At 65.4% G+C, this 96,388-nt stretch carries 103 protein-coding genes, 1 tRNA gene and 1 pseudogene (1 of these 105 only partly in view); 47 read left to right on the forward strand and 58 right to left on the reverse strand.

The window, feature by feature from the left end:
- Positions 1 to 1,043 carry the 5' portion of a tRNA uridine-5-carboxymethylaminomethyl(34) synthesis GTPase MnmE gene (mnmE, locus tag PU724_RS23225; RefSeq protein WP_292351482.1) on the reverse strand. Its footprint begins 289 nt before the window's first position, so 1,043 of the gene's 1,332 nt are visible here — the first part of the coding sequence; its start codon is at positions 1,041 to 1,043; the stop codon falls past the left edge of the window.
- Positions 1,044 to 1,104: 61 nt separating this feature from the next.
- On the opposite strand from mnmE, the gene PU724_RS23230 reads away from it, so the two are divergent.
- Positions 1,105 to 3,123, forward strand: coding sequence for a thioredoxin domain-containing protein (locus PU724_RS23230; protein WP_354423879.1), 2,019 nt, complete (start codon positions 1,105 to 1,107; stop codon positions 3,121 to 3,123).
- A 328-nt stretch (positions 3,124 to 3,451) separates the two neighbouring features.
- Here the strand turns inward: PU724_RS23230 and rho are convergent, their stop codons facing one another.
- From rho to hemE, 3 genes are all read right to left on the reverse strand, one after another.
- Positions 3,452 to 4,717 carry a transcription termination factor Rho gene (gene rho, locus PU724_RS23235; protein ID WP_127284079.1) on the reverse strand — a complete coding sequence of 422 codons (1,266 nt, stop codon included), beginning with the start codon at positions 4,715 to 4,717 and terminating at the stop codon, positions 3,452 to 3,454.
- 168 nt (positions 4,718 to 4,885) lie between these two features.
- On the reverse strand, positions 4,886 to 5,416 hold the full coding sequence (hemJ, locus tag PU724_RS23240; RefSeq protein WP_126057325.1) for a protoporphyrinogen oxidase HemJ: 531 nt from the start codon (positions 5,414 to 5,416) through the stop codon (positions 4,886 to 4,888).
- On the reverse strand, positions 5,416 to 6,447 hold the full coding sequence (gene hemE, locus PU724_RS23245; protein WP_354423882.1) for a uroporphyrinogen decarboxylase: 1,032 nt from the start codon (positions 6,445 to 6,447) through the stop codon (positions 5,416 to 5,418). Before hemE ends, hemJ begins: the two co-directional genes overlap by 1 nt.
- Positions 6,448 to 6,849: 402 nt before the next feature.
- Between hemE and PU724_RS23250 the strand changes: the two genes are divergently transcribed.
- The 5 genes from PU724_RS23250 (at position 6,850) to dnaQ (ending at position 10,793) form a co-directional block, all read left to right on the forward strand.
- Positions 6,850 to 7,671: a pyruvate, water dikinase regulatory protein gene (locus PU724_RS23250; RefSeq protein WP_127284077.1), complete on the forward strand. Its 822-nt coding sequence runs from the start codon at positions 6,850 to 6,852 to the stop codon at positions 7,669 to 7,671.
- Positions 7,672 to 7,951: 280 nt separating this feature from the next.
- Positions 7,952 to 8,551: a Maf-like protein gene (locus PU724_RS23255; RefSeq protein WP_127309278.1), complete on the forward strand. Its 600-nt coding sequence runs from the start codon at positions 7,952 to 7,954 to the stop codon at positions 8,549 to 8,551.
- Positions 8,544 to 9,377 (forward strand): shikimate dehydrogenase, encoded by an 834-nt coding sequence (locus PU724_RS23260; RefSeq protein ID WP_127287130.1) that lies wholly within the window; start codon positions 8,544 to 8,546, stop codon positions 9,375 to 9,377. The genes PU724_RS23255 and PU724_RS23260 overlap by 8 nt, the downstream gene beginning before the upstream one ends.
- A gap of 13 nt (positions 9,378 to 9,390) precedes the next feature.
- Complete coding sequence (gene coaE, locus PU724_RS23265) at positions 9,391 to 9,996, forward strand: dephospho-CoA kinase (protein ID WP_292103891.1); 606 nt, start codon at positions 9,391 to 9,393, stop codon at positions 9,994 to 9,996.
- Positions 9,997 to 10,070: 74 nt separating this feature from the next.
- On the forward strand, positions 10,071 to 10,793 hold the full coding sequence (dnaQ, locus tag PU724_RS23270) for a DNA polymerase III subunit epsilon (RefSeq protein ID WP_127287128.1): 723 nt from the start codon (positions 10,071 to 10,073) through the stop codon (positions 10,791 to 10,793).
- A 73-nt stretch (positions 10,794 to 10,866) separates the two neighbouring features.
- Here dnaQ and secB read toward each other — a convergent pair whose 3' ends face one another.
- Both secB and PU724_RS23280 read right to left on the reverse strand, forming a co-directional pair.
- A complete protein-coding gene (gene secB, locus PU724_RS23275; RefSeq protein ID WP_126057318.1) occupies positions 10,867 to 11,364 on the reverse strand; it encodes a protein-export chaperone SecB in 498 nt (165 codons plus the stop codon).
- A gap of 175 nt (positions 11,365 to 11,539) precedes the next feature.
- Positions 11,540 to 12,037 carry an FxsA family protein gene (locus tag PU724_RS23280; protein WP_127309284.1) on the reverse strand — a complete coding sequence of 166 codons (498 nt, stop codon included), beginning with the start codon at positions 12,035 to 12,037 and terminating at the stop codon, positions 11,540 to 11,542.
- Between the two features lie 199 nt (positions 12,038 to 12,236).
- Here PU724_RS23280 and PU724_RS23285 point away from each other — a divergent pair, with 199 nt between their 5' ends.
- The 4 genes from PU724_RS23285 to PU724_RS23300 are packed head-to-tail and all read left to right on the forward strand — an operon-like array spanning position 12,237 to position 14,983.
- Positions 12,237 to 12,944, forward strand: coding sequence for a Tim44/TimA family putative adaptor protein (locus PU724_RS23285; RefSeq protein ID WP_127309275.1), 708 nt, complete (start codon positions 12,237 to 12,239; stop codon positions 12,942 to 12,944).
- A gap of 15 nt (positions 12,945 to 12,959) precedes the next feature.
- Complete coding sequence (gene mltA / locus PU724_RS23290; protein WP_354423885.1) at positions 12,960 to 14,063, forward strand: murein transglycosylase A; 1,104 nt, start codon at positions 12,960 to 12,962, stop codon at positions 14,061 to 14,063.
- On the forward strand, positions 14,063 to 14,590 hold the full coding sequence (locus PU724_RS23295; RefSeq protein WP_354423887.1) for a Smr/MutS family protein: 528 nt from the start codon (positions 14,063 to 14,065) through the stop codon (positions 14,588 to 14,590). The genes mltA and PU724_RS23295 overlap by 1 nt, the downstream gene beginning before the upstream one ends.
- Before the next feature lie 24 nt (positions 14,591 to 14,614).
- Positions 14,615 to 14,983: a helix-turn-helix domain-containing protein gene (locus PU724_RS23300; protein ID WP_126057313.1), complete on the forward strand. Its 369-nt coding sequence runs from the start codon at positions 14,615 to 14,617 to the stop codon at positions 14,981 to 14,983.
- An 86-nt stretch (positions 14,984 to 15,069) separates the two neighbouring features.
- Here the strand turns inward: PU724_RS23300 and PU724_RS23305 are convergent, their stop codons facing one another.
- The 4 genes from PU724_RS23305 to PU724_RS23320 all read right to left on the reverse strand — a co-directional run bounded on the left by PU724_RS23305 (position 15,070) and on the right by PU724_RS23320 (position 18,336).
- Complete coding sequence (locus PU724_RS23305) at positions 15,070 to 15,294, reverse strand: hypothetical protein (RefSeq protein WP_292103900.1); 225 nt, start codon at positions 15,292 to 15,294, stop codon at positions 15,070 to 15,072.
- A 369-nt stretch (positions 15,295 to 15,663) separates the two neighbouring features.
- Complete coding sequence (locus PU724_RS23310; protein ID WP_354423889.1) at positions 15,664 to 16,281, reverse strand: transglutaminase-like cysteine peptidase; 618 nt, start codon at positions 16,279 to 16,281, stop codon at positions 15,664 to 15,666.
- A 182-nt stretch (positions 16,282 to 16,463) separates the two neighbouring features.
- Entirely contained in the window at positions 16,464 to 17,741 is a 1,278-nt protein-coding gene (locus PU724_RS23315; protein ID WP_354423891.1) for a polyhydroxyalkanoate depolymerase, read from the reverse strand.
- A gap of 235 nt (positions 17,742 to 17,976) precedes the next feature.
- Positions 17,977 to 18,336 carry a septal ring lytic transglycosylase RlpA family protein gene (locus tag PU724_RS23320; protein ID WP_127284871.1) on the reverse strand — a complete coding sequence of 120 codons (360 nt, stop codon included), beginning with the start codon at positions 18,334 to 18,336 and terminating at the stop codon, positions 17,977 to 17,979.
- A gap of 309 nt (positions 18,337 to 18,645) precedes the next feature.
- Between PU724_RS23320 and PU724_RS23325 the strand changes: the two genes are divergently transcribed.
- The 6 genes from PU724_RS23325 to PU724_RS23350 all read left to right on the forward strand — a co-directional run bounded on the left by PU724_RS23325 (position 18,646) and on the right by PU724_RS23350 (position 24,118).
- Entirely contained in the window at positions 18,646 to 18,831 is a 186-nt protein-coding gene (locus PU724_RS23325; RefSeq protein ID WP_127284870.1) for a hypothetical protein, read from the forward strand.
- 156 nt (positions 18,832 to 18,987) lie between these two features.
- Entirely contained in the window at positions 18,988 to 20,409 is a 1,422-nt protein-coding gene (locus tag PU724_RS23330; protein WP_354423893.1) for a pyridoxal-phosphate dependent enzyme, read from the forward strand.
- Positions 20,406 to 21,581: a cystathionine gamma-synthase gene (locus tag PU724_RS23335; protein WP_354423895.1), complete on the forward strand. Its 1,176-nt coding sequence runs from the start codon at positions 20,406 to 20,408 to the stop codon at positions 21,579 to 21,581. The genes PU724_RS23330 and PU724_RS23335 overlap by 4 nt, the downstream gene beginning before the upstream one ends.
- A 99-nt stretch (positions 21,582 to 21,680) precedes the next feature.
- Positions 21,681 to 22,922 (forward strand): D-amino acid dehydrogenase, encoded by a 1,242-nt coding sequence (locus PU724_RS23340; RefSeq protein WP_354423897.1) that lies wholly within the window; start codon positions 21,681 to 21,683, stop codon positions 22,920 to 22,922.
- 39 nt (positions 22,923 to 22,961) lie between these two features.
- Positions 22,962 to 23,768 (forward strand): maleate cis-trans isomerase family protein, encoded by an 807-nt coding sequence (locus tag PU724_RS23345; protein ID WP_354423899.1) that lies wholly within the window; start codon positions 22,962 to 22,964, stop codon positions 23,766 to 23,768.
- Between the two features lie 170 nt (positions 23,769 to 23,938).
- The gene (locus PU724_RS23350) at positions 23,939 to 24,118 is read left to right on the forward strand and encodes a hypothetical protein (RefSeq protein ID WP_202298531.1); all 180 of its coding nucleotides are present in this window, start codon (positions 23,939 to 23,941) and stop codon (positions 24,116 to 24,118) included.
- A gap of 34 nt (positions 24,119 to 24,152) precedes the next feature.
- Here the strand turns inward: PU724_RS23350 and PU724_RS23355 are convergent, their stop codons facing one another.
- The 11 genes from PU724_RS23355 to PU724_RS23405 form a co-directional block, all read right to left on the reverse strand.
- Complete coding sequence (locus PU724_RS23355; RefSeq protein WP_354423901.1) at positions 24,153 to 24,458, reverse strand: UBP-type zinc finger domain-containing protein; 306 nt, start codon at positions 24,456 to 24,458, stop codon at positions 24,153 to 24,155.
- Complete coding sequence (locus PU724_RS23360; protein WP_354423903.1) at positions 24,458 to 26,146, reverse strand: FAD-dependent oxidoreductase; 1,689 nt, start codon at positions 26,144 to 26,146, stop codon at positions 24,458 to 24,460. Before PU724_RS23360 ends, PU724_RS23355 begins: the two co-directional genes overlap by 1 nt.
- Before the next feature lie 198 nt (positions 26,147 to 26,344).
- Positions 26,345 to 26,429 (reverse strand) — tRNA-Leu (locus PU724_RS23365).
- Between the two features lie 330 nt (positions 26,430 to 26,759).
- A complete protein-coding gene (locus PU724_RS23370) occupies positions 26,760 to 27,380 on the reverse strand; it encodes a 2,3-bisphosphoglycerate-dependent phosphoglycerate mutase (RefSeq protein WP_127286529.1) in 621 nt (206 codons plus the stop codon).
- A gap of 93 nt (positions 27,381 to 27,473) precedes the next feature.
- Positions 27,474 to 28,295 (reverse strand): 4-hydroxy-tetrahydrodipicolinate reductase, encoded by an 822-nt coding sequence (dapB, locus tag PU724_RS23375; RefSeq protein WP_354423905.1) that lies wholly within the window; start codon positions 28,293 to 28,295, stop codon positions 27,474 to 27,476.
- Entirely contained in the window at positions 28,292 to 30,148 is a 1,857-nt protein-coding gene (locus tag PU724_RS23380) for an ABC transporter ATP-binding protein (protein WP_189524344.1), read from the reverse strand. The genes dapB and PU724_RS23380 overlap by 4 nt, the downstream gene beginning before the upstream one ends.
- Before the next feature lie 125 nt (positions 30,149 to 30,273).
- Positions 30,274 to 31,293 (reverse strand): glucokinase, encoded by a 1,020-nt coding sequence (locus PU724_RS23385; RefSeq protein WP_127286527.1) that lies wholly within the window; start codon positions 31,291 to 31,293, stop codon positions 30,274 to 30,276.
- Positions 31,294 to 31,623: 330 nt separating this feature from the next.
- Positions 31,624 to 32,730 (reverse strand): penicillin-insensitive murein endopeptidase, encoded by a 1,107-nt coding sequence (gene mepA, locus PU724_RS23390; protein WP_354423907.1) that lies wholly within the window; start codon positions 32,728 to 32,730, stop codon positions 31,624 to 31,626.
- A gap of 82 nt (positions 32,731 to 32,812) precedes the next feature.
- Positions 32,813 to 33,718: an SDR family oxidoreductase gene (locus PU724_RS23395; protein ID WP_354423909.1), complete on the reverse strand. Its 906-nt coding sequence runs from the start codon at positions 33,716 to 33,718 to the stop codon at positions 32,813 to 32,815.
- Complete coding sequence (gene queG, locus PU724_RS23400) at positions 33,715 to 34,869, reverse strand: tRNA epoxyqueuosine(34) reductase QueG (RefSeq protein ID WP_135859507.1); 1,155 nt, start codon at positions 34,867 to 34,869, stop codon at positions 33,715 to 33,717. Before queG ends, PU724_RS23395 begins: the two co-directional genes overlap by 4 nt.
- Entirely contained in the window at positions 34,850 to 35,542 is a 693-nt protein-coding gene (locus PU724_RS23405; RefSeq protein ID WP_127310994.1) for a glutathione S-transferase family protein, read from the reverse strand. Before PU724_RS23405 ends, queG begins: the two co-directional genes overlap by 20 nt.
- Positions 35,543 to 35,696: 154 nt before the next feature.
- Here PU724_RS23405 and PU724_RS23410 point away from each other — a divergent pair, with 154 nt between their 5' ends.
- Positions 35,697 to 36,503, forward strand: coding sequence for an undecaprenyl-diphosphate phosphatase (locus PU724_RS23410; RefSeq protein ID WP_127287370.1), 807 nt, complete (start codon positions 35,697 to 35,699; stop codon positions 36,501 to 36,503).
- Positions 36,504 to 36,508: 5 nt separating this feature from the next.
- Here the strand turns inward: PU724_RS23410 and PU724_RS23415 are convergent, their stop codons facing one another.
- Positions 36,509 to 36,886 (reverse strand): YraN family protein, encoded by a 378-nt coding sequence (locus PU724_RS23415; RefSeq protein ID WP_127284846.1) that lies wholly within the window; start codon positions 36,884 to 36,886, stop codon positions 36,509 to 36,511.
- On the reverse strand, positions 36,879 to 37,787 hold the full coding sequence (gene rsmI / locus PU724_RS23420) for a 16S rRNA (cytidine(1402)-2'-O)-methyltransferase (protein WP_354423912.1): 909 nt from the start codon (positions 37,785 to 37,787) through the stop codon (positions 36,879 to 36,881). The genes PU724_RS23415 and rsmI overlap by 8 nt, the downstream gene beginning before the upstream one ends.
- A gap of 164 nt (positions 37,788 to 37,951) precedes the next feature.
- On the opposite strand from rsmI, the gene PU724_RS23425 reads away from it, so the two are divergent.
- Entirely contained in the window at positions 37,952 to 38,146 is a 195-nt protein-coding gene (locus tag PU724_RS23425; protein WP_354423914.1) for a hypothetical protein, read from the forward strand.
- 73 nt (positions 38,147 to 38,219) lie between these two features.
- Here the strand turns inward: PU724_RS23425 and PU724_RS23430 are convergent, their stop codons facing one another.
- From PU724_RS23430 to rph, 6 genes are all read right to left on the reverse strand, one after another.
- A complete protein-coding gene (locus PU724_RS23430; RefSeq protein ID WP_127284849.1) occupies positions 38,220 to 38,657 on the reverse strand; it encodes an EamA family transporter in 438 nt (145 codons plus the stop codon).
- Positions 38,658 to 38,783: 126 nt separating this feature from the next.
- Entirely contained in the window at positions 38,784 to 39,104 is a 321-nt protein-coding gene (locus PU724_RS23435) for a low molecular weight protein tyrosine phosphatase family protein (protein ID WP_354423916.1), read from the reverse strand.
- A 59-nt stretch (positions 39,105 to 39,163) separates the two neighbouring features.
- Entirely contained in the window at positions 39,164 to 40,321 is a 1,158-nt protein-coding gene (hemW, locus tag PU724_RS23440; protein ID WP_354423918.1) for a radical SAM family heme chaperone HemW, read from the reverse strand.
- A gap of 1 nt (position 40,322) precedes the next feature.
- The gene (rdgB, locus tag PU724_RS23445) at positions 40,323 to 40,970 is read right to left on the reverse strand and encodes an RdgB/HAM1 family non-canonical purine NTP pyrophosphatase (protein WP_354423920.1); all 648 of its coding nucleotides are present in this window, start codon (positions 40,968 to 40,970) and stop codon (positions 40,323 to 40,325) included.
- On the reverse strand, positions 40,970 to 41,380 hold the full coding sequence (locus PU724_RS23450; RefSeq protein WP_354423922.1) for a VOC family protein: 411 nt from the start codon (positions 41,378 to 41,380) through the stop codon (positions 40,970 to 40,972). The genes rdgB and PU724_RS23450 overlap by 1 nt, the downstream gene beginning before the upstream one ends.
- 184 nt (positions 41,381 to 41,564) lie before the next feature.
- Positions 41,565 to 42,281 (reverse strand): ribonuclease PH, encoded by a 717-nt coding sequence (gene rph / locus PU724_RS23455; protein WP_354423924.1) that lies wholly within the window; start codon positions 42,279 to 42,281, stop codon positions 41,565 to 41,567.
- A 136-nt stretch (positions 42,282 to 42,417) separates the two neighbouring features.
- On the opposite strand from rph, the gene hrcA reads away from it, so the two are divergent.
- The 6 genes and pseudogenes from hrcA (at position 42,418) to PU724_RS23485 (ending at position 48,112) form a co-directional block, all read left to right on the forward strand.
- Positions 42,418 to 43,500 carry a heat-inducible transcriptional repressor HrcA gene (gene hrcA, locus PU724_RS23460; RefSeq protein WP_127284855.1) on the forward strand — a complete coding sequence of 361 codons (1,083 nt, stop codon included), beginning with the start codon at positions 42,418 to 42,420 and terminating at the stop codon, positions 43,498 to 43,500.
- An 81-nt stretch (positions 43,501 to 43,581) separates the two neighbouring features.
- Positions 43,582 to 43,779, forward strand: a complete 198-nt coding sequence (locus PU724_RS23465) for a hypothetical protein (protein WP_127284856.1) — start codon at positions 43,582 to 43,584, stop codon at positions 43,777 to 43,779.
- 114 nt (positions 43,780 to 43,893) lie between these two features.
- Positions 43,894 to 45,243, forward strand: coding sequence for a PQQ-dependent sugar dehydrogenase (locus PU724_RS23470; protein WP_354423926.1), 1,350 nt, complete (start codon positions 43,894 to 43,896; stop codon positions 45,241 to 45,243).
- A 325-nt stretch (positions 45,244 to 45,568) separates the two neighbouring features.
- Positions 45,569 to 46,186, forward strand: a pseudogene (locus PU724_RS23475) (LysE family translocator).
- Between the two features lie 195 nt (positions 46,187 to 46,381).
- Entirely contained in the window at positions 46,382 to 47,362 is a 981-nt protein-coding gene (cysK, locus tag PU724_RS23480) for a cysteine synthase A (RefSeq protein ID WP_354423928.1), read from the forward strand.
- A 129-nt stretch (positions 47,363 to 47,491) separates the two neighbouring features.
- Positions 47,492 to 48,112, forward strand: a complete 621-nt coding sequence (locus PU724_RS23485; protein WP_354423930.1) for a glutathione S-transferase family protein — start codon at positions 47,492 to 47,494, stop codon at positions 48,110 to 48,112.
- 9 nt (positions 48,113 to 48,121) lie between these two features.
- Here PU724_RS23485 and PU724_RS23490 read toward each other — a convergent pair whose 3' ends face one another.
- Complete coding sequence (locus PU724_RS23490; RefSeq protein ID WP_354423932.1) at positions 48,122 to 48,805, reverse strand: TetR/AcrR family transcriptional regulator; 684 nt, start codon at positions 48,803 to 48,805, stop codon at positions 48,122 to 48,124.
- A gap of 183 nt (positions 48,806 to 48,988) precedes the next feature.
- Here PU724_RS23490 and PU724_RS23495 point away from each other — a divergent pair, with 183 nt between their 5' ends.
- Positions 48,989 to 49,477, forward strand: coding sequence for a RidA family protein (locus PU724_RS23495; protein WP_354423933.1), 489 nt, complete (start codon positions 48,989 to 48,991; stop codon positions 49,475 to 49,477).
- Here the strand turns inward: PU724_RS23495 and PU724_RS23500 are convergent.
- The 5 genes from PU724_RS23500 to PU724_RS23520 all read right to left on the reverse strand — a co-directional run bounded on the left by PU724_RS23500 (position 49,474) and on the right by PU724_RS23520 (position 52,082).
- Positions 49,474 to 50,721 carry an RNA polymerase sigma factor gene (locus PU724_RS23500; RefSeq protein WP_354423935.1) on the reverse strand — a complete coding sequence of 416 codons (1,248 nt, stop codon included), beginning with the start codon at positions 50,719 to 50,721 and terminating at the stop codon, positions 49,474 to 49,476. The genes PU724_RS23495 and PU724_RS23500 overlap by 4 nt on opposite strands.
- 7 nt (positions 50,722 to 50,728) lie before the next feature.
- Positions 50,729 to 51,097 carry a YciI family protein gene (locus PU724_RS23505; protein WP_354423937.1) on the reverse strand — a complete coding sequence of 123 codons (369 nt, stop codon included), beginning with the start codon at positions 51,095 to 51,097 and terminating at the stop codon, positions 50,729 to 50,731.
- Positions 51,098 to 51,303: 206 nt separating this feature from the next.
- Positions 51,304 to 51,756, reverse strand: a complete 453-nt coding sequence (locus PU724_RS23510) for a thiol-disulfide oxidoreductase DCC family protein (RefSeq protein ID WP_354423939.1) — start codon at positions 51,754 to 51,756, stop codon at positions 51,304 to 51,306.
- Between the two features lie 51 nt (positions 51,757 to 51,807).
- Positions 51,808 to 51,933 (reverse strand): hypothetical protein, encoded by a 126-nt coding sequence (locus PU724_RS23515; RefSeq protein ID WP_426213654.1) that lies wholly within the window; start codon positions 51,931 to 51,933, stop codon positions 51,808 to 51,810.
- A 2-nt stretch (positions 51,934 to 51,935) separates the two neighbouring features.
- A complete protein-coding gene (locus PU724_RS23520; RefSeq protein WP_126057275.1) occupies positions 51,936 to 52,082 on the reverse strand; it encodes a hypothetical protein in 147 nt (48 codons plus the stop codon).
- 363 nt (positions 52,083 to 52,445) lie between these two features.
- Between PU724_RS23520 and ku the strand changes: the two genes are divergently transcribed.
- Entirely contained in the window at positions 52,446 to 53,309 is an 864-nt protein-coding gene (ku, locus tag PU724_RS23525; RefSeq protein ID WP_354423941.1) for a non-homologous end joining protein Ku, read from the forward strand.
- Positions 53,310 to 53,321: 12 nt separating this feature from the next.
- On the forward strand, positions 53,322 to 55,823 hold the full coding sequence (gene ligD, locus PU724_RS23530; protein ID WP_354423943.1) for a DNA ligase D: 2,502 nt from the start codon (positions 53,322 to 53,324) through the stop codon (positions 55,821 to 55,823).
- Positions 55,824 to 55,828: 5 nt separating this feature from the next.
- On the opposite strand, the gene PU724_RS23535 is transcribed toward ligD, so the two are convergent.
- Entirely contained in the window at positions 55,829 to 56,503 is a 675-nt protein-coding gene (locus PU724_RS23535; protein WP_354423945.1) for an ArsR/SmtB family transcription factor, read from the reverse strand.
- Between the two features lie 180 nt (positions 56,504 to 56,683).
- Between PU724_RS23535 and PU724_RS23540 the strand changes: the two genes are divergently transcribed.
- Positions 56,684 to 57,052, forward strand: coding sequence for an NIPSNAP family protein (locus tag PU724_RS23540; RefSeq protein WP_135859524.1), 369 nt, complete (start codon positions 56,684 to 56,686; stop codon positions 57,050 to 57,052).
- A complete protein-coding gene (locus PU724_RS23545) occupies positions 57,049 to 57,393 on the forward strand; it encodes an antibiotic biosynthesis monooxygenase family protein (protein WP_128274849.1) in 345 nt (114 codons plus the stop codon). The genes PU724_RS23540 and PU724_RS23545 overlap by 4 nt, the downstream gene beginning before the upstream one ends.
- A gap of 37 nt (positions 57,394 to 57,430) precedes the next feature.
- Here the strand turns inward: PU724_RS23545 and mbfA are convergent, their stop codons facing one another.
- Complete coding sequence (gene mbfA / locus PU724_RS23550; protein WP_127309583.1) at positions 57,431 to 58,414, reverse strand: iron exporter MbfA; 984 nt, start codon at positions 58,412 to 58,414, stop codon at positions 57,431 to 57,433.
- 167 nt (positions 58,415 to 58,581) lie between these two features.
- Here mbfA and PU724_RS23555 point away from each other — a divergent pair, with 167 nt between their 5' ends.
- Together PU724_RS23555 and PU724_RS23560 are read left to right on the forward strand one after the other, a co-directional pair.
- Complete coding sequence (locus tag PU724_RS23555; protein ID WP_127285440.1) at positions 58,582 to 58,905, forward strand: hypothetical protein; 324 nt, start codon at positions 58,582 to 58,584, stop codon at positions 58,903 to 58,905.
- A 251-nt stretch (positions 58,906 to 59,156) separates the two neighbouring features.
- Complete coding sequence (locus PU724_RS23560; protein ID WP_354423948.1) at positions 59,157 to 60,134, forward strand: threonine/serine dehydratase family protein; 978 nt, start codon at positions 59,157 to 59,159, stop codon at positions 60,132 to 60,134.
- 42 nt (positions 60,135 to 60,176) lie between these two features.
- Here the strand turns inward: PU724_RS23560 and PU724_RS23565 are convergent, their stop codons facing one another.
- From PU724_RS23565 to PU724_RS23585, 5 genes are all read right to left on the reverse strand, one after another.
- Entirely contained in the window at positions 60,177 to 61,142 is a 966-nt protein-coding gene (locus tag PU724_RS23565) for an MBL fold metallo-hydrolase (RefSeq protein WP_354423950.1), read from the reverse strand.
- A gap of 94 nt (positions 61,143 to 61,236) precedes the next feature.
- Positions 61,237 to 62,373 carry an ABC transporter permease gene (locus PU724_RS23570; RefSeq protein ID WP_354424000.1) on the reverse strand — a complete coding sequence of 379 codons (1,137 nt, stop codon included), beginning with the start codon at positions 62,371 to 62,373 and terminating at the stop codon, positions 61,237 to 61,239.
- A gap of 8 nt (positions 62,374 to 62,381) precedes the next feature.
- Positions 62,382 to 63,302, reverse strand: coding sequence for an ABC transporter ATP-binding protein (locus PU724_RS23575; RefSeq protein ID WP_354423952.1), 921 nt, complete (start codon positions 63,300 to 63,302; stop codon positions 62,382 to 62,384).
- Positions 63,299 to 64,252, reverse strand: coding sequence for an HlyD family secretion protein (locus tag PU724_RS23580; RefSeq protein WP_354423954.1), 954 nt, complete (start codon positions 64,250 to 64,252; stop codon positions 63,299 to 63,301). Before PU724_RS23580 ends, PU724_RS23575 begins: the two co-directional genes overlap by 4 nt.
- Positions 64,249 to 64,962: a CerR family C-terminal domain-containing protein gene (locus PU724_RS23585; RefSeq protein WP_354423956.1), complete on the reverse strand. Its 714-nt coding sequence runs from the start codon at positions 64,960 to 64,962 to the stop codon at positions 64,249 to 64,251. Before PU724_RS23585 ends, PU724_RS23580 begins: the two co-directional genes overlap by 4 nt.
- A gap of 91 nt (positions 64,963 to 65,053) precedes the next feature.
- Between PU724_RS23585 and PU724_RS23590 the strand changes: the two genes are divergently transcribed.
- From PU724_RS23590 to PU724_RS23600, 3 genes are all read left to right on the forward strand, one after another.
- The gene (locus PU724_RS23590) at positions 65,054 to 65,527 is read left to right on the forward strand and encodes a CYTH domain-containing protein (RefSeq protein WP_354423958.1); all 474 of its coding nucleotides are present in this window, start codon (positions 65,054 to 65,056) and stop codon (positions 65,525 to 65,527) included.
- A complete protein-coding gene (locus tag PU724_RS23595) occupies positions 65,524 to 66,462 on the forward strand; it encodes a CHAD domain-containing protein (protein WP_354423960.1) in 939 nt (312 codons plus the stop codon). The genes PU724_RS23590 and PU724_RS23595 overlap by 4 nt, the downstream gene beginning before the upstream one ends.
- Before the next feature lie 88 nt (positions 66,463 to 66,550).
- Positions 66,551 to 67,375: a C40 family peptidase gene (locus PU724_RS23600; protein ID WP_354423962.1), complete on the forward strand. Its 825-nt coding sequence runs from the start codon at positions 66,551 to 66,553 to the stop codon at positions 67,373 to 67,375.
- A 21-nt stretch (positions 67,376 to 67,396) separates the two neighbouring features.
- On the opposite strand, the gene PU724_RS23605 is transcribed toward PU724_RS23600, so the two are convergent.
- Positions 67,397 to 68,773 carry an adenylate/guanylate cyclase domain-containing protein gene (locus tag PU724_RS23605; protein ID WP_354423964.1) on the reverse strand — a complete coding sequence of 459 codons (1,377 nt, stop codon included), beginning with the start codon at positions 68,771 to 68,773 and terminating at the stop codon, positions 67,397 to 67,399.
- A 158-nt stretch (positions 68,774 to 68,931) separates the two neighbouring features.
- Positions 68,932 to 69,720 carry a helix-turn-helix domain-containing protein gene (locus PU724_RS23610; protein WP_292351644.1) on the reverse strand — a complete coding sequence of 263 codons (789 nt, stop codon included), beginning with the start codon at positions 69,718 to 69,720 and terminating at the stop codon, positions 68,932 to 68,934.
- A 114-nt stretch (positions 69,721 to 69,834) separates the two neighbouring features.
- On the opposite strand from PU724_RS23610, the gene PU724_RS23615 reads away from it, so the two are divergent.
- Positions 69,835 to 70,686: an SMP-30/gluconolactonase/LRE family protein gene (locus PU724_RS23615; protein ID WP_127284571.1), complete on the forward strand. Its 852-nt coding sequence runs from the start codon at positions 69,835 to 69,837 to the stop codon at positions 70,684 to 70,686.
- A 44-nt stretch (positions 70,687 to 70,730) separates the two neighbouring features.
- On the opposite strand, the gene PU724_RS23620 is transcribed toward PU724_RS23615, so the two are convergent.
- The 4 genes from PU724_RS23620 to PU724_RS23635 all read right to left on the reverse strand — a co-directional run bounded on the left by PU724_RS23620 (position 70,731) and on the right by PU724_RS23635 (position 74,024).
- Positions 70,731 to 72,434 carry a SulP family inorganic anion transporter gene (locus tag PU724_RS23620; RefSeq protein WP_354423967.1) on the reverse strand — a complete coding sequence of 568 codons (1,704 nt, stop codon included), beginning with the start codon at positions 72,432 to 72,434 and terminating at the stop codon, positions 70,731 to 70,733.
- 78 nt (positions 72,435 to 72,512) lie between these two features.
- Positions 72,513 to 72,782, reverse strand: a complete 270-nt coding sequence (locus PU724_RS23625) for a helix-turn-helix domain-containing protein (protein WP_127309434.1) — start codon at positions 72,780 to 72,782, stop codon at positions 72,513 to 72,515.
- Positions 72,783 to 72,872: 90 nt separating this feature from the next.
- The gene (locus PU724_RS23630; RefSeq protein ID WP_127309435.1) at positions 72,873 to 73,574 is read right to left on the reverse strand and encodes a phosphatase PAP2 family protein; all 702 of its coding nucleotides are present in this window, start codon (positions 73,572 to 73,574) and stop codon (positions 72,873 to 72,875) included.
- A 111-nt stretch (positions 73,575 to 73,685) separates the two neighbouring features.
- On the reverse strand, positions 73,686 to 74,024 hold the full coding sequence (locus PU724_RS23635; RefSeq protein WP_127284567.1) for a hypothetical protein: 339 nt from the start codon (positions 74,022 to 74,024) through the stop codon (positions 73,686 to 73,688).
- 347 nt (positions 74,025 to 74,371) lie between these two features.
- On the opposite strand from PU724_RS23635, the gene PU724_RS23640 reads away from it, so the two are divergent.
- Both PU724_RS23640 and PU724_RS23645 read left to right on the forward strand, forming a co-directional pair.
- The gene (locus PU724_RS23640) at positions 74,372 to 76,375 is read left to right on the forward strand and encodes a PhoX family protein (RefSeq protein WP_354423970.1); all 2,004 of its coding nucleotides are present in this window, start codon (positions 74,372 to 74,374) and stop codon (positions 76,373 to 76,375) included.
- 147 nt (positions 76,376 to 76,522) lie between these two features.
- Positions 76,523 to 76,747: a hypothetical protein gene (locus PU724_RS23645; protein WP_127284565.1), complete on the forward strand. Its 225-nt coding sequence runs from the start codon at positions 76,523 to 76,525 to the stop codon at positions 76,745 to 76,747.
- 128 nt (positions 76,748 to 76,875) lie between these two features.
- On the opposite strand, the gene PU724_RS23650 is transcribed toward PU724_RS23645, so the two are convergent.
- A complete protein-coding gene (locus PU724_RS23650; RefSeq protein ID WP_354423972.1) occupies positions 76,876 to 77,556 on the reverse strand; it encodes a GNAT family N-acetyltransferase in 681 nt (226 codons plus the stop codon).
- On the reverse strand, positions 77,553 to 78,044 hold the full coding sequence (locus tag PU724_RS23655; RefSeq protein WP_354423974.1) for a MarR family winged helix-turn-helix transcriptional regulator: 492 nt from the start codon (positions 78,042 to 78,044) through the stop codon (positions 77,553 to 77,555). The genes PU724_RS23650 and PU724_RS23655 overlap by 4 nt, the downstream gene beginning before the upstream one ends.
- Before the next feature lie 263 nt (positions 78,045 to 78,307).
- Between PU724_RS23655 and PU724_RS23660 the strand changes: the two genes are divergently transcribed.
- A complete protein-coding gene (locus PU724_RS23660; protein WP_354423976.1) occupies positions 78,308 to 79,345 on the forward strand; it encodes a phosphatidylglycerol lysyltransferase domain-containing protein in 1,038 nt (345 codons plus the stop codon).
- A gap of 8 nt (positions 79,346 to 79,353) precedes the next feature.
- Here the strand turns inward: PU724_RS23660 and PU724_RS23665 are convergent, their stop codons facing one another.
- Together PU724_RS23665 and PU724_RS23670 are read right to left on the reverse strand one after the other, a co-directional pair.
- Entirely contained in the window at positions 79,354 to 80,115 is a 762-nt protein-coding gene (locus PU724_RS23665) for an ABC transporter permease (protein ID WP_127284561.1), read from the reverse strand.
- Positions 80,112 to 81,038, reverse strand: a complete 927-nt coding sequence (locus PU724_RS23670; RefSeq protein WP_135859545.1) for an ABC transporter ATP-binding protein — start codon at positions 81,036 to 81,038, stop codon at positions 80,112 to 80,114. Before PU724_RS23670 ends, PU724_RS23665 begins: the two co-directional genes overlap by 4 nt.
- Before the next feature lie 234 nt (positions 81,039 to 81,272).
- On the opposite strand from PU724_RS23670, the gene PU724_RS23675 reads away from it, so the two are divergent.
- Both PU724_RS23675 and PU724_RS23680 read left to right on the forward strand, forming a co-directional pair.
- Positions 81,273 to 82,634, forward strand: coding sequence for a cytochrome ubiquinol oxidase subunit I (locus tag PU724_RS23675; protein WP_354423979.1), 1,362 nt, complete (start codon positions 81,273 to 81,275; stop codon positions 82,632 to 82,634).
- 283 nt (positions 82,635 to 82,917) lie between these two features.
- Complete coding sequence (locus tag PU724_RS23680) at positions 82,918 to 83,922, forward strand: cytochrome d ubiquinol oxidase subunit II (RefSeq protein WP_128273269.1); 1,005 nt, start codon at positions 82,918 to 82,920, stop codon at positions 83,920 to 83,922.
- 167 nt (positions 83,923 to 84,089) lie between these two features.
- Here the strand turns inward: PU724_RS23680 and msrA are convergent, their stop codons facing one another.
- The 4 genes from msrA to PU724_RS23700 form a co-directional block, all read right to left on the reverse strand.
- Positions 84,090 to 84,824, reverse strand: a complete 735-nt coding sequence (msrA, locus tag PU724_RS23685; RefSeq protein ID WP_292174564.1) for a peptide-methionine (S)-S-oxide reductase MsrA — start codon at positions 84,822 to 84,824, stop codon at positions 84,090 to 84,092.
- Between the two features lie 81 nt (positions 84,825 to 84,905).
- The gene (locus tag PU724_RS23690) at positions 84,906 to 85,193 is read right to left on the reverse strand and encodes a hypothetical protein (RefSeq protein ID WP_354423981.1); all 288 of its coding nucleotides are present in this window, start codon (positions 85,191 to 85,193) and stop codon (positions 84,906 to 84,908) included.
- A gap of 84 nt (positions 85,194 to 85,277) precedes the next feature.
- Positions 85,278 to 85,985: a DUF1223 domain-containing protein gene (locus tag PU724_RS23695; protein WP_354423982.1), complete on the reverse strand. Its 708-nt coding sequence runs from the start codon at positions 85,983 to 85,985 to the stop codon at positions 85,278 to 85,280.
- 658 nt (positions 85,986 to 86,643) lie between these two features.
- A complete protein-coding gene (locus tag PU724_RS23700) occupies positions 86,644 to 87,708 on the reverse strand; it encodes a TadE/TadG family type IV pilus assembly protein (RefSeq protein WP_354423984.1) in 1,065 nt (354 codons plus the stop codon).
- A 452-nt stretch (positions 87,709 to 88,160) separates the two neighbouring features.
- Between PU724_RS23700 and lepA the strand changes: the two genes are divergently transcribed.
- On the forward strand, positions 88,161 to 89,966 hold the full coding sequence (gene lepA / locus PU724_RS23705) for a translation elongation factor 4 (protein ID WP_354423986.1): 1,806 nt from the start codon (positions 88,161 to 88,163) through the stop codon (positions 89,964 to 89,966).
- A gap of 24 nt (positions 89,967 to 89,990) precedes the next feature.
- Here the strand turns inward: lepA and PU724_RS23710 are convergent, their stop codons facing one another.
- Positions 89,991 to 91,907, reverse strand: a complete 1,917-nt coding sequence (locus PU724_RS23710) for an AAA family ATPase (RefSeq protein WP_354423988.1) — start codon at positions 91,905 to 91,907, stop codon at positions 89,991 to 89,993.
- A gap of 278 nt (positions 91,908 to 92,185) precedes the next feature.
- On the opposite strand from PU724_RS23710, the gene PU724_RS23715 reads away from it, so the two are divergent.
- The 6 genes from PU724_RS23715 (at position 92,186) to PU724_RS23740 (ending at position 95,822) form a co-directional block, all read left to right on the forward strand.
- The gene (locus tag PU724_RS23715; RefSeq protein WP_354423990.1) at positions 92,186 to 92,698 is read left to right on the forward strand and encodes a hypothetical protein; all 513 of its coding nucleotides are present in this window, start codon (positions 92,186 to 92,188) and stop codon (positions 92,696 to 92,698) included.
- An 11-nt stretch (positions 92,699 to 92,709) separates the two neighbouring features.
- Positions 92,710 to 93,219: a hypothetical protein gene (locus PU724_RS23720; protein WP_354423992.1), complete on the forward strand. Its 510-nt coding sequence runs from the start codon at positions 92,710 to 92,712 to the stop codon at positions 93,217 to 93,219.
- A 246-nt stretch (positions 93,220 to 93,465) separates the two neighbouring features.
- The gene (locus tag PU724_RS23725) at positions 93,466 to 93,945 is read left to right on the forward strand and encodes a hypothetical protein (RefSeq protein ID WP_354423994.1); all 480 of its coding nucleotides are present in this window, start codon (positions 93,466 to 93,468) and stop codon (positions 93,943 to 93,945) included.
- A 202-nt stretch (positions 93,946 to 94,147) separates the two neighbouring features.
- Positions 94,148 to 94,495, forward strand: coding sequence for a hypothetical protein (locus PU724_RS23730; protein WP_127284819.1), 348 nt, complete (start codon positions 94,148 to 94,150; stop codon positions 94,493 to 94,495).
- Between the two features lie 90 nt (positions 94,496 to 94,585).
- Positions 94,586 to 94,957, forward strand: coding sequence for a hypothetical protein (locus tag PU724_RS23735; RefSeq protein ID WP_127284813.1), 372 nt, complete (start codon positions 94,586 to 94,588; stop codon positions 94,955 to 94,957).
- A gap of 238 nt (positions 94,958 to 95,195) precedes the next feature.
- Complete coding sequence (locus PU724_RS23740; RefSeq protein WP_354423996.1) at positions 95,196 to 95,822, forward strand: CDGSH iron-sulfur domain-containing protein; 627 nt, start codon at positions 95,196 to 95,198, stop codon at positions 95,820 to 95,822.
- Between the two features lie 137 nt (positions 95,823 to 95,959).
- Here PU724_RS23740 and PU724_RS23745 read toward each other — a convergent pair.
- On the reverse strand, positions 95,960 to 96,388 hold a 429-nt coding region (locus PU724_RS23745), incomplete at its 5' end, for an ISAs1 family transposase (protein WP_426213655.1).

Below are 96,388 nucleotides of genomic sequence, written 5' to 3' on the forward strand. Positions count from 1 at the left end.
GAGATAACCGCGTCATAGACCTGCGCGCGGTCAACAAGCGGTTCACCCGCAACCAAGTCCGCCTTTGTCCCGACCCTCAGCAGCGGCGCATCGGACGGCACCGCGCCAGGATCTACGGGCATCGCCATATCCTCCAACAGCAGCAGAAGGTCGGCGCCGCGCGCCTTGGCGCGCGCCTTCTCGATGCCGATCGCCTCCACCTTGCCGGGCGCCGTGCGCAGGCCGGCCGTATCGGTGACGCGGACTCGCATCCCTTCGAGGTCCAACACCACTTCGAGCAGATCGCGCGTCGTGCCCGGCTCGTCGGTCACGATCGCCGCCTCCCGCTTGGCCAAAGCATTGAAAAGGCTGGACTTGCCCGCATTCGGCGCGCCAAGGATGACAACCTCGAACCCGTCGCGGATGATCTCGGCGGCCCGGAACCCGTCGATGTGGCGATCGATCTCGCGGATCATCGCCCGCACATCCGACCAGACCGCGTCCGAAACGGATCCCGGCACTTCATCCTCTTCGGCAAAGTCGATCTCCGCCTCGATCATCGCCCGCGCATGGATCAGCCGCCGCCGCCATTCGGCGTAAAGCTCGCTCTGCGCCCCCTCGGCATTGCGCACCGCAAACCGCCGCTGCGCCTCGGTCTCGGCATTGACGAGATCGGCCAGCGCTTCGGTCTCGACCAGATCGAGCCTGCCGTTGAGAAACGCGCGGCGCGTGAATTCGCCGGGCTCCGCATGCCTCACACCGTCAAAGCCGGCGATGGTCTCCAGCATCTTCGCCGCCACGGCGCGGCCACCATGCACCTGGAACTCGGCGACATCCTCTCCGGTGAAGCTGCCCGGTCCGGGGAAGAAGAGAACGACGCCGTGGTCAATCACCGATCCGTCCGTCGCGATGAGCTGGCGATAGGCGGCGGCGCGCTCCTTGACCATGCCGCCGGCGATCGTTTCGACCACGAATCGAGTCTTGGGGCCGGAAATGCGGATGACCGCGATGCCGGCCGGCAAGCGGCCGCTGGACAAGGCAACAATCGAATCGCTCAAAATCATTTGCCCGCTCTACCGAACCGCCCTAGCTTCCCGCGCAACTCTGTTAACCGAGCATGCCCTCGTGACCTTGCCCGCGCAAAACCTGCTGGCCGAAGAAGCCAGCCCCTATCTCCAGCAGCACAGCGACAATCCGGTGCATTGGCGCGGCTGGTCGCCGGATGCGCTCGCTGAGGCCAGGGAGCGCGGACGCCCGATCCTGCTCTCGATCGGCTACGCCGCTTGCCACTGGTGCCATGTCATGGCGCATGAAAGCTTCGAGAACGACGCCGTGGCCGCCGTCATGAACCGGCTGTTCGTCAATATCAAGGTCGATCGCGAGGAGCGGCCCGACATCGACCAGATCTATATGGCGGCGCTGCATGCGATGGGCGAGCAGGGCGGCTGGCCGCTGACCATGTTCCTGACGCCGGACGGCAAGCCATTCTGGGGCGGCACCTATTTTCCGCGTGAGGCCCGCTACGGCCGGCCAGGCTTCATCCAGGTGATGGAGGCGGTCGACAAGGCATGGCGGGAGAAGCAGGAAAGCCTCGGCCAGAGCGCCGACGGCCTGACCAGCCATGTCGAGGCGCGGCTGGCGGGAAGCCATGGCAAGGCAGTGCTCGACCGCGACACGCTCAGCGATCTCGCCGGCCGTATCGACGGCATGATCGACCGCGATCTCGGCGGCCTGAGCGGCGCGCCGAAATTCCCGAACGCGCCGTTCATGCAGTCGCTCTGGCTGTCCTGGCTGCGCGACGGCGCCGCTTCGCACCGCGATGCCGTGCTGCTCAGCCTCGAGAAGATGCTGGCCGGCGGCATTTATGATCATGTCGGCGGGGGCTTGAGCCGCTATTCCACCGACGCCGAATGGCTGGTGCCGCATTTCGAGAAGATGCTCTACGACAACGCCCAGCTCCTGCGCATGTGCAATTGGGCCTTTGCCGCCACCGGCAATGATTTGTTCCGGATACGAATCGAGGACACGGTCGCCTGGCTGCTGCGCGAGATGCTGGTCGACGGCGGCGGCTTCGCCGCCAGCCTCGATGCCGACAGCGACGGCGAGGAGGGGCTGTTCTACACCTGGAACCGAGCCGAGGTCGAAGCCGTGCTTGGCGACGATCCCGCCTTGTTTTTCAAATACTTCGACCTCGCTAGCCCACATGGCTGGGAAGGCAAACCGATCATCCGCCAAACCGCCGACCAGCAAAAGCAAAGCATCGTCGACCATGCCTTGCTCCTGCCGTTGAAGCAGAAGCTGCTGGCCGCCAGGGAACGGCGCGTCAGGCCCGGCCGCGACGGCAAGGCGCTGACCGACTGGAACGGCCTGATGATCGCCGCGCTTGCCGAAGCCGGCCGTGCCCTGCAGCGGCCCGACTGGATCGAGGCCGCGGCGCGGGCCTTCGCCCACATCGTAGAAGCGAGCCATGACGGCCGCCTGCCGCATTCCATGCTCGGCGCCAGGAAACTGTTCCCGGCGCTGTCGAGCGACTATGCCGCCATGACGAACGCCGCCATCTCACTGTTCGAGGCCACCGGCGAGACGGCCTATGTCGATCGCGCCAGGCATTTCATCGGGCAACTCGACCATTGGCACCAGGATGCCGACAAGACCGGCTACTATCTGACGGCCTCCGACAGCGCCGATGTCCCAATCCGCATCCGCGGCGACGTCGACGAAGCGATCCCGTCCGCCACCGCCCAGATCATCGAGGCGCTGGTGCGGCTGGCGTCGGTCACCGGCGGTCTCGATCTTCAGGAAAAAGCTTGGACGACCGCCGAGCACGCCATGGGCCGGGCCGCCCAGCAGGCCTATGGCCAGGCCGGCATCGTCAATGCCTGCGCGCTGGCACTCGAGCCCCTGAAGCTGGTGCTGATCGACAATCTAGAGGGGCCAAGCCTCGTTCCGGTTGCGAATCGGAATCCCGACCCGCGCCGGGTGGATATCGTCGTTGCGGTCGGTACGGAAGCGAATCGACCGGCCTTGCCGGGTGGGGTGGTGCCACCCACCGAAAAGCCGGGCGCCTGGCTGTGCACCGGGCAGGTTTGCCTGCCGGTGGTTACCGATCCGGAGGAGTTGGAGAGGTTGCTGCGGCGAGGGTAGTCGGAAGCGGCCTACGAAGCGTTTCTCAGCTGGCTCGCAGTTTCAAGCGCGCTGCCCCTCATCTGGCTGCCGCCATCTTCTCCCCGGGAACGGGGAGAAGGGGCTGTCGACACCGGCTTCGCTAACCACCGACCTTGCAAGAGAAGCGCCGGCATCGCGGCCAGCCTCTTTCTCCCCGTTCACGGGGAGAAATGCCCGGCAGGGCAATGAGGGGCGGCGCTGACCTCTGCGATTGGCTGCCAACGACCGAGAGATTTCCTGACGAAGGCGAGGGGAGTTCCCCCCGCTATGCGGACCGACCCTCCCTACAAGGGGGAGGATAGCCCAATCACGTATTCATCGAATCGAAGAAGTCGGCGTTGGTCTTGGTCTGCTTGAGCTTGTCGATGAGGAATTCGATCGCGTCGGTCGTTCCCATCGGCGCCAGGATGCGGCGCAGCACGAATATCTTCTGCAGGTCCGCGCGCGGCACCAGCAGGTCTTCCTTGCGGGTGCCGGACTTGAGGATGTCCATGGCCGGGTAGATGCGCTTGTCGGCCACCTTGCGGTCGAGCTGGATTTCGCAGTTACCGGTGCCCTTGAACTCTTCGAAGATGACTTCGTCCATGCGGCTGCCGGTATCGATCAGCGCGGTCGCGATGATGGTCAGCGAGCCGCCTTCCTCGATGTTGCGGGCGGCGCCGAAGAAGCGCTTCGGGCGCTGCAGCGCGTTGGCGTCGACACCGCCGGTCAGCACCTTGCCGGAGGATGGCACCACGGTGTTGTAGGCGCGGCCGAGGCGGGTGATCGAATCGAGCAGGATGACCACGTCGCGGCCATGCTCGACCAGGCGCTTCGCCTTCTCGATCACCATTTCGGCGACCTGGACGTGGCGGGCCGCCGGCTCGTCGAAGGTCGAGGAGATCACCTCGCCCTTCACCGAGCGCTGCATGTCGGTCACTTCTTCCGGCCGCTCGTCGATCAGAAGCACGATCAGATAGCATTCCGGATGGTTGGCGGTGATCGAGTGCGCGATGTTCTGCATCAGCACTGTCTTACCGGTGCGCGGCTGCGCGTTGATCAGCGCGCGCTGACCCTTGCCGATCGGCGCCACCAGGTCGATGACGCGCGGCGAGATGTCCTTCGAGGTCGAATTGTCGACCTCCATCTTCAGCCGCTTGGTTGGATAGAGCGGCGTCAAATTGTCGAAGTGGATCTTGTGCCGGATCTTTTCGGGATCGTCGAAATTGATGGTGTTGACCTTGAGCAGCGCGAAATAGCGCTCGCCCTCTTTCGGGCTGCGGATCGGCCCTTCGACGGTATCGCCGGTCTTCAGCGAAAAGCGGCGGATCTGCGAGGGCGAGATGTAGATATCGTCGGGACCCGGCAGGTAGTTGGCATTGGCCGAGCGCAGGAAGCCGAAGCCGTCCTGCAGCACCTCGACCACGCCATCGCCGATGATCTCGATGTCCTGGGCGGCGAGCTTCTTCAGGATCGCGAACATCAGCTCCTGCTTGCGCATGACGCTGGCGTTCTCCACCTCGAGCGATTCGGCATAAGCGATCAGCTCTGGCGGCTTCTTGTTCTTGAACTCGGTGAGTTTCATTTCTTGCATTAGATGGACTCTGGGTAGGCTTTGGGGAGAAAAATCGGCTGGATGCGACAAATGCCGGGCGCGGCCGAAAGCGAAAAAATGGGGCGGCGCATGACGGGAAGGAAGACCCGTCTTTTATCGTCGCTCGTCTGAAAGAGCAAGCCGCCTTTTGCGCCGTCGCGGGAAGCCTCAGAACGGCTTCACGACGACCAGGATGACGATGACGATCAGCAGCAATGTGGGGATCTCATTGACGATCCGCCAGTGGCGCGCCGGCTTTTCATTCTTGTCCTCGGCGAATTTCCGCACCGCCCCGGCGAGATAGCCATGCAGCCCCGACAATACGAGGACCAACGCTATCTTGGCGTGCAGCCAGCCGCCATGGAAAGCAAAGCCCTTCCATGCCAGCCAGAGCCCGAACACCCAGGTCGCGATCATCGCCGGATTGATGATGGCTCTGAGCAGCCGGCGCTCCATCACCTTGAAGGTTTCCGACTGCGCCGATCCCTTCTCGGCATCGGCATGATAGACGAAGAGCCGGGGCAGATAGAGCATGCCAGCCATCCACGAGATGACGGCGATAACATGGATGGCCTTGGCCCACAGGTAAAAGCCGTCGGACGCCACGAAGTAAAGCAGCGCGGTCGCGACGACCAGAGCGGCGATGCCAATCACCATGCGCTTCATCGCCTGCCCGGTGCTGTTGGTATTGTCAGCCATCAGCGCGTCGCGCTCCGCACCTGTTTCACCATCGCCTCGACATGCGCGATCGGCGTCTCCGGCGTGATGCCGTGTCCGAGGTTGAAGATCAGCGGCCCGCCGCCCAGCGTCCTCAGGATCGCGTCCACGCCGTCGGCCAGCGCCTTGCCGCCGGCCACCAGCCGAAGCGGATCGAGATTGCCCTGCACGGCGCCGCCAAGCTGCAATTCCTTCGCCATCGAGAGCGGCACCGTCCAGTCGAGGCCGAGCCCGGTGATGCCGGTCTTGGAGCGATAGTCGCGGTAGCGCTCGCCGGCGCCCTTCGGAAAACCGATGATCGGAACATTCGGGTGGACCGCCTTCACTTGCCTCGCGATCTCGGCCACCGGCTCGACGCAGAAAGCCTGGAAGGAAGGCTCATCCAAAACACCGGACCAGGAATCGAAGATCTGCACCACATCGGCGCCGGCTTCGATCTGGCGGATGAGATAAGCGGCCGAATGATCGGCCAGCACTTTCAACAGCCGTGCGAAGGCCTCCGGCTCGCGATAGGCGAAAAGCCGCGCCGGCGCCTGGTCCGGCGTGCCCTGGCCGGCGATCATATATGTCGCCACCGTCCAAGGCGCGCCGCAGAAGCCGATCAGCGTCGTTTCATCAGGCAATTTGGCACGCAGCCGGCGAACGGTCTCGTAGACCGGTTCGAGATTCACGTGAAACAAATCGCCGGTGAGGCCCGCAATCTCCGCCGCCGAGATCGGCGTCAGCATCGGCCCGCGGCCCTCCTCGAAGCGGACGTCTCGGCCGAGCGCGTTGGGCACCACAAGGATATCTGAGAACAGGATCGAGGCGTCGAAGCCGAAGCGTGCGATCGGCTGCAGCGTCACCTCCATCGCAAGGCCCGGATCGTAGCAGAGATCGAGGAAGGAGCCGGCGCGCTTCCGGGTCTCTCTATACTCCGGCAGATAGCGGCCGGCCTGGCGCATCATCCAGATGGGCGGGGGAAAGACAGGCTCGCCCCTCAAAACGTCCAGCATGATCCGTTTTCCAGGCATTCAGCGTCGCCTCTCGATGGTCCTCTTAAATCAAATATCTATTTTAAAAGAGTCTTCTGATTCTAAGAGTCTGTTGGTTGTGGTGGTTGCGACCTGTCCAGCCTGCCGCCCGAAAAGGCCAGTCAGCATATTGTCGCGCGATCCCGATCGCGATTTGGAGGGTTCTGGGGAAGAACCGGAATTCCCCTTCCGAGTCAACAGCTTGGCCTTTCGCTTCCAAACTTCGGGCTGTGGATGATATCGGCCAAGAAAAGTTGATCCCCAGTTTTGTCCCCAGCGCCCCGACAAAGCCTACAGCAGGGCGAATTGTGGACAACCCACCATCTGATACAGTCGCTCTCGCCGCCTTCGCGTCTTTGTCCGATCTTGTCCACAACTGCCCACAGCCTGGAACCCGCGCCTGTGAACAAACCCCAGAGCTTCTTTCACCTGCACCTGATTTCCGACGCCACCGGCGAGACGCTGCTGGCGGCCGGCCGCGCTGCCTCCGCGCAATACAAGGACGCGCGCGCCATCGAGCACATCTACCCGCTGATCCGCACCGAAAAGCAGGTGGCCAAGGTGTTCGAGGATATCGAGGAAGAACCCGGCATCATCCTCTACACCGTCGTCGACCAGAAGCTCGCACGCGGCATCGATGAGCGTTGCGCGGCGATGGGCCTGCCTTGTGTCTCGGTGCTCGAGCCGGTGCTTGCCGTCTTCCAGTCCTATCTCGGCACCCCGGCCGGCCGCCGTGTCGGCGCCCAGCACGTGCTCGACGCCGAATATTTCCGCCGCATCGATGCGCTGAACTTCACCATGGAGCACGATGACGGACAGCTGCCCGCCAACATGGACGATGCCGACATCGTGCTGATCGGCATTTCGCGCACCTCCAAGACGCCGACCAGCATCTATCTCGCCAACCGCGGCATCAAGACCGCCAACATCCCGATCGTGCTCGGCGTGCCGGTGCCGGAGAGCCTGCTCAACGCCAGGACGCCACTGATCGTCGGCCTGGTCGCCACCGCCGAGCGCATCTCGCATGTCCGCCAGAACCGCATCCTCGGCAACACCAGCACCTATGTGCCGTCCGACTATGTCGACCGCGCCGCGATCAACGAGGAGCTCGCCTACGCCCGCCAGATCTGCACAAGGCATGGCTGGCCGATGATCGATGTCTCCCGCCGTTCGATCGAGGAAACGGCGGCGGCGATCGTTGCCCTGAGAGGGAAGTCGAGATAGAGGAGCAAGAAACTAGTTTTGCGAGTCACCTTGGCGGAGGTCGGCGCCGCCCCTCACCTGCCTGCCGGCATCCTCTCCCCGTGTAGGGACGGGGAGAGGGGCGCTGGTGTCTATGGTTTCGCCAATCGCCAGCGCTGCTGGAAAGCACGCCTGCGCTGAAGCTGGCCCTTTCTCCCCGTACGGGGAGAAATTTCCGGCAGGACAATGAGGGGCGGCGCCAACTCTACAATAGCAAGGCTTTGCATACACCAACCGTCCCCTGTCCGCGTCCGAGTACAAAATGACCGAGAAAATCATCCTTGCCTCCGGCAGTCCGTTCCGCAAGGCGATGCTGGTCAATGCCGGCGTCGAGATCGAGGCGGTGCCGGCCGAGGTCGACGAGCGCGCGCTCGAGGCGCCGCTCAAGGATAGCGGCGTGTCGCCGGAGGACGTCGCGCTGGTGCTTGCCGAAGCCAAGGCCACCGAGGTCAGCGAACGCCGGCCGGGCGCGCTGGTGCTCGGCTGCGACCAGACGCTGTCGCTCGGCGACGAGGTGTTCCACAAGCCGGCCGACATGGAAGGCGCGCGCCGCCATCTGCTCGCGCTATCCGGCAAGACCCATCAGCTCAACAGCGCCGCGGTGCTTGCCCGCGACGGCGAGGTGCTGTGGCGGCATGTCGGCGTCGCCAGCCTCACCATGCGCAAACTCGACCCCGCCTTCATCGGCCGGCATCTGGCGCGCGTCGGCGCCAGGGCATTGTCGAGCGTCGGCGCCTACCAGATCGAGGGCGAAGGCATCCAGCTCTTCGAAAGAATCGAAGGCGATTATTTCACCATCGTCGGCCTGCCGCTGCTGTCGGTGCTGAAAGAATTGCGCGCGCTGGGGGCGATCGATGGCTGAGAAGAAGGCCTTCGTCACCGGCCACCCGATCGCGCATTCGCGCTCGCCGAAAATCCATGGCCACTGGCTGGCCAGATACGGCATCGACGGCAGCTACCAGGCGATCGATGTCGCCCCCGATGATTTCGCCGCCTTCCTGAACGCGCTGCGGGACAACGGTTTCCAGGGCGGCAATGTCACCATCCCGCACAAGGAGGCGGCCTTCGCGCTGGTCGAGCGCCGCGACGAAGCGGCGGAAGCGATCGGCGCCGTCAACACGCTTTGGTTCGAGGACGGGAAATTGTGGGGCGGCAACACCGACGCCCACGGCTTTGCCGCCAATCTCGACGACTACGCGCCGGGCTGGGCAGCGAATGGCCCGGCCGTGGTGCTTGGCGCCGGCGGCGCGTCGCGCGCCGTCATCCATGCGCTGAAAGAGCGCGGCGTCGGCGACATCCGCATCGTCAACCGCACGCTGGCGCGGGCCGAGGAGCTCAGCCATCGCTTCGGCGCAGGCGTTACCGCGCATAGCGCCGACGCTGTCGGCGACCTGCTCGCCGATGCCGGCCTGCTCGTCAACACGACGGCGCTTGGCATGCATGGCAATGAAGGCCTGTCCGCCGATCCGGCCGGCCTGCCGGACCATGCCATCGTCACCGACATCGTCTATGTGCCGCTGGAGACGCCGTTGCTCGCCGCCGCCCGTGGGCGCGGCCTGTGGACGGTCGATGGGCTCGGCATGCTGCTGCATCAGGCGGTGCCCGGTTTCGAACGCTGGTTCGGCACGCGGCCCGAGGTCACCGCCGAGCTCAGACGGATGATCGTTGCCGACATCGAAGCCCATTGATAAGGCGCCGGATATGATCGTGCTTGGCCTCACCGGATCGATCGGCATGGGCAAGTCGACGACGGCGAAGATGTTTGCCGAGGCCGGCGTGCCGGTGCACGATTCCGACGAGACGGTGCATCGCCTCTATGCCGGCAAGGCCGGCCCGCTGGTCGAGGCTGCCTTTCCCGGCACCACCGATGCGGGTGTCGTCGACCGCGCCAGGCTCGGCGCGCGGGTGCTCGGCGACGCCGTCGCGCTGAAGCGACTGGAAGCGATCGTCCATCCGCTGGTCCGCGCCGATGCCGACGCTTTCCTTGCCAGGCACCGCGCCGCCGGCGCGCCGCTCGCCGTGCTCGACATTCCCTTGCTGTTCGAGACCGGCGGCCGCGACCGCGTCGACAAGGTCGTGGTCGTTACCGCCCCGGCCGAGGTGCAGCGCGCGCGCGTGCTGGCGCGTCCCGGCATGAGCGAAGCGAAGCTGGCTGCGATCCTCGCCAAGCAGGTGCCCGACGCCGACAAGCGGCGCCAGGCCGATTTCATCGTCGACACCGGCCAGGGCTTTGACGCCGCGCGCGCCGCGGTCGCGGCCATCATCGCCGAATTGGCGGGGGATAAGTCGGGCAAGGACGCTTCCTGACGCCTGCTGTCAGCAGTCCCCATTGCCATTTTGTTCCGTTGGATGATTCTGCACGTCCAGAGTGGACTGATTCGATGCGCGAGATCATTTTCGATACGGAAACCACCGGCCTCGACATGCGCGAAGACCGCATCATCGAGCTCGGCGGCGTCGAGCTGGTCAACCGCTTCCCGACCGGCCGCACCTTCCACAGATTCATCAACCCGCAGGGACGGGCGGTTCATGCCGAGGCGCAGGCCGTGCATGGCATCAGCGCCGCCGACCTGGTCGGCAAGCCGATCTTTTCGGAAATCGCCGAGGAGTGGCTGGCCTTCACCGACGGCGCCAAGCTGATCGCCCACAACGCCAATTTCGACATCGGCTTCCTCAATCTGGAATTCGGCCGGCTCGGCCATCCCGCCATCGATGTCGGCCGCGTCGTCGACACGCTGGCGCTGGCGCGCCGCAAGCACCCGATGGGTCCGAACTCGCTGGACGCGCTCTGCCGCCGCTACGGCATCGACAATGGTCACCGCACCAAGCACGGCGCGCTGCTCGATTCCGAATTGCTGGCCGAGGTCTATATCGAGCTCATCGGCGGCAAGCAGGCGGCGCTGATCCTCGATGCGGTGGCGGTGCAGATGAACGGCGCCGGCGAGGTGGCCGACATCGACATCTCCATCGGCGCGCGGCCGATCGCCTTGCCGCCGCGTCTCACCGAGGCCGAGCGCGCCGCGCATGCCGGCCTGGTGCGCACGCTCGGCGAAAAGGCGCTGTGGCTGAAGGTGGAAGCCGAAGCCGGGGCGGCACAGAACTAGCACCGTCCCGCCGGCATCTCATGCAAAAAGCCCGGCGCGAGGCCGGGCTTTTCGATACCAAATAAAGAGCGGATCAGCTCACCTGGACCTTGGCCGCCGCCTGGTCCTCGGCCAGCTTCTGCTGGAACATCTGCGCGAAGTCGATCGGGTCGAGCATCAGCGGCGGGAAGCCGCCATTGCGGGTTGCTTCGGCGATGATCTGGCGGGCGAACGGGAACAGCAGCCGCGGGCATTCGATGAACAGGATCGGCAGCATATGTTCCTGCGGGAAGCCGCTGATGGCGAAGACGCCGCCATAGACCAGCTCGACGTTGAACAGCACTTCCTGGTCGAAGGAGGCCTTGGCGTTCAGCGTCAGGTTGACGTCGAACTGCTTGTCCGAGAGCGGATTGGCGTTGACGTTGACATTGATGGCGATGCCGGGAGCCTTGTCGCGGCCGCGCAGCGAATTCGGCGCGCCGGGGCTCTCGAAGGACAGGTCCTTCACATATTGGGCGAGTACGTTGAGTGTCGGCTGCGCGTTGCCGTTGCCGTTGGCGGCGCCGGTCGGCGCGTCGTCTTTGCTGGCCATGAGCCTTTGTCCTTTTGCCTGGGCAGCCTTGCTGACCGGATTGAAACCGGGGGTTCGCTACCATGGTCGGCATGACAAGACAAGGTTTGCCGCCTCGGCGCGGGATCACAGTTGCGACCGATCTCCCGTCGCAGATTCCTGCCGGGGAACCTCGGCGCAGTTGGCCGGAAATTGCCTAGTCGTCCTTGAGGCGGCGCCAGGGCGAATTGTGGTCGGGGCCGCGGGTGTAATCGTCGCCGCGCGAATAGTCGCTGTCGTCGAGATCGATCGTCTTGCCGCGCGGCCGCGCCTGGAAGCCGGCGCTGAAGCTGGTCGCCAGCACGATGCGGCTTTTCAGCATCCGCCAGGCGAGGTCCCGCACCGGCGGCAACAGCAGCAGGATGGCGAGGATGTCGGTGATGAAGCCGGGGATGATCAAGAGGATCGCCGCCAGCACGATCATCGCGCCATGCGCGAGCTGGCTGCTCGGATCGCGCCCGGCATCCATTTCCGCCCGCACCCGCGCCATCACGCCGAAACCCTGGTGTCGCAGCAACAGGCTGCCGGCAATCGAGGAGGCCAGCACCAGGCCGACTGTCGCCAGCGCGCCGACCTGGCGACCGACGACGACGAAGCCGGCGATTTCCAGAAGCGGCAGCGCGAGGACGAACAAGGGGAGCAGTGAAATACGCAATTCCTGGCCGATCGTTTCCATGTTTTCCCGGCCAGCGTGCAATCGCCGCTGGCACCGGACCCGTTAAATAGGTATGCCTGCCTTTGATTTGAATGATTGCGCCTAGCGTTCTATATGCTTTGGGTGTTGAACGCTATGCGACCGCGGCCCGATGCTGGCCGGCGGTCCGGCCAGGACAGGGATCGAATTGGCGGAAGATATGGGATTCTTCGACTTCGGCACGATTTTCTTTCTGATTGCGGCGGTTGTGATCTTTTTCCAGCTGCGCAACGTGCTGGGCCGTCGCACGGGCAGCGAGCGCCCGCCCTTCGACCCCTATTCGGCGAGCCGCACCCGCGAGCAGGATGCCGGCCAGAAGGCCGAGAATGTCGTCTCGCTGCCGCGCAAGCGGGCGCCTGGGGAGCCGGCCGTCGACGCCTACGCCGAGATCGACGCCTTCGCCAAGCCCGACACCGATCTCAACAAGGGTCTGAGGACGATCAAGGACAACGATGCGTCTTTCGACCCCAAGGGCTTCGTCGATGGCGCCAAGATGGCTTACGAGATGATCGTCATGGCCTACGCCGATGGCGACCGCAAGACGCTCAAGAACCTTCTCTCGCGCGAGGTCTTTGACGGCTTCGTCGCCGCGATCGGCGAGCGCGAGGCGAAGGCGGAGAAGATCCAGTCCTCCTTCGTCGGCATCGACAAGGCCGATATCGTCGCCGCCGAGATGAAGGGCGGCGAGGCGCACATCACGCTGCGCATCGTCAGCGAGCTGATTTCGGCAACCCGCGACAAGGCCGGCGCCGTCATCGACGGCGACCCCGAAACCGTCGCCGAGGTCAAGGATGTCTGGACCTTCGCCCGCGACACGCGCTCGCGCGATCCGAACTGGAAGCTCGTCGCCACCGAAGAAGAAGATTGAGCCCGGGCGGCGGCGGTGTCGCTCTCTTCCCTTTTCAGCGAAAAATCCTTTGGCGCACTGCCCGGCTGGGGTGAGGACGACCACCGCGCCGCCTTTGCCGCCTTTCGCCGCTCGGCCTTCCATGTCCTGACCAAGCCCTACCGCAGCGGCTCGCTGGGCGTCGGCTTCGAAGCCTTTGCCGCGGCTTATCAGGAGGCGCGGGCTGTTTCGCTGCCGAATCGCGCGGAAGCCCGGGCCTTCTTCGAACGCCATTTCGTTCCCGCCCATGTCGCCGCCGAACACGGCGGCGCCGGCCTCGTCACCGGCTTCTACGAGCCGGAGGTCGAGGCCTCGCCGGTGCGGACGGCCGGCTTCACGGTGCCGCTGCTTTCACGCCCGGCCGATCTGATCGACGTCCAGGACGCCAACCGGCCGAACGGCATGGATCCCTATCTCGCCTTCGCCCGCGAGACAGGGGATGGACTGGCCGAATATTTCGATCGCGGCGCCATCGAGCGCGGCGCGCTTGCCGGCAAGGGGCTGGAGATTGCCTGGCTCGCCGACAAGGTCGACGCCTTCTTCATCCATGTGCAGGGCGCTGCGCGGCTGAAGATGACCGACGGCCGGCTCTGCCGCGTCACCTACGCCGCCAAGTCCGGCCAGCGTTTCACCGGGCCCGGCAAGATCCTGAGCGATCTCGGCGAAATCCCGCTGGCCAAGGTGACGATGCAGTCGATCCGCGCCTGGTTCAGGGCGCACCCGGATCGCGTCGACGAGATCCTCTGGCAGAACCGCTCCTATATCTTCTTCCGCGAGGCGGCGGTCGACGATGCGGCGCTCGGTCCGATCGCCGCCGCCAAGGTGCCGCTGACGCCGGGCCGTTCGGTCGCCGTCGACCGGCTGCTGCACACATTCGGCACGCCCTTCTATGTCGACGCGCCGACGCTCGCCGCTTTCGGCGACGGGCCGTTCCGGCGCCTCATGATCGCGCAGGACACCGGCTCGGCCATCACCGGCCCGGCGCGCGGCGACCTCTTCGCCGGCTCGGGCGACGCCGCCGGCGAGATCGCCGGCGTCGTCCGCAACGCCGCCGATTTTTATGCGCTGATCCCGCGCCAGCTCGTTTCGGGGGTGGTGTGATGACCCGCCGTATCGACAGGCTGAGCGAAGACGACCGCGTCCTGTGGAACCTGGTGGCGCGCACCGCCAAGCCGCTCAAGGGCAAGGCCCCCGTCGACGTTGCCGATTTCAGCGTCGAGCCGAAGCCGGCGCCGACGCCTGCTCCCGTCAACGGCGCTCCACCCGTCCCGGCAAAGCCCAGGACCCAGCATGTCTCGCATGCGCTGGACGACCAGACCCTGAACAAGCTGTCGAAGGGCCGCTTGCCGATCGAAGGCCGCGTCGACCTGCACGGCATGACCCAGGACGAGGCCTATTCGCTGCTGTTTTCATTCCTGCACCGGGCCCATGCCGGCGGCATCCGCTATGTCCTGGTCATCACCGGCAAGGGTTCCTCGTCCGGCGGCGACGGCGTGCTGCGGCGTTCGGTGCCGGCCTGGCTGTCGACGCCCGCCTTCCGGCCGCTGGTCTCCAGCCACGACCATGCCGCGCGCAACCATGGCGGCTCCGGCGCGCTCTATGTCCGCTTGCGCCGGACTCGCACATGAAAACCCGCACATGAGAGCGCTGGCATGACACCGTTCGGCGAGAAGCTGCGCGCGCTGCGCGCCGAGCGCGGCCTCAGCCAGAAGGCGATGGCCGAGGCGATCGGCGTCAGCGCCGCCTACCTGTCGGCGCTTGAACATGGCCGCCGCGGCGCGCCGACCTGGACGCTGATCCAGAAGATCATCGGCTATTTCAACGTCATCTGGGACGATGCCGAGGAACTCGCGCGCCTCGCCGAGGCTTCGCATCCGCGGGTGCGGATCGACACGTCGGGCCTGACGCCCGCCGCCACCGAGCTTGCCAATCTCCTGGCTGAAAACATCGAGAAGCTGGACGAGGCCGAGCTTCGCCGGATCACCGCGTCGGTCCGCGCGGCCCTCGGCCGGCGGACGTGATGCGCGGCGCGAATTGCTCCGGCGCCGACATCCGCTTCACATGAGGCGATGCCCGCTGGCCGGTAGCCAGCGGGCATATTGCGAGATCACTTCGCGCCGGTCTGGCCGCCGCGACCGCCATGGTTGCCATGGTCGCCATGCTCGTGTCCGCCGCCCAGGCAGCTCGAATCGCTGGTGCCGCAACAACGGCCGCTCCACAGGTCGTTGGTCTTGGTCTCGGCGCAGCTGACGGTCTGGTCCGCCAGCGCGGATCCGGCCATGGACGACACCGCGACAGCGGCGAGAAGGGCATTTCGCAGAAAAGCAGTCATTTGAAATCTCCAGGGTTGGTTTCTGTACGCGGCTGTGTGTCGCCGGCAGAGACCGATTGGTTCACGGATGACTGTGAAAAATTCTGGGAGGGTGGCGCGGGACGCGGCCAGCAAGTCTCATTTGACGTTGGCGCTGCCCCTCATCCGCCTGCCGGCACCTTCTCCCCGTATAGTGACGGGGAGAAGGGAGGGAGCTGGCCGCTACGTTGGGGCAATCTTGCAATGCGGTGTGCGCAGCGTCTTTCTCCCGTCACTATACGGGGAGAAATGCCCGGCAGAGTAATGAGGGGCGGCGCCAACCTATGATGTAAAGCAGCCAAAGGCGGTACCAGCCCGCCTCAACGCTTGGAATGCAGACTCGATCGTCGGTTACTGCACCGCGCCGACCAGCACCTGCTGGCCGCCGCGGATCGACACCCAGCGTCCGGTGTTGTCGATCGCTTGCCGCTTGAGGAAGCGGTAGCCGGTCTCGTCCCAGGCCTTGACCTTGTCGTTCAGGTTGTCGAGCACGTAGTCGCCCTCGTCGGTGCGCACCGTCAGCACCGCATGGCCTTCGCCATCGGGCTTGCGCACGACGGTGATCAGCAGGTCCGCCAGCGACACGCCCATGCGGTAGAGCTGGCGGCGCTTTTCGAGCACATAGTCCTCGCAGTCGCCGACGCCCTTGTCGGGATAGGCCCAGACCTCGTCCTTGCCGTAGATGTCGTAGTCGCTCATCGGCTTGACGGCGGCGTTGACCTTGGCGGTGATGCTGACGAGCTTGCGCAGGAACGCATCGGTCATCTTGGCCGGCGCCAGATTGCTCGGGCGGATCGAGCATTCGCCCGGATTGGCCTTGCAGAAATCGTAATGTCCGATCGGCTGCGAAGTCAGCCCTCCGGTCATCATCGCTCCCGCCGCGAATGCGGGCGCCGCCCACAATCCCGAAATCGCCAGCCCTGCGACCGCACACAAGCGCAGCGTCCATGCCATCGGTGAGGAAATCATAGTCCCCGTTCGCCCTTGTTGTTAACGAAACGTTAAGGGCGATTTACAGTCCGTGTCAATTACGAGTCTGGCCTGATTGGCGGCATGGTTACTTCCGCGATCCTGACAGCGGCACTTGTGCAACAGCGGGATCCGGATATGCCGAAAGCCGCCGTCGCGGCGGCCCGGCCTTGCGGTCTTGCTCAGCCCTTGGCCGAGCGCACCAGCTTCGGCTTTGCCGCGACGCGGGTCTGGCGGCCGTAGCTGGTGATGAAGTCGACGATGCGCGGCACGATTTCGGAGCGGAAGCGCGAGCCGTTGAAAACACCGTAATGGCCGACCGCCGGCTGCATGTAGTGGGCCTGCCGGTCGGCCGGGATGTTGACGCACAGATCGTGCGCGGCCTGGGTCTGGCCGAGACCGGAAATGTCGTCGTTCTCGCCCTCGACCGTCAACAGCGCGACATTGCGGATCGCCGAGGTGTCGACGGCCTCGCCGCGATGCATCATCTCGCCCTTGGGCAGGGCGTGGCGGACGAACACGGTGTCGACCGTCTGCAGGTAGAACTCCGCCGTCAGGTCCATCACCGCCAGATATTCGTCGTAGAAATCGCGGTGCTTCTCGGCATTGTCGCCGTCATGCTTCACCAGGTGCATGAAGAAGTCCTTGTGGGCGATGATGTGGCGGTCGAGGTTCATGCTCATGAAGCCCGACAGCTGCAGGAAGCCGGGATAGACCTCGCGGCCGAAGCCAGGCACCGGCCACGGCGCCTGCATGATGACATTGTCGCGGAACCAGCCGCTGCCCTTTTCCTCGGCCAGCAAATTGACCGCCGTCGGATTGCGGCGGGTGTCGATCGGCCCGCCCATCAGCGTCATCGTCGAGGGCACGAACGGGTCGCCGCGCTTTTCCATCAGCGCCACCGCCGCCAGCACCGGCACCGAGGGCTGGCACACCGCCATCACATGGGTGTCGGGACCGAGCGCATGGAACATCTCGATGATGTAGTCGATATAGTCGTCGAGATCGAAGCCGCCGTCGGCCAGCGGCACCATGCGGGCATCGACCCAGTCGGTGATGTGCACGTCGGCATAGGGCAGCATCGCCTCCACCGTGCCGCGCAGCAGCGTCGCGTAGTGTCCCGACATCGGCGCCACGATCAAAAGCTTCGGATCGGGCTTGCGGCCAGCGGGAACGGCCCGCTCGAAACGGATCAGGTTGCAGAAAGGCTTCGACCACACGGTCTTTTCGCTGACGTCGACGCTCTTCCAGTCGACGACGGTCTTTTTCAGGCCGAATTGCGGCTTGCCGTAGCGGCGCGTGGTGCGCTCGAACAGTTCGGCGGTAGCCGCCACCGAGCGGCCCCAGGGCGTGTGCGCGATCGGATTGAGCGGGTTGGTGTAGAACATCTTCACCGCGTCGGCATAGACGCGAGCCGGCTGCAGCGCGGCGTGGTTCAGTTCGTAGAGCTGGTAGTACATCAAGAAGACCCCGCTGCTGCTGCGACCCAAGGACGACGTGCAGCGCCGAGCCTCAAATGTCTCGCGGCGAGGTTAACAAGATATTGGTGCGATGCAATACGTCATGTCGAGTGATCAATGGTTCTTTCGGCCAAAGCCTTGAGAATCCGCCTTGGCGGGCGGCAGCCGGCTCACTGTGCGCTGCGGAAGTGTGCAGGAAGTATGTCCGGCCCTCTGGCCGGACATGTCAGACATATCACACCCGCGCCATGCACACGGCGGTGTGGCCCGAGCCGATGAAGCCGAGCTGGCTGGCTGCGCCCTTCGAGAGATCGAGCACGCGCCCCTTGATGAACGGGCCGCGGTCGTTGATGCGCACCACGACGCTGCGGCCGTTGTTCTTGTTGGTCACCTTGAGCTTGGTGCCGAAGGGCAAGGTGCGGTGCGCGGCGGTTAGCGCCGACGGGTTCATGCGTTCGCCGGAAGCGGTGCGCGAGTGCAGCGCGTACCAGGAGGCGCGGCCGCATTGCGCGGCGGCGGAGGAGGCGGAGGCGCCGACCATCAGGCCAGCCGCAACCGTTACCGCGACAAGCGCGGTTTGCTTTGTCTTCATCATCTTTGGGGAATGGCTCCGTTTGGACAGACCCCAGCCGTTAGGAAGCAATTAAGGCAGGAAATGCGGCCGCCATCTGGCGGTTCCATGGCAACGGCACACGTTTGGAGTCGCCGGGAAACAGTTTGTCATGAGTCTTCCCGGCTTGCGCGGCGTATTCTCGATGATCATTCGCACCGGTTTTCTGGTTGTGTCTGGCTGGATCGGGCATCAATACGCAAGTACAGACGGGCGCGATTGGATCGCTTCCTTCCGCTCTTTCATTGCCGCCGTGACTGAGTCGACGATCGACTTGCGAAGGGAATCCCACCGATGCGATTGATGCGGTTTGTGCTGGCGCTTATCGTGCTCGCGATCGGCCTGCTCTGGTCCCTTCAGGGCCTCGGTCTTGTGCGCGGCAGCTTCATGACCGGCCAGACGCATTGGCTCTATATCGGAATACTGACGATGCTGGTGGGATTGCTCGGGCTCGGCTGGGCCAGCCGCTCGCGCATCTGAGGCGCCTCCCGCGGGGCGCCATCTGCCCTCTCCCGGTTCGGCGGCCGCATCATGGAATTTCATTCCTCCACTCGCCCTCCGATTGGCACGATCTATCTTCTTTCCGGCAGCGATCGGCTGGAAAAGACGCTAGGTTTTCACCATGGAGCTTTTTGCATGAGCGAGCACGGAAAAGCCGACAGTGCCGTTTCCCGCCTGCGCCCGCCCTATGCGTCGGTGCTCGACCTGATCGGCCAGACCCCCATCGTCGAGCTGACCAAGTTCGACACCGGCAAGTGCCGGCTGTTCATCAAGCTCGAAAGCCAGAATCCCGGCGGCTCGATCAAGGACCGCATCGCGCTGTCGATGATCGCCGCCGCCGAGCGGCAGGGCAAGCTCAGGCCCGGCGGCACCATCGTCGAGGCGACCGCCGGCAATACGGGCCTCGGTCTTGCTCAGGTCGGCATCCCCAAGGGCTACCGCATCATCCTCGTCGTCCCCGACAAGATGTCGCGCGAGAAGATCCAGCATCTGCGCGCGCTCGGCGCCGAGGTGCGCATGACCCGCTCCGACGTCGGCAAGGGCCATCCCGAATATTACCAGGACATGGCCGAGAAGATCGCCGCCGAAACGCCCGGCGCCTTTTATGCCAACCAGTTTGCCAACCCGGCCAACCCGCTGGCGCACGTGACCACCACCGGCCCGGAAATCCTCGCCCAGCTCGACGGCGATGTCGACGCGGCGGTGGTCGGCGTCGGCTCCGGCGGCACGCTGACCGGGCTCGGCCGCTATTTCGCGAAACATTCGCCGAAGACCGAGATGGTGCTGGCCGACCCGGTCGGCTCGGTGCTGGCGCCGCTGATCAAGACCGGCAAGATGGAAGAGGCCGGCAGCTGGACCGTCGAAGGCATCGGCGAGGATTTCGTGCCGCCCAATGCCGATCTGTCGCTGGTCAGGAAGGCCTATTCCATCCCCGACAAGCAGAGCATGCTGGCGGTGCGCGATCTGCTTTCCCGCGAAGGCATTTTGGCCGGCTCGTCCTCCGGCACGCTGTTGTCGGCCGCGCTCCGCTATTGCCGCGAGCAGACGGCGCCGAAACGCGTCGTCACCTTCGTCTGCGACAGCGGCAACAAATACCTGTCGAAGGTCTTCGACGATTTCTGGCTGGCCGAGCAGGGCCTGGCCGAGCAGGAGCAGCATGGCGATTTGCGCGACCTCGTCATGCGCTCGCACCGCACCGGCGACACGGTTTGGGTCGGGCCGGAGGAAAGCCTGCTCAACGCCTATGGCCGCATGCGCCGCTCCGATGTCTCGCAACTGCCGGTGCTCGACGACGGCAAGCTGGTCGGCATCGTCGACGAGGGCGACATCCTCGCCAAGGTCGACGGCCCCTATGACGGCCGCTGGGACCGCTTCAACGGCCCGGTGCGCACCGCCATGACCTCCAATCTGCACACGCTGCAGGCCAGCCAGACGCTCGATGCGCTGCTGCCGGTCTTCGACCGCAACGAGGTCGCCATCGTCTTCGATGGCGAGGAGTTCATCGGCCTGATAACCCGTATCGACCTGATCAACCATCTGAGGCGCCGCGCAAGATGACGAGCAATGCAACGGGCAGGAACCGCCTGGCCTTTTCGACCCGCACCATCCATGGCGGCCAGAGCCACGACCCGACGACCGGCGCGGTGATGGTGCCGATCTACGCCACCTCCACCTACGGCCAGCAGTCGCCCGGCGTGCACAAGGGTTTTGAGTACGCCCGCAGCCAGAACCCGACCCGCTTCGCCTTCGAGCGCGCCGTGGCCGATCTCGAAAGCGGCACGCGAGCCTTCGCCTTCGCCTCCGGCCTGGCCTCGATCTCGACCGTGCTGGAACTGCTCGATGCCGGCGCCCAGATCGTCGCCACCGACGACATCTATGGCGGCACGTTTCGCTTGCTGGAACGGGTGCGCAAGCGCTCGGCCGGGCTGCAGGTCAGCTTCGCCGACTTCACCGACCTCGCCGCCGTCGAAGCCGCCATCCGCCCCGAGACGAAACTGCTCTGGGTCGAGACGCCGACCAACCCGCTGCTGCGCATCGTCGATCTCGAGGCGGTCGCCGCTTTGGCCAAGCGCAAGGGCCTGCTCACCGTCGCCGACAACACTTTTTGCAGCCCCTACATCCAGCGGCCGCTCGAACTCGGCATCGACATCGTCGTCCACTCGACGACGAAGTACCTCAACGGCCATTCCGACATGGTCGGCGGCGTCGCGGTGGTCGGCGACAACCAGGATCTGGCCGACCGGCTGAAATTCCTGCAGAACGCCATCGGCGCCATCTCCGGCCCGTTCGACTCCTTTCTGGCGCTGCGCGGCATCAAGACACTGGCGCTGCGGATGGAGCGGCATTCGGCGAACGGCCTGAAGATCGCCGAGTGGCTGGAAAGTCGTAACGATGTGCGCCGCGTCATCTATCCCGGCCTCGCCAGCCACCCGCAGCACGAAATCGCCAAACGCCAGATGCATGCCTTCGGCGGCATGATCTCGGTCGAGCTCGACCGCGATCTGGCGGGGACAAAGCGCTTCCTCGAACGCACGCAGCTGTTCACCCTGGCCGAAAGCCTCGGCGGCGTCGAGAGCCTGATCGAGCATCCCGCGCTGATGACGCACGGCTCGATCCCGGCGGAGAAGCGCGGCGCGATCGGGATATCGGATTCGCTGGTCAGGCTCTCGGCCGGCATCGAGGATGGGGATGATCTGATCGCGGATCTGGAGCAGGCGTTGAGGGGCTGACATAGTCATCGCTGTCCCGCCGACATCTCGGTATGTGTGCCATTGCAGAGCGCAATCCACGCTCTAAACTGCCTCCGCTTTGCGATCTCCGGAGGCGTCATGCGCGTGATCGTGCTGGGTGGCGGCGTGGTTGGCGTCACCACCGCCTACCAGCTGCAGAAGGACGGCCACGAGGTGGTGCTCATCGAGCGCCAGCCTCAGGTCGCCGCCGAGACGAGCTGGGGCAATGCCGGCATGATCGCGCCCGGCCATTCCTTCGTCTGGTCGTCGCCGAAAGCGCCGATGATCCTTTTGAAATCGCTGGTGCTGAAGGACCAGGCGCTGCGCTTCAGGATGTCGGCCGATCCCAGGCTTTACAGCTGGTCGTGGCTCTTCCTGATGGAATGCACGGCGGAAAAGGCCAGGCGCAACACACTGCTCAAGCATCGCCTTGCCGCCTATTCGCAGGGCGTGCTGCGCGAGGTCGTCGCCGACGAGCAAATAGACTATGACCGCAACGATCGCGGCATCCTCTACTTCCACCGCAGCCAGCAGGCGCTCGACAAGGGTGTCGAGCACATGAAGCTGCTGGAGTCCGACGGGCAGGAGATCAGGCTGCTGGATCGCGAGGGCGTCGTGGCACTCGATCCGTCGCTGGCCTCGGCGCGGGAAAAGATCGCCGGCGGCATCTATTGCCCGACCGATGAGACCGGCGATCCGGCGAAGTTCACCCGGGCGCTTGCCGCGAAGATCGCCGGGCGCGGCGGCGAAATCCGCACCGGCACCACCATCACCGGCATCGAGACCTCGGGCGATGCCGTCGCGCAGGTGCGGACCGACAAGGGCGTCTTCATGGGCGATGCCTATGTGCTGGCGCTCGGCTCCTACAGCCCGCTGCTGGCCAAAACCATCGGCATCAGCCTGCCGATCTATCCGATCAAGGGCTATTCCCTGACCATCCCGGTCGGCAACCGCCCGGCGCCGCCGACCATCGCTTCAGTCGACGAGCACAATCTGGTCGCCATCTCGCGCTTCGGCGACCGCCTGCGCGTTACCGCAACGGCCGAGTTCGCCGGCTACGACACCAGCCACAGACCGGCCGACTTCGCTTTCATGAAGGGCGTGACCGAGGAGCTCTACCCGGAAGGCGCCGATTACGACCGCGCAGAGATGTGGGCGGGCTTGCGGCCGATGACGCCGAACAACCTGCCGGAGTTCGGACAGCGGCGTCTGCGCAACCTCTACCTCAACACCGGCCACGGCCATATCGGCTGGACCATGTCGCACGGCTCGGCCCGCATCACCGCCGACCTGATCGGCGGGCGCCGGCCGGCGATTTCGATGGATGGACTTTTGAACTGAGAGCAGGATCGATCCCGCTCTGACAAGAAAGGGAACGCCATGTCCGCCAACCCAGCCGCCGCGCCCCTCGCCGCTTCGGGACCTGTCGATCTCGGCGTCCTGCCCTCGGAGATCGACGGCGGCCTCGCCTCGCGCGCCGCGATCGGGCTGGCGATCCTCGCCACCGACCAGACGCTGGAGCATGAGTTCCGCGCGCTGGTGCGCATTCCCGGTGTCGCCTTCTACGAGGCACGGCTCTTCAACGACAACGACATCACGCCCGAAACGCTGCGCGCCATCGGCCCGCGCATCGCGCCGACCGTCGACCTGATCCTGCCCAGCATCCCGCTCGACGTCGTCGGCTTCGGCTGCACCTCGGCGACGATGACGCTCGGCGAGGAAGCCGTGTTCGCCGAGATCCGCAAGGCGAGGCCGGGGGTCGCCTGCACCACGCCGGTCACCGGCGCGCTCGCCGCCTTCAAGGCGCTCGGCGCCAGGGGCATCGGCCTGCTGACGCCTTACGCGCCCGAGATCAACCGCGGCCTCGTCGCCTATTTCAGCGGGCGCGGCCTGGACATCGCGGCCGTCGCCACCTTCGACCGGCGCGACGACCGCGAGGCCGCCCGCATCTCACTGGCCTCGATCGAGGCGGCGGCCGGGCGCATGGCCGCCGTGCCCGGCGTCGACGCCATCTTCATCTCCTGCACCAGCCTGCGCGTTGCCGAGGCGGTGGCGGCGCTGGAGCAGCGCATCGGCATTCCCGTCACCTCCTCCAACCACGCCATGGCCTGGCACTGCCTGCGGCTTGCCGGCATCGACGACGTCGTGCCGGCCGGCGGCAGGCTGTTTGCCTTGCCGATCAGTTGATCCGGTTGGCCGACCTGAGCATTGGCGCCAACAGCGTCCAGCGGTCTTGTCGACACGAACTTTCGCGCCACGGCAGACCGTTCGAAATTCGCGAGTTAACGGATTCGGAAGGGGTTGTTTAACGCTTCGCTACTATCTCCCGCCTCGGGAGGCAGGACAGAGTGAGCACGATGAGCGACAGCCCCGAAAAGCGCAGCGAATGGCGCGCCATTTTTTACGTGCAGGCGCGGGTCGCCTTGCTGTTCGTTCCGGTCGTCGCCAGCCTGCTGATCATCGCGGCCCTTGCCGGCAACGAACGCAAATCCGTTCCCGACGCCATTGACCGGACCGTCACGAGCTCGGTGAAATAGCGCAGCCGTCCTAGATGCGTGGCCTCGCGCCGCCTCAAACAAACTTCGGGATCGGCCCGTTCTGCGGCGTCATATCATCGCCGAGGTCGATGAACACCTCGTCGACATAGCACCATGCCCAGCCTTCCGGCGGGTCGTAGCCCTCGATGACCGGATGGCTGGTCGCGTGAAAATGCTTGGTGGCGTGGCGGTTGGGCGAGTCGTCGCAGCAGCCGACATGGCCACAGGTGCGGCAGAGCCTGAGATGCACCCACCATGATCCGCTCTTCAGGCATTCCTCGCAGCCGAGCGCGCTCGGCGTGACTTGCCTGATGTCGCTCGTGTGCCGGCACTCGTCCATTACGATCTCCTCGCCTGTTCGGATTGAGCGCCGCCGCCGTTCTGAGCAAGATAGGCATGCAGCGCCGCCACCACCTGGGCGCCTTCGCCGACGGCGGCGGCGACGCGCTTGATCGAGCCGCAGCGAACATCGCCGATGGCAAACACGCCGCTGCGGCTCGTCTCCATCAGGCCATGTCCCTGCGCCACCTCTGGTCCGGTGCGGACAAAACCCTTGGCGTCGAGCGCCACGTTGCATTTCGCCAGCCAGTCCGTGTTGGGGTCGGCGCCGATGAACAGGAAGAGATGGCGGATTGTTCGCGTCGTCTCGGTGCCGGTCGCGCGGTTGCGCCATCGCACCCGCTCGAGGTTGCTCTCGCGGCCGTCCAGCGCAACGATCTCGGTCTCGGCCAGCACCTCGATGTTCGGCTGCGCCTCGATGCGCTCGACCAGATAGCGCGACATGGTTTCGTGGAGACTGCCGCGGCGCGCCAGCAGCGTCACCTTGCCCACCTGGCTGGCCAGGAAGACCGCCGCCTGGCCGGCCGAATTGCCGGCGCCGACCAGCGCCACCTCCTGATCCCGGCAAAGCCGCGCCTCGATCGGCGACGCCCAATAGTGCACCGACGTGCCCTCGAACTGCGCCAGATTGGCCAGATCGAGGCGGCGGTAGCGCGCGCCGCTGGCAATCACCACCGTGCGCGTGTGCACCGTCTCGCCATCGCCGACATCGAGCCTGTAGCCGGACAGGTTGCTGTCGCCGCTGAGCAGCTTCGCCTCGTCGGGGATCACCATTTCGACGCCGAACTTCTGCGCCTGGTTGTAGGCGCGCGCCATCAGCGCCATGCCGGTGATGCCGGTCGGGAAGCCGAGATAGTTCTCGATGCGCGCCGACGCCCCCGCCTGCCCGCCAAAGGCGCGGCAGTCGAGCACGATCGTCGACAGCCCTTCGGAGGCCGCATAGACAGCGGCTGCCAGTCCCGCCGGCCCGGCGCCGACGACCGCCACGTCGTAGACCTTGCTGGCATCGACGGGCCGCAGCAGGCCGACGCAGCGCGCGAGTTCGTGATCGCCCGGATTGTGCAGCAGCTTGCCGTTCGGACACAGCACGATCGGCAGGTGATGCGGATCGACATGGAAACGCTCGGTCAGCGTCCTGGCGCAGGGGTCGGTCTCGGAATCGAGCGCGCGGTGCGGCAGGCCGCTGCGGGTGAGAAAGCCCTGCAGCCTCAGCACGTCGCCATTGCCGGGAGGGCCGATGATGATCGGCCCGCTGAAGCCGCTCTCCAGCAGCCCGACGCGGCGCAGGATCAGCGCCCGCATGATCCGCTCGCCGAGGTTCGCCTCCTGCACCATCAGATCGCGCAGCCGCTGCGAGGGGATGACGATGGCCTCGACCGGTTCGGTGGCTTCCGCATTGATCAGCGACGGCCGGCTCGAGAGCTGCGCCAGCTCGCCGATGAAGTTGCCGGCGCCGTAGGAGATGATCGCCTCGCGCGGCCCGAGCCCGCCGGCCTGCGTGATCTCGACCTTGCCGGACAGGATGAGGATCAGGCCGGGCGACACCTCGCCGGCTACAACGATAGATTCGCCCGCTGCGTAGGAGCTCGCCGTACCGAAGCGGCGCATGCGTTCGATGTCCACTTCCGCCAGGACAGGAAACATCTGGTCACGGCGGGCGGCGATGGTCGGGCTGACGGAGGGGGCCATGGGGCGGACCGTAGCGCCGGGGCCGATGAGTTTGAAGCGGTTTGTTGGGACACTGCCCTCGCCTCTTCGTCACGAAGGTCAGAGGCCAGCGGCTAATCTCGAACGTCGCAATTCGCGCTCAAGTGGCATCCGATGCGAAAGCCGGCGAAAAACGACAACACTGCGGAAGGCGCTAATCCCGTTGGCAGTCGGGATAGATGGTGCCCAGAAGAGGACTCGAACCTCCACTCCTTGCGGAACACGGACCTGAACCGTGCGCGTCTACCAATTCCGCCATCTGGGCTGGTGCGGGCTCATGTAAGCGGGCAAGCGGTGTGTGTCAACGCGCTTTTTTGCCGATGTCGGCACTGCCCCTCATCGCCCTGCCGGGCACTTCTCCCCGTATAGTGACGGGGAGAAGGGGCGGCCGCATCGTCGGCGCCTTGTTTGCAACCTGGTGATTGGCGAAATCGGCGACGACAGCGCCCCTCTCCCCGTCACTATACGGGGAGAGGATGCCGGCAGGTAGGTGAGGGGCGGCACAGGCGTCGGGCAAAAAGGGGCGGACGGAAATCAGACCGGAGGTGATTGGCCCGGAGAGCCACCGCCCCTGGCTCCCGCCGCCGGCGAAAGCTCAGCCTTCCAGCACTTCCTTCGACGCCACGGTCGAATCGGCGTTGAGCGTGTAGATCACTGGCACGCCGGTGCCGAGCTCGAGCTTGACGATCTCCTCGCCGCTCTTGCCGTCCAGCGCCATGATCAGCGCGCGCAGCGAATTGCCGTGCGCGGCCACCAGCACGGTCTCGCCACGCAGCACGTGCGGCTGCAGGTCGTGCAAGTAATAGGGCCAGACGCGCGCGCCGGTGTCCTTCAGGCTTTCGCCGCCGGGCGGCGAGACGTCGTAGGAGCGGCGCCAGATATGCACCTGCTCCTCGCCCCATTTCTTGCGCGCGTCGTCCTTGTTGAGGCCGGAGAGATCGCCATAGTCGCGCTCGTTCAGCGCCTGATCACGGATGGTCTTGAGATCGCTCTGGCCGACCGCGTCGAGGATGTGCTGGCAGGTCTTCTGCGCCCGGATCAGCGCTGAGGTGAAGGCGATGTCGAACTTCAGCCCGCGTGCCTTGAGCTTCTGGCCGGCGGCCTTGGCCTCGGCATGGCCCTGCTCGGTCAGGTCGACGTCGCGCCAGCCGGTGAACAGGTTCTTCAGGTTCCAGTCGCTCTGGCCGTGGCGCACGAGCACGAGGGTTCTCGACATGTTTGCTCCTTCGAGTTTGAGCAATTCCAGGAAAAGTGTGTCGCGGTTTTCCGTCCGGAATTGCGTAGAACAAAAATATTGGAAGAGGCCGCCTCAGCTCAGGCCGAGCACGTCCCGCATCGAATAAAGTCCGGGCTTCTTCGCGCGAGCCCAAAGCGCGGCTTTTACGGCTCCGCGCGCGAAGATCGCCCGGTCCTCGGCATGGTGGGACAGCGTGATGCGCTCGCCGGTGCCGGCCAGCACCACCGAGTGGTCGCCGACCACCGAGCCGCCGCGCAGCGTGGCGAAGCCGATCGTGCCCGGCTTGCGCACGCCGGTATGGCCGTCGCGCACGCGCACGTCGTTGCCGGCAAGCGGGATCTCGCGCCCGGCCGTCGCTGCTTCGCCGAGCAGAAGCGCCGTTCCCGAAGGCGCGTCGACCTTGTGGCGGTGGTGCATTTCCAGGATCTCGATGTCGAAATCGTCGCCGTCGAGCGCGCGCGCGGCCTGCTCCACCAGCACCGCCAGCAGATTGACGCCGAGGCTCATATTGCCTGATTTGACGATCGTCGCGTGGCGGGCAGCTGCCGCTATCGCGGCGTTGTCGTCCGCCGAGCAGCCGGTGGTGCCGATGACATGGACGATGCGCGCCTGCGCCGCGTAGCCGGCGAATTCGACGGTCGCCGCCGGCGCGGTGAAATCGAGCACGCCGTCGGCCTTGGCGAAGGCAGGCAGCGGATCGTCCGATATCGGCACGTTGATGATGCCGATGCCGGCGAGCTCGCCCGCATCCTTGCCGAGATAGGGCGATCCCGGCCGCTCGACGGCGCCAGCGACGCGCGCCCCCGGCATCGTGTGGATGGCGCGGATCAGCGTCTGGCCCATCCGGCCGGCCGCGCCAACCACCACCAGGCCCATATCGCCCGTTTCGCTCATGCCTCTCTCCCGACCGCCCTCTTCGCGCGGCTGCGCGGCGGCGGAGTTTGGATGGGCTTGGCGTCGTCGACAAGCCCCAGACCCTTCTTGCCCTGCACCCGGTGGAAACGGGCATAGACGCTGTGCGGATCGGCCATCAGCAAGGCATGGGTGCCTTCCTCGACCAGCCGGCCCTCTTCCAGCACGATGATGTGGTCGGCATTCACCACGGTCGACAGCCGGTGCGCGATGACGATGGTCGTGCGCCCTTCCATGACATGGGTCAGCGCCTCCTGGACGCGCGCCTCAGCCTCATTGTCGAGCGCCGAGGTCGCCTCGTCGAGCAAAAGGATCGGCGCCTGGCGCACGATGGCGCGGGCGATCGAGACGCGCTGGCGCTGTCCGCCCGATAGCGTCACGCCGTTCTCGCCGACCGGCGTGTCGTAGCCTTGCGGCTGCTGGCGGATGAACTCGTCCGCCGCCGCCTGCTTTGCCGCCCATTCGATCTCCGCATCCGTGGCCGAAAGCCGGCCATAGCGGATGTTGTCGCGGATCGTGCCCTCGAACAAATAGGGCCCCTGCGAGACATAGGCGATCGAGCTGCGAAGCGAATGCTTCGTCAGCCTGGAAATGTCCTGGCCGTCAACCTCGATGCTGCCGGCCTCGACATCGTAGAAGCGCTGCAGCAGCGCCACTAGCGTCGACTTGCCGGCGCCGGATGCGCCGACGATGGCCGTCACCTTGCCGGCGGCGGCGGTAAAGCTCAATTCCTTGAGCACCGGCGCGTCGGCGGCATAGCGGAACGAGACATTATTGAAACGCACCTCGCCGGTGGTGATCCTCGCTTCGACCGCGCCGGTCGCATCGCCCTGCTGCGGCTGCTGGTCGAGAAGCTCGTAGATCATGCGCGCGTTGACCAGCGACCGCTCCATGCCAACCTGCATGCGCGCCAGACGCCGCGCCGGATCATAGGCCAGGATCAGCGCCGTGATGAAGGAGAACACCGCGCCCGGCGGCTGGCCGAGGACCAGCGCCCGGTAGCCGGAATAGGCAATGACGCCGGTGACGGCGAGGCCGGCCAGCATGTCGGAAATCGGCGTCAGCCGCTCCGAGACGCGAGCGATCTTGTTGCCCCGCTGCTCGGCACTCTCGGCGAGCTTGCCGATGCGGCGCGCCAGTTCGCCCTCCATGGTGAACGCCTTGACGATGGCGATGCCTTGCGTCGCCTCCTGCATGGCGCCGATCAGCCGCGAGTTGATCTGCACGGATTCGCGCGCGATGCGGCGTACGCGGCGCATCAGATAGACGACGGTGTAGATCAGCGGCGGTCCGATCAGCAGCGACGACAGCGACAGCAGCGGATCCTGGTAGATCATGACGCAGATGAGGCCGAGCAGCGTCACGCCGTCGCGCGCGATCGAGGTCAGCGTCATCGACAACAGGTCGCGGATGCCGTTGATGTTCTCGTTGACCTGCGCGGCGAGCTGGCCCGAACGGGTGTCGTTGAAGAAGCCGACGCCGAGCTTCATCAGGTGGTCGAAGATGCGGCGCTGATAGCGCGCCACCAGATTGTTGCCGATCCGCGCCAGCGTCACCGCCTGGCCATAGGTGGCCAGCCCGCGCAGCGTGAAGGAGCCCATGATCCCGGCGCAGATCAGCACGATCAGATCGCCGCGTCGCTCATAGAAGATCTGGTTGACGACCGGGCTCATCACCCAGGCGGTGAAGGCCGTCGTTGCGGACACGGTCAGCAGGCACAGGGTGGCGAAGATGTAGGCTGAGCGGTATTCGCGGCCGTTTTCGGCGATGATGCGGCGCAGCACCGCCCAGGTCTCGCCGGGCCGGGCTATCGCTTGGTGTTGAAGCTGGTTCAAATCGAGGGTCGTTCCGTGGTTCCGTCTGGAAATTCGGCACCCCTCTTAGCGTTCCCGTCGCGGCTTGCCTATGGCGAAACTTCGTCGCGGCGCGATTCGCGATCCGACAACCAGGGCGCGAAGCGCTACACCCGCCAGTGCCGCCCCGCCGTCTGCACGCCGAACAGCGAGGGATTCCTGGCATAGGCGGCGAGGCCGAGAAGCGCCGCCAGCGGATGCGTGATGACATAGACCGGCATCGCGCGCAGCAAGGCGCTGTGCGGCGCCTTGTCCTCGAAAGCGGCGCGGAAATTGCCCGCTTTCAGCGCCGGCACGATCTTCTGCGCGATGCCGCCGGTGAGGAAGACGCCGCCCCGGCTCATGAACACCAGCGCCAGGTCGCCGGCGGTGCGGCCGAGGCAGGTGACGAACAGCGACAGCGCTTCCTCCGCCACCGGGTCGGACTTCGCCAGCGCCGCGCCGGTGATCTCGGCCGGCGCGCTGAAGGGCGCCGGCTTGCCGTCGGCCTTGGCCACCGCGCGGTAGACATTGACCAGGCCGCGCCCGCACAGGATCTGCTCGCCGGAAACGCGGCCTTCGAGCCGCTCTATATGCGGGAAAACCTGGAAATCGCGCGGCGAGCGCGGGCCGATATCCATGTGTCCGCCTTCGCCGGGCACCGGTATCCAGTGGTTGAGCGCATGGATCAGCCCGGCAACGCCGAGCCCGGTGCCGGGGCCGAGCACGACGCGGCTGGCGTTCGGCTCCGGCGTGCCGCCGCCGATCTTCTCCATATGCTCCTCGCCGAGCGCCACGACGGCCAGCGCCTGCGCCTCGAAGTCGTTGAGCACGACGACCTCGCTCAGGCCCAGATTGGCGAACATCTGCCTCGGCTTGACCACCCAGGGGCAATTGGTGAGCGGGATCTCGTCGCCGTCGACCGGCCCGGCGATCGCCAGCACGGCCGAATTCGGCCGCACCGAGGAACGGTCGAGCACCGCCGCCTGGATCGCCTCGTCGATGGTGTTGAAATTGGCGGTCTGGACGATCTGCGGCTCGGTCGGCTCCGAATTGGCGTCGAGCACGATCGAGAAGCGCGCATTGGTGCCGCCGATGTCGCCGATCAGGACCGGAAACCGCAGCGTTGTCTCGTCTTCACCTGCCATACTCTTCTTTCGTTCTGTTCCGGCCATCTGCCGCTGTCATTCGTTGACTATCGCATGGACTTGTAAAGGGAAAGCGGCTTCGGCGTCAGGCTTGAATTCCGTACCTTTTCAACGTCTGCGCCGCCCCTCACCTGCCTGCCGGCACCCTCTCCCCGTATGGTGACGGGGAGAGGGACGCTGTCATCGCCGATTTCGCCAATCATCAGCGTTGCGGAAAGGGCGCCGGCGCTGCGGCCTGCCCCCTTCTCCCCGTCACTATACGGGGAGAAGTGCCCGGCAGGGCGATGAGGGGCGGCGCCTGCTTCGACAATTAGCCCGGAATGCCTGGCGTCAGTTTTCCGGCCTTGGCCGTGGCAGTGGAATGCCGATTTTCGGGGTCGGCGCAAAAGCGCTCGCCGAGGCCGGCAGCGCCGCGGCCCCAACCGGCACCGTCGGTTCCGCCACGGGCGGCGGCGGTTCGGCGGCCGCGATCGGCACGCTGTCGCCTGCGATCGGTAGGCCGTCGCCATGATAGGTGACGGCTTCCGCCGAAGCGGGGTTTGGCGCGTCGAGCACCGCCCGGCATTCCTTCGGCAGGTTCGCCATCGTCATGATGTCGCGCGCCTTCGGCGCGTCCGGGTTCTTGTTGGGGCGCCACGGCTCCGCGGTGAACCACCAGGCCAGCGGCTTGCCGCAGCCGTCATCGGTCGGCGTCGCTTCCTGCGCCTTGCAGCCGTGCGAGCCCGGCTGGCAGCCGATGCGCATGTGGAAATGATAGTCGTGGCCCCAGAACGGCCGGATCTTACGCAGCCAGGAACGGTCGCCCTTCACCGTGTCGCACAGTTTCTTCTTGATGCCCGGATTGACCAGGATGCGCTCGACCTCGGGATAGCTCGCCGCGCGCTTCAACAGTTGCCTGTGCCGCGTCGTCCACAGCGCGTCCTTCACCAGATGCGTCTTCTCGTCGACCATCAGGGTGGCGCTCATCGATTCGCGCTGCGCAATCGACAGCGGCCGGCTGGGCATCGGCGTCAGCCAGATGTCGGCGTCGAGGCCGATCTGGTGCGACGCGTGGCCGGTCAGCATCGGCCCGCCGCGCGGCTGCGAGATGTCGCCGATCAGAAGGCCGGGCCAGCCGTCGGCATGCGCGTCGCGCGCCAGCTTCTCGATCAGCGCGATCATCGCCGGATGGCCCCAGCGGCGGTTGCGCGAGGGGCGCATCACTTCCCAGCTCGGTCCGTCCATCGGAATGGCGACGCCGCCGGCGAAGCAGCCCTTGGAATAGAAGCCGAAGGATTGCGCCGCCGCCACCGCCGGCAGCTTCTCGGCCCCGAACAGGTCTTTTGCCCGCGGCTCGGCCGTCAGCGCGCCCGCCGCCAGCCCGGCCAGCGCCAGGATCGCCAGCGTCGCCGTCAGGAACGGCCGCCTGACGGGCAATGATCGCAACGAGGTCACCATGAAGCCGCATCCCTCTCCTGTCGCGCCGCCCGAGCCTCGAGAGCGGCCGCGACGCGAATCATAGCATGCCCGGCGCCGCGCTTTAATCAGCGCGTTTAATCGGGCTGCGCGGCTCGCCCTCGCGCCAGCTGCCGTCGGCCCACATATGGTCGAGGGCCGAGCGGTAGTCGGGGAAGGCAAAGCCGTAGCCGGCCGCCTTGATCGCGGCGTTGGAGACGCGCTTGTTCTCGCCGTAGAAGGAGCGCGCCATCGGCGAAAGCTGCGCCGTCTCGAAGGCGATTTCCGGCGGCGGCTCGACGCCCATCAGGCCGGCGGCATAGGCGACGACATCCTGCGGCGGCGCCGGCTCGTCGTCGGTGACGTTGAAGATGCCGCCGCTATTTTTCCCGGCCAAATGCCAGAGCGCGCCGGCGATGTCGTCGCAATGGATGCGGTTGAACACCTGGCCGGGCTTGACCAGCCGTCTGGCGGTGCCGTCGGCCAGGTTGACCAGCGCGTTGCGGCCCGGACCGTAGATGCCGGAGAGGCGCAGGATCGCCACCGGCCGGCCGATCTCCTGGCCGAGCTTCAGCCACTCCTGTTCGGCGGCCACCCGCATCACCGAGCGCTTCGACACCGGTCGGCACTCGGCCCTCTCGTCCACCCAGCCGCCGCCATGGTCGCCATAGACGCCGACGGTGGAGAGATAGGCGATGCATTCCAGGGCCGGCATCGCTGCGATCGCCTCGCGCGCGGCGCCGAGCACCGGGTCGCCGGCCTCTTCCGGCGCCACCGAGGCGATCAAATGGGTGGTCGTTTTCAAGGCCTCGCCGATCTCGGCCGTCAGCGCGCCGTCGAAGCGCAGCGGCGCGATGCCGGCCTGGCCGAGCACCGCGAACTTCTCCGGCGAGCGCGTCGTGCCGCGGATTGTCACCCCATCCCGGCTGGCGCGGGCGAAGGCCTTGCCGGAATAGCCGGCGCCAAAGACGAAGAACTGCTTTTCACTCATGCATGGACCTTTGCTGGCTGCGCCGACAGCCATTCGTCGCGCACCGTCATGTCATCTTCGGTTGCCAGGGCGGTGGCGGCGCGCTCGGCGAACTCGGTGTCGGGTAGAAGCCTGGACAGCGCCCAGACGGCCGCACCTCGCACCAGCGGCGAGGCGTCGCCCAGCAAGGCACGGACCGCGCCCGCCAGCGCGGCATCGCCCGAATTGCCGGCGGCGATCAGCACATTACGGATGAAACGGTCGCGACCGATGCGCTTGATCGGCGAACCCGAGAAAAAGCTGCGGAAGGCCGCGTCGCCGAAGCTGAGCAGCTCCGCCAGCGGCGGCTCGCGCAAATCCGCGCGCGCGGCAAGCTTCGCCTCCGAGGCGGTGCGGGCGAACTTGTTCCACGGGCAGGCGGCGAGACAATCGTCGCAGCCATAGATGCGGTTGCCGATCTTGTCGCGGAATTCGCGCGGGATCGGCCCCTTGTTCTCGATGGTGAGGTAGGAGATGCAGCGCCGCGCGTCGAGCCGGTAGGGCGCCGGAAAAGCGTCGGTCGGGCAGGCGTCGAGGCAGGCGCGGCAGGAGCCGCAATGGTCCTGCTCCGCCGTGTCGGGCTCCAGCTCCGCCGTGGTGAAGATGGTGCCGAGGAACAGCCACGAGCCGTGCTGGCGGCTGACCAGATTGGTGTGCTTGCCTTGCCAGCCGAGGCCGGCGGCCTCGGCGAGCGGCTTTTCCATCACCGGCGCGGTGTCGACGAAGACTTTGACGTCGCCGCCGGCCTTTGCCACGATCTTGCCGGCGATCTCCTTCAGCCGTCCCTTCATAATATCGTGATAGTCGCGGTTCTGCGCATAGACCGAGATCGCGCCGCGGTCGCGCCTTGCCTGCAGCTTGCGCGGATCGTGGTCCGGCCCGTAGTTCATGGCCAGCACGACGATCGAGCGCACTTCGGGCCACAGCGTCGATGGTTCGGCCCGGCGTTCGATCGTCTCGGCGATCCAGCCCATCGAGCCATGAAAACCGTCGGCGACGAATTCGGCGAGCCTGGCCGGCGCCAGCGGGATGGCATCGGGCCTGGTGACGGCGACGGCGTCGAAACCGGCGCGCCTGGCCTCGCCGTCGATCAACGCGCGCAGGCTGTGCGTCCTAGAAATCGAGGTCCGCATAATGCGACACCGGCGACAGGCCGCGCACCCGGTCGGACAGAAGTGGCCGGAACGAGGGCCGTGACTTCACCCTTGTATACCATTCCCGCGCCGCGGTGTGCTCGCGCCAGTCGATCTCGCCCAGATAGTCGAGCACCGAAAGTGCGGCCGCTGCCGCGAGGTCGGCATAGGTCACCCTGCTGCCGGCCAGCCAGTGGCGGGTGCCGGCCAGCCAGTTGGTGTACTTCATGTGCTGGCGGATATTGGCGCGGGCGGCGCGGATCGCCGCCGAATCGGGCGAGCCGCCGCCGGCCGTCTCCGGCATGATCGGCTTCAGCACGCGCTCGCGCACCAGGTGGCGGGTCACCTCGCTCTCGGCCTTGTTCAGGTACCAGTCGGTCAGCCGGCGGATCTCGGCGCGCTCCATCGGGTCCTCGGCGAACAGCCGCTTGTCGCGCTTCAGCACGCCGCGCGTCTCGTCGAGATATTCGGCGATCACCATGGCGCCGACGATCGGCACGTCGCCCTCGGCAAGCAGGATCGGCAAGGTTCCGGCCGGGTTCAGCGCCAAAAACTCCTTGCGCCGCGTCCACGGCTTTTCCTCGATCAGCGCCAGCTCCTCGCCATATTCGCCGAAGGCGAGGCGCACGAACCGGCAGGAGGCGAACATCGGGTGGTGGAAGAGCGTCAGCATGGTCCCGCGATAATAAGGCGCACTGGCGAATCGCCGGCCGCGCCGGTAAGTCTTGGCCGCCCGCAAAGCGGACCGTCAGGGTGCTGCGACCTATAGGGGGACTTCCGCGCCATGACAAGCAAGCCCTTCTTTGAGTCCCAATCCCGAGGTTGCCATGGATAGCCAGACCATCGTCGAAGCGCTGCTGCTCGGCCTGCTGGAGGGCCTGACCGAGTTCATTCCGGTGTCTTCGACCGGCCACATCCTGCTCGCCGGCCATTTCCTCGGCTTCCATTCGACCGGCAAGGCCTTCGAGATCCTGATCCAGCTCGGCGCCATCCTCGCCATCCTCAGCGTCTATTTCAAACGCCTGTGGCAGATGCTGCTCGAACTGCCGCACGACCGGCTGACCAGGCATTTCGTCATCGGCATCCTCATCGCCTTCCTGCCTGCGGCCATCATCGGCGCGCTGGCGCATGACTTCATCAAGACCATCCTGTTCGAATCGCCGCGGCTGATCTGCATCATGCTGATCATCGGCGGCGTCGTCCTGCTTCTGGTCGATCGGATGAACCTCAAGCCCGTCTATCGCGACGTCGAGCGCTTCCCGACGCGGCTCTATCTGCAGATTGGCCTGTTCCAGTGCCTGTCGCTGATCCCCGGCACCTCGCGCTCCGGCTCGACCATCGTCGGCGCGCTGCTGCTCGGCGTCGACAAGCGCGCGGCGGCGGAATTCTCCTTCTTCCTCGCCATCCCGACCATGGTCGGCGCCTTCGCCTTCGACCTGTTCAAGAACCGCAACGTGCTGACCTCGGCCGACCTGCCGATCATCGCCATCGGCTTCGTCGCCGCCTTCGTCACCGCGCTGTTTGTCGTCCGCTTCCTGCTCGATTACGTCTCGCGCAACGGCTATTCGCTGTTCGGCTGGTGGCGGCTGGTGGTCGGCGGGCTCGGGCTGGTGGCGCTGATGATCTGGGGGTAAGCCCCTCAATTCCTTCCATAAAACGCGTTCTCGACATGCACCGGCCAGCGCCAGGGCAGCACGGCCACCATGTCGAAGCGCGCCGACAGTCTGCCATAGTCGGGCTGGCGCGACAGCCAGAGGTCGGCGGCGCTCTCGATGCGGCGCTCCGATTCGTAGGCGATCGCCTCCATCGCTTCCATCAGCGTGCGCCGCGCCTTGACCTCGACGAACAGCACCAGGTCGCCGCGCCTGGCGATCAGGTCGATCTCGCCGAACCTTGTGCGGTGGCGCCGCGCCAGGATCCGGTAGCCCTTCAGCATCAGCGCCAGCGCCGCCAGCCATTCGCCGCGATGGCCGCGCCGATAGGCTTTCAGGCGGCTGGCGGCCGGGCGCTCAGCCACTGCTGTCCTCTGCCGCGGTGTCCCTGAGCTCCAGCAGCCGCCGATAGAGCGCCTGCTTCTGGCCGCCGGTCATCTTCGCCGCTTCCGCTGCCGCCTTGGAGGCCGGCATTTCGGCGGCGAGCGACAACAGCAGCCGGTCGATGTCTTCAGGTTCGTCGGCCTTCGCCTCTGCGGGACCGACGCAGATGACGATCTCGCCCTTCGGCGTGTCGGCCGCCGCATAGTGGTCGGCAAGGTCCCGCAGCGTGCCGGTCCGCGTCTCCTCGAAGGCCTTGGTCAGCTCGCGGCCGATTGCCGCCTTGCGTCCCCCGCCCAGCGCCTTGGCCATCGCGGCAAGCGTCTCGGCCAGCCGCCTGGGCGACTCGAAGAAGATCAGCGTCGCCGGTACCTGCCTAAAGCTTTCGAGTTTCGTCAGCCGCTGGCCGGTCTTTACCGGCAGAAACCCGGCGAACAGGAAGGCGTCGGAGGGCAGGCCGGACGCGGTCAGCGCCGCCAGCGCCGCCGACGGGCCCGGGATCGGCACGACGCGGATGCCATGGTCGAGCGCCTCGCCGACCAGCCGGTAGCCGGGATCGGAGACCAGCGGCGTCCCGGCGTCCGAGATCAGCGCCACGCTCTGCCCGGCCTCGAGCGCCGCGATCAGCTTCGGTCCGGCCTCGGCGGCATTGTGCTCGTGATAGGCGGTGGTGCGGCGGCGGATGCCGTAGCGCTCCAGCAGCACGCGCGACACGCGCGTGTCCTCGCAGGCGACGATGTCGGCGGAGGCCAGCGTCTCCAGCGCGCGCAGCGTGATGTCGGCGAGGTTGCCGATCGGCGTCGCCACCAGATAGAGCGCCGGCGCGAGCGGCCGCGCCGCGATCTCGGTCTGCCCGATCACATAGCTGCGTTTGTCGCCGGTCACCCTTGGCCCTCCATCCAGCCTGTTTGGCACGGCTGATCCCCGGTTGCAAAACGTGACGACGAAGTAATGTCGCCCGCCATGCCTTTGCCATAGTGCGGAACGAAACCGTCACCGGCGAATTTTATCCGTGAGTCTCGCATCTGTGAGTCTCGGGGAGGCACAGGATGGATAGCCTGAAGATTCAGGACGTTTTCGAGCCCTATTATGCGGGCCGCAAGCGTTTCGCCATGCGAAGGGACAAGAGCCTGCCGGCCAGCGTCGATGACGCCGCCGGTAAAACCGGGGCCGGCAAGCGGCGTTTGCGCCGCCGGCCGAAGACCAGGCTCAAGGCCGCAACCGATAGCACGACGGAGCACTGACCGGACGATGCCCAATCGCTTCGATATTTTCATCACCCGTCTCGAAACCAGGAACAGCCGCGAAGGCGTGTCGCTAGCCCCGATAGGCGACCAGCACCGCCCCCGCCGCGATAAGGCCGACGCCAAGCCAGTTCGCTCCGGAGAGGCGCTCGCCGAGAAAGACCGCGCCAAACACCGCCACAAGCACGACGCTTAGTTTGTCGATCGGCGCCACCTGCGCCGCGTTGCCGATTTTCAGCGCGCGGAAATAGCAGAGCCACGAGGCGCCGGTAGCCAATCCGGAAAGACCGAGGAACAGCCACGTTTTTCCGGAGATCGATGCCAACGGCTGGAACTGGCCGCTAGCGGCGAGAATGGCCGCGAGCACGACCAGGATGATGGCGGTGCGGATCAGGGTGGCAAAATCGGAATTGATCGTCTCGATGCCGACCTTGGCGAAAATCGCCGTCAGCGCCGCGAAAGCCGCCGACAGCAGCGCCCAGAATTGCCAGGAAGAAGCGGTCAGGTTCATTTCGGGTGGCCTTGTCGGTTTTCTCCGCAATTGCGTTAACCGGATACCGCGAAACGCGCACCACCAGAAGCGCAATCGGCAGGGCTTGGAGATTGGCTGCGCCATCAGCGCTGGCACACCGCTACTTTACAGATATCGCGGCACCTTAGCCTCGAGCAGCCGCACCAGCTCAGGGTCCATGAATTCGTAATTGTCCGGAATGTCGAGGCAGATGACCCTTGCCCGCTTCAGGCTCGTCTTGAATTTCTTCTGCAGCTTAGCGCGGTGCGCCTTTTCCATCACGAAGATGATGTCGGCCCAGGCGACGAGCTCATGCGTCAGCGGATTGTCGGCATCGTGATTGGTGCCGGCCGAGGCGACCTCGATGTCCCTTCGCTTGGAAAACACCTGCTCGGCCGTCGGGCTGCGCAAGCGGTTCTGGCTGCATACGAAGAGGATGTTCTTCAAGGGCTTTTACTCAAGCACGATCTTGTCCGAAAACCGGCTTCCACTTTTCGGGATCATGCTCAGTGCGCCAGGTCCGCCACCACGGCATCGAGCACGATCATGCCGGCCGTCGTCGCCCGCAGTCGGGAATTGCCGACCGGCGCGACAAGCCCTTCCTCCTGCAGCACCGCCAGTCGCGCGCTTGACAGGCCGCGTCCGGAAAACGCCTCATAGCGCGCAAGATCGATGCCTTCGGCCAGCCGCAGCCCCATCAGCAGGAACTCGTCGGCTTCCTCGGAACGCGTCAGGATCTCGCCGCCGGTGACGCCATGGCCCTTGGCCTCGACCAGATTGGCCCAGGTTTCCGGCATCCTCTCGGCGATGGTGACCGTGCGGCGCCCATTCTCGACGAAACGGCCATGCGCGCCGGGGCCGACGCCGACATATTCGCCGTAGCGCCAGTAGGTCAAATTGTGCCGGCTTTCCGCGCCAGGCCTGGCGTGGTTGGAAATCTCATAGGCCGGCAGCCCATGCGCGGCGGTCACCTCCTGCGTCAGCGCGTAGAGATCGGCGGCATGGTCGTTGTCGGGAATGGTGAACTTCTTCGCCGCGTGCAGCGCGTGGAACGGCGTGCCTTCCTCGATGGTGAGCTGGTAGAGCGACAGATGGTCGGCGGCATGGCCGATCGCCTGCTCGAGCTCCGCTCGCCAAGCCTCCGGCGTCTGGCCGGGCCGCGCATAGATCAGGTCGAAGGAGAGGCGCGGAAAGATCTCGCGCGCGAGCCCGATGGCATGCAGCGCCTCCTCGACATTGTGCAGCCGGCCGAGGAAGCGCAGGTCCTTGTCGTTCAGCGCCTGCACGCCGAGCGACACGCGGTTGACGCCGGCGGCGCGATAGCCGCGGAAGCGCTCGGCCTCGACCGAGGACGGGTTGGCCTCCAGCGTCACCTCGATGCCATCAGGCACCGTCCAGTTCCTCGCCACCGCCTCCAGCACGGACGCCACCGTCTCCGGCTTCATCAGCGACGGCGTGCCGCCGCCGAGGAAGATGCTGGTCACCTCGCGCGGGCCGGTGCGGGCGCGCATGGTCGCGAGCTCCGTCGCGAAAGCGCGCGCAAAACGTTCCTGGTCGACCGGCTGATGGCGGACATGGCTGTTGAAGTCGCAATAGGGGCACTTGGCCGCGCAGAACGGCCAGTGGATGTAGACGCCGAAGCCGGGGCTGCGGTCGAGCAGCATCTCAGGCCGATCCCAACCTGGCGCGCGCGAATTTCTGGAAGGCGCGGGCGCGGTGCGACAGCGCCGTCGGCTGCCCTGGCTTCCAGCCGTGTTTTTGCTCGGCGCTCATCTCGCCGAAGGTATTTTCGAACCCATTGGGCAGGAACACCGGATCGTAGCCGAAGCCGAGCGTGCCGCGCGGCGGCCACACCAGCGTGCCTTCGGCCTCGCCGCGATAATATTCGGCCTCGCCGTCGGGAAACGCCAGGCAGATGACGGCGACGAAACGGCCCGTGCGCTGCGCGGCTTCCGCCGCGCCGACCTCCTGCAGCGCCACTTCCGTGCGCTGCATGGCCATGCCGAAGTCGCGGCTGCCGTCGGGCGTCTCGGCCCAGTTGGCGGTGTAGACGCCGGGTGCGCCGTCGAGCGCGTCGACGCAGAGGCCGGAATCGTCGGACAGTGCCGGCAAGCCGGTGGCCTTGGCCGCGGCATATGCCTTGATGTAGGCGTTCTCCTCGAACGTCGTGCCGGTCTCGTCCGGCTCGGGCAGGCCGTACTGCTTGGCCGATTTCGCCTCGAAGCCGAACGGCGCCATCAGGTCGGCGAACTCGCGCAGCTTGCCCTCATTGTGGCTGGCGACGACGATCTTATGTCCGTTCAAAGAATGCATCACAGGCCCCAGATCCTTGGCTCGGCGAATTCGATCGAATTGCCCGAGGGGTCGCGAAAGTAGATCGAGCGCCCGCCTTGCGGCCATTCGAAGTCGCTTTCGATGGCGATGTTCCGTGCCGCGAGATGCTCGCGCCAGCCGGCGATCTCGTCGGCGCTGGCGGCAAAGCAGAGATGGCCCTCGCCCACCGTGCCATGCGCCGGCACCTTCAGCCTGGCGTCCGGCGCCGGCGGGATTTTGGTCGCCTCGGCGTTGAACAGCAGCAGCACGCCGGTCCCGCAGCGGAAGAAGACATGGCGGCCTTCGACCTTGGCGATCAGGTCGAGGCCGATGACGTCGCGGTAGAAGGTTTCGGCGGCCTCTAAGTCTGTGACGTAGAGCGCCGATTCAAGGATCGCGGAGGGTATCACGAAGCCCCCCTCTCTGCCCTGCCGGGCATCTCCCCCTCAAGGGGGGAGATTGGCTGTATCGATTGCCTCAGCCAATCACCGGCGTAGCCAGATGGGGGCCGGCGTAGAAGCTTCCAATCTCCCCCCTTGAGGGGGAGATGGCCGGCAGGCCAGAGAGGGGGGCCCAGGCTCGGCATTCGAAAACCTACGCCACCGCCATCTGCTGCAAACTCACCAGGCGCTGGATGCCCTTCTTCGCCAGCCCCATCAGCGCGCCAAACTGCTCCTCGGAAAAAGGCTCGCCCTCGGCAGTGCCCTGGATCTCGACGATGCCGCCCTTGCCGGTCATGACGAAATTGGCGTCGGTGCCGGCCGAGGAATCCTCGAGATAGTCGAGATCGATGACCGGCTGGCCGTCATGAATGCCGCACGAGATCGCCGCGACGTGGTCCTTCAGCACCTTGGAAACGCTGGCCATCTGGCGGGCTTCCATCCAGCGCAGGCAGTCATGGAGCGCCACCCAGCCGCCGGTGATCGAGGCGGTGCGGGTGCCGCCATCGGCCTGGATCACGTCGCAGTCGACGGTGATCTGCTGCTCGCCCAGCGCCTGCAGGTCGACCACGGCGCGCAAGGAACGGCCGATGAGCCGCTGGATTTCCAGCGTGCGGCCGCCCTGCTTGCCGGCGGAGGCCTCGCGCCGCATGCGTTCGCCGGTCGAGCGCGGCAGCATGCCGTATTCGGCCGTCACCCAGCCCTTGCCGGAATTGCGCATCCAGGCCGGCACCTTTTCCTCCAGGCTTGCCGTGCACAGAACATGCGTGTCGCCGAACTTCACCAGGCACGAGCCTTCGGCGTGCTTGGAGACGCCGCGCTCGAAGGAGATGGCGCGCATTTCGTCGGATTGGCGTTTGGAGGGGCGCATCGAGGCCTCTTGTCTCTGGTTTTTAAGGATTCGTGGCCGGCTTGTAGACGCATGCGGCGCATGGCGCAAAGGAAAATGGACCGGGTTGCGCGGGCACCGGCTAAGTCTATATTTGAACCGGAGGTTTTTGGCTCGAATGACCAAGGCAGTCGATCCGGCATCGCAGTCGCCCGTGCTTCAATCGCTCGATATGCGCTCGCGCGACATCTTCCGGCGCATCGTTGAATCCTATCTCAGGGATGGCGAGCCCGTCGGTTCGCGCAGCCTGTCGCGCATCCTGCCCTCCTCGCTGTCGCCCGCCACCATCCGCAACGTGATGAGCGACCTCGAGCATCTCGGCCTGATCTACGCGCCGCACATCTCGGCCGGCCGCCTGCCGACGCAGACCGGCCTGCGCTTCTTCGTCGACGCCTTCATGGAGCTCGGCGACCTCTCCGACGACGAGCGCCGCATCATCGAGGCGCAGGTGCGCGCCTCCGGTTCCGGCGCGTCGCTGGAACACATGCTGACCGAGGCCAGCCAGATGCTGTCGGGCATGTCGCGCGGCGCCGGCCTGGTGCTCGCCGCCAAGAACGAGGTGGCGCTGAAGCACATCGAATTCATCCAGCTCGAGCCGACCAAGGCGCTGGCCGTGCTGGTGTCGCAGAACGGCGATGTCGAGAACCGCGTCGTCGACCTGCCCGCCGGCACCACCGTCTCGCAACTGCACGAGGCGTCCAACTTCCTCAACGCCCACATCCGCGGCCGCACGTTGGCCGAGGCGCGCGTCGAGATCGCCCGCATCAAGGACGAGACCAGGGCCGCCCTCGACACGCTGTCGCAGGACCTGGTCGAAAAGGGCCTCGCCGTGTGGGCCGGTGCGGAAAGCGGCCTGCCGGCGCGCCTCATCGTGCGCGGCCGCGCCAATCTGCTTGAAAACGTCACCGCCCAGGCCGACATCGAATTGCTGCGGCATCTGTTCGAGGATCTGGAGACGCAGGACGGCTTGATCCAGCTGCTCGACCTCGCCGAGGAAGGGCCGGGCGTGCGCATCTTCATCGGCTCGGAAAACAAGCTGTTTTCGCTGTCGGGCTCGTCGCTGGTGGTGGCGCCCTATCGCGACAAGGATGCCCGCGTCGTCGGCGCGCTCGGCGTCATCGGCCCGACGCGGCTGAACTACGCCCGTATCGTGCCGATGGTCGACTATACCGCGCAGCTGATTTCGCGCATGTTGCGGTAAGGTGTGCGATATCCGGGTGAGACCGGCCTGACCTGGATCTCAACACACCCTGGAAGGCACAAGCAGCAAGGGAGCAAAAGAATGGCGCTGGAATCGCTCAAGGCCCAGATCAGCCTGCTGCTCGAGGAAATGGTCAACCAGCCCGAGGACCAGCACGAGATTCAGGAGCAGCTGCGCGAGAAGCTGCAGGAATTGCGAGCCATGGGCCTGCCGCTGCCGGCCGATCTGGTCGAGCTGGAAAAGCGCCTGGACGATGATTTCTACGCCGAAGGCAGCTGAAACCATCCCTCAAATCGGCGTGTGCCTGATATCCCAGGCGGAACGACCGCCGCATCCGCCCGTTCACCATTCGCGACGGCACCGCGTACGGCGCCGAAACCCCTGGAGGCCAGGATGATCCGATTTGCCGGTCTTGCGGCTGCCGCCTTGCTGCTTGCAACGACGGCCTCTGCCCAGCAGGCCGGCGAACCGGTGCTGACTGGCAAGAAGGCCTTCGGCGACTGGAAGGCCGACAGGCCTGGCGTGCGCCGGCTGATCAGGCCGGATGATCTGCAAAAGCCCTATGTCAGCCGCTCCGTGTCGAACGGCGCCGGCCTGGCGGATCGGCCGGAAGGCGCCAGGCCGCTCGTGCCATCAGGCTTTTCCATCGAACTCGTCGCGTCGGGCATCGACAATCCGCGGGTCGTGCGCGCGGCGCCCAATGGCGACCTGTTCGTCGCCGACAGCAAGGCCAGCCAGATCCGCGTCTATCGCCTCGCCGAAGGCAGCGCCAGGCCGGCGCAGGAGGCGATCTTCGCCACCGGCCTGACCCGGCCCTACGGCATCGCCTTCTATCCGCCGGGCGACAAGCCGCAATGGGTCTATGTCGCCAACAGCAACAGCGTCGTGCGCTTCGCCTATCGCGACGGCGACCTCAAGGCCGAAGGCAAGCCGGAAACCATCGTCCCGGACATCCCCGCGAACCATCACTGGACGCGCGACATCGCCTTTTCGCCTGATGGCAAGACGCTCTATCTGTCGGTCGGATCGGGCTCCAACGTCGCCGAGGACATGGCCGCCGAGCCCGAAGGCGGGCTCGAGCAATGGGCGACGTCGGCGCCGCTCGGCGCCACCTGGGGCCCGGAGGAAGGCCGCGCCGACGTGCTGGCCTTCGATCCGGACGGCAACAACCGGCGCAGCTTCGCTACCGGCTTGCGCAACTGCTCCGGCATGACCGTGCAGCCGCAGACGGGCGCGCTCTGGTGCGTCGTCAACGAGCGCGATGAGCTCGGCGACAACGTGCCGTTCGAATACGCGACGACGGTCAGGCAGGGCGGCTTCTACGGCTGGCCCTGGTACTATATCGGCGCCAACGAGGACCCGCGCCACGCGGGCGCGCGCCCCGATCTTGCCGGCAAGGTCACCGTTCCCGACGTGCTGCTGCAGGCGCATTCGGCGCCGCTCAACATCGCCTTCTATGAGGGCGGCAGCTTCCCGGCCGACTACAGGGGCGATGCTTTCGTCGCTTTGCACGGCTCCTGGAACCGCGGCGTGCGCACCGGCTACAAGGTGGTGCGGCTGAAATTCAAGGACGGCAAGGCGACCGGCGAGTATGAGGATTTCGCCACCGGCTTCGTCATCTCCGACGACGACGTCTGGGGCCGGCCGGTCGGCGTCACCGTCGCCAAGGACGGTGCGCTGATCCTGACCGAGGACGGCAACGGCACCATCTGGCGTGTTACTTACGGCGACGGCCGGTCCTGAGAAACCTTACGCTGGTCGACCCCCACTCCGTCTCGGCTTCGCCGAGCCACCTCTCCCCCGATCGACGGGGGAGAGGAAAGGCGCCAAGCTTTTTTGCAGTCAACGCTCGCCAAGCAAGGCTCCCTTCCTTTCCCTCCGGAGGGGGAAAGGTGGCGCGGCGTAGCCGCGACGGACTGGGGGAACCACGTGGCAATCAAGCCTCGGGCCGTCAGTTAGCCTTGTAAGGCGAAGACCACGATGGTCTGGTGCAATGGATTCCGACCGTGAGGGATTTCAACCCTCGCCTGTTCCATGCGATAAGACCCTCCGATCTGGAACCTTATCCATGACGCTCACCGGATTCCTCGCCTACAGTGCAGCTCTCGGCATCGCCGCCGCCATTCCGGGTCCCGGCGTCACCGCGCTTGTGGCGCGGGCGCTGGGTTCCGGCTTCCGCTCGTCGCTGGCGATGTCGTTCGGCCTGATCCTCGGCGACCTCACCTACCTCACCGCCGTCATGCTCGGCCTCGCCTTCGTCGCGCAGACCTTCGGCATGGTCTTCCTTGCCATCAAATGGGCGGGTGTCGCCTATCTCGCTTTCCTCGGCTGGCGCTTCTGGACCAGCGGCATCTCGCCGGAGACTGTCGAGGCGCGCAAGGGCAAGGGCGGGCTCGCCGCCTCCTTCCTGGCCGGCCTGACGGTGACGCTCGGCAATCCGAAGACGATGATCTTCTATATCGCCATCACGCCGACCATCGTCGACCTGAAGGCGGTGACGCTCGCCGACTACGGCATCCTGGTCACGCTCACCGTCCTCGTCCTGCTGGTGGTGCTGGTGCCCTATCTGGCGCTGGCCGCCAAGGCGCGCTGGTTCCTCTAGTCGCCGCGCGCGCTGAAGGCGCTGAACCGCACCGCCGCCGGTTTCATGGTTGGCGCGGCGGCCGCCATCGCCGCCCGTCAATAGGCTGCAATCTCAACCGGTCTCCATTTCGGGGAAAGCATTCCGGAAACGGGCCGATCCGGAAAATGCTTTTCCGGGGCGGCAGCGTTTTCAGCACGCGCCCCACTCGGATATTTTCGGCCGGCAGCCTATCTTGCGCGGCTGAAAGCCCTATTCTGTCGCTTGATGCAATTGCCTGCCTGACCTGGGAGCGAAACAATGAACAAGCCCGTCACCTCCGCGCGCGTGCCCGGCCGCGGCCGCGTCTTCAATTCGATCACCGAGACGATCGGCGACACGCCCCTGGTGCGGCTCGACAAGTTCGCCAAGGAGAAGGGCGTCGTCGCCAGTCTCCTGGCCAAGCTCGAATTCTTCAACCCGATCGCCTCGGTCAAGGACCGTATCGGCGTTGCCATGATCGAGGCGCTGGAAGCCTCTGGCAGGATCGCCCCCGGCAGGACGACGCTGATCGAGCCGACCTCCGGCAACACCGGCATTGCGCTCGCCTTCGCCGCCGCCGCCAAGGGCTACAAGCTGATCCTGACCATGCCGGAGACGATGTCGGTCGAGCGGCGCAAGATGCTGGCGCTGCTCGGCGCCGAACTGGTGCTGACCGAAGGTCCCAAGGGCATGAAGGGCGCCATCGCCAAGGCCGATGAGCTTGCCGCCACCTTGCCCGACGCCATCATTCCGCAGCAGTTCGAGAATCCCGCCAACCCGGAGATCCACCGCCGCACCACGGCCGAGGAGATCTGGAACGACACCCAGGGCGAGGTCGACATCTTCGTCTCCGGCATCGGCACCGGCGGCACCATCACCGGCGTCGGCCAGGTGCTGAAGAAGCGCAAGCCTTCGCTGCATGTCGTCGCCGTCGAGCCGGAGGCCTCGCCGGTGCTGTCCGGCGGCCAGCCCGGCCCGCACAAGATCCAAGGCATCGGCGCCGGCTTCGCGCCGAAGATCCTCGACACCACGATCTATGACGAGATCGTCAGGGTCTCCAACGAAGATTCCGTCGCCAATGCGCGGCTCGTCGCCCGCCTCGAAGGCGTGCCGGTCGGCATCTCGTCGGGCGCAGCACTCCAGGCGGCGATCGTCGTCGGCTCGCGGCCGGAGAACAAGGGCAAGACCCTCGTCGTCGTCATCCCGTCCTTCGCCGAGCGCTACCTGTCGACGATCCTGTTCGACGGGCTGGGGGCTTAAGCAGCCTCGACCGACCCTCGCGGGACGCTGGACCGCTGAAAAAACCCGTGTGGCGTCAGCGTGGCGCTTGAGCGCCGCGCGTCTTCCGGTGCAAATCTCCCGCGGCCCGCGCGGCCATTGGGAGGATTCATGTACAGACTTTACACGCGCCCCGGCAGCGGCGGCTTCGTCGTCGAGGCGGCCCTTGCCCTGGCGGGCGCGCCGTTCGACCAGGTCGACGTGCCGAAGAAGGACCCGCCCGACCAGGCCTTCCTCGAGATCAGCCCGTTGAACCAGGTGCCGGTGCTGACCTTGCCGGACGGCCGTTCGATCACCGAGTCGGCGGCGATCTGCATCCTGCTCGCCGAGCGCCATCCGGAAGCCGGACTGGCGCCGGCGGCGGGCTCGCCGGCCCGTGCCGACTTCCTGCGCTGGATGGCCTTCATGTCGTCGGTCCTCTACCCGGCGGGGCTGCGCTTCTACTATGCCCATCGCTACACCGCGGCGCCGGACGGCGTGGAGGCGGTGAAGCAGGCCGCGCTGGCCGAGATGGATCGCGGCTTTGCCATCCTCGACAAGGCCCTCGCCGGCCGCGACTGGCTGGTCGGCGACCGGCTGTCGCTGGCCGACGTCTACCTGATCATGCTGGCGGCCTGGCATCCCGAGATCGGCAAGGTCGCCGCCGCCTGGCCCGATATCGAACGCCTGTGGGCCAGGCTGCGCGATCATGACCTGATCCGCAAACTGAATGCCGCCCACGCAATGTGGTGAGCGGGACGTTTATTCTGGCGCGAGGCCGTCGAGCAGGAAACCGAGGCCTTTGCGGAAAGCGCCATCCCAGTCGTCGTCCAACAGCAGCCGGGAGCGTTCGATTGTCGCGTAGCGCTCGCTGAGACGGGTGAGGCGCTGCTGCGCGGCGGCCCTGTCGTCGTCCGACAGGTCGAAGCTCGCCCGGGTGATGGTGGCGCCCATCACATAGTTCCAGAGCGACCATATCGCGGCGTTGATGTCCGCGTCCGCCACGCCGGCCCTGGACAAGGCCTTGCTCAGCAGTTCCAGCCGACTGAGGATGTTCGGGCCAAGCGCCCGGCGCGGCAACAGCGATGCCGACCAGGAATGGCTGAGCATGCTGGCGCGCCAGTCCTCGAGTATGTGAACGATCTCGCCGCGCCAGTCTTCGGACTGAGGTTCTTGCGGCGATCCGCGATATTCGAGCACCGCGTCGAGCGCCAGATCGAAGACATCCTCCTTGCTGTCGACGTGCCAGTACAGGCTCATCACGCCCGAGCCGAGGCGATCGGCCAGCCGACGCATCGTCAATCCGTCGATCCCTTGCGCGTCCAGCAACTCCACCGCGGTGGCCACGATACGCTGCCGGGACAGAGGCGGCTCGCCCGCGGGTCGGGGCGGCTGACCTGGCCGCTGAGACCGGTTGCTTCGGGCGCCGCCGCGTTTGGCTGCCATTCGTCTTCCTCGCGTATCGGAGCCGCGATTCTGGCAGGCAACGTCAGGAATGTCGATGCCGCGCGGTTGACTCGTACATCGTACCATACGATGACTCGGACGCCGTACGAGTCGCGTGCGGCGATGAACCGAAATTGCGATCGTGGGTGCGTTGCTCGCAGCCCGCGGAGCCAAGAGAAACTCATGCCACGCTCAATCAAGCACCTGCTCATCGGAGGGCTAATCATCATGACCATCGGAGTTCCCGCTGCGACGGCAGCGAATGCGGACGATCGCAAGCTGGCCATCGTCAATCCGCGAAACCTCCACGACCCGTCGCCGAATGGCTACAGCACGGCGGTGATCATGCCCCGGGGAGCACGGGTCGCCTACATTTCCGGGCAGGGCGGCCAGGACAGCACGGGCGCCTTGTCGCCGGACTTCGCCGTCCAGGTGAAACAGGCCTATGCGAACCTGCGCGCCGCGCTGGAGGGGATTGGCGCGAAACCCGATCAGGTCGCCAAGCTCACGGTCTTCGTGGTCGATCACGACATGTCCAAGCTCGAGGTGCTGACCAGCAACGTCAAGGACATGTTCGGCAAGGCGCTGCCGGCGCAGACGCTGGTTCCCGTTCCCAAGCTGGCGATCGACCCCATGCTGTTCGAGGTGGAGGCCGTGGTCGTGCTTGATTAGAGCATCGTAAGCTTCGCCCGCTTTTCCTGCAGGAAGCGGCGCACGGCCGGGTCCCTTTCGAGGCCGATCGCGCGGTCGTAGGCCTCGGCCGCCAATCCGGTCGTGCCGAGCCTCGCCAGCAGACCGGCGCGGGCAGCCCAATAGGGCTGATAGTCATCCAGCCGCTTGTCGTCACCCAGGACGTAAAGCGCCGCCAACCCGGCCGCCGCGCCCTCATCCTCGGCGATCGCCACGGCGCGGTTGATCGCCACGACAGGCGAGCCGGCGAGGGCCAGCAGCGCGTCGTAAAGCTGGCGGATCGCTGCCCAGTCGGTGCGGCCGCCGCGCCGCCGCGCCGCGTGGGCCGATTGCACGGCCGCCTCCAGCTGGTAGCGGCCGATGATCTCCTTGGCGGCGGCACGTTCGAGCAGGTCTTCCGCCTCGTCGATCAGCGTGTCGTCCCAGAGCGCGGTGTCCTGCTCGGCAAGCGGCACGAAGTCTCCGTCCGGGCTGCGCCGCGCCGCCCGCCGCGCTTCGGCGAAAAGCATCAGCGCCAGCAGCCCTACCGCCTCCGGCTCGTCCGGCATCAGCGAAGCCACCAGCCGGCCGAGCCAGATGCCCTCGGTGGCGAGGTTGCGGCGCCGCGTCTCGGTGCCGGCTGGATCGGTCCAGCCTTCGGCGAAGGCGGCGTAGATCGCCTCCAGCACCGCGTCCAGCCGCTCGCCGAGCTCGGCCCGCTCCGGCACCCGGAACGGAATGCCGATCTCGCGGATGCGGGTCTTGGCGCGCACCAGGCGCTGGCCCATCGTCGCCGGCGAGACCAGGAAGGCCGAAGCGATGGTCGCCGCGTCGAAGCCAAGGATGGTCTGCAGGATCAGCGGCGCGCGCACGCTGGCCTCGATCGCCGGATGGGCGCAGGCAAACATCAGCCGCAACCGTTCGTCCGGCAGCTCTTCGTCGGTCATGCGGGCCTCCACCTCCTCGGCGATCAGCTTGAGATGATCGCGCGCCGCCTCGCCGGTCTGCCGCCGCCGCACCGCGTCGACGCCCCGCCGGCGCGCCACCGCGAGCAGCCAGGCTTCCGGCTTTTCGGGCACGCCGGTCTGCGGCCAGCGCTCGAGCGCCGCCGCGAAGGCATCCGCCAGCGCGTCCTCGGCGCCGGCGACATCGCGCGTGCGCGCCGCGAGAAAGGCGACCAGCTTGCCGTAGCTTTGCCGGGCGGCCGCTTCCGCCGCCGCCCGCGCGGTCTCCGGGCGATTGTCCATCACTGGGTCAACTCGCGGAGGGATAGTCGCTCATTTCCCAGATCGGCCGCACCTCGATCGTGCCGGCGCTGGCGCCCGGGCAGCGCGCCGCCCAGGCGATGGCCGCATCGGCGTCCTCGGCCTCGATCATGTAGAAGCCGGCGAGCTGCTCCTTGGTGTCGGCATAGGGGCCGTCGAGCACATTGGTCTTGCCGTCGGCCGTCCGCACCGCCGTTGCGGATTGCGTCGGCCGCAGCCGGTCGCCGGCGAGCCAGGCGCCGGATTTCTTCAAAGCCTCGGTATAGGCGCCATAGGCGGCGCTGATCTGGTAGGTCTTCTCGCTCGGCGCGGTCGCCATCGCGGCTTCGTTTGCGTAGATCAAAAGCATGTATCGCATGGTCTTCTCCCGTTTTCTCGAAGGCCGCGTCATCGCCGGCCTGACCAATGTCGCCTGGGCCAGGCGGATTTCGACAGGTGCTGCGAAAATCTTTCGACCCGCGCGGCGCCTCGCGCAAGCGGGCGGCGATGATCCGTGAATCTGCGAGGATTGTCGGGGGGCCGAATCTCGCCGCCGGCCGGGCCCCCACCAGCCCTGGCGGGATTCTAGCCGATCAGCCGCTCCCGCAGTTCCGGCGACGGGAGCTCGCAGCTGTCCGTCCTGCCGAACAGGGCGTAGCGATTCTTGGCGATGCGGTCGTAGAACCAGTCGCGCAGCGGCCGCGGCAGGGCGAGCAAAACCTTCGCCGCGCGCCATGGCCAGCCAAGCTCGGCCATCACGGCGATGAAGCCGTCCAGTTGGGTGAAGGCCTTTCCGTCGATCAGGGTCAGGCTGGTATCGTAGCTGTCGGTCGCCAGTCCGTGGGTGCGAAACAGCGCTTCGCCGAACGGCGACTGCGCCGTGGCGAAGCGGAAGCGCTTCCTGCGGTCGAACCGCACCACCGTCCGCACGAAACCCGAGCAGAACACGCAGACGCCGTCGAAGACGATCAGCGGCTGGGTTGCATCGTAAGCTTGCGGCGGAGGAAGGGGACGCTTCGGTTCGGGCAGGTCAATCATGTCGGCCCCGGCTGCTGGTGTCGTCAGACACTAAGCCAGCCGGCGGCGGCGTCAAAGCGGGGGCGTTGTCGCACGCCGCCGATCGGCCAGCGCGGGGCGCTCGGCGCGATAGGTGGTTGCGCGATGGCTGTCGGCCGGTTTGCAGATCCGGCTGTCATGACGGCTCTCCAGCGTCATGATCAGTGCGCGCTGATGCCGAGCGAGTTGCCGCGGCGGGCGCAGGCCGGACCGGGGCCGCGCATGTAATAGCGCTCAGGCCGATAGGTCGGCGCGACGAATTCGCGGATGGCGGCGGCATAGCCGGCAATGTGGTTCCAGAACTTCATTTCCCTGTCCCTGTCCCGATTTCGGATGTCCCGTCCGAATTGCGGGCATCATAGCGTCGAGGCGTGAATAGTCGGTGAACGTGATGTTAATTTCTGGTCCGAAATGCCCTGCTTCGTGGCCGGAATGCGGCTGATTCGGGGTCTTTCAGAGCCATTTGCCGGCATTTTGCCCAATGTGACTTTTGCATCACATATGTTTCGTCTCGATGTCGTTCGGATGCGGTTCTGTTTCAGCCGCGCGCGCCTCGGCGAAATTTCCGTGCGCGGCCCAAGTCAGGGCCCTGTCTGGAAGCGGCCTGTCTCCCGGAACCGGAGCGGGCTCTGCCCGTTCTCGGTTGAACCACCCCGCTCACGGAGTTCGTCATGGCGCCGCGCCCGGCCTGGAAAGGCTATCTCAAGCTGTCGCTGGTCACTTGCGCCATCGAGCTGACCAACGTCGTCACCCACGCCGAAAAGGTCTCCTTCCGCATCCTCAACCGCAAGACCGGAAATACGGTGAAGCGCATCTATGTCGATGCCGAGACCGGCAAGCCGCTGGAGGAAGGCGACGAGATCAAGGGCTATGAGCTCGAGGACGGCGAGTTCATCCATATCGAGGAAGACGAGATCGAGGCCGTCCAGATCGAATCCTCGCATACAATGAGCCTCGACGGCTTCGTCGACAAGGCCTCGATCCGGCAGATCTACCTCGACACGCCCTATTATGTCTCGCCGGCGGACAAGGTGTCGGAGGAGGCCTTCGCCGTCATCCGCGACGCCATGGCGGGCAAGAAGAAGGCCGGCCTCGCCCGCATCGTGCTCTACCAGCGGGAACGCCCGGTGGTGATCGAGCCGCTCGGCAAGGGCATGGTGCTGACCACGCTGCGTTACGACAACACGGTGCGCCAGCCCGACAGCGTCTTTGGCGATATCAAGTCGGTCAAGACCGACGACGAGATGATAGACCTTGCCGAGCATATCATCGACCGGAAGGGGGCAAAATTCGATCCGTCGAAGTTCGACGACCGCTATGAGGATGCCCTGCTCGAGCTGATCCGCGCCAGGAAGGCCGGCAGGAAGGCGCCGAAGGCCAAGGCGCGGCCGAAGCCGTCCAATGTCGTCAACCTCTTCGATGCGCTGAAGAAGAGCCTGAACGCGGAAGGCGCGGGCAAGGCCGCGTCGAAGGCGAAGCCAAAGCCAAAGGCCGGACGCGGCAAGGCCTCCGCTCCGCGGCGCAAATCGGCATAGGAGGCCGCAGCCATGGCCAGCCTCGAGCAGTATCGGGCCAAGCGGGATTTCAGGAAGACCGCCGAGCCGGCCGGCAAGCTGTCGCGGAGCGGCAAGAAAGCCGCCGGCATCTTCGTCATCCACAAGCATGCCGCGACCAGGCTGCACTACGACCTGCGCCTCGAGCATGACGGCGTGCTGTGGAGCTGGGCGGTGACGCGCGGCCCGAGCCTCGATCCGCACGAGAAGCGGCTGGCCGTGCATGTCGAGGACCACCCGATCGACTACGCGCCGTTCGAAGGCACCATCCCCAAGGGCGAGTATGGCGGCGGTTCGGTGATCGTCTGGGACGAGGGCAAATGGGTTCCGGAAGGCGATCCGGCCAAGGCGATGAAGAAGGGCCATATCGGCTTCGAGCTGGAAGGCCACAAATTGCATGGCCGCTGGCATCTCGTGCGGCTGAAGCCGCGCTCCGGCGAAAAGCGCGACAACTGGCTGCTGATCAAGTCCGACGATGCCGCCGCGCGTCCCGGCGAGGACATCCTGAAGCAGGAGCCGAAATCGGTGAAATCCGGCCTGACGATCGAGGAGGTCGGCGAGGGCAAGACGGCCAAGGGCGCGAAGCCGAAAGTCTGGCACTCCAACAAGCCGGCGGCCACCGGCAAGGCAAGAGCCGGGTCTGCCAAGCGGCTGGAGTTCATCGAGCCGCAGCTCGCCACGCTGGAGAAGGATGCGCCTTCCGGCGACGACTGGCTGCACGAAGTGAAATTCGACGGCTATCGCATGCAGGCGCAGATCGCCGGCAGCGAGGTGAGGCTGCTGACCCGCGCAGGCCTCGATTGGACCGGAAAATTCGACGGTCCGGTCACCGCAGCGCTTGCCGGCCTCAAATGCCGCGATGCCATCATCGATGGCGAGATCATCGTTTTGGCCGACAGCGGCGTGTCATCCTTCGCCCTGCTGCAGGCCGATCTCTCCGCCCGCCGCGCCGATCGCTTCGTCTACTACGCCTTCGACCTGATGCGCCTCGACGGCAAGGACCTGCGCCGCGAGCCGCTGGTCGAGCGCAAGCAGGCGCTGGCGGAACTGCTCGGCGAGCAGCCGCAGGATTCGGCGCTGCGCTTCAGCGACCATTTCCACGAGCCGGGCAAGGTGATGCTGCAGCATGTCTGCCGCATGGGTCTCGAAGGCGTGGTTTCCAAACGTGCCGACGCGCCTTACCGCAGCGGCCGCGGTCTCAGCTGGGTGAAGTCGAAATGCACGCTGCGGCAGGAATTCGTCATCGGCGGCTACCTGCCCTCGGACAAGACCGGGCGCGGCCTGCGCTCGCTGCTGGTCGGCTATCATGAGGGCGGCAAGCTGCACTATGCCGGCCGCGTCGGCACCGGATTTTCCGGCAAGATGGCCGCCGACCTCAAGAAAAGACTAGACGGACTCACCGCAAAAACGTCGCCCTTCTCCGCCGCCGTGCCGAAGGGCAAGGGGCTGGTCTGGGTCGAGCCCGATCTTGTCGGCGAAGTGGAGTTCCGCAGCTGGACCTCGGACCGTATAATACGTCACGCCTCGTTCCAGGGGCTGCGCGAAGACAAGCCGGCGGAGGAAGTCGTGCAGGAGAAGCCCAGTAAAGCCGCCGGCAAGGGCGCGGCCGAGGCGAAGGCGGCGCCGAACGCTGCGTCAGCCAAGACCTCGGTGAAGCTCTCCCACCCGGAGAAGCTCTTGTGGCCCGACGAGAAGGTCTCCAAGCAGGATCTGCTCGACCATTACGCGCTGGTCTGGCCGCGCATGGAACAATTCGTCGTCAACCGGCCGCTCAGCCTGGTGCGGGCGCCGGACGGCATCGGCGGCCAGCGCTTCTTCCAGAAACACGCCTCGCCCGGCATGAGCGACAAGATCGCCCGGATGAAGGATCCGACCGATGGCGAGGAGATCCTCTACATCAAGGATTTCGACGGCATTGCCGCGCTGGTCCAGTACGGTGTCGTCGAGGTGCATATCTGGGGCTGCACGATCGACGCGCTGGAAAAGCCCGACCAGATCATTTTCGACCTCGATCCCGACGAGGGCGTCGACGTCAAGGCGGTGCGCGAGGCGGCGCTCGACATCCGCGGCAAGCTGGACGAGCTTTCGCTCGCCAATTTGGTCAAGACCTCCGGCGGCAAGGGCTATCACGTGCTGGTGCCGCTGAAGCAGTCGGCGGATTGGGACGAGGTCAAGGACTTCGCCCATGATTTCGCCCGCGCGCTGGAGCAGGCTTCGCCCGACCGCTACACCGCGACGCTGTCGAAGAAGGCGCGCACCGGCAGGATCTTCGTCGACTATCTGCGCAACGGCCGCGGCTCGACCACGGTCGCGCCTTACTCGTCGCGCGCCAAGAAGGGCGCCACCGTGTCGATGCCGGTGACCTGGCCGGAACTCGAGAAGGGGCTGGCGCCCAACGCCTTCCCGCTCGGCGATTCCACCACGTTGGAGCAGTTGAAGAAGGCCGATCCATGGAAGGATTTCTTCAAGCTGGGCAAGCCGTTGAAGCGTGGCTAGGGAAATCAGGCCAGAAACACCCTCTCGAACGCTTGCCTGCCTGTCGGCGAGAATACCACCGCGCGGCTGCCCTTTTCGCGCCGCGCCCATTTCTCGGCGATGATCTTCTCGAGGATTGCGGCGCCCAGCGTGCCCGCGAGGTGCGAGCGCCTGACGCTCCAGTCGAGGCAGGCGCGGCACACCGGCCGCCTGGCCTTGGCCTCGACATCGATGCCGAGCGCGGAAAAATGCGAGGCCGCCGCCGGGCCAAGCCTGATCTCGCTGTCGTCGCGCAGCAACACCTCCCTGTCGATCAGGCGGTCGAGCATCGCCACCGCCTGCTCGCCGGCGAGATGGTCGTAGCAGACCCGCGCCACCCGCATCGCGGCGTCGCGCGGGCCCGGCCGCACACGCTTGGGGCCGACCGCTTCGGCGACGCCGATGATCGCCTCGATCATGCCGGCGACTTGCGGCCCGGCGAGCCCGTAATAGCGATGCCGTCCCTGGCTGGCCAAGCTCAGCAGTCCGCCCTCCATCAGCTTCGACAGATGCGAGGAGGCGGTGGGCAGCGACACGCCGGCCTCCAGCGCCAGCTCGGAGGCGGTCAACGCCGTGCCGCCCATCAGCGCGGTGAGCATGTTGGCGCGGGCCGGATCGCCGACCAGGCTGGCGATGCGGGCGATATCTGGTCCTTCACGCATAGTTCGATCCTTGTCGAAGCATTCCTGCGAGGAAATCACTATTGTCGGTTCAGTTCAAGGAGCGGACGACGATGCAAAACACCACTCCTGACATGAGCTGAATAGCATGCCGACGGAAGCGATGTTTCGACCGCGCTCGAACTGTCGTCACTGCAAACCCAACCTGACGAGGAGACCGCCATGACCATCACCTGCTTCATCCGCTACGAGATCGATCCGTTCGGCAAAGCGGCCTTCGAGGACTATGCGCGTGCCTGGGGCCAGGCCATCCCGCGCTGCGGCGCCGACCTCATCGGCTACTTCGCGCCGCACGAGGGTTCGGCGACCACGGCCTATGCCGCCTACAACATCGACAATCTCGCGGCCTATGAGGCCTACCGCGCCCGGCTTGCCGCCGACCCGGCCGGCAAGGCGAACTACGAGTTCGCCCGGCGCGAGAAGTTCATCCTCAAGGAGGACCGCATCTTCCTGAAGCTGGTGTCGGGCCCGCACGGACCGCGGCAATTGTTCCGCACCGACGTCACGGTCAAGGAAGGGATAGAGGCATGATCGCCGTCATCTTCGAGGTCGAGCCGGCGGCGGGCCGGCGCGAGGCCTATCTCGGCATCGCCGCCGAACTCCGGCCCCTGCTCGACGGCATCGACGGCTTCATCTCGATCGAGCGCTTCCAGAGCCTCGCCGATCCGAACCGCGTGCTGTCGCTGTCCTTCTGGCGCGACGAGGAGGCGGTGAAGGCCTGGCGCAACACCGAGGAGCACCGGCAGGCGCAGCAGGCCGGCCGTGGCGGAATCTTTGCCGGCTACCGTCTGCGCATCGCGCACGTCGTGCGCGACTACGGCCTGACGGAGAGGGCCGAGGCGCCGGCGGATAGCAGGGCGGCGAATGGGTAGCGCCTTCCCCCACAAGGGGGGAAGGGAGAGGCTCCGCTCAGGCATTCCCGATCAGCACGCCGGCCGTGAACACCAGCGCGCCGCCCAGCACCACCTGGAAGGCGGCGCGCCAGAACGGTGTCTGCATGTAGCGGTTCTGCACGAAGGCGATCGCCCACAGTTCGAAGAACACCACCACGGCGGCGACCGCCGTCGCCGTCCAGAAGAACGGGATGAGATAGGGCAGCGCGTGGCCGAGACCGCCGAGCGTCGTCATGATGCCGACGGTCAGCCCGCGTTTGATCGGCGAGCCGCGGCCGGACAGCTTGCCGTCGTCGGACGCGACCTCGGTGAAGCCCATCGAGATGCCGGCGCCGATCGAGGCGGCAAGCCCGACCAGGAAGGTCTGGAATGTGTCGTGCGTGGCGAAGGCAGCGGCGAAGATCGGCGCCAGCGTCGACACCGATCCGTCCATCAGCCCGGCCAGTCCCGGCTGCACATAGGTGAGGATGAACTGCCGCTGCTCGGCCGTCGCCTCCTCGATCTTGATCTCACCCGGGACATGCTCCTGTTCCAGTTGATGCGCCGAGCTCTCGTGGCCCTGCTCGGCCACCGCCAGTTCGTCGAGCAGTTTGCGGGTCGAGGCATCGGTGGTGCGCTTGGCGGCCTCGACATAGAAGCGGTAGGCCTGCTGTTCCATCGCCTCGGCCTGCCGGCGCACGGTTTCGATGCCGAGCGGCCTGACCAGCCAGTCGGGCTTGCGCTCGTAATAGCCCCTGACATGCTCGCGCCGGATCAGCGGAATGCGCTCGCCGAAACGCTTGCGGTAGAGCTCGATCAGCGAATCGCGGTGGCCGTCCTCTTCCTCCGCCATCGCCTCGAACACCTTGGCCGATTGCGGAAAATCTTCCGCCAGCCCGTCGGCATAGGCGCGGTAGATGCGCCCGTCATCCTCCTCCGACGATATGGCCAGCGCCAGGATCTCCTGCTCGGAGAGCGAATCGAAGGAACGGCGGCCAAAGCCGAAAACACGTGAAAGCATGAGCATGTCACTCTAGATTAGAATTATTCTAAACTATGGTTTGACCCGTTGCCGGTCAATCGCGCATCGTCCGCCGGAACAAAATTAGTTGATCCGGGACAGGCCTTCATTGTTGCCGAACGTTCACCTATATAACCGAACCTAAGCCGAAAGAAAGGAATTCCCGGATGTCGCCGAAAGAGCATGCGCACGCCTTTGATCCGAAACCCGTCCTCGATCTCATCGCCAGCATCGAGGCCGACCTGCAGCGCCTGAAAGGCCTGGTCGAGCAGCAGGTCGAGAAATTCGATCCCGCCAATCCGCACAACAAGGCTCCCGACGGCAAGCTGACGGAAGAGGGCGTCGAGTGCTGCTACCGCATGTTTGACGACGGCAAGTCGCGCTATTCGGTCGCCCAGCAGATGAAGATCTCGTTCGCCGCCGCCACCCACCGCTTCAACGCCTGGCGCAAGCTCGGCGGCAGCAAGAGGCAAAGGACGCTGTTGGGGTGAGAGGCGGCCACTTGCCACCCTCGGCTGGCCGTAGCCTCAGCGCCATTCTTGCAACGTTGGTGATTGGCGAAAGCCGCGATGACAGCGCCCTCTCCCCGTCACTATACGGGGAGAGGAAGCCGGCAGGCAGGTGAGGGGCGGCGCCAACGGCAGCTATGATCCGCCAACCTTGTAACCATCACATTTTTTCGTTGGCGCGCCGCGGCCTTTTCCGTGCACCATGGGCGGTCTGTTTGCTCAAGGCCACGCCCATGACCGTCCCTCCCGGCATCGCCGATATCCGCAACGCCGCCACGCGCCTCTCCGGCCTGATCGTCGAGACGCCGCTGATCGAATCGCCGGAGCTCAACAAGCGCTTCGGCGGCCGCATCCTGTTCAAGCCGGAGACGCTGCAGCGCACCGGCTCGTTCAAATTCCGCGGCGCCTACAACAAACTGTCGTCGCTGGGCGAGGCGGAGCGCGGCCGCGGCGTCGTCGCCTTCTCCTCGGGCAATCACGCGCAGGGCGTCGCCGCTTCCGCGGCGATGTTCGGCGTCAAGGCGGTCATCGCCATGCCGGCCGACGCGCCGGCGATGAAGATCGGCAATGTCCGCAAGATGGGCGCCGAGGTGGTTCCGTTCGACCGCTTTCGCGATGACCGCATGACGGTGGTTCGTCCCTGGCTGGACAAGGGCATGGCGCTGGTTCCGCCCTTCGACGATCCGGCAATCATCGCCGGCCAGGGCACGATCGGCCTCGAGCTGATGGCCCAGGCCAGGGCTCTCGGCGTCAGCCTCGACGCGGTCGTCATTCCCTGTGGCGGCGGCGGCCTGTCGAGCGGCATTTCCGTTGCCGTCAAGGATGCTTCGCCCGGCACCGCCGTGTGGGCCGCCGAGCCGGAACATTTCGACGACACCCGCCGTTCGCTGGCCAGGGGCGAGAGGGTCGCCAACGAGCCCGGCCACACCTCGATCTGCGACGCCATCCTCACCGCCGAGCCCGGCGCCATCACCTTCGAGATCAACCGCAAGAACCTCGCCGGCGCTGTCGCCGTGTCCGACAAGGCGACGGCGCAGGCAATGCGGGACGCCATGGCCCACCTCAAGCTGGTGGTCGAGCCCGGCGGCTGCGTGGGCCTCGCCGCGCTGTCGTCCGGCGAGATCGATCTCGCCGGCAAATGCGTCGCTGTCGTGCTCTCCGGCGGCAATGTCGATTTCGGCACCTATGCGGAGATTATGGCGGCGGCTTAGGGGGCTGCCGGCATTGGACGCCAGAGTCGTTGGTTGGAGCCGTCAAAGCAAAAACGTCTTGCCGACCACGGATGGAGCGACCGTCTCGCCATAGGCGGCCGCGAGCGCGCTTACGGCCCGCCAGCCCGTGCAATGCCCGGGCGATATCAGCTGCAGGTCGAACTCGGCCAGCGCTTCGACCGTCTCGGGGATGATCGGCTCGGTCACCCCCGAGAGGTGGAAGCCGCCGAACACGCCGTAGAGCGGAATTTCCGGAAACCGAGCCCGGGCGTGGGTCAAGACGTTGATCAGGCCGGCGTGCGAGCAGGCGGTGAAGACGATCTGCCCCTTGCCGGCCACGTTGATTGCCAAATAGCGCTCGTCCGGCATCACTTCGTCCAGTTCCCAGTTGCCTGCGGCGGTCTGGCGATACTGGCCGGGAAAGCCGCGCTCGAACCGGGTCACGCGTGGGATCTCGCCGCTGACATAGAACGTCTCGTCAAGAAGCAACTGCTCGTCGCGGGTGACGATGACATCGGCCCCGCTCCCGGACAGGACCTCCACGCTCGGCACCAGTTCCATCGGCCGAAACTGCCCATCGGCGGATTTGGTCGCCCGCAAGGCGAACATGTCGGGATGCATGTAGGTCGGGACGGGCCGCCCGCCATTGCCCATCGTGATCATCTGCAGGGCGCGCGGCATTGCGCCCGCGTGATCCCAGTGCCCATGCGACAGCATTACCGCCCCAACCTCCCCGAGATCGACGCCGAGCTTGACCGCGTTGCGCTCGAACACCCATTCCTCGGGCCCGGTGTCGAACAGCAGCGTGCGGCTGGCCGATGCCGTCCGCACGGTGATCAGGCAGGAAAGCCCATGCGCGGCGCAGCACAGGCATTTGCCGGACAGCCATGGCATGCCGCGACGGCGAAGGCGGGCGAACTCGGTCTCGACGAAGCCGGGGCTCGACGACAGGCTGTCCGTCGCGTTGTCGACGAGAAAGATGACCTCTGCCGTATCGACGACCCTCATCGGACCAGCTCTGATGATACAGGAACCACCACTCTATCGCATTCGAGTGTCCGGCACAGCCGCGACAGCGTACGGAGTCCATGCCTTGCTGGACCTAGTCCAGCGTCCGCCTGAACCGCACCAGCGCGACGCCGGCGAACAGCGCCACGAACAGCACCAGCCAGCCGATCTCGGTCGCCACCGCCGGCAGCTCGGCGCCCTTCAGCATCACCGCGCGGATGATGCGCAGGAAATGCGTCAGCGGCAGGATCTCGCCGAACAGCTGCGCCCAGCCCGGCATGCCGCGATAGGGGAACATGAAGCCCGACAGCATGATCGACGGCAGGAAGAAGAAGAAGGTCAGCTGCAGCGCCTGCATCTGCGTGCGGGCGATGGTCGAGATGGTGTAGCCAAGCAGCACCAGCGCCAGCACGAAGATCAGCACGGCGGTCAACAGCAGCGAGATCGAGCCCGTGAACGGGATGGTGAACAAGAGCTTCGCCGCCGCCAGCACCACCACCACCTGCACGGCGCCGACCACCAGATAGGGCAGCACCTTGCCCATCATGATCTCGAGCGGGCTCGAGGGCATGGCGAGCAGGTTCTCCATCGTGCCGCGCTCGGTCTCGCGCGTCAGCGCGATCGACGTCATCATCACCATCGTCATCTGCAGGATGACGCCGAGCAGGCCGGGCACGATGTTGTATTGCGAGATGCCCTCGGGATTGTAGCGCCGGTGCACCACCACTTCGAGCTGGCCCTTGCCGGTTTCCGCCGCCGCCTCCTGCATGCCGCGCGCCCGAAGCAGCGCCTGGTTGGCGACCGTGCCCAGCGTCGAGATGGCGCCGCTCGCCACCGCTGGGTCGGTGGCGTCGGCCTCGATCAGGATCTGCGGACTGTCGCCGCGCTCGACGCGGCGGGCGAAATCGGCGGGAATGGTGACGACAAAGGCGACGTCGCCGCGCGACATCAGGAACTCGGCCTCGGCCGCACTTTGCGCGACATGGTCGAAGCGGTAGTAGCCGGTGGTCTGCAGCGCCGAGACCATGGCCCGCGTGTAGGGGTCGCTGCTGGTCGCCACCAGCGCCGCCGGCAGGCTCTTCGGATCGTTGTTGATGGCATAGCCGAACAGCACCAGTTGCATCAGCGGCACGCCCAGCATCATGGCGAAGGTGATGCGGTCGCGCCGCATCTGGATGAACTCCTTGATCAGCAGCGCGCCGAGCCTGGCGAAGGAGAACAGGGCGCTCATCCTGTTTTTCATCCCATATTGTCCTTCGAGCCGGCCATGAACTGGATGAACACGTCCTCGAGGCTGGTTTCGCCCGGCGTCACCGTCACGCCCTTGTGCTGCTTCTCGACATCGGCGAGCGCCGCCTTGAGCGCCTGTTTGTCGGAGCCGACGACATGCAGCGTCGCGCCGAACGGCGCCACCTGGTCGACGCCGGTGCGGCCCTGCAGCGCCTCCGCGACCTGGTCGAGGCGCGGACCCTGCACGACGAAGGTGGTGAGCCCGGCATTCTTCACCACCTCTTCCACCGTGCCGGTGGCCAGCATCTTGCCGTAGGAGATATAGCTGATCCGGTGGCAGCGCTCGGCCTCGTCCATGTAATGGGTCGAGACCAGCACGGTCAGGCCGCCGCTCGCCAGCCGGTGGATCTCGTCCCAGAATTCGCGCCTCGCCTTGGGATCGACACCGGCCGTCGGCTCGTCGAGCAGCAGCAGCTTCGGCTTGTGCATGATGCAGGCGGCGAGCGCCAGCCGCTGCTTCCAGCCGCCCGACAGCGTGCCGGCGAGTTGGCTGCGGCGCGTCGTCAGGCCAAGCTCCTCCAGCGTCCGCGCCACATGCTCCTCGACCGGTCTCAGTTGATAGAGCCGGGCCACGAATTCGAGGTTCTCGCCGATCGTGAGATCTTCGTAGAACGAGAATTTCTGCGTCATGTAGCCAACTTCGCGCTTGATGCTGAGCGAGTCGGTGCGGATGTCGAAGCCGAGCACCGTGCCCTCGCCCTCGTCCGGCGTCAGCAGCCCGCACATGATGCGGATGGTCGTCGTCTTGCCGGAGCCGTTCGGCCCGAGAAAGCCGACGATCTCGCCTTCGGCCACCGTCATCGTCACATGGTCGACGACGGTCTTGTTGCCGAAGCGCTTGACCAGGCCATGGACGTCGATGACGTTCATTTTCCGGCATCCGCCAGGTCGACGTCGACGATCTGCCCGGGCTGCAGCGGGCCGGCATCGCCCTCGGGTCGCGCCTCGACCAGGAAGACCAGCTTCTGCCGGTTCTCCAGCGAATAGATCACCGGCGGCGTGAACTCCGGGTCCGGCGACACATAGCTGACGCGCGCTTTCAGCTCGGGCCCGCAGCCGTCGCAATGAACGCTGAGCAGCGCGCCGACCTTGACCGACGAGAAGGCGCTTTCCGGCACATAGACGCTGAGCTTCACGGCACCGTCCGGCAGCAGCGAGACGACCGGAGCGGTCGGGCCGGCGGTGTCGCCCGGATTGCGGATCACGTCGTTGACGCGGCCGGGCGAGGGCGCCGTCAGCACGCGTTTCGACAGCCGCCACTGAGCCTGTTCCAGCGCCGACTGCGCCTGCTTGACCTGGTTGTCGGCGGCCTTGATCGTCTCTGGCCGCGCCGGCAGTCCGCCGACGGCGAGGTTGGCCTCGGCCTGGCCGAGCTGCGCGTTGGCTGTCTCCAGCCCCGCTGACGCCGTGTCATAGTCGGCCTGCGTGCCGGTGCCGCGCTTGTAGAGGTCGCTGGCGCGATCGTAGCGGCGCTTGGCGTCGGCGGCCTGCGCCCTCGCCATGTCGACTTGCGCCTTGAGCACGGCGATCTCTTCCGGGCGCTTGCCGACTTGCAGGTCGGCAAGCTGCGCCTCGGCCTGGGCAAGCGCTGCCTCGGCCTGCGCCACGGCGATCTTGGCGTCGGCGCTCTCCAGCGTCACCACGGTCGCGCCCGGCGCGACGCGGTCGCCGCGCTTGACGGCGACCGTCTCCACCTGCGCCACTTCGATCGGCGCCAAAAGCACGTAGTCGCCCTCGACATAGCCGACGGCGAGCGGCGCCGCCGGCGCGCAGGCGGCGAACAGCTGGGCGGCAAGCGGCAGCGAACAAAGCAAGCTCATGGTTTGCCCTCCTTGCGGGCGGCGTTGCTGCGGGCAGCAAGAATTGCGCCGAGATTGTCCGAGGCGATCGCCACCACCTTGGCGGCCTCGGCCTCGCCGATCTCGCGCCAGCCCATCCGGCGCATCACTGCCTCGCGGCCGATGCGGAAATAGATGACCTGGCCGATCAGCGTGAACACCGTGAGCCGGGTGCGCTCGCTCTCGGCCGGCTCGCCCGTCGCCTGCTCCCAGATCATGCAAAGCCTGCGGTGCGTCGGCTCGAACACGCCGGCATAGATGCGGTCGAGCGCGGCCGTCGGGTGGGCCATTTCCCGAAGTACGAATTGTACGATCTCGCCGGCTTGCGGGCTGGCAACGATGAAGGCCACCATCCGCTCCAGCGCGGTGAAGAGCTGCGCCCGCGCCGCTTCCGGACCGGTTCCCGCCTGTGCCGCGCCATCGGCCTGACTTCCAACGGCTTGTCCGGCAATCGTCTGGATCGTGTCGACGATGTAATCGGCGGCGGCGGTGCGCAGGCCTTCCTTGCCGCCGAAATGATAGGCGATCGAGCCGATATTGGCCTTGGCCTCGGCGGCGATCTCGCGCGTCGAGGTGCCGTCATAGCCTTGCCGGCCGAACAGCTTGAGCGCCGCGTGCACGAGCGCGGCGCGCGTCTGCTCGGCGGGAGAAGCTTCGCGATGGGAAGGTTTGGCGCTCGTTTTCTTGCTCATGATATTCGTTTAATCAATCGATTGATTAAAGTCAAATTGATTCTCGGCATTGGCTTGCCATGTTGGTCCACGCGCGCTTTAGTGCGCGGCCATGGTCAAGGAAGTAGAACGCAAGTTCCTGGTCGCCAGCCCCGCCTGGCGCGATCGGGTCGAGGCGGATATCCGCATTCGGCAGTTCTACCTTGCTGCAACACCCGGCCGCTCGGTGCGTGTGCGCATCAGCGACGGCGTCTCGGCCAAGCTGACGCTGAAGTTCGGCAGCAGGGCGCGCGAGCGCGACGAGTTCGAATATTCGATCCCGCTCGTGGAGGCGCAGGAGATGCAGGCCTTCGCCGTCGGGCGTGTCATTGAGAAGACACGTCACCATGTTAGGCACCGCGGCTATCTCTATGAAGTCGATGTCTTCGGCGGGATGCTGGCGGGGCTGGTGGTGGCCGAGCTCGAGACGCCGGAAGACGTGCCTGACGAAATGCTGCCTGAATGGCTCGGCCGTGAAATCACCGGCGAGTCGAGATTCTACAACGCGTCGCTCGCCCTTGGGGGGATTCCGGAGATCGCCGCATGAGTTTTCGCATCGATCCGCGCTTGCCGCTGACCGGCGAGGTCAGGCGCATCCTGGCCGACGAGGTCGGCAGGGCGCTTGCCCATCTCGAGACGGCGCGCGAGAAGCCCGAGCAGGGGCTGCACAAATGCCGCAAGCGGCTGAAGAGCGTGCGCGCCTTGCTGCGCCTGGTTCGTTCCGGGGGCGAACCGTTCTGCCAGACCGAAAACGAGTGCTACAAGCAGGTATCGGCGCTGCTTGCCGGACCGCGCGAGGCGACGGCGCTGATCGAGACCGTCGACCGCCTGGCTGCCGCCTTTCCGGGGCAGAGCGCCGGCGGCGGCCTCGACGCCGTGCGCGACCGGCTGGTGATGCGCCAGCATGAAATGCATGCCGGCGCCGGTCTCGATGCCGCGATCAGCGCCGCCGCCGCCGCCTGCCGGGAAGGCCTCGGCCACATCGACAGGCTCTCGCTGCCCGACCAGCCCGAACAGGCGGCCGACATCCTCGCCGAAGGCGCTCGCGCCATCTTGCGGCGGGCGCGCAAGGCGTTGGACAAGGCAGGCTCGCGCGGCGAGGCCGACGATTTCCACGATTTGCGCAAGGCGGCCAAGACCCACAGCATGCACCTGTCGCTGCTCGGCCGGCTGTGGCCGACCCCGATCAAGTCCCGCCGCAAGGCGGTCGATTCGCTGGGCGAAAGGCTGGGCGATCTGCACGATGTTTTCGTCATGCGCGCGCTGCTCGATGCCGATGGCGAGCCGCTCGGGCCGCCCGAGGACACAAGGCTTCTCGCCAAGCTCCTGAAGCGCTCGGAGAAGAGCCTCAGGAAGTCGTGCCTTGCCGATGCGATCGAGCTGTTCGGCGACAGCCCCAAGCGCTCGACCAGGAAGCTCGCCCGCAAGGCCCGCGACGATCTCGCCGGCGCCCCGGACGATCTGGCCGCGGCCGCCGGCTGACCGCTTTTCCTTCTCCCACCAGGGAGAAGGGGGAGCCAGCCTCCCGCGCTGGCACTTCCCCGCCGGCCCGTGCTAAGCACGCTCTACCATGACCGCGCCGGCCGACACGCTTCTCGACCGCCTTGGCCGCTGGCTTGCCGGCCGGCTGCAGGACGAATCGTCGGGCTACGAGCCCTACACGCCATCCGATGCCGAGACGCTGCGCCGCGCGCTCGAGCCGGGCGACATCCTGCTCATCGAAGGCAACCAGAAGATCTCGGCGGTCATCAAATACCTGACCCAGTCGACCTGGTCGCATGCCGCCTTCTATGTCGGCGACGCTCTGCCCGCACCCTCGGATGGCTCGGAGCGGCCGCGCCTGATCGAAGTCACGCTCGGCGAAGGCTGTGTCGCCGTGCCGCTGTCGCGCTATCGCACCTACAACACCCGCATCTGCCGGGCGAGCGGGCTGACGCCGGAAGACCGCGACAAGGTCGTTGCCTTCATGATCGGCAAGCTCGGCCTGCGATACGATCTCAAGAACATCTTCGACATGCTGCGCTTCTTCCTGCCGACGCCGCCGGTGCCGGTGCGCTGGCGCCGCCGCATGCTGGCCTTCGGCTCCGGCGATCCGACGCGGGCGATCTGCTCGACGCTGATCGCCGAGGCCTATGGCCAGATCCGCTATCCGATCCTGCCCGAGATCACCCGCGCCCCCGGCCGCGCCTCGGCGCAGTCGAGCTACATGCGCCGCGAAATCCTGCACATCCGCCACCACTCGCTTTACACGCCGCGCGATTTCGACCTGTCGCCCTTCTTCCGCATCGTCAAGCCGACGCTGGAATATGGCTTCGACTACCGGGCAGTCGCGTGGGGCGACGCTATAATGGACGCCGAAGCCGCAAAGGCGGGAGCAATCGCTTCAGACGGGTGATGGCTTTCGGCCTGGTCTGCGTCACGCCGAAACCGCAACGGCGCCCTGGTTTTCGGCTCTGTGTCCGACCCAGACATGGACCGGTTCGTCCCGGCCGCGGATGCTCACCGGCCCATGATCGCGCGCGTTCAACTGTGTCGTGGGCGATTCCGCCTTCGCGGCCTCGATCAGTCGCGACCCAAAGCAGATACTCGCCTTCAGCTCACGGCAGAGTGCCTGCAAACGGCTGGCGACGTTGACGGTGTCGCCCACCACCGCGACGGACAGATTGCGCTCGCTGCCGACCGCGCCGAGGACGACCGCGCCATACTGGACGCCGATCCGAACGTCCAGCGGCGGATATCCCCTCGACACACGCTGGACATTCCAGTCTCCGAGAGTGGCGATCATCGCTTCAGCGCACTGGATGGCCCGGGTCGCGTCGTCATGGCTGGCTTGCGGAACCCCGAATGTCGCCATGATGCAATCGCCGATATAGTTGTCGACGGTGCCGTGGTGGTCGAATACGACCTGCTCCATGCGACGGTGGAACTGACGCAGAAGTTCGAACACGGCTTCGGCCGGATGATCCTCGGAATAGTGGGTGAAGCCGACGATGTCGGCGAACAGCACCGCGATTTCCTGCCGGCGGACCGGGCCGAAGGGTTCGTCATCGGTGGCGAGCTGGTCGACCACGTTGGGCGAAAAATGCCGGGCGAGATTGGCGCGGGCCCGCTCTGCCTTGACATAGTCTTCCGACAGATGTCGGGAACGCGAGACGACCAGCGCCATTATCGCGCCGATAATCAGCACGACCAGAACGTTGGTCGCCTGCGCGAACGTGTCGACGAAATTGGGGTTGAGATAGAGGTTCAGTCGCTCTGTCAGCGGCAGTGAATAGAGGTTCGTCGCCGGAATGACGGTACCCGGATGAACAATCACCCATCCCACCCCGATCGCCCACGTCAAGGCCGCGAGCGCGCCCAGATAGAGCGCCAGTCGAGTCGAAAGGGTCAGCGCGCCAAGGCATACGAAAATCAGCAGGAATTTGAAGCTGCCTTCGCGCAGTTGCATCGCGGCCGGCGCGACCTCTTGGGCAAACGGGTTGGGCGTTATCAGCAGCACGGTCAACAGAATGATGTCCAGCGTACCGACGACGTAGCCGATCCACCATGGCGCCGTGCGACGGCGCACAAAGAGAAACTGGATCAGGCCGACGAGTTGGAACAGCACCAGTCCCGCCAGCACGAAGAGTAGCGAGGCATCCCAGCGGCTGATCAATGAAAAGAAGCAGGAGATCGCGGCAAGCGATGCCGTACGCGCCCAGAACTGCAATGCAGCCCCCTGGCGTTCTGCGCGCTCCCGCAAGTTTTTCAGGCGCGAAAAGCGGCGAAGTTCAAGTGTTGGTGCGGTCGACATGGGATCACTTCGGTGTCACGGGGACGGGTCGCGCGTTGGGCAAAACCCGGAGGTCTGGCAAATCGATCCGCGAATCCTATCATGAATGTGGCTTCATTTTTGAAGCACCGGCTGCGCCGTCGGCATCGCTGTGCGCAACCCCGGTCCAGGGGCAAGTATCAGGCCGGCAAGGGTCGGCGTCCCTTTGCGGGAGCCGCGGCCCCGGCATCGCGCGCATGCGGCCCGATCGGCATGATCGCCGGAAACGGCGTCGCGCCGAAGGCAAAGGTCCATTTGTAGCCGATGAGCTGGTCCTCGGGCGTCGTGTGCTGGTCGTGGTGGGCAAGCAGTTTTGCGCGCTCGGCCAGCTCCTCCGCCTCGCGTCGCACCATCTGCGCCGTTTCCGGCCGCATCCGCCGCGAGAAGCTGACGAAACTCGCCTCGCGCTCCAGATGGGTGATCGCCCAGCCGATGAAATTCTTGTTGGTCATCTCGAACAGCGGCCTCAGCGGTCCATCGAAATTCCACTGGATCGGCGTCTCGACCAGCAGCCGCGCCGAAAGCCCGCGCCCGATCTCGACAAGGCCGAGCGCCTCGAGGTCGCGCAGGTAAAGGAACATCGAGGCTTCGCTCAGCCCTTGCGAGCGCATGATGCCCTGCGGCGTGAACTTCTCCGACAGCATGATGAAGACGAACAGCAGCGCCGGCCGCGCCGCCAGCTTGCGCTCGATCTCCGGCGCGACGTGGTTGGCCGGCCCCGGCCCCCGGTTCATCGAGCCGAGCACGTTTTCGAGCTCGACATCGGCGGCGGCGCAGATCTCGACCAGGCGGTCGAGCTTGCAGTTCTTCTCATGGAAGATACGCTTCACCGTCGGCTCGGAAACGCCCATGCGCTCGGCCAGCATGCGATAGGTCAGGCCCTTCGCCTTCAGCGTCCGTTTCAGGGCCTCGAAGATCGGACCATTCATGGAATGCACCTCGTCAGCGTAATTTCGTATCGATTGTCGATACTAGCTGGAAGAGGCCTTCCGGAAAAGTATCGAAAAACCTAGCTCTCCGTCCGTCATTGCAGGAGACCAGTCATGAAAACCCTCATCGTTTCGACCATCCTCGCCTTCGCCGCCATGACGCCAATCGCCGAGGCCGGCGAAATCTGGCGCGCCTCGGGCTTCGAGCAGCCGGAATCGGCGCTCTTCGATGCCGCCAACAAGCGCATCATCGTCTCCAACATCGCCGGCAATCCCGGCGAGGCCGACGGCAACGGCTATCTGTCGGTGCTGTCGCTCGACGGCAAGCTCGTCGCCCGGCATTGGACCGACGGCATGGACGCGCCCAAGGGCATGGCGCTCTCGGGCGGCAAGCTCTACGTCGCCGACATCACCAAGGTCCGCGTCGTCGATCTGGCCAGCGGCAAGCTGGTCGCCAGCATCGACGTGCCGAATGCCGTCTTCCTCAACGACATGACGGCGGACAGCGCGGGCAAGATCTATGTCAGCGACATGCTGGCCGACACCATCTACCGCATCGACGGCGACAGGCCGGAGCTGTTCGTCAAGGACGCGCTGCTTGCCTCGCCCAACGGCATCTTCGCCGACGGCGGCAGGCTGATCGTCGCCTCCTGGGGCAAGGGGATAAAGCCCGATTTCAGCACCGCCGAGCCGGGCGGCCTGCTTTCGGTCGACCTCGCCAGCAAGGCGATCTCGCCGCTGCCCGGCGCGGAAAAATTCGCCGACCTCGATGGCGTCGTCGCCATCGGCGACAGCATCTACGCCACCGCCTACATGACCGGCACGCTCTATCGCTACAAGGATGGCGGCAAGCCGGAGGCCTTCGCCACCTTCAAGCCGGGCAGCGCCGACATCGGCGCCGACGGCAAAACGATCTTCGTGCCGCTGATGAACGAGGGCGAGGTCGCCGCGCTCAGCCTCGATTGAGGCCGTCGGGCGGTCGGCTCGGGTCGAGGCCGCCCGCTCAGCGATCAGCCGTCGGGCGCCTTGAGCTGCGCCCGCGCGTCGCGGATCGAGGCGGCATAGGTGACCAGCGGTCGCTTGACGCCGTGGTTGATCAGCATGCGCCGCGTCTGCGGGGCGGCGCCGGCGATGATGAAGCGCACGCCGGCGCGCCTCGCCTTGTGCGCCGCGCCCTCGATGACGTTGGCGGCGGTGGAATCGAAGAACGGCACCGCCGAACAGTCGAGGATGAAGTTCTTCCTCTGGTCGGCGATGCGGTCGAGCACGGTGCCGACAGTCGAGGCGGCGCCGAAGAAGAAGGCGCCCGAGATGCGGTAGACGACGGTGTCGGCATCGCTCGCCTCGCTGGAATCATAGGTGCTGGCGCGGTCGGCGATGTCGTCCGGCACCAGCGGCTGATCGGCCTCGACGGCGATCGACTTGGCCATGCGGTCGATGAACAGGATCGAGCCCAGCGCGAAGCCGACGACGATGCCCTCGGTGAGGTCGCGGAAGACGACGATCAGGAAGGTCGCCATCAACACCAGCGCATCGCCGCGGGAGGTGCGGAGCAGCGTCGCGAAGGCCTGCTTCTCGAACATGTTCCAGCACACCACCGCCAGCACGCCGGCAAGCGCGGCCAGCGGGATGTAGCTGGCCAGCGGCGCCGCCACCAGCATCAGCACCAGCAGGATCGCCGAATGCACCATGCCCGCGACCGGCCCATGCGCGCCGGCCCGCACATTGGTGGCGGTGCGGGCAATCGTGCCGGTGGCGCAGATGCCGCCGAACAGGGCCGACGCGATGTTCGCGAAGCCTTGCGCCACCAGCTCGCAATTGGAGCGGTGCCGCCGCCCGGTCATGCCGTCGGCGACCACGGCGGAGAGCAGCGATTCGATCGCGCCGAGCAGCGCGAAGGCCACCGCATCCGGCAGCACGTCGACCATCCTGTCGATGCCGATGGGCGGAAACGCCGGCCACTGCAGGCTGCGCGGGATGCCGCCATAGCGCGTGCCGATCGTTTCGGCCGGCAGCGCGAACACAGCCACGACCAGCGAGGCCAGCCCGATGGCGATCAGCATCGCCGGCCATTTCGGCCGCCAGCGCTTGAGAAAGACAATGGTCGCGATGGTCAGCACCGCCACGAAGGTCGCGGCCGGGTTGATCGTGCCGGCCGCCTCACTGAGCGCCATCAGCTTCGGCACCAGCGGCCCCGGCTCCTTGCCGGCAAGCGTCAGCCCGAACAGCTCGGTGATCTGGCCGGAGAAGATGATGACGGCAATCCCCGCGGTGAAGCCGACGGTCACCGGATAGGGGATGAACTTGATGTAGGTGCCGAGCCTCAGATAGCCGATGGCGAGCAGGAAGACGCCGGCCATCATCGTTGCCAGCAGCAGCCCGTCGACGCCGACGCGCGCCACCGTCGCCGCCACCAGCACGATGAAGGCGCCTGCCGGGCCGCCGATCTGGAAGCGGCTGCCGCCGAGCGCCGAGATGATGAAGCCGCCGACGATCGAAGTGTAGAGGCCGCGCTCGGGCGTCACGCCGGAGGCGATCGCGATCGCCATCGACAGCGGCAGCGCCACGATGGCAACCGTCAGCCCGGCAATCGCGTCGGTCCTGAAGTGTGCTAGCGAGTAGCCCTCACGCAGCACCGTCACCAGCTTTGGGGTGAACAGTTCGGCAAATGTCGGCCGTGCCTGCTGGTGGTTTGCCCGCCGGGCCTGATCCATGGACTGCCTTCCGCGTCTCGAAGGCGGCGGGGATCGTCGGCAGCATGTCGGCGGTCGCCGTCGCGACTATTACGCGACTCAGCCTTGCGGGTTCTGCGATACGGCCGGCTTGAGGCGCACGCCCCGGCCGCCGCGCTCGCTGGCCTGGTTCTCGCCGATCAGTTCCACCCCGGCCTCGTCGAGTGCCTGGATGACCTTCATCAGCGTGTCGACCACGCCCCTGACGACGCCGTCGCTCGCCTCCATGCGCTGAATGGTCGGAAGCGAAACCCCGGCGCGCTCGGCCAACGTCTTCTGATCGATGCCGGCCAGCGCCCTCGCGGCGCGCATCTGCTGGGCGGTGATCATCGGCCAGAACCCTTGTCTGAGTCTGCAGTATCAATGGATAGTACAAACATCATGATGTTTCAAGCATCATTGAGTATGGATAAAACATGGCTACTCACTGTCGCTCACCGCATGGCGCCGCTGCAGGAACCGCGCCACCAGCCAGCACAGCATGGCCCAGGCGAAGCCGGCGCACCAGCCGCCGAGCACGTCGGACGGCCAATGGACACCGAGATAGACGCGGCTGGTGCCGACCAGCACCGTGATCAGCACGGCGAGGCAGAGCACGAAGATCTTGGTCGTGCGGTCCGGCAGGAAGCGCGCCGCCAGCGAGCCCAGCGTGAGGTAGGTGACCGCCGACAGCATGGCATGGCCGCTCGGGAAGGAGAGCGACGTCTCGTCGACGAGGTGCGAGACGAGTTCCGGGCGCGGTCGGTCGATGCCGGCCTTGAGCAGGCTGGACAGCACCTGTCCGCCGGCTACCGCGACGAAGATCAGAAGCGCCGATCCCGGCCTGCGGATCAAAAGCAGGTAGACGATCACCGCCGCGGTGATCAGCACCAGCACGCTGGTGCTGCCGAGGCTGGTGATGTCGCGCATCGCCCCCTGCAGCCAAAGCGGCCCGATCGGGTGGTCGGGTTGCCCAGCCTGGCGGAAGGCGAGCAGGATCTCGGTGTCGAAGGCGTGCGGCGTGGTGGCGTGCGCCGCCTCCATCAATTCGACGAAGCCCCACAGTCCGAAGGCGACCACCAGCCCGGCCAGAAGGACCGGAAACTCGATCTTGTTGAAGAACGCGACCGCGGCGGATTTCATCGGGCGGGACCTACAGCCATTCCAGGAAAAGTGCGCAGCGGTTTTCCGTCAGGAATTGCGTCAAAACAAAACTCGGGGCGGCTCGGCGATTCCATGAAACGCTGAACCGCCTTAGAGTCGCTGCATATAGGGCCCGAGCGTGATCAGCGCCACGGCGGCGATCGCCAGCACGATGCCGGTCGCCTGCAGGGCATTGACCTTCTCGCCGAAGAAGGCGAGCGCCACGACGTTCACCGACACCAGCTGGATCACCGCCGACAGGCTGAACGACACCGACATGCCGAATTCACGGATCAGCCTCAGCATGATCAGATTGCCCAGCGAATAGAGCGCCAGCGTCAGCACGATCTTGCCGAGGCTAGGCGCCAGCCCCCATTGCTTGGCCGCGGTCGCCGCGAGCAGGAAGATCACGGTCGAAACGCCAAGCTGCACCAATCCCCAGAAACTCACGGTTCATTTCTCCCAATTGCCGCCATCGCCATGCGTGCCGCAGTCCTTGTTTCCGAAGCGCGCGAGGCCGTCAAGCAGACCGCGTCTCACCAGCGCCCCGCTCAGACAGGATCGAAGCCGGATGTCGCAAAATGCGTCCCGGCCGCCATGATCGGTGCCGACCGATGCGATATTTTGAAATCATGCGCGAGCGATGAATGGCCACGGGTGCCGGCCGACGGGACAGGCGCCGTTCATGAGCCGGCAAATAACCAGCCGAAAACGCGCCGAGTGTCACGAAAATGTGATCGAGCGGTTATAGGGGTCGACAGGTCACATGCTCCAGCCAAGAAGCCAGAGGAAAGCTCATGTCCGACCACCGCTCCCCTGACACCGGTTTCCGAACCAGCCTGCTCGAGGAGAATGACGGCCCGGCCGTCAATCCCACCGACAACCGCACCATGGGCGAGATCATCGCCGCGCGCTTCTCGCGCCGTGGCTTCCTGAAGGGTTCGCTGGCGGTTTCGGCCATCGCCGCCACGGTCAGCCCGCTGGCGCTGGTCGCCGCCGACGATGCCCGCGCCGCCGAGGCCTCGGCCTTCACCTTCGACGAGCTGGAGGCCGGCATCGACGACAAGCACCATGTCGCGCCGGGCTACGATGCCGACGTGCTGTTGCGCTGGGGCGATCCGCTGTTTGCCGACTCGCCGGAATTCGACCCGGCAAAGCAGTCGGCCGAGGCCCAGGCAAAACAGTTCGGCTACAACAACGACTATGTCGGCTATATCCCGATCGACGGCTCGGCCGAGCATGGCCTGCTGGTGGTCAACCACGAATACACCAACCCGCATCTGATGTTCCCCGGCATCGTCAAGATCGTCGACAAGGACGGCAAGAAGGCAGCCGAGGTGGCGCCGCTCAGCAAGGAGCAGGTCGACGTCGAGATGGCGGCCCATGGCGGCTCCATCGTCGAGATCCGCAAGGACGGCGGCAAGTGGCAGGTGGTGCGCGACGGCAAGCTCAACCGCCGCATCACCTCCAACACCGAGATGCAGCTTGCCGGCCCGGCCGCCGGCCACGACCGCCTCAAGACCAATGCCGATCCCGCCGGCACCAAGGTCATCGGCACCTTCAACAATTGCGCCGGCGGCGTCACCCCCTGGGGCACCTATGTCATGGCCGAGGAGAACATCCATGGCTATTTCTCCGGCGAATTGCCGGAGGGCCACAAGGAAGCCGCCAACTACAAGCGCCTCGGCATTCCGGAAGGCGCCTATGAGTGGGGCGCGCATTATGACCGCTTCAACCTCGCCAAGGAGCCGAACGAGGCCAACCGCTTCGGCTGGATCGTCGAGGTCGACGTCAATGATCCGGCCTCGGTGCCGCGCAAGCGTACCGCCATGGGCCGCTTCAAGCATGAGGGCGCGGAATCGATCGTCGCCAAGGACGGCCGCGTTGTCTTCTATCTCGGCGACGACGAGCGTTTCGACTACGCCTACAAGTTCGTCACCACCGGCAAGTTCAACGCCAACGACCTCGCGGCCAACAAGGACCTGCTCGACGACGGCACGCTGCATGTCGCCAAGTTCGGCGAGGACGGCACCGTCGAATGGATGCCGATCGTCTTCGGCCAGGGCCCGCTGACTGCGGAAAACGGCTTCGCCAGCCAGGCCGACGTGCTGATCGAGACGCGCCGCGCCGCCGACCTGCTCGGCGCCACCAAGATGGACCGCCCAGAGGACATCCAGCCCAATGGCGCCAACGGCAAGGTCTATGTCATGCTGACCAACAATTCGAAGCGCAAGGCGGAGCAGGTCGACGCCGCCAATCCGCGCGCGTCGAACGCCTTCGGCCACATCATCGAGATATCGGAGGATGGCGGCGACTTCGCTGCCGCCAAGGGCAAATGGGAAGTGCTGCTGAAATGCGGCGATCCCTCGGTGGCCGAGGTCGGCGCCACCTTCTCGACCGCGACCACCGCCAATGGCTGGTTCGGCATGCCGGACAATTGCGCCGTCGATTCGGCTGGCCGTTTGTGGGTCGCCACCGACGGCCAGGGTCCGAAGGCCACCGGCCGCACCGACGGCCTGTGGGCGGTCGACACCGAAGGCGCGGCGCGGGCGACCTCGAAGCTGTTCTTCCGCGTGCCGATCGGCGCCGAAATGTGCGGCCCGCTGTTCGCGCCGGACGACCAGACCGCCTTCGTCGCCGTCCAGCATCCGGGCGACGGCGGCGAGGACTGGGAGGCCTTCGGCCGTCCGTCCTACTATGAGGACCTGTCGACCCGCTGGCCCGACTTCAAGCCCGACATGCCGACGCGGCCTTCAGTGGTCGCCATCACCAAAAAGGGCGGCGGCAAGATCGCCGTCTGACGCGCGGTCTATCTCGACCCATTGCATGATCAAAGGAGGGATCTCGGCCCCCCCGAGATCCCTCCTTTTCACTCTAGGAACCAGTCAAGCTTCGGGAAAGATTGGCAATTTATGCGTGGCGCCCTAGGTCCTTGTCAGGAGACTGCCATGCCAAAGTCTGTTTATGACCGTGGCCTGCTGAAGCCTGCCGACATCGCCAGGCTGCAGCGCGTCTTTGACGAGGCCTGCCGGCGGCGCCAGGCGCATCCCGATTCGGCCGAAGCCCGGGAAATCGCCCTGAACCTGCTTGCCCTGCACAATGCCGGCATGGTCGAAGAGGACATGCTGATGGAAGCCGTCGGCTTCCGGCGGCTTGAGCCAAAGTCGGCCTAGAGCAATTCCAGGAAAAGTGTGAGCGGTTTTCCGTCCGGAATTGCCTCAAAACAAAGAGACGGAGCAGTTCGCCGGTTCCGTGAAACGGTGAAACGCTCTTGGTCCGCGAGAACGGCCGCTGGTGCGCCCTATCCGGTGCGCTGAACCACCGCCATGTTCATCATGCTTCTCAGCCGGAAGCCGATGGACTCGTACAGTCCGATGGCCGCGACATTGCTGGCATAAGCGTGGAGATAGGGGATTTCGCCGCGCGTCATGATTTGATTTGCCACGAACAGGGACAGCCGCCTGGCGAGGCCGCCGCCGCGGAAATCCGGATGCGAGCACACGCCACTGAGCTCCGTGTAGCCAGGCTGCTTCATGCGCTCGCCGGCCATCGCCGCCAACCTGCCGTCGATCTTCACGCCCCAGAAATCGCCGAGGCTCAACGCCTCAAGCGTGAACGGGCCGGGCCTGGTGAGCGCCGCCAGAGCGAGCATCTCGGCGGCATCGTCCTGCGTCAACCGCCGGATGCGCTCGTCGGATACGGCCTGCACCGGCCGCTCGGCGATCATCTGAACCAGCGACGCGGTCGAAATCGCGGACAGCGCCGCAGGCAGGACGATTGCGTCCGCCTGGACCACGATTGAGCTTTCGAGCGGCGGAATTAGCCTGCCCAGCGCCTCCAGGCTAGCCGTGTCGTCCGCCGCGGTGGCCGCGAACGGAACGATCGACGGCCTGTATCGCCTGGCCAGGCTGTCGCCTTGCGCGAAGGACTGATGTCGCGAGCTGAGCGCGCTCCAGATGGGACGGTCGAGCAGGTGGTTCATCGCACCGGACTCACGGCCTTTTCCACGCGACGGTCGAGCGGAGACGCGGCCAGGCGGTCCTCGATTTCGGCGAGCTGGCCTAGCAGCGGCCCGGACAGGTCGGCGCACAGAGCCGCAACGGCCTCCTCGATGCGAGGCCAGACTTCGCGCTTCGCCACATCGACCAGCCGTCGGCCGTTGCGGCTGAGGGAGACGATTCGGCGCCGCTGGTCGTCGTTCGACGGGCTGACCTCGACCAGTCCCAGTTCGGCCAGCAGCGCCACGCTGCGCGTGACGCCCGGCTGGGCGATCCCGAGCGACTGCGCCAGCTCGCCGACCGGCAGCGGCCCCAGCCTGTCGAGCGCGGCGAGCAGCGGATACTGGCTCGACTGGACCCGGACCTCCAGCTCGTCGAGCACGCGCTGCGTATCCGCCTGCAACTGCTCGCCGATGCGCTTGAACCTGCTGCCCAGGCACAGAAAGCCAAGCGACCGTATGATGTCGTCCATGATCCAGCTCGTTCATTCAAAACGATAACATGATATATAACATCGCATGAAAAGTCAAAGCCTGCTACCACAGGATGCAAGCCGATCCGGCCGATTAGGGCGCATGGCGCGCTGCCCACTCGCCACTCTTTGGCCGAGATTTCCCCTTCTGTCGGTGCCGATTGCATCCTATATGGCGCCTGCGCGGTATGATTGACCGTGCCAAGGCGACTGATTCGGGCCTGCGGGTCGACGGGTCTCCATCTATCGGCACGCGGAACCTCATGCCCTCCCTGCGGATCCACATTGACAGGTTTCTCGAAGGCGCAGCACCCAAGGTTCCGCGGCGCGACCTGACGCATCTCGAGCGCCTGGCGCTGGTGCGCCGGCATGGCGATTTCTCGCTCGCCTATTCCACCGCCGTGCAGCAGAAGCTGTCCTATTTCAGCGATGGCGACGGCTACATCGCCTTCGGCACCAAGATGAAGCACCATTTCGCGCTCGGCGATCCGGTGGTGCAGCCGGCCGAGCGGCCGGCCTATATCAAGCGCTTCGTCGAGGCCGCAGGCGATCCCTGGTTCGTGCAGATCGGCGCCGAGACCGCGCGGGTGCTGGCCGGTCTCGGCTACCGCATCAATCGTCTGGGCATCGACACCAGGCTGCACCTGCCCGCGCACGATTTCTCCGGCAAGCGCAACGAGACGGTGCGCTATTCCGAACGCTGGCTGTCGAAGAAGGGTTTTTCCTTCGAGGAGGACAGGCGCAACATCTTCCTCGACGAGATCGCCAGGCTGTCGGAGAACTGGCGCGGCGAGCGCATCGTCAAGCGCTGGGAGATGGGCTTCCTCAACCGGCCCTTCGCCGACCATCTCGGCGCCGACATGCGCCGCTTCGTGCTGCATGGGCCGGAGGGCGAGCTGGTCGCCCTGCTCGATTTCGATCCGCTGTTTCGCGACGGCAAGGTCATCGGCTACACCACCGCCTTCAAGCGCAAGCATATCGACGCCACGCCGCATGCCGAGATCGGCCTGACCAAATTCGCCGTCGACCGCTTTCGCGAGGAGGGCAAGTCCGTTGTCACGCTGGGTCTGTCGCCGCTGGTCGACATCGAGGCCAGCGGCTTTGCCGAATCGAGCTTCTGGCGCAGCACCTTCCAGCGCGCCTATGGCTCCGCCTGGATCAATCGCTCGAAGTTCAATTTGCAGGGCCAGGCGGCCTTCAAGCGCCGTTTCCACGGCCAGGAACAGCCGACCTATGTCGCCTTCCGCAGGGGGACGCTTGTCGAGATGCTGGGGCTGCTGCGGCTGGTGAAGGCGATCTGACCTGCCGGTCAGTTCCGCAATCGATACCCGGTCCTGAATATCCAGGCGACGATCGCGATGCAGACGCCCAGGAACACCACGGTCATGCCGAGGCTGATGCCGACCGAGACGTCCGACTTGCCGTAGAAACTCCAGCGGAACCCGCTGATCAGGTAGACGACCGGGTTGAACAGCGTCACCGTGCGCCAGATGCCGGGCAGCATGTTGATCGAATAGAAGCTGCCGCCGAGGAAGGTCAGCGGCGTGATGATCAGCAGCGGCACCAGCTGCAATTGCTCGAAGCTCTTCGCCCAGATGCCGATGATGAAGCCGAACAGGCTGAAGGTCACCGCCGTCAGCACCAGGAAGGCGAGCATCCAGAACGGGTGCTCGATATGCAGCGGCACGAACAGCGAGGCGGTGGCCAGGATGATCAGGCCGAGCACGATCGACTTGGTCGCCGCACCCCCGACATAGGCGATGACGATCTCCAGATAGGACACCGGCGCCGAAAGCAGCTCGTAGATCGAGCCGACGAATTTCGGGAAATAGATGGCGAAGGAGGCATTCGAGATCGACTGCGTCAAGAGCGACAGCATGATCAGCCCCGGCACGATGAAGGCGCCGTAGCTGATGCCGTCGATCTCGGTGATGCGCGAGCCGATGGCCGAGCCGAAGACGACGAAATAGAGCGAGGTCGAGATGACCGGCGAGATGATGCTCTGCAGCACGGTGCGCAGCGCGCGCGCCATTTCCACCCGGTAGATGGCCCAGACGGCGCGCAGGTTCATGGCTCTTGCCTCAGCAGGTTGACGAAGATCTCCTCCAGCGAGCTGTTCTCCGTGTCGATGTCGCGGAACTGGATGCCCGCCGCCTCGAGGTCGCGCATCAGCGACGCGACGCCCGGCCGGTCGCTCTGGTTGTCGTAGGTGTAGGTCAATTGATCGCCATTGGGCGACAGCTCCAGCGCGTAGCGCGAGAAGCTCTCCGGGATGGCCGCGAGCGGACTGCGCAGCTCCAGCATCAGCCGCTTGCGGCCGAGTTTGCGCATCAGCTCGGCCTTGTCGTCGACCAGCACGATCTCGCCGCGGTTGATGACGCCGACGCGGTCGGCCATCGCCTCGGCCTCCTCGATGTAGTGGGTGGTCAGGATGATGGTGACGCCGTCCTCGCGCAGCCGGCGCACCATCGCCCACATGTCCTGGCGCAATTCGACGTCGACGCCGGCCGTCGGCTCGTCGAGGAAGAGCACCCGCGGCTCGTGCGACAGCGCCTTGGCGATCATCAGCCGGCGCTTCATGCCGCCCGACAGCGTGATCGCCTTGGCGTCCTTCTTCTCCCACAGCGAGAGGTCGCGCAGCACCTTCTCGACGAACGCCTTGTTGGGCGGCTTGCCGAACAGGCCGCGGCTGTAGTTGACCGTCGCCCAGACGGTCTCGAAGGCGTCGATGGTCAGCTCCTGCGGCACCAGCCCGATCAGGCTGCGCGCGGCGCGGTAGTTCTTGCCGATGTCGTTACCGTCGACGGTGACCGAGCCCGACGAACGATTGACGATGCCGCAGACGATCGAGATCAGCGTCGTCTTGCCGGCGCCGTTCGGCCCGAGCAGCGCGAAGATCTCGCCGCGCTCGATGTCGAGGTTGATTTCCTTCAAGGCCTTGAAACCGGTGGCGTAGGTCTTGGTCACCCCGGCAATCGAGATAATGGATGGCATGGCTGAAAACGGCTGCTTGAAAGGCGGTTGTGGATTTTTATTGCGCTGAATGTCGGTGCCCGCGGCGGGAAGTCAATGCCGCTCCTGACAATTCTGGACAATCATTCCCCGATCGGGCGCTGACGCTTTCGCCCGAACTGCTGCGACAACGCGCCCCGCGTGGCGCCGCGCCGCTTTGACCGGACCGCGTCAGCGCCCTATTCTGTGAGGCATAAGCAGCAGCCGGAGTCGCCCATGGACCCGCTCATTCTGTCGCGCATCCAGTTCGGCGCGAATATTTCGTTCCATATCCTGTTTCCGGCGATCACCATTGCACTCGGCTGGGTGCTGCTGTTCTTCAAGCTGCGTTACAACCGCACCGGCGATTCCGCCTGGATGCGCGCCTATTTCACCTGGGTGAAGGTGTTCGCCTTGTCCTTCGCCATGGGCGTGGTCTCGGGCGTCACCATGAGCTTCCAGTTCGGCACCAACTGGCCGGGCTACATGGAGACCGTCGGCAACATCGCCGGGCCGCTGCTCGCCTATGAGATCCTCACCGCCTTCTTCCTCGAGGCGGCCTTCCTCGGCATCATGCTGTTCGGCTTCCGCCGCGTCTCCAACCGCATCCACACTTTGGCCACCGTGCTGGTCGCCGGCGGCACCACGGTCTCCGCCTTCTGGATCATCGCGCTCAATTCCTGGATGCAGACGCCGGCCGGCTTCGAGATGCGCGACGGCAAGGCGCACGCCGTCGACTGGTGGGCGATCGTCTTCAATCCGTCGATGCCCTACCGCCTGGTCCATATGCTGCTTGCCTCGGGGCTGACAGTCTCCTTCCTCATCGCCGGCCTGTCGGCGCTGCGCTACCTCACCGGCGACCGCTCGGAATCGATGTGGAAGGCGCTGCGCACCGGCGTCTTCACCGCCGCCATCCTGATCCCGATCCAGATTTTCGCCGGCGACCAGCACGGCCTGAACACGCTGGAGCACCAGCCGCAGAAGATCGCCGCCATGGAAGCCAACTGGAACACCGGCCCCAACGTGCCGCTGGTGCTGTTCGCATGGCCTGACGAGGCGGCCAGGGAAAACAAATTCGAGGTCGCCATCCCCGACGGCGCCAGCCTCGTGCTGAGGCACTCAACCAGCGGCGTCGTGCCGGGGCTGAACGACTATCCCGGCAACCACCCGCCGGTCTTCCCGGTGTTCTGGGGTTTTCGCATCATGGTCGGCACCGGCATCCTGATGCTGATCGTCTCGTGGTCGGCGGCCTTCTTCCTCAAGCGCCGCCACAGCCTGCCGAGGCCGCTGGCGCTGCTGATGGTGCCGATGACGATCTCCGGCTGGGTGGCGACGCTGGCCGGCTGGTACACCACCGAGATCGGCCGCCAGCCCTGGCTGGTCACCGGCGTGCTGAAGACCGCCGATGCCGTCGGCCCGGTCGCCGGCAGCCATGTCGCGCTGACGCTCGGCATCTATCTCGTCCTCTATTTGGCTTTGCTGATCGCCTATCTCGGCGTGCTGGTGCACCTGGCGCTGAAGGCGGCCAAGGATGGCGACGCCTCGCCGCTGCCGGGCGTCATGAACGCCGCCATGTCGCAGCCGGCGGCAGGAGAGTGAGGATGCACGCATTCAACGTCGGCGCTGCCCCTCACCTGCCTCCCGGCATCCTCTCCCCGTATAGTGACGGGGAGAGGAGCGCTGTTGCCGCCGGTTTCGCCAATCACCGGCGTTGCAAGGAAGGCGCCGACGTGGCGGCCAGCCTACTTCTCCCCGTCAGTATACGGGGAGAAGTGCCCGGCAGGGCGATGAGGGGCAGCGCCAACCTCGACAATTTATCTGAAACGGTTGCTTCAAGCGGTATGGCCGCACGTCGGACCAATCGCGGTTGGAGGACAAGAAAATGACCTATGACTGGCCAACCCTGCTTCCCTTGATCTTCGCCGGCCTGATGGGCCTCGCCATCCTGATCTACGTCATCCTCGACGGCTTCGATCTCGGTATCGGCATCCTGTTCGCCGCCGCCGACGACCACGAGCAGGACACGATGATCGCCGCCATCGGTCCGTTCTGGGACGCCAACGAGACCTGGCTGGTGCTGGCCGTCGGCCTGCTGCTGGTCGCCTTCCCGCTGGCGCACGGCACCATCCTCAGCGCGCTCTACATCCCGGTCTTCGTGCTGCTGGTCGGCCTGATCCTGCGCGGCGTCGCCTTCGACTTCCGCGCCAAGGTGCCGGCCGGCAGCAAGCATCGCTGGAACCGCATCTTCTTCCTCGGCTCGGCCGTCGCCTCGCTGGCGCAGGGCTATATGCTGGGCGTCTACGTGCTCGGCCTCGACGTCGGCCTCGGCGGCATCGCCTTCGGCGCGCTGGTGGCGCTCTGCCTGTCGGCCGCCTATGCGGCGATGGGCTCGGCCTGGCTGATCTACAAGACCGAGGGCGAATTGCAGAAGAAGGCGGTGCGCTGGCTGCGCACCGCGCTGGTGCTGGCCGCGCTCGGCATGGTCGCGGTGTCCCTGGCGACGCCCTTCGCCAGCCCGCGCATCTTCGACAAATGGTTCCTCTTTCCGGAGATCCTCTATCTCTCGCCGCTGCCCATCCTGTCGGCGCTGCTGTTCGTCTGGCTGTGGCGGCAGACCTTCCATCTGCCGAAGCCGAACGACCGCCACGCGCTGACACCGTTCCTGACGCTCGCCGCCATCTTCGCGCTCGGCTTCGCCGGCCTCGCCTGGTCGTTCTACCCGTTCGTCGTGCCTGACAAGCTGACCATCTGGCAGGCCGCCTCAGCGCCGGAAAGCCTGATCGTGATCCTCGTCGGCGTCGTCGTGGTGCTGCCGATCATCATCTTCTATTCGTTCTATGCCTACCGGGTGTTCGGGGGGAAGGCGACGGATCTGACTTACGATTGAAGGCGTCTTTCTCCCCCCTCGAGGGGGAGATGGCCGGCAGGCCAGAGGGGGTCGGTCCGACCGGGCTCGGCCTGCTTCCTGGCGCCGATAGGGGTCCGCGCTCCACGCGCGGGGACCCCCTCTGTCGCCTTCGGCGACATCTCCCCCTCGAGGGGGGAGATTGCCGCTCAGCTCTTGCTCGACGCCAGCACCAGCACCGGCTTTTCGCTGTAGAGCTTCGGGAACAGCGTCTTCAAATTCGCCACCTTGGGCAGGTCGTTGTAGACGATGTAGGGATAGGTCGGGTTCAGCGTCAGGAAATCCTGGTGGTAGTCCTCGGCCGGATAGAAGGTCTTGCCGGTCTCCAGCGTGGTGACGATCGGCTGGGAAAACACCTTGGCCTTGTCGAGCTGGGCGATGTAGCTCTCGGCCACCTTCTTCTGCTGGTCGTTGCCGGCGAAGATCGTCGAGCGGTACTGCGTGCCGTGGTCCGGCCCCTGGTAGTTGAGCTGCGTCGGATTGTGCGCGACCGAGAAATAGACCTGCAGCAGCTGGCCATAGGTCACCTGCGACGGGTCGTAGGTGATCTCGACCGACTCGGCATGGCCGGTGCTGCCGGTGCCGACGACCTCGTAGACGGCGTTTTCCTTGCTGCCGCCGGTGTAGCCGGACACCGCCTTGGTCACGCCCTTGACGTGCTGGAACACGCCCTGCACGCCCCAGAAGCAGCCGCCGGCGAAGATCGCCGTCTCGCTGCCGCTGGCAGCCTTCTCGTCCATTGCCGGCGGCGGGATCACCACCGCGTCCTCGGCCGAGACCGCCGGCGTCTGCCAGAACGCGGCGGCCGCGACGGTCAGGACGAGCGCGGCGAGCGCGCCTTTGGCGAAGGTCGATGATCGCTTCTGCTGTCGAATTGCGGTCATGTTGGAACTCCCTTGCTGCTGTTCACCATATACGAAATCGGCCGCCGCCGGGTTCTCACTTTGGCGTGCGTCGGCTGCAACCTATTGCGCTGGAGCCATCGCATCGACGGGCTTCATCGCATCGGTCACCGGCTTCATCGCATCCGTGGCCGGCTTCATCGCATCCGTCGCCGGCTTCATCGCCTGCGTGCTCATCGCATCGGTCGCCATGGCGTTGGCAGGCTTCATCGAGTCGGTCGCCGGCTTCATCGCTTCGGTAGCCATCGCGTTGGCCGGCTTCATGGCGTTGGTCGCGTCGTCGGCGCGGGCGCCGGCGGCGAACGCCGTGGTTGCGAGCGCGAAGGCGAGCGCGGTCAGGAATTTGGTCACGGGTATTCTCCTTGAGTTGTGGCGCGCGATGCGGGCCGGATGATGCGCTGCCGCCTCATGCGGCATCGCGCGAAGAAAGGATGATCAGTTCGCCGCGGCGGCCAGGATCGGCCCGCCCCCTGGTGTCTGCACCAGCACCGCGGTGCTGAGCCCGCCGCCATCGGCCGGCAGCGGCAGCGTCGTCGCCTCGCCGTTCCAGCTTCCGAGCCGCTGCAGCGAATGCACGACATTTGCATGCGGCAGGGTGCGGCCGGTGTTTTCGCCGCGCGCCACCGGCACCTCGACGACGCCGCGCCTGTAACGCACCAGCCAGACATCGGCCGCCCCGCCAGGCGCTGTGCCGGCGCCGATGCTCACCTTGCCGTCGCCGAGCGCAAGCGCCGGGCCCTTGGCCTGCGGGCTGGTCGAGATCAGCCGCTCGATCTCGCCGGGTGCGGCGCCGACCGCGTCGGCGCTGCCATTCACCACCACCTGCGGCGTGAACGGGCCGTCATGGCCGAGCGGCGGCTCATAATTCACCTGGCGCTGGGTGAATTCCTGCCGGCCGAACGTGTCCTTCCAGCCGAGATAGTCCCAGTAGGTGACGTTGAACGACAGCGCCAGCACGCCCGGCCGATCCTTGACCTTGATCAGGTTGGCGTTGGCCGGCGGACAGGACGAGCAGCCCTGGCTGGTGAACAGCTCGACCACGGTCAGCGGCTGCGCCGACGCCGCGCCGGCGCTGGCGGCCAGCGCGATGAAGGCCGCGCCGGCGAGCCATGCCTTGCCGAGCGTTGTCTTTGGTCCGGTCATGAGAAACAGTCTCCGTTGCGGCGGGTCATGCTCCCATTTCGCCGTGCCGGAGGACTTCGTTACAGGCATCACCGGTTTGTGATTGCGGACGCGACGTTGGAGATTGGCGAAGCCCGGGGCGCCATCCGATCTCCCCCCTTGTGGGGGAGATGTCCGGCAGGACAGAGGGGGGCGCCGTAGAGCGCCGACTCTTCAACAAGGTCCTTTTCGTAAGGCGTCGGCTCAAGACCAAACAACAGGTCTAATCGCAGGCTTGCGCAGTTCGCCGCAATGCTGGCGGGACAGCACCCCTGCTGTCCTCCCCGCATCTCCCCCCCCGCAAGCGGGATTGGCCAGCTCATACCGTCCGCCGCCTGGCTCCTTTCCTCTCCCTCCGGAGGGGGGAGAGGTGTCGCTGCGAAGCAGCGACGGAGTGGGGGAAGGCGGTTCCTAAATACGCCGCCGCCGACAATTCACCAATCAGGGCCAGGCATCACCCCGCCAGAAACAACGACGCCGGCGCTGGTCGACCCCCACTCCGTCGAGCTTCGCTCGACACCTCTCCCCCGATCGACGGGGGAGAGGAAAGGCGCCCTTCATGCTCCCACTGGCTCTTCAATCCGGAAACTGGAGGGTGCCCTTCGAGTGCGTGATCTCCCCACTTGGGGAGATCAGCTCATCACTGCGTCAGCACAGTGTTCGACGGCCGCTGGTTGAAGTCGCACTTGCCTTGGACGGTGTAGAAGAAGTCGGCGTTGCTGACGTCGGCCGGCACCGGGTTGCCGCCGTCTTCCCAGGCCTGGTAGCCGGTCTGGCCGCAGGGCACGGCGGTGAAGATGTCGACCGTCTGGCCGGTCGCCACCTCGGGCATGGTGGTGTTGCTGGGGCCGATATAGAGCCGGTTCGAGGTGGCAGGGTCGTTCGACTTCAGCACCTTCGGGCTGCCCGAGGGCACATCCATCTGCAGATAGAGGCTGTCCATCTGGCTGACGTCGATCACCGCGCCGGTGCCGTTGGCGGGATAGAACGTGTCGGCGCAGGTCGTCACATATTTCTTGCTGCCGCTGGTCTGCGTGATCGCGCCGCTCGGCAGGCTGTTGAAGTTCTTCACCGTGGCGGTGGTGCAGACCTGCTGCTGGACCTTGGTCGTGGTGCTGCCGCTGATCGTGCTGACGATGGCGGTGCCGTAGCCCTTCGGGTCGCCGAAGCCGTTATAGGTGTAGGTGATCGTCATCAGCGGCTTGGCCACGGTGTCGCCGAACTTGGTGCCGTAGAGCGTCATCGTCTTGTTCCAGTAGCCAGACACTTTCGTCACCCTGAACGTCGTCTGCACCAGCGCCGGCCGCTTGCGCACCGCCGAGGTCACGCCGACCTGCACCGTGTCGACCTTGGCGATCTGCATGAAATTGGTCGGCATCGGGTAGTGCGCCGAAGCCTTGGCGGTGGCAGTGCCGTCGGCGGCCACGACGAAGCTGTCGAGCGTCGCGCTGCCTTGCCCGCCATTGGCGGCGAAGGACTGCTGCAGCGACTTCTCGCGGTCGGCCAGCGTGGTGGTCTTCGGCAGCGTGGTGATCGACAGGATCGCCGCGTCGAGCGCGTTCTGCATGTTGCTCTTCGTCTGCACCGCCGAGGTGTAGTCGACCGAGAGGCCGACGGCGAGCAGCAGCGGCACCAGGATCATGAGGAACACCGGCACGATCGAGCCGCCTCGCGAACGGACGAAATCGCTTGCGTATCGCAACATTCTCGAAGTCCCCCAAAACCGTAGCCTGCCCAGCAGCGGCGGATCATGCCCCAAACTGGTGGATTAATGTTTAAGGCACGGCTTATTTAGGCGCGGTGAAGGTTGTGGCCGGGATTTGCCGGCACGAGCGCCTGCCGAACCCTCATCCGCCGGCGCCGCCCCTCATCCGCCTGCCGGCACCTTCTCCCCGTATAGTGACGGGGAGAAGGGGGCGGCCGCGATCTTCCCGCCCATCCTGCGCCGGCGATTGGCGAAATCGGCGACGGGAGCGTCCCTCTCCCCGTCACTATACGGGGAGAGGATGCCGGCAGGCAGGTGAGGGGCAGCGCCGACGTCAGCAATTGCCCTCCGCCGACTGCGACGGCAACCGTCACTTCCCCTCCCTGTCCCCATGGCCCGCAAAGCCAGCGCCCCGCTTGCCCCTCAACCCCGCCCCTGCTAAAGCGCGCCGCATGACGACGCCCCTCGACCACATCCGCAATTTCTCCATCGTCGCCCATATCGACCATGGCAAATCCACGCTTGCCGACCGGCTGATCCAGCTCACCGGCGGGCTGGAGGCGCGTGACATGAAGGAGCAGGTGCTGGACTCGATGGACATCGAGCGCGAGCGCGGCATCACCATCAAGGCGCAGACGGTGCGGCTGAAATACCGCGCCGACAATGGCGAGGACTATGTCCTCAACCTCATCGACACGCCCGGCCATGTCGACTTCGCCTATGAGGTGTCGCGGTCGCTGGCCGCCTGCGAGGGCTCGCTGCTGGTCGTCGACGCCAGCCAGGGCGTCGAGGCGCAGACGCTGGCCAATGTCTACCAGGCCATCGACAACAACCACGAGATCGTCGTGGTGCTGAACAAGGTCGACCTGCCGGCGGCCGAGCCCGAGCGCATCCGCGAGCAGGTCGAGGAGGTGATCGGCATCGACGCCTCCAACGCCGTGCTGATCTCGGCCAAGACCGGCCTCGGCATCCCCGACGTGCTGGAGGCGATCGTCCACCAATTGCCGCCGCCGCGCGAGGGCGATGTCACGGCGCCGCTGAAGGCGATGCTGGTCGATAGCTGGTACGACGCCTATCTCGGCGTCATCGTGCTGGTCCGCGTCATCGACGGCGTCTTGAAGAAGGGCCAGACCATCCGCATGATGGGCACCGGCGCCAAATATCTGGTTGAGCGCACCGGCGTCTTCACGCCCGCCCGCATCAATGTCGACGAGCTCGGCCCCGGCGAGTTCGGCTTCTTCACCGGCTCGATCAAGGAAGTGGCCGACACCCGCGTCGGCGACACCATCACCGAGGACCGCCGCCCGACGCAAAAGGCGCTGCCCGGCTTCAAGCCGGCGCAGCCGGTGGTGTTCTGCGGCCTGTTCCCGGTCGACGCCGCCGATTTCGAGGATCTGCGCGCCGCCGTCGGCAAGCTGCGCCTCAACGACGCCTCCTTCTCGTATGAAATGGAGACGTCGGCAGCACTCGGCTTCGGCTTCCGCTGCGGCTTCCTCGGCCTGCTGCACCTCGAGATCATCCAGGAGCGGCTGGAGCGCGAGTTCAATCTCGACCTCATCGCCACAGCACCTTCCGTCGTCTACCGCATGAACCTCAACGACGGCACGCTGAAGGAGCTGCACAACCCGGCCGACATGCCCGACGTGGTCAAGATCGCCTCGATCGAGGAGCCGTGGATCCGCGCCACCATCCTGACCCCCGACGACTATCTCGGCGGCATCCTGAAGCTCTGCCAGGACAGGCGCGGCATCCAGGCCGATCTCTCCTATGTCGGCAAGCGCGCCATGCTGACCTACGACCTGCCGCTCAACGAGGTCGTCTTCGACTTCTACGACCGTCTGAAGTCGATCTCCAAGGGCTACGCCTCCTTCGACTATCACCTGACCGACTATCGCGAGGGCGACCTGGTGAAAATGTCGATCCTGGTCAATGACGAGCCGGTCGACGCGCTCTCCATGCTGGTGCACCGCACGGCGGCGGAAAAGCGCGGCCGGCAGATGTGCGAGAAGCTGAAGGAACTGATCCCGCAGCACCTGTTCAAGATCCCGATCCAGGCGGCAATAGGCGGCCGCATCATCGCCCGCGAGACCGTCTCGGCCCTGCGCAAGGACGTCACCGCCAAATGCTACGGCGGCGACGTCTCGCGCAAGCGCAAGCTGCTCGACAAGCAGAAAGAGGGCAAGAAACGGATGCGCCAGTTCGGCAAGGTGGATATCCCGCAGGAGGCGTTTATCCAGGCCTTGAAGATGGGCGATTGAGGGGACGGCCGCTGGTAAAATTGCCTAGCTCTGCAGTTTTTCTAGACACCGCTCAATTATTAATCGAAACTTCTCAACCGTGGCGCCGTCTAGGGAGTCTCCATCCTTGTAGTGAATCTCCGCGAGATGCAACTGCAGCTGCTTCTTTCCAGAGGACCCGAAAGTCGATTTGATCGCAGAACGGTCAACTTCCGACACCAATTTCTCAATCTCACAGTTTTTAATCGTCGGAAATATATCCGATAGCAGCAGGACGTCTTTCTCTCGCAGCGTCCATTTTTCAATATACCTCTGTCTCGACTTCCTCCCCTCTTCGTCACCGTCGAGCAGTATTACAAACGGATAGCCACGAGACATAGCTATTGATATAAGTGGGTCCAGATGTCCAGCTCCGCCTCCCGGAACAATAGTAATATCGAGTTCTGGAAAGTGCCGCTTACGCGCATATTCCAATGCATAAAAGTCAGAAGGTCCTTCTACCAATATCTGCGGGCCGCTTGCAGCGATCGCGGGCTCCAAGTACATGAGTTTCTCAAGGACCGGTTGGAAATAACTTACCCTAGACCCATTTTCTCCCACAAATCGTCGATAGGACGTAGCAGTTATCAGGGTCGGCAGGACAGAAAAATCGGCACCACCTAAATCCCCTTCATAGTCAATAGCCTCGTTGTTAACAATGTATGCGCCCGAAAGCCAAATAGGGTTTATCATATGATGGCTATGCGTTGAGTAAATAATTATGTTTCCCGCTTGTACAATCTTACTGAAACTTTGAAGAAGCTCAGCTTGTGCTTTAGCGTGTAGATTGGCCGCTGGTTCGTCGAAAAGAAATAAATTCGGGCGGTTGTTCGAGCCACCGAATCGGGTGAACAATAAGAATGAGAAAAACCAGCGAAATCCTAGGGAGCGCTCGCTCAGCGCATACGGGGATTCCCCATCGGACACAGAGATAGAAGCATATGGAATTTCATCCTTACCAGTGTCGATACTCCAATTGACCTCAATCCTCTTAGCTGAGACTGGTCTGTTAAAGATCTTACTCCAAGAGCCAAGCACTTCTTTTGTTATTGCTGTTGAGATTTTCAAGAAGACAGAGTCGATATTCCTCCTCGTTGGATCGCCAAGTAATATGGAAAACCAAAGGGCGACAGGGTTCGATTCCTTGTATTTAGTTATACGCTCTACGACATGCCTTTCAATACTTATTCCCTCTCCCATTGAGTCAAGCACGTTCTGGAGAATAACTCTGTAGTACCTATTTTGAGGTGTCTCTCCATCATGCTCTAACAGGTATATTTTGGAAGGAACATCTACCAGAAACGTTGGAAAATATACGATGTTAGGCAATTTGGAGCTAACGTAGACGGTAGCAAGGTACCATACGTCAGTGAGGCCACTCTTTCGGTCTGGGCGGATGTACTGCTCATACTTTTTTGCCTTGTGACTCTTCTTTACCATAAAGTTAAATTTCATCCAGTAGTTTATAAATTCCTCTGGAGAATATTCGCTGTCTTTATAAGTGTAGCGGCGTTCTATATGAAATTGACGTTTGACAGCATCTTTGTCTAATATAAGACCATTGCTTTTAAATAGATCGGAAATTGCGCTGACGTCAGCATCGTCGAGCAATACGGACGCCTGTATTACGATGCTTTCGCTGAACGCCGCTTTGCGGTCGACGGGAATGAATGAGTTAAATCGAGTCTTGTTGTCGACGTCAAAAAACTTCGTAACGATCTCATCGCGAGTAGTAAACTGCGATATGCCTTCCAAGATTGTGGTTTTGCCGCTTTCGTTTAGGCCAATAAGAGTGATTACCTTTCTGTCCCCGGTAGCACCGAAGGACACCGTCACGTCCTTCGCACCTTTAAAGTTTGTGATCCGAAAATCTTGAATGATTGGCATTTTTGGCCCCCCAAAAGTGTGGAAAGCGTATTTCATTCGTTTTGCCGACACAACTGTTCTGCAACCCGCATCTGCTGCTATCGACCTCTGGAGGACACCTCTGCATCTAAGTAGCATTTCGCGATTTCCCCACTTTCCTGACACCAAACAGAGGCGCTTTGGTCGGTTCAGCTCGCTGGGGATGTTCGAGTCGCGATCGATCGCCGTCGGCTGACGCGATCCGCTTCGCGGGGCGATATGTTTACTGGAGAGCGATCACTATTGGAGAACGTTGTCCCTCTGCGGTATCCTCCCCCAGCTAGGGGAGACACCACATGCGCTCCACCTCGGACACCATCCCCGCGATCGGCCTCGCCATCGGCGGCGCGCTTGGCATGGCGGGCACTTTCGTTGGCAGCGATGCTCTGCGCGAGACGTTGTGGACCATCGACGGCGTGGGCGTCGTCGTCGCGGCAGCACTCCTCACCATGAAATACCAGCGGCTCGGCGATGACCTCGTCGCGGCCGGCTTCCTGACTTTCCTTGCCGGCGAAAGCCTGCTTCTGGCCGGCAATGCGGCGGGGCTTCAGGCCAGTGTGCCTTCCTATGTCGGCGGCATTGCGCTGTGGGCGGCGGGGCTGGTGATGGTCAGCGCCCAAAACACCTTCGCGCTGTGGATGCGGCTCACGGCCCTTGTCGCCGCTATGCTGTTCACCGTCTCAGCGTTGATGATCCTGTGGGGCGCGCCGCTGCTGCCCACCTCGGCGCCTTTGCCCGCCGCCGGCTATCCGTTCCTGGTCCTCACCTTCATCGGCTGGATCTGGACGCTGCTGAAACCCGAGCGGTGAGGGGCGGAAAAATGACCGCGCCGCTCGAGCTCCACAACAGCGCAACGGGAAAAATCCTGCCGGCCATCGGGCCGCTGCTGATCGGCGCGATCTTCGCTTTCGGCGCGCTGCAGGGCATCGCGGCCGGGGCGAACGGCGGGCATGTGCTGGTCATCGCGCTGCTCGGCGCGGGCTGCCTGGCGCTCGGCTTCTTCCTCGCGCGCGGCGCGTTCGACACTTCGGTCAAGGTCGTGCTCGACAGCCAGGGTTTTCGGGACCGCCGCGCCGGCGATGTGCTGGTGCCGTGGAGGAAGGTGAGGAGCGTGCGCCTCACCTCCGGCAAGGGCTCGGCGATGCTCAATTTCGAGCTCACCGAGGAGCCGCCCGACGCCATCAAATACGCGCCCGCCCATGTGGTGAACCTGATCCTGCCCTTCGGCAAGACCATCGTGCACATGGAGGTCTCCTCGCTCGACGCGCGCGGCGACGACATGCTCGACGCGATCCGCAAATTCGCGCCGCATGTGGTGGTGAACAGGTAGGGCTCCACCTTCCCCCACTTGTGGGGGAAGGTGGCCGAGCGAAGCTCGGTCGGGGTGTTGGAAGGAACGAGGCGCTGGCGATCTCTCGCCAACCGCCCTTTGTGGATGAACCGTTGTCGCCAAGCCGAAACCATCCGTCTCGGCGCTTCGCGCCGATCCACCTTCTCCCACAGGGGGAGAAGGAAGAACCGCCCCGCCGCCGCCCCGCCCGCTTATGCTCTACACTCCCACCTCGAAAGCCACGCCATGTCCATCGAACTCCGCAACAGTCCCACCAACAAGTTCTCTTCCGTCGCCGGGTCGCTGCTGATGGCGGCGATCTTTGGCTTCTATACGCTGAAGGGGCTGGTCAACGGCGCCGATGGCGGGCGGGTGTTCTTCGTGGCGCTGCTGGCGCTGGGCTTCCTCGGGTTCGGCGGCTACCTCGCGCGCGGCGCCTTCGACACCTCGGTCAAGGTCACCCTGGATCAGCGCGGCTTCCGCGATGCCCGCCGCGGCGACGTGCTGGTGCCATGGGACAAGGTGCAAAGCGTGCGCCTCTCCTCCCCCGGCAAGGGCTCGGGCGTGGTCAGTTTCGAACTCAACGGGGCGCCGCCCGACGCGCTGGCCAATGCGCTGTTTGGCGGCAACACCGTGCACATGGAGATCAACTCGCTCGACATGAGCGGTCCGGACATTGTCGAGGCGGTGCAGAGATTCGCGCCGCATGTGGTGGTGGGTCGCTGATCTCCCCCCTCGAGCGGGAGATGTCGCCAAAGGCGACAGGCGTCGCGCGTGGAACGCCTGCGCCCCCTTTCGTCACGACAAGGCTCGGCGCTTCACGCGGGGCGCGACCCCCTCTGGCCTGCCGGCCATCTCCCCCTCGAGGGGGGAGATTACGCGCTTCGCCCGCCCATGCTCTACTCTCCACTCTCCAGGACCCGCCGCCATGATTCGCCTCGCCCTCGCCGCCCTGCTCATCGCCGGCCCAGCCCTCGCCGACGACATGTCGGTGTTCGTCCGCAACAAGCGCTCGGACGGCGTCGCGGTCGAACTGTTCAGCCGCGACCGCGATACGGTCTGGCCGGGCGACAACAAGGTCTTCCTGATCCGCCCCGGCGCGCGCAAATCGGTGCCGATCTCCTGCAATCCGGGCGAGAACATCTGCTGGGGCGCCTGGGTCAATGGCGACGACCAGGTCTCCGCCGGCGTCGGCCCCGACAACGACCAGCCCTGCGATACCTGCTGCTTCATCTGCGTGGAACATTCGACGGAAACGATCGACCTGGCGGAGTAGGGGAAAGCGCCAACCAATCCTTCCCCGCTCCAGCCTCGCATGGCATGGTCGAACTCTCGGCCGAGGGGCCGATTCTTTCGGGGGACTGCCATGACTTTCTTCACCGCCCGCCGCATCGCCGCGGCGTTCTTCATCGCCACGCTGGCCGCGCCGGCGGCGCATGCCGGCGACGTCACGTTCGAGATCAGGAACGGCCATCCCAACGCCATGCGGCTCGAGCTCTACAGCCAGGACCGCGACTATGTCTGGCCGGGCAATGACAAGGATTTCTACCTCGACGACGGCGAGACCAAGCAACTGCCGATCTCCTGCGAGGAGGGCGAATCGATCTGCTACGGCGCCTGGGTCGACGGCGACGAGGGCACCTATTGGGGCGTCGGCCCCGGCAACAAGGAAAAATGCGAAGACTGCTGCTACACCTGCAGCGGCGGCGAGACCGAGGAAATCAACCTGGTGGAGTGAGCGATAATCTCCCCCCTCGTGGGGGAGATGTCGCCGAAGGCGACAGAGGGGGTCGCTTCGCGTAAAACGCCAGCGCCCCTTCCTGCGAGAGCCAAGGTCGGCGCTTCACGCGCAACGACTCCCTCTGGCCGCTTCGCGGCCATCTCCCCCTCAAGGGGGGAGACTTGGCGTTCCAGCCAACTTGACGCCCCTCCCACCCTCGCCCTAGCCTGTCTCCACCCAAGAGGAGACCCCACCCATGGCAGGCACGGTCGAAGGCGAGAAGGTCGACGTCTCCTTTTCCGGCAAGCGCTGCATCCATTCGCGCAACTGCGTGCTCGGCAATCCGCACGTCTTCGTGCCCAACGCCAAGGGCGAGTGGATCCACCCCGAGGCGGCCAGCGTCGAGAAGGTCGTGGCGCTGGCGGAGAACTGCCCGTCCGGCGCCATCACCTACCATCGCAAGGATGGCGGACCGCAGGAGAAGCCGCCGGTGGTCAACACCGTGCGGCTGCGCGAAAAAGGCCCGCTGGCGGTGCATGCCGAGATCGTGCTCGGCGACGAGACTTTCTATCGCGCCACGCTCTGCCGCTGTGGTCTGTCTGAGAATAAGCCGTTCTGCGACAACGCCCATATCAAGGCCGGCTTCGCCGCCACCGGCGAGCCGTCGCTGAAGGACACGCCTGCGCTCGAGGCCCGCGACGGGCCGCTGAAGATAACCCCGACCGTCAACGGCCCGCTCAAGCTCGAGGGCAATGCCGAGATCGTCACCGGCACCGGCCACACGATCGACCGCACCACGCGGGTTTTCCTCTGCCGCTGCGGCCATTCGGCCAACAAGCCGTTCTGCGACAATTCGCACAAAAGGGTGGGGTTCGTGGGGTAGCGTCCTTCTCCCCGTTCACGGGGAGAAGGTGCCCGAAGGGCGGATGAGGGGCCGCGCCGGCGTTGGATGATTCCTGCAACGTTGGTGCCAAGCCACCCCTCTCTGCCCTGCCGGGCATCTCCCCCTCAAGGGCAGGGCTATCGCATATGGGTTAGCGCCTGGATGAGATAGTCGTCGTTCCAGGCGCATTTCTTGATGCGGTGGCTGATGGGGACTTTGTCGGCATCGGCTGCCTGGAGGACGTTTCTGGCGATGCGGGTGAGGATTGCGGTGTTTGCCGGAGCATTGTCCTTGCGGGCTCGGGATTGATCTTCGCCCAGATGAACGTCGAGCATCCAATGCAGCCCGTTCTCGATCTGCCAATGCGCCCTTGAGAGGTCGAGGGCTTGCTGTGGCGACAGCAGTGTCGAGGCCATGAACAGGCGCGTCAGCGGTTCGGCCTGATCGCGCCGGCTGGAGATGCGGATGAAGGCTTTATGGCCAGGCATCAGCGGCTCGGCAGCGGCCACGACCTCTGCCTGCCGCCACTCGTCGCGGCCATGGCTGGTCTCGGTCCGCTCCGCGAC

The sequence above is a fragment of the Mesorhizobium abyssinicae genome (assembly GCF_049887195.1).
GTDB classification, from domain to species: Bacteria; Pseudomonadota; Alphaproteobacteria; order Rhizobiales; family Rhizobiaceae; genus Mesorhizobium; species Mesorhizobium abyssinicae.

Coding starts and splice junctions, on each gene's coding strand:
- rho (WP_127284079.1), bottom strand. CDS start 4,717: ATGCAAGAAATGAAACTCACCGAGTTCAAGAACAAGAAGCCGCCAGAG.
- hemJ (WP_126057325.1), bottom strand. CDS start 5,416: ATGGCTGACAATACCAACAGCACCGGGCAGGCGATGAAGCGCATGGTG.
- hemE (WP_354423882.1), bottom strand. CDS start 6,447: ATGCCTGGAAAACGGATCATGCTGGACGTTTTGAGGGGCGAGCCTGTC.
- PU724_RS23255 (WP_127309278.1), top strand. CDS start 7,952: ATGACCGAGAAAATCATCCTTGCCTCCGGCAGTCCGTTCCGCAAGGCG.
- PU724_RS23260 (WP_127287130.1), top strand. CDS start 8,544: ATGGCTGAGAAGAAGGCCTTCGTCACCGGCCACCCGATCGCGCATTCG.
- coaE (WP_292103891.1), top strand. CDS start 9,391: ATGATCGTGCTTGGCCTCACCGGATCGATCGGCATGGGCAAGTCGACG.
- dnaQ (WP_127287128.1), top strand. CDS start 10,071: ATGCGCGAGATCATTTTCGATACGGAAACCACCGGCCTCGACATGCGC.
- secB (WP_126057318.1), bottom strand. CDS start 11,364: ATGGCCAGCAAAGACGACGCGCCGACCGGCGCCGCCAACGGCAACGGC.
- PU724_RS23285 (WP_127309275.1), top strand. CDS start 12,237: ATGGGATTCTTCGACTTCGGCACGATTTTCTTTCTGATTGCGGCGGTT.
- PU724_RS23295 (WP_354423887.1), top strand. CDS start 14,063: ATGACCCGCCGTATCGACAGGCTGAGCGAAGACGACCGCGTCCTGTGG.
- PU724_RS23300 (WP_126057313.1), top strand. CDS start 14,615: ATGACACCGTTCGGCGAGAAGCTGCGCGCGCTGCGCGCCGAGCGCGGC.
- PU724_RS23305 (WP_292103900.1), bottom strand. CDS start 15,294: ATGACTGCTTTTCTGCGAAATGCCCTTCTCGCCGCTGTCGCGGTGTCG.
- PU724_RS23310 (WP_354423889.1), bottom strand. CDS start 16,281: ATGATTTCCTCACCGATGGCATGGACGCTGCGCTTGTGTGCGGTCGCA.
- PU724_RS23315 (WP_354423891.1), bottom strand. CDS start 17,741: ATGTACTACCAGCTCTACGAACTGAACCACGCCGCGCTGCAGCCGGCT.
- PU724_RS23320 (WP_127284871.1), bottom strand. CDS start 18,336: ATGATGAAGACAAAGCAAACCGCGCTTGTCGCGGTAACGGTTGCGGCT.
- PU724_RS23325 (WP_127284870.1), top strand. CDS start 18,646: ATGCGATTGATGCGGTTTGTGCTGGCGCTTATCGTGCTCGCGATCGGC.
- PU724_RS23330 (WP_354423893.1), top strand. CDS start 18,988: ATGAGCGAGCACGGAAAAGCCGACAGTGCCGTTTCCCGCCTGCGCCCG.
- PU724_RS23335 (WP_354423895.1), top strand. CDS start 20,406: ATGACGAGCAATGCAACGGGCAGGAACCGCCTGGCCTTTTCGACCCGC.
- PU724_RS23340 (WP_354423897.1), top strand. CDS start 21,681: ATGCGCGTGATCGTGCTGGGTGGCGGCGTGGTTGGCGTCACCACCGCC.
- PU724_RS23345 (WP_354423899.1), top strand. CDS start 22,962: ATGTCCGCCAACCCAGCCGCCGCGCCCCTCGCCGCTTCGGGACCTGTC.
- PU724_RS23350 (WP_202298531.1), top strand. CDS start 23,939: ATGAGCGACAGCCCCGAAAAGCGCAGCGAATGGCGCGCCATTTTTTAC.
- PU724_RS23355 (WP_354423901.1), bottom strand. CDS start 24,458: ATGGACGAGTGCCGGCACACGAGCGACATCAGGCAAGTCACGCCGAGC.
- PU724_RS23360 (WP_354423903.1), bottom strand. CDS start 26,146: ATGGCCCCCTCCGTCAGCCCGACCATCGCCGCCCGCCGTGACCAGATG.
- PU724_RS23370 (WP_127286529.1), bottom strand. CDS start 27,380: ATGTCGAGAACCCTCGTGCTCGTGCGCCACGGCCAGAGCGACTGGAAC.
- dapB (WP_354423905.1), bottom strand. CDS start 28,295: ATGAGCGAAACGGGCGATATGGGCCTGGTGGTGGTTGGCGCGGCCGGC.
- PU724_RS23385 (WP_127286527.1), bottom strand. CDS start 31,293: ATGGCAGGTGAAGACGAGACAACGCTGCGGTTTCCGGTCCTGATCGGC.
- mepA (WP_354423907.1), bottom strand. CDS start 32,730: ATGGTGACCTCGTTGCGATCATTGCCCGTCAGGCGGCCGTTCCTGACG.
- PU724_RS23395 (WP_354423909.1), bottom strand. CDS start 33,718: ATGAGTGAAAAGCAGTTCTTCGTCTTTGGCGCCGGCTATTCCGGCAAG.
- queG (WP_135859507.1), bottom strand. CDS start 34,869: ATGCGGACCTCGATTTCTAGGACGCACAGCCTGCGCGCGTTGATCGAC.
- PU724_RS23405 (WP_127310994.1), bottom strand. CDS start 35,542: ATGCTGACGCTCTTCCACCACCCGATGTTCGCCTCCTGCCGGTTCGTG.
- PU724_RS23410 (WP_127287370.1), top strand. CDS start 35,697: ATGGATAGCCAGACCATCGTCGAAGCGCTGCTGCTCGGCCTGCTGGAG.
- PU724_RS23425 (WP_354423914.1), top strand. CDS start 37,952: ATGGATAGCCTGAAGATTCAGGACGTTTTCGAGCCCTATTATGCGGGC.
- PU724_RS23430 (WP_127284849.1), bottom strand. CDS start 38,657: ATGAACCTGACCGCTTCTTCCTGGCAATTCTGGGCGCTGCTGTCGGCG.
- hemW (WP_354423918.1), bottom strand. CDS start 40,321: ATGCTGCTCGACCGCAGCCCCGGCTTCGGCGTCTACATCCACTGGCCG.
- rdgB (WP_354423920.1), bottom strand. CDS start 40,970: ATGCATTCTTTGAACGGACATAAGATCGTCGTCGCCAGCCACAATGAG.
- rph (WP_354423924.1), bottom strand. CDS start 42,281: ATGCGCCCCTCCAAACGCCAATCCGACGAAATGCGCGCCATCTCCTTC.
- hrcA (WP_127284855.1), top strand. CDS start 42,418: ATGACCAAGGCAGTCGATCCGGCATCGCAGTCGCCCGTGCTTCAATCG.
- PU724_RS23465 (WP_127284856.1), top strand. CDS start 43,582: ATGGCGCTGGAATCGCTCAAGGCCCAGATCAGCCTGCTGCTCGAGGAA.
- PU724_RS23470 (WP_354423926.1), top strand. CDS start 43,894: ATGATCCGATTTGCCGGTCTTGCGGCTGCCGCCTTGCTGCTTGCAACG.
- cysK (WP_354423928.1), top strand. CDS start 46,382: ATGAACAAGCCCGTCACCTCCGCGCGCGTGCCCGGCCGCGGCCGCGTC.
- PU724_RS23485 (WP_354423930.1), top strand. CDS start 47,492: ATGTACAGACTTTACACGCGCCCCGGCAGCGGCGGCTTCGTCGTCGAG.
- PU724_RS23490 (WP_354423932.1), bottom strand. CDS start 48,805: ATGGCAGCCAAACGCGGCGGCGCCCGAAGCAACCGGTCTCAGCGGCCA.
- PU724_RS23495 (WP_354423933.1), top strand. CDS start 48,989: ATGCCACGCTCAATCAAGCACCTGCTCATCGGAGGGCTAATCATCATG.
- PU724_RS23500 (WP_354423935.1), bottom strand. CDS start 50,721: ATGGACAATCGCCCGGAGACCGCGCGGGCGGCGGCGGAAGCGGCCGCC.
- PU724_RS23505 (WP_354423937.1), bottom strand. CDS start 51,097: ATGCGATACATGCTTTTGATCTACGCAAACGAAGCCGCGATGGCGACC.
- PU724_RS23510 (WP_354423939.1), bottom strand. CDS start 51,756: ATGATTGACCTGCCCGAACCGAAGCGTCCCCTTCCTCCGCCGCAAGCT.
- PU724_RS23515 (WP_426213654.1), bottom strand. CDS start 51,933: ATGACGCTGGAGAGCCGTCATGACAGCCGGATCTGCAAACCGGCCGAC.
- PU724_RS23520 (WP_126057275.1), bottom strand. CDS start 52,082: ATGAAGTTCTGGAACCACATTGCCGGCTATGCCGCCGCCATCCGCGAA.
- ku (WP_354423941.1), top strand. CDS start 52,446: ATGGCGCCGCGCCCGGCCTGGAAAGGCTATCTCAAGCTGTCGCTGGTC.
- ligD (WP_354423943.1), top strand. CDS start 53,322: ATGGCCAGCCTCGAGCAGTATCGGGCCAAGCGGGATTTCAGGAAGACC.
- PU724_RS23535 (WP_354423945.1), bottom strand. CDS start 56,503: ATGCGTGAAGGACCAGATATCGCCCGCATCGCCAGCCTGGTCGGCGAT.
- PU724_RS23540 (WP_135859524.1), top strand. CDS start 56,684: ATGACCATCACCTGCTTCATCCGCTACGAGATCGATCCGTTCGGCAAA.
- PU724_RS23545 (WP_128274849.1), top strand. CDS start 57,049: ATGATCGCCGTCATCTTCGAGGTCGAGCCGGCGGCGGGCCGGCGCGAG.
- mbfA (WP_127309583.1), bottom strand. CDS start 58,414: ATGCTTTCACGTGTTTTCGGCTTTGGCCGCCGTTCCTTCGATTCGCTC.
- PU724_RS23555 (WP_127285440.1), top strand. CDS start 58,582: ATGTCGCCGAAAGAGCATGCGCACGCCTTTGATCCGAAACCCGTCCTC.
- PU724_RS23560 (WP_354423948.1), top strand. CDS start 59,157: ATGACCGTCCCTCCCGGCATCGCCGATATCCGCAACGCCGCCACGCGC.
- PU724_RS23565 (WP_354423950.1), bottom strand. CDS start 61,142: ATGAGGGTCGTCGATACGGCAGAGGTCATCTTTCTCGTCGACAACGCG.
- PU724_RS23570 (WP_354424000.1), bottom strand. CDS start 62,373: ATGAGCGCCCTGTTCTCCTTCGCCAGGCTCGGCGCGCTGCTGATCAAG.
- PU724_RS23575 (WP_354423952.1), bottom strand. CDS start 63,302: ATGAACGTCATCGACGTCCATGGCCTGGTCAAGCGCTTCGGCAACAAG.
- PU724_RS23580 (WP_354423954.1), bottom strand. CDS start 64,252: ATGAGCTTGCTTTGTTCGCTGCCGCTTGCCGCCCAGCTGTTCGCCGCC.
- PU724_RS23585 (WP_354423956.1), bottom strand. CDS start 64,962: ATGAGCAAGAAAACGAGCGCCAAACCTTCCCATCGCGAAGCTTCTCCC.
- PU724_RS23590 (WP_354423958.1), top strand. CDS start 65,054: ATGGTCAAGGAAGTAGAACGCAAGTTCCTGGTCGCCAGCCCCGCCTGG.
- PU724_RS23595 (WP_354423960.1), top strand. CDS start 65,524: ATGAGTTTTCGCATCGATCCGCGCTTGCCGCTGACCGGCGAGGTCAGG.
- PU724_RS23600 (WP_354423962.1), top strand. CDS start 66,551: ATGACCGCGCCGGCCGACACGCTTCTCGACCGCCTTGGCCGCTGGCTT.
- PU724_RS23605 (WP_354423964.1), bottom strand. CDS start 68,773: ATGTCGACCGCACCAACACTTGAACTTCGCCGCTTTTCGCGCCTGAAA.
- PU724_RS23610 (WP_292351644.1), bottom strand. CDS start 69,720: ATGAATGGTCCGATCTTCGAGGCCCTGAAACGGACGCTGAAGGCGAAG.
- PU724_RS23615 (WP_127284571.1), top strand. CDS start 69,835: ATGAAAACCCTCATCGTTTCGACCATCCTCGCCTTCGCCGCCATGACG.
- PU724_RS23620 (WP_354423967.1), bottom strand. CDS start 72,434: ATGGATCAGGCCCGGCGGGCAAACCACCAGCAGGCACGGCCGACATTT.
- PU724_RS23625 (WP_127309434.1), bottom strand. CDS start 72,782: ATGATCACCGCCCAGCAGATGCGCGCCGCGAGGGCGCTGGCCGGCATC.
- PU724_RS23630 (WP_127309435.1), bottom strand. CDS start 73,574: ATGAAATCCGCCGCGGTCGCGTTCTTCAACAAGATCGAGTTTCCGGTC.
- PU724_RS23640 (WP_354423970.1), top strand. CDS start 74,372: ATGTCCGACCACCGCTCCCCTGACACCGGTTTCCGAACCAGCCTGCTC.
- PU724_RS23645 (WP_127284565.1), top strand. CDS start 76,523: ATGCCAAAGTCTGTTTATGACCGTGGCCTGCTGAAGCCTGCCGACATC.
- PU724_RS23650 (WP_354423972.1), bottom strand. CDS start 77,556: ATGAACCACCTGCTCGACCGTCCCATCTGGAGCGCGCTCAGCTCGCGA.
- PU724_RS23655 (WP_354423974.1), bottom strand. CDS start 78,044: ATGGACGACATCATACGGTCGCTTGGCTTTCTGTGCCTGGGCAGCAGG.
- PU724_RS23660 (WP_354423976.1), top strand. CDS start 78,308: ATGCCCTCCCTGCGGATCCACATTGACAGGTTTCTCGAAGGCGCAGCA.
- PU724_RS23665 (WP_127284561.1), bottom strand. CDS start 80,115: ATGAACCTGCGCGCCGTCTGGGCCATCTACCGGGTGGAAATGGCGCGC.
- PU724_RS23670 (WP_135859545.1), bottom strand. CDS start 81,038: ATGCCATCCATTATCTCGATTGCCGGGGTGACCAAGACCTACGCCACC.
- PU724_RS23675 (WP_354423979.1), top strand. CDS start 81,273: ATGGACCCGCTCATTCTGTCGCGCATCCAGTTCGGCGCGAATATTTCG.
- PU724_RS23680 (WP_128273269.1), top strand. CDS start 82,918: ATGACCTATGACTGGCCAACCCTGCTTCCCTTGATCTTCGCCGGCCTG.
- msrA (WP_292174564.1), bottom strand. CDS start 84,824: ATGACCGCAATTCGACAGCAGAAGCGATCATCGACCTTCGCCAAAGGC.
- PU724_RS23695 (WP_354423982.1), bottom strand. CDS start 85,985: ATGACCGGACCAAAGACAACGCTCGGCAAGGCATGGCTCGCCGGCGCG.
- PU724_RS23700 (WP_354423984.1), bottom strand. CDS start 87,708: ATGTTGCGATACGCAAGCGATTTCGTCCGTTCGCGAGGCGGCTCGATC.
- lepA (WP_354423986.1), top strand. CDS start 88,161: ATGACGACGCCCCTCGACCACATCCGCAATTTCTCCATCGTCGCCCAT.
- PU724_RS23710 (WP_354423988.1), bottom strand. CDS start 91,907: ATGAAATACGCTTTCCACACTTTTGGGGGGCCAAAAATGCCAATCATT.
- PU724_RS23715 (WP_354423990.1), top strand. CDS start 92,186: ATGCGCTCCACCTCGGACACCATCCCCGCGATCGGCCTCGCCATCGGC.
- PU724_RS23720 (WP_354423992.1), top strand. CDS start 92,710: ATGACCGCGCCGCTCGAGCTCCACAACAGCGCAACGGGAAAAATCCTG.
- PU724_RS23725 (WP_354423994.1), top strand. CDS start 93,466: ATGTCCATCGAACTCCGCAACAGTCCCACCAACAAGTTCTCTTCCGTC.
- PU724_RS23730 (WP_127284819.1), top strand. CDS start 94,148: ATGATTCGCCTCGCCCTCGCCGCCCTGCTCATCGCCGGCCCAGCCCTC.
- PU724_RS23735 (WP_127284813.1), top strand. CDS start 94,586: ATGACTTTCTTCACCGCCCGCCGCATCGCCGCGGCGTTCTTCATCGCC.
- PU724_RS23740 (WP_354423996.1), top strand. CDS start 95,196: ATGGCAGGCACGGTCGAAGGCGAGAAGGTCGACGTCTCCTTTTCCGGC.